This is a genomic window from Actinomycetospora sp. ABD4_176, from assembly GCF_056311855.1.
This window is the reverse complement of sequence record NZ_CM149974.1, coordinates 57672-170918: the sequence shown is the minus strand read 5'-3', so window position 1 is coordinate 170918 and position 113247 is coordinate 57672. Positions and strand designations below refer to the sequence as shown.

Here is a 113247-nt window from a genome sequence, read left to right as displayed (position 1 = left end):
ACGTCGCCGCGCTCGTCGGACCCGGTGGCACGACGGTGGTCCCGGCCTTCGGGCCCCTCGACCCGGTCGGTCTGGAGGTCGGGCGCACGCTGCCCGGGGTGCAGCTCGTCGGCGACGACGTCGCCGGCCACGACGATCCGGGCCTGGTCCGCCTCGGGCCCGACGACGTCCCGGCGATGCGCGAGCTCGTGGCGCGCACGAGACCGGGGCCGTTCGGGCCGCGGACCATCACCATGGGCACCTACCTGGGCGTCGTCTCCGGCGGCGAGCTCGTCGCCATGGCCGGTGAGCGCCTGCACCCGCCCGGGTACACCGAGATCAGCGCGGTCTGCACCGACGCGGCCCACCGTGGCCGAGGGCTCGCGACCCGGCTCGTCCTGGCCGTCGTCGCCAGCATCCGGGCGCGGGGCGAGGTCCCGTTCCTGCACGCCGCGGCGTCCAACACCGGGGCGATCCGGCTGTACGAGGCCCTCGGCTTCCGGCTGCGCGCCCGTCCGGACTTCACCGCGCTGACCGTCCCGAGCACCGTTCCGAGCACCGTCCCCGCGCGGACGTAGCGGACAGGAGGACCATGACCCTGCACCTGGCGGTCGCCCTCGACGGCACCGGCTGGCACCCGGCGTCGTGGCGCGAGCCCGGCGCCCGCGCCGACGAGCTGTTCACCGCGGGCTTCTGGGTCGACCAGGTCCGCGAGGCCGAGGCCGGCCTGCTCGACCTCGTCACCATCGAGGACTCCTTCGCCCTCGACAGCGACCGCGCCGACCGCGCCCAGGGACGCCTCGACGCCCAGCTCATCGCCCTGCGCGTCGGACCCGTGACCAGCCACATCGGGCTGGTGCCGACGGTGATCACCACGCACACCGAGCCGTTCCACGTCTCCACCGAGATCGCGACGCTCGACTACGTCACGACCGGGCGGGCCGGGGTGCGGGTGAAGGTGTCGTCGCGGGCGGACGAGTACGCGCTGTTCGGGCGCCGCGAGTACGGCGCGGAGAGCCACGAGAGCCTGTTCGACGAGGCCGCCGACCACATCGAGGTCCAGCGCCGGCTGTGGGACTCGTGGGAGGACGACGCCGAGATCCGCGACGCCGCGACCGGCCGGTTCGTCGACCGCGACAAGCTGCACTACATCGACTTCGCCGGCGACCACTTCTCGGTGCGCGGCCCCTCGATCACCCCGCGCCCCCCGCAGGGCCAGCCGCTGGTCAGCGCGCTCGCGCACGTCGACGTCGCCTACCGGCTCGCCGCTCGCGGCGCCGACCTGGTGTTCGTGACGCCGGGCGGGGTCGGGCGCTCCGGGCCGACCGGGGACGCGGAGGCCATCCTGCGCCAGGTCCGTGCGGAGGAGGCGTCGGTCGGGCGCACGGGCGAGGAGCTGCGCGTGCTCGGTGACCTGCTCGTCGTGCTCGACGACAGCGCCGACGCCGCGCGGGAGCGCCTCGCCCGCCTCGACGCGGCCGACGGTGCGGAGCTGCGCAGCGACGCGCGCATCCTCACCGGCACGGTCGCCGACGTCGCCGACGTCCTCGAGTCCTGGCACGCCACCGGCCTCGCCGGCGCCCGCCTGCGCCCGGCCGTCACCGCCCACGACCTGCCGCGCATCACCCGCGAGCTCGTCCCGGAGCTGCAGCGCCGGGGCCTCCACCGCACCGCCTACGACGCCGACACCCTGCGCGGCCACTTCGGCCTCGCGCGTCCGGCCGACCGCTACGCGCAGACCTGAGGAGGAGCACCGTGCCCACGAAGCAGATCCACCTCGCCGCCCACTTCCCCGGCGTCAACAACACGACGGTCTGGAGCGACCCGGCGTCGGGCAGCCACATCGAATTCGCGTCGTTCCGCCGCTTCGCGCAGGCCGCGGAGCGGGGGAAGTTCGACTTCCTGTTCCTCGCCGAGGGTCTGCGGCTGCGCGAGCAGGGCGGGCGCATCTACGACCTCGACGTCATGGGCCGCCCCGACAACGTGGCGATCCTGCAGGCGCTCGCCGCCGTCACCGAGCACATCGGGCTGGCCGGCACCGTGAACTCGACGTTCAACGAGCCGCTCGACGTCGCCCGCAAGCTCGCGACGCTCGACCACCTCTCCGGCGGGCGGGCGGCGTGGAACGTCGTGACCAGCTGGGACGAGTTCACCGGCGAGAACTTCCGCCGCGGCGGCTACCTGCCCAAGGACAAGCGCTACCTGCGCGCCCAGGAGATGCTCGCGACCGCGCAGGCGCTGTGGGACTCGTGGGACGCCGACGAGGTGCTCGCCGACGCCGCGAGCGGGCAGTTCCTGCGCCACGGGGACGCGGGGCGGTTCGCGATCCGCTCCGACCAGTTCGACATCTCCGGGCGCTTCCCGGTGCCCCGCAGCCCGCAGGGCCGCCCGGTGATCATTCAGGCCGGTGACTCCGAGGAGGGTCGCGAGTTCGCCGCCTCGAGCGCGGACGCAATCTTCACCCGGCACGCCGAGCTGGAGGCCGGCCAGGAGTTCTACGCCGACGTCAAGGCGCGGCTCGCGAAGTTCGGCCGGCGCCCGGAGGACCTGAAGATCCTGCCGGCGGCGACGTTCGTGCTCGGGGACACCGAGGAAGAGGCCGCGGAGAACGCGCGGCAGGTGCAGTACCAGCAGGTCGGGCCGGCGACGGCGATCGCGTTCGCCGAGCAGGTCTGGAACCGCGACCTCTCCGATGTCGACCCCGACGGCCCCGTCCCCTCGTTCGACCCGAGGACCGACGACGACGTCGACTCCGGCGAGCACATCTCGAAGGGCCGGGCGAGCGTGCGGATGTACCGGGACCCGGTGGCGACGGCGCACGAGTGGCGCGAGCTCGGCGAGCGGGAGGGCCTGTCGCTGCGCGAGGTCGTCATCCGCAAGAACGGGCGGCACACGTTCGTCGGGACCCCGCAGCGGGTCGCGGACACGATCGACGAGTTCGTGCAGTCCGACGCCTCGGACGGCTTCGTGCTGGTCCCGCACATCACGCCGGGCGGAATGGACCCGTTCGTCGACCAGGTCGTGCCGCTGCTGCAGGAGAAGGGCTCGTTCCGCACCGAGTACGAGGGCACGACACTGCGCGAGCACCTCGGCCTGCGGCCCTCCCCCACCACCGTCGCGGCGGTCGGCGTGGAGGCCTGATGCCGGGCCGGGTGACACGATCACCGGTGTGAGGCCCGCCGCGCTCGACACGGTCACGGGGTCGTGATCGATCGCCCGACACGGCGCTGACGATCGTCCGGCCGTCCCCGTGCTCGGCAGCAGGCGGACGAATGTGACGATTCGCGTCACCGCGGGACGATCCGGACGCTTACGGTCTGCGCCCATGAGCGCGTCGCCGTCCCCGGCTCCCTCTCGCACACCGATCATCAAGGTGGTCGCTGCGAGCATGCTCGGCACCACCGTCGAGTGGTACGACTTCTTCCTCTACGGGGTCGCGGCGGCGATCGTCTTCCCCGCGGTCTTCTTCCCCGACGCCGACCCGGTCGCGGGCACCCTGCTGTCCTTCGGCACCTTCGCCATCGGCTTCATCGCCCGACCCCTGGGTGGCCTGGTCTTCGGGCACTACGGCGACAAGATCGGCCGCAAGAAGCTGCTGGTCGTCAGCCTGATGATGATGGGCCTCTCGACGTTCCTCATCGGCCTGCTCCCGGGGTACGCCTCCATCGGGGTCGCGGCACCGATCCTCCTCATCCTGCTGCGCCTGATCCAGGGCTTCGCCCTCGGCGGGGAGTGGGGCGGAGCGGTGCTCATCGTCTCCGAGCACGGCGACCCGAAGCGTCGCGGGTTCTGGGCGAGCTGGCCCCAGGCCGGGGCGCCCGCCGGGCAGTTGCTCGCCAACGGCCTGCTCGCGCTGCTGGCCGTCGTGCAGTCCGAGGCCGCGTTCCAGAGCTGGGGCTGGCGCATCCCCTTCCTGCTCTCCGCGATCCTCATCGGCATCGGGCTCTACGTGCGGCTCTCCGTCGAGGAGTCCCCGGTGTTCCGGCAGGCCCAGGAGCGTGCCGCCGCGGCGGCCGCCGAGCGGGCGGGCGGGGCCTCCGCGGCCAAGGAGCCCATGCCGATCCTCGAGGTGTTCCGCCGCTACCCCCGCGAGGTCGTCACGGCCATGGGGGCGCGCTTCGCCGAGAACGTCTCCTACTACATCTTCACCATCGTCATCTCGACCTACATGACCCAGCGGTTCGGCCTCCCGTCGTCGTTCGTGCTGGGCGCGGTCCTCATCGGGGCCGCGGTGCACGTCGTGACGATCCCGCTCTGGGGCGCCGTCTCCGATCGGGTGGGGCGCCGCCCGGTCTACGTGTTCGGCGCCGCCGGGGTCGGCCTCTGGGCGTTCGCGTTCTTCGCCCTGCTCGACACCGAGAGCTTCGCCCTCACCGCCCTCGCGGTCGTCGTCGGCCTCGTCCTGCACGGCGCCATGTACGGGCCGCAGGCGGCCTTCCTGTCCGAGCTGTTCGGCACCAAGGTCCGCTACTCGGGGGTGTCCATCGGCTACCAGCTGGCGTCGGTGGCCGCGGGCGGGCTCGCTCCGGTCATCTCGGTGGCCCTGCTCTCGGCGTTCGGCACCGGCTACGCGATCGCGGCCTACGTCGCCGCGAGCTCGGTGCTGACGCTGGTCGCGGTCCTGTCCTACCGGGAGACCCGCGACCGGGACCTGAGCGCCGACGCGGGGTTCGGCCGCCCGGAGCGCACGACGCGGACGGCCGCCTCCTGAGTCGCCCGTCCGTCCGTGATCGCCGCGGTCGGCACCGGCGCTCCTCGGTGGACCTCGGCGACCTCGCCGCCGCGCCGAGCACGGCGCGTGGGTGATCGTGCGCGCTCCGGCCTGGTCCGGTTGCGCGCGATCGGGTAGGAACGTGGTCGTGAGCGTGCTGGTGCGACGTCTGCACGTCGACCTCTGCCGGCTCGCGACGACCACGTGTCGTCGCGGCTGATCCGCTCACGTCCTCCGCTCTCCCGCACGCCCGCGCGCCCGGTGTGCTCCCCCACGCCTGCAGAAAGGCCCGCCCATGGCCATCGCGCCCAAGGAGACCGTCGTCCCGTTCGCCGTCCACGGCGAGGGCACCGGTGTCGCGCAGGAGCTCACCGCCGGCGGTCACGTCTTCAGCACCGACGCCTACCCCTCGTTCGGCGGTGCCGACGCCGCCCCGAGCCCGCTGTTCTACGCCCTCGGCTCGCTGACGTCGTGCAACCAGGTCACCGCCAGCCTCGTCGCCAAGGACCTCGGCGTCCGGCTCGGCAGGTGGACCTTCGACATCCAGGGCGACCTGGACACCGCCGTCCTCGTCGGCGGCGCCGAGGGCAACGCGAACTTCGACAAGGTCGAGGTCCGCGCCACCGTCGAGACCGACGCCAGCGAGGAGCAGTTCGCGACACTGATCTCGGAGACCGAGCGGCGCTGCCCCGTGACGCAGCTCTTCCGCCGCTCGGGGCTGGAGTTCGTCAACGACTGGACCCGCGCGGAGCTCCCTGCCGCCGTCTGACGACGTGCCCCGCCGAGGTGCCGGCGGGCCCCGGGTCCGTTAGCTGTTCGGCCGGGCCGCGGGGTCTCCCGGCACCGCCATCTGCGGGTAGAAGACCGGCAGGATCGCCTTGAGCAGCGCCACCGCGGAGCCCTCCCCCTCGGGCACGGTGGCGAGGTTCGTCGCGATGGTGATCGTCAGTCCCGTCGCGGGGTCCTGGCCGGTGAAGGTCATGAACCCCGGGATCTGGCCGTCGTGCCCGATCAGCGGCCCGAACCGTGCGATGCCGAGGCCGTAGCCGCCCGTCCCCGGATGCGCGGGATCGGTGGGGCGGATGCTGGCGAGGCGCACCTGCTGCATCCGCGGGTCGAGCAGGCGGCCGTCCACGAGGGCCTGGGCGTAGGTGACGAGGTCGGGCACCGTGGAGATGGCGCCGCCGGCGGTCCACGCCCAGGACGGGTTCGCGTCGGTCTCGTCGTTCGGGAGCAGCCGGCCCGACCGCGCCTCGACCTGCTGGTCCGGGGGCAGGGCGTAGGTGTCGATCGTCGAGAGGTTCGTCCCGAACGAGTAGCCGCGGGGGTGCGGCGCCGGGATCGTCGCGTCCGTCCGGGCCGGCAGCGACGTCTGCGGCAGCCCCAGCGGAGTGAAGATCCGCTCCTGGAAGGCCTGCTGGACCGGCTGACCGGTGATCCGCTCGATCACCTCTCCGAGCAGCACGATGTTGGTGTTGCTGTACTCGAACTCCGTGCCCGGCGAGGCGTCGACGGGGTGCGAGAACGCGATGGCCAGCAGCTCGTCCGGCGTCCACACCCGGGCCGGGTCGGCGTCGAGGGCGGCGTCGAAGCCCCGGTCGAAGGTGTAGCTGAACAGGCCGCTGCGCATCGACGCGAGCTGCGCGATCGTGATGCGGTCGCCGTTCGGGACGCCCGGGCGGAACCGTGCGATCGGGTCGTCGAGCGAGAGCCGGCCCTCCCCCACGAGCTGGAGGATGACCGTGGAGGTCATCGTCTTGGTGACGCTGCCGATGCGGACGTGGTCGTCGATCGTCGGCGGGTCGTCGCGGCCGATCGCGCGGGTGCCGAAGGTGCCGGTCCACTCGCCCCGCGTGGGCGAGACGATCCGCACCACCGCGCCGGGGATGACGTCCGCGGCCATCGCCGCGGTGATCCTGCGGGTGACGTCGGCGGCGTAGTCCGGGGGCGCGGGCGCCGGCGCGCCGCACCCGGCCAGCGCGAGCACGGCGGCGAGCAGCGCGGCCGCCGTGGCGGCGAGGTGCCTGGCGCTCATCGCCGGAGGGTGGCGTCGAGCCAGTCGAAGACCCGCTGGCTCCACAACGCGCCCGCGCCGGCCTCGTCGTGCTCGCCCGCGCCCTCGGCGTTCGTGAACCGGATGTACTCCTTGGGCACGGTCAGCGCCTCGAACAGCGGCTGGGCATCGTTGCCGCGCACGTCGTCCTCGCCCGTGCACAGCAGCGTCGGGCAGGTGATCCGCGGGGCGAGGCCCTCGAGCGTGTAGTCCCGCGACTGCCGCAGGTAGTCCAGGGGCGTCGCGAACCCGTGGGTGAGCATCCCGCGCTCCAGCGTGAACGCGAGCTCCGGGCTCTCGGCCATCTCGGCGCGCAGCACCGCGTTGAGCTCGTCGGGGTTCCCGGTGTCGAGCTGTTCGCGGTACTGCGGGGGCAGCAGGTACTTCGCGCTGGGTCCCGGGGTGTACTGCGGGGCATCGGCGACGAGCGCGGCGACCCGGTGCTCGGCGGTCGCGGCGCGGGGCGCGAGATAGCCGCCCCAGCTGCGGCCCATCAGCACGATGCGACCGTGATCGACCTCCGGCCGGGCGAGCAGCCAGTCGACCTGCGGGGTGACGACGGCCTCCCAGTCGGGGCGGAAGACCAGGCCCTGCTCGACGAGCGCGCCGCCCTGGCCCGGGCCGTCGACGAGGAGGACGGCGTAGCCACGACGCAGCGCGGCGACCCCGCCGGCGAGGAACGACTCCTCCTTGGTGCCGTCGTAACCCCCGACCATCGCGACCGTCGGGTGCGGCCCGTTGCCCGCGGGCCGGATCCACCAGGCGGCGAGCCGCGTGGACCCGTACGGGATCTCGACCGCCTCCGTGCGCCACTCCGACAACCGCGCCGCCTGCGCGAAGGCGTCGCGCTGGCGCCGGTAGGCGTCGACGAACCGCGGGTCGAGCGGCGGTCGGTACAGGAAGATGCCGGAGGTGCGGTAGTAGGTGACCGCCCGCAGGTAGCCCTCGTACGCGCTGACCCTGCGACCCGCGGCGGCGCTCGCCTCGGCGTCGGCCCGGACGCGGTCGCCGAGGGCCTGCCACTCCCGCAGCCAGGCGTCGCGGTCGCCGGGCGGGATCCGCCGGGCCGTCATGAACGCCTCACCGACGTCGGCGCCGCCGTAGGGGATGGTGTCGAGCGCGCGCAGGAACTGGCCGTCGAACTCGCCGTCGGCGAACGCGAGGCCGGTCAGCGTGGTGGGGGTCGGCGTCGGCGCGGGACCGGGGGTCGGGCCGGCGGTGGGCGCCGGGGCCGCGGACGTGGTGCTGCCCGTGCAGGCCGCGAGCGTGGCCACCGCAGCCAGCCCCGTGAGCCCGACGGCCGTGCCGCGCAGCAGCCCGCGACGGCTGGGCGGGGTGGGGGTGGTGCGCTCCATGGGGGCTCCTCGGACCGGCGTCGGGTGACGGCCGGAGGATCGAGGGACCCGCTCTCACCGGGCTCGCACACCGCTCACAGCGCGCGGGCGGCCCGAGGCGACGGTGTCTCGTCCAGGACGAGGGCGGAGACGAGCGCGGCGGGGTCGAGCCTGCCGGTGCGCTGCCCGCTCTCCCAGTGGCGCGCGAACTCCCGGGGCCCCAGCTCCGCGCGCAACGCCGCCAGCCGCGCCTCGGTGCCGGGGTGCCAGGGCCAGTCGCGACCCTGACGCGTGCTGAGCTCCGAGGACGCCGCGTAGGCGCGGGCCGCCTCGCCGAGCTGGCCGGCGTTCATCAGGTGCGTACCCCGCGACTCGACCGAGTCGGCGAAGTTGCGGGTGCCGAGGCGCAGCTGCGTGCGCAGGACCGCGTCGGCGTACCGCAGGCCCGCGACGCCGTCGCCGGCGAACTGCGCGGCGATCGAGTGGGTGACCTCGGCGAACAGCGCACCGAGCTGGTTGCCGATCGCCGCGTTGTCCGCGAGCACCGCATCGGCGAGCGCCATGGCGCGCTCGACCTCGCCCTCGAGCAGGGCGGAGGCGGCGAGGACCGCACGCCCCGCGAGGGCGGTGTGGGCGTCGCCCGCCTCGTCGGCGACCGTCACCGCGGCCGCGGCGGCGGTGGTCGCCCACGCCGAGGCGTCGCCGCTCCAGGCGCAGACCGCGGCGACGAGCAGCACCCGCGCCGCCTCCGCAGCCCGGTCCGGCGGCGCCGCGCGGAGCACCGGCACGGCCGCGGCGAGGTCCCGGTCAGCCGCGTCGACGTCGCGACCCAGGGCCGCGGCGCACCCGCGCACGGCGGTGAGCACCGCCGCGTCGAGGCCGGTCAGCGTCGCGGCAGCCGCCCCCGCGGCCTCCGCCCAACGAGCGAGCTCCACGAGCCGCTCGCGGTCGTGCCAGTAGACGACGAGGCGGGCCGCGAGCGTGGCCCCGGCCGGAGCGGGACGGTCTACGAGCAGGGCGCGCAGGCAGGCGCGGACCGAGGCGAGGTCGTCGTCGAGCCGGTCGTAGTACGCGGGCTGGCCGGCCGCACCCGGCAGCGGCCCGGCGAGCACGCGGTCGAGGACCCACCGGTCCCGCGCCGCGGCGACCGCCGCCCGCTCGGTCGCGTCGAGGAGCCGGTCGGCGTGGGCGCGGATCGGTTCGAGCTGCCGGAACGTCGTCGCCCGGCCCGCCACCTCCGGCCGGACCGCGGTGACGAGGGACCGGTGCGCCAGGCCGCCGAGCAGGTCGAGCGCCTGGTCGGGGTGCAGCGGCTCGATCGAGCACAGCGCGGCGGCCGCCTCGACGGTGACGGGTCCGGCGACGACCGCGAGCCGGCGGTGCAGGACCTGCTCGTCCGGCCCCGCGAGCCGGTAGCTCCACTCCACGGTCGCGAGCAGGGTGGCGTGGCGGTCCGGACCGGGTCCGCTGCGGGAGAGGTGTGCGGGCGAGCGCTCGAGACTGTCGGCGATCTCGGTCAGCTCGAAGGTCCGCGAGCGAGCCGCCGCCAGCTCGATGCCCAGCGGCAGGCCGCCGACCGCGGCGCAGATGCGGCGCAGCGCCGGCCCGTCCGGCCCGGTCGGGTCGAGGTCGGGGCGGGTGTCGGCCGCCCGCTCGAGGAACAGGCGGACGGCGGCGGCGCGAGCGAGCTCGGCCGGCGGGGCGTCGGGGTCGGGCACGGCCAGGGGCTCCAGCTGGTGTCGGTGCTCGCCGGGCACCTCGAGGGGCTCGCGACTCGTGGCCAGGACGGCCGTCCCGGGACAGGCGTCGAGCAGCCCGTCGACGAACGCGCCCGCGCCCGGCAGCACGTGCTCGCAGTTGTCCAGGACGAGGAGGGCCCGCCGCGCGGCGAGGTGGGTGCGGACCAGCTGCTCTGCCGGCGTGTCGGCGACGGGCGTGAGGGCCAGCGCCTCGGCGACGGCGACGGCGACGGCGACGGCGACGGCGTCGGACACCGGGGCGAGGTCGACGAACCAGACGCCGTCGGGGAACCGGTCGCGCGTCGCCGCGACGATCTCGGTGGCCAGCCGCGTCTTGCCGACGCCCCCGGGCCCGACGAGCGTCACGAGGGCCTGCGGGGCGAGACGCGGCTCGAGGCGCGCCCGGTCCTCCTCCCGGCCGACCATGCTCCGCCGCCGACCCGGCAGTCGCAGGTCGACGGCGCGTGCGGCGCCGGCGGGCGTCGGGGCGGCCTCGGGGCGCAGCTCGTCGTCGTGGGTGAGAATCCGGTGGTGCAGGCGGGCCAGGTCCGGGCCCGGATCGACCCCGAGCTCGTCGGCGAGCATCCGTCGGACGTGGTCGAAGGCCGCCAGCGCGGCCGCCTGCCGTCCGGACCGGTACAGCCCGAGGATGCGCAGCTCCCACAGCCGCTCCCGCAGGGGGTGCTCGGCCACGAGGGCGGCGAGCTCGTGGGCGGCGCGCTCGGGCTGGCCGACCGCCATCAGCGCGACGGCGCGGTGCTCGGCGAGGTCGAGGCGGAGGTCGCTGAACCGCTCGCGCACGGGCGCGAGCCAGCCGGTGTCGGCGACGTCGGCGCAGAACGGTCCGCGCCACCGGCCCAGGGCAGGCTCGCTCGTGGCGATGACCTCGTCGTGGCGCCCCTCCCCCAGCCAGGCGCGGCAGGAGGTGCTCGCGGCGGCCAGTCGTCGCGAGTCGAGGTGCCCGGCGGGGACCTCGAGTCGGTAGCCGGCCGGGTCGGTGGTCAGCACGCTCGGCGCGACGCGGGCTGCCCGGTCGGGTTCGAGGACCTTGCGGAGCCTCCAGATGTGCGACTCCAGGACCTTCCCGCCGCGCGCGGGCGGCTCGGCGCCCCAGATCGCCTCGACGAGCGGGGCCGTGCCGACCGGTTCACCGACACGGGAGAGCAGGACCGCGAGGACCGTGGAGAGCCGGGCTCCCCCGGGCGGGCGCACGACGTCGTCGTCGTCGAGCAGGAGCGGCCCGAGGTCCCGAAACTCCACGGCTCGCCACCGTAGTGCCGGTCATGGCCGGTGCGTCCGGTGCGGAGCCCAGGCCTCCCCCGTTCGGGGCCGTCGGTGTGAGAGCGCCGTGAGACCGGCATCGGAGAGCCTCCGACCGTCGGGGTCCGCACTGCCCGGGAGGGGTGGCCGCCGTGGCCGTCGGAACGCTGCACGAGATCACGCCGGACCTGGTGCTCGTCGAGGGCCGCCACCCGCACACGCTGTGGGGCGATCCGGACGTCCCGACCATCGCGGTGTACCGCTGCGGTCCGCGCCTCTACCTGCTCGACTCCGGTGCCGGTCCCGAGCAGGCGGCGGCCGTCCGCGCGGTGGCCGCCCGCCACCGGGGGATCGAGGAGGTGCTGCTGCTCAACAGTCACGGGCACCCCGACCACCTCGCCAACAACGACGTGCTCGGCGCGATCCCCGCCGCGCGCCGCCGCCACCACATCCCCCGCGCGGCACGCCCCGCACTCGACCACGCGGCCTTCTTCGCCCGCATGTACCGCTCGGGCGTGGGTTGGTTCGACTACCTCGAGGGACTGGACCTGCAGCCCGACCGCGTCGCCGACCTCCTGCGCGCGCTCGGGGCGCCGGCGACCCTGGCCGCCGACGACGTGGCCGACCTCGGGAAGCGGGCTGTCGCGCTCGGGCTCGAGCCCGCGTTGCGCGACCTCGTGCCGTCCCTCGTCGTCGACGTCCTCCTGCGCACCTATCCCCCGATCCACGCGAGCGTCGCGACGATGGTCGACTACGAGGAGCGGGGCCCCGCCGGGGAGATCACGATCGGGTCCACCCGCTGGACCGGATGGTCCTTCGCCGACGAGCAGGGCCGCCCCGAGGTGCAGGTGCTGGAGTCCGGGGGCCACTCGGCCGGGGGCGTCGTCTACCACCTGCCCGGGGCCCGCTTCCTCGTGCTCGCCGACGAGACCTCCGCGCTGCCGATCTGGACCGACGCGGACCCCCGCCGCACCGCGGCGACCGCGTCCCGGGCGATCAGCCTGATCGATGAGGGGTTGGTCGACGGGATCGGCGCCGGGCACTCGCCGATGCTGCCCGTCCGCGGCGCCGAGGCCCGGGCCCGCCTGACGCAGATCCTCGACACCTGCCGGGAGTTCGCGGCGGCGGTGGAGGCGGTCCTGCGCCGGCACCCGGTGGGGTTGTGCATCGACGAGCTCTACGCCGAGCTCCTGGCCGACGCCGTGCCACGCTCGGTGATCGCGGTCCAGGCGAGCCTGCAGTTCCCGGTGTTCGGCACCTTCCTCAAGCTGACCCTGCTCAACCACTGCCGACTGCAAGGCTGGCCGACCGGCACCGACGCGTCCGGCCGCCCGACGTTCCGGCTGCCGTGAGCGGGTCGTGCGCCTGCACCCCGACCCCGCGTTCGACCAGCTGCTCGGCGACCCCGGCGCCGCCGACCCGGCTGCCGTCGCGGCCGCCGCCGGCCGGCTCGCGAGCGGCGACGTGGACGGGTGGACGCGGTTCTGGCGCGCCGCGGGCGACCGCGCGCTCAGGGGTGCCGACGACCGCCTCGCGGCCGACGACGTGTCCGGGGCCCGACGGGCCCTGCTCGCCGCCGCCGAGGCGTACGGCTTCGCCGCGCACGTCGTCGGTCCGGACGAGGAGTCCCACCGCCGCGACCGGGCCGCCCAGGTCGCGGCGTTCCGGGCGGCCGTGCCGCTGCTCCCCCACCCCGTCGAGGTCGTCGGCACCGACGCGTACCTCGTCGGCGCCTCCCGGACCGTGTGCGCCGTGGTGCCGCTGCCCGAGGGATGGCCGGCCGCCGCCGGATACGCACGGTTCGCGGTCCCCGCGCTCGCCCACGGCGTCGACTGTCTCGTCCTCGGTGGGGGCACGCCGTGGACCGCAGCCCGCCTCCGCAACGATTCCCGGCTGGTCGTCGTCGGCTGGGGGGCGATGGTCCCGACGGTGACGGCCGCGGTCCGGCGCGACCACGAGCTCGTGGGTGTGGTGTGGAGCGCGCCCGTGGGCGTGGCCGTGCCCGCGCCCGACACCGACGCCCCGACCCGCGCGTTCGGCCCGGGCACGCCGGTCGACGCCGCGATGGCGTGGATCGCGGCGCTGGTACCTCCGTCCCGGGGGGCGCCGCGTCCGCCGGTCGCGAACACGGGCCCGAGCAGGGCGCCCGGTCCCTAGCGTCCCGGACCATGACGGTGACGACCCGCTCGGTCTCCCACCCGGCCGACGGGCTGGAGATGGTGTCCCACCTCGCGCTGCCGGCCGGGGACGACCGGCGTCCCGCGGTCCTGATCGGGCCCGAGGGGCCGGGGCTCAACGCGTTCCAGCGCCGCCGGGCCGACGCGCTCGCCGAGCTGGGGTACGTCGCGCTGGCGTTCGACATCCACGGCGGACGCTGGTTCGACGACCCGCAGGAGATGCTGGCGCGGGTGATGCCGCTGCTCGGCGATCCCGAGCGGCTGCGCGACATCGGGCGGTAGGCGCTCGACGTCCTGCGCGCCGAGCCCCGCACCGACCCGGACCGGGTCGCCGCGATCGGCTACGGCACAGGCGGCGCGATCGGGCTGGAGCTGGGGCGCGCCGGCGTCCCGCTGCGCGCGATCGCGACGGTCAACGGGCTGATCACGGGCCGTCCCGGCGAGGCGGCGAACATCCGCTGCCCGGTGTGGGCCGGCGTCGGGTCGGAGGACCCGATCCAGGCGCCGGCGCAGCGCGAGGCCTTCACCACCGAAATGGCGGAGGCGGGCGTCGACTGGCGCCTCGTGATCTACGGCGGCGCGCAGCACGCCTTCCACCACCCGCCGACGACCGCGGACGGCTCGGTCGCCGCCGACGGGTCGTACGGGCAGACCGTGCTGCCGGGCGTCGCCTTCCACGCGCGGCACGCGGCGCGGGCGTGGGACGACGTCGTGCGCCTGCTCGCCGAGTGCGTGTGAGCCGCTTCCCGCGATCCGCGCTCGGCGGCAGGATCAGCCCCCGTGGCGAGGATGCGCGCGGTGGTGCTCGGCGGGCCCGGCGACCTGACCGCCCTGCAGATCAAGGACCTGATCGTCCCGGAGCCCGAGCCCGGCCAGGTGCTCATCGCGGTCAAGGCGTTCGGCATCAACCGCTCCGAGCTGCACACCCGCCTCGGGCTCGCCGAGGGCGTGACGTTCCCCCGCGTGCCCGGCATCGAGGCGGCGGGCGTGGTCGCGGTGTGCCCGGGCGGCGAGTTCGTGCCGGGGCAGCAGGTCGTCACGATGATGGGCGGGATGGGCCGCACCTTCGACGGCGGCTACGCCGAGTACACGTGCGTGCCGGCGTCGCAGGTCATCGCGTTCTACAGCGACCTGCCCTGGCCGACCATCGGCGCGGTGCCCGAGATGCTGCAGACCGCGCACGGCGCGCTGACCGACGGGCTCGACGTGCGCCCCGGCCAGTCGCTGCTCGTCCGCGGGGGGACGTCGTCGGTGGGGATGGCGACCGCGGTGCTCGCCAAGGCCCGCGGCCTGACCGTCCTCGCGACGACCCGTTCGGCGGCCAAGGGTGAGCGGTTGCGCGCGCTCGGCGTCGACCACGTGCTCGTCGACGACGGGGAGGTCGCCGCGCAGGTCCACGCCGTGCTCGGCGACGGCGTCGACACCGCGCTCGAGCTCGTCGGCACCCCGACGCTGCCCGACACCCTGCGCGCGACCCGCCGCCACGGCGTCGTGTGCTTCGCCGGGATGCTGTCGAACGAGTGGACGGTGCCCGACTTCTCCCCCATCGACCACCTGCCGCGCGGGGTCCGGCTGACCGCCTACGGCGGCGAGGCCGCCGATCTCCCCGCGTCCGTGCTGCAGGGCTTCCTCGACGACGTCGCCGCGGGCCGCGCGACCGTCCCGCTCGGGCAGGTGTTCCCGATCGAGCGCATCCGCGACGCCCACTCGATCATGGAGGGCGACCGGGCCACGGGGAAGATCGTCGTGCTCCCCCGGCCCCTGCGGTGGCGGCCGGTGGGGGCCGGGCGCCCGGTCCCGCCCGTGCCACAGTGACCGCCATGGCTGACGAGCACGACGAACTGGTGCACCTCGACGTCGCGGGCGGCACGGCGACGATCACCCTCGACTCGCCGCGCAACCGCAACGCCCTCTCCGCGCAGTTGCGGCGGGAGCTGTCCGCGCACCTGGACACGGCCGTCGACGACGACGCCGTGCGCGTCATCGTCCTCACCCACACCGGCCCGGTGTTCTGCTCGGGCATGGACCTGCGCGAGTCCCGCGGCGCCGGCTCGTCCGACCAGGGCGTCAACGAGTTCCCCGCGATCCTCACCGCGCTCTGGTACTCCGACACGCCCGTCGTCGCCCGGCTGGCCGGCCCGGCGCGCGCCGGCGGGGTCGGCCTGGTGTCCGCCTGCGACATCGCCATCGCCGCGCGGGAGGCCACGTTCGCGTTCAGCGAGGTGCGCATCGGCGTCGTCCCCGCCGTCATCTCGGCGACCGTGCTCCCCCGCCTGCTCCCCCGCGCGGCCCACGAGCTGATGCTCACCGGCGAGACCTTCGACGCCGACCGCGCCGCCGCCATCGGGCTGGTCAACAGCGCGGTGGACGCCGACGGCCTCGACGCCGAGGTCGCCCGCTACACCGACATGCTCGCCCGCGGCGGCCCCCGCGCCCTCGCGGCGACGAAGGCGATGCTGCGCCGTGACCGCGGCGAGCACCTCGCCCAGGACCTCGAGGCGATGCTCGCGCTGTCCGCGGAGTTCTTCGCCTCCGAGGAGGGGCAGGAGGGCATGTCCGCGTTCGCCGAGAAGCGCGCGCCCGCGTGGGTCCCGGAGGGGTAGCGACCGTCCGTCAGACGAGGTTGACGACGATCACGAGCGCGAGCAGCGCGATCAACGTCAGCGAGACCCAGATCCGGGCCGTGCGCCGGTCCACGGGAGTCAGGACTCCGGGGTCGTCCGGGCGGCCGCGTCCGCGCGTCGCCGGGCGCGCCGCTCGGCGGCCTCGAGGCGCGCGGCCACCGAGCGCTCGACGACGGTGTCGATGACCGCGGCCGCGCCCCAGCACAGGGGCCCGACCACGGCCACGACGAGGACGACCTGGACGGCGAAGTCGAGCTGGGTCAGCCACAGCTCGACGCCGTCCCACCAGGTCGCGACGGCTCGCAGCACGCCGTCGACGGTACGCGGGCGCCGCTGACGCCCATCAGCGGGCCGGTCAGCGGGCCGGTCAGCCGGCCGGTCAGCGGGCCAGGAAGTCCTCGAGGATCGGCGCGACGATCCCGACCCGGCCGACCACCTCGGTGTGCCTCGTGCGCGGCAGCACGGCGAGCGCGGCGTCGGGGATCGCGTCGGTCATCGCGACGGCGTGGTCGACGCGCACGAAGTCGTGGTCGCCGATCATCACCAGCGTCCGGGCCGGGACCCCGGCGAGCTGCGCGGGCGTCCAGTTCTGCTCAGCGGTGACGATCGGGTCGAGCTTCGTGACCACCTGCTCGAAGGTGGAGAGCCCGAAGCGCTCGTACTGCGCGACCATCGCCCCGAACTCGGCCTCGGTGGGCATCCGCGTGGACGTCGCGGAGGTCGACGGGTCGTGGATCTCGGGGTGGTAGCCGTCCCTGCGGGTGTGGACGGCCGCGAGCACGAGCCGGTCGACGCGGTCGGGGTGGCGCACCGCGGTCTCCAGCGCGACGAGCCCGCCCCAGCTGAAGCCGAGCACGTCGGCGCGCGCGAGCCCGAGGTGGTCCAGGACCCCGACGACGTCGTCGGCCATCCGGGCGAGCGTGATCTCGCGGTCCGCGGGATCGGGCGTGCGCCCGTGGCCCTGGAGCTCGACCGGGACCACCCGGCGGTGCGGCACGAGGGCCGGGAGGAGGGCGCCGAAGCTGAGGTCGAGGGTCTGCGCGCCGCCGTGGAGCAGGACGAGCGGCTCGCCGGAGCCGTGGTCCTCGTAGTAGACGTCGAGCCCGGGCAGGGGTGCGCGGGCGCCGGTGGCGGTGGAGCCGGTCACGGGGGTCTCCTCGGTGCGGGGTGTCGTCACCGGAGTCGACTCCGCGCGGCGCCCGAACTCATCGGGCGTGCCGCGAGCCGTCCCGGATAGGTTGCGGGGCATGTTCGCGGTCTACGCCTCCGAGCCCAACGCCGACGACCCGATCGCCTCCCTCGTGGTGGGCGAGCGGCCCGACCCCGAGGTCCCGGACGGCTGGGTCCGGGTGAAGGTCGAGGCGGCGAGCCTCAACATGCACGACCTGTGGACGCTGCGCGGCGTGGGGCTCAAACCCGACCAGTTCCCCATGATCCTCGGCTGCGACGGCGCCGGGACGCTCGACGACGGCACCCCGGTCGTCCTGCACTCGCTCATGGGCGACCCGGACTGGAAGGACGACGAGACCCTCGACCCCCAGCGCAAGATGCTCACCGAGTGGGCGCAGGGCAGCTTCGCCGACTACGTCGTGGTCCCGAAGCGCAACGCGCTGCCCCGCCCGGAGGGCATGACCGCCACCGCCGGCGCGGTGATGGGGACGGCGTGGCTCACCGCCTATCGCATGCTGTTCACCAAGTCGGGCCTGCGCGGCGGGCAGACGATGCTCGTGCAGGGCGCGTCGGGTGGCGTGTCGACGGCGCTGATCCAGCTCGGGCGCGCGGCCGGGATGCAGGTCTGGGTCACCGGGCGCACCGACGAGAAGCGCGAGCTGGCGCTGCGGCTGGGCGCGCACCAGGTGTTCGAGTCGAACGGGAAGCTGCCGGGCAAGGTGCAGGCGGTGTTCGAGACCGTCGGCGAGGCGACCTGGAAGCACTCGGTGCGCGCGCTGGTGCCCGGCGGCACGATCGTCTGCTCGGGCGCGACGTCGGGCAACCAGCCGCCCGCCGAGCTCGCGCAGATGTTCTTCCTGCAGAAGAACCTGGTCGGCTCGACGATGGGCACGCTCGCCGAGCTGCGCGACCTGCTCGACTTCGTGGCGGCCACGGGCATCAGCCCGGAGATCGGCCAGGAGCTCCCGATGGCCGACGCGAAGGACGGCTTCCAGTCGATGCTCGACGGCGTCACGGCCGGCAAGATCGTCTTCACCCGGTAGGCCCGTGTGCGTGCTCTACTGAGCTAGAGCTCAGAAGATCACGAACGGAGGAAGGCGAGCAGGGCGTCGGTGACGGTGGTGGGGTGGCGGGCGGGGAGCCAGTGGTCGCCGCCGGGGACGGTGACGTCGGTGAACGGGCCGTCGAGGTGGCGCGCCGACCCGCTCATCTGGGCCTCGCCCAGCGCGACGTCCGCCTCGCCGTGCATGCCCAGCACCGGGATCGTGAGCCGCGGCAGGCCGAGCGGGGTCTCGTCGACGAAGGTGCGCGGGTCGATGTTCGCGCGGTACCAGTTCAGGCCCGCGACCAGCGCGCCCGGCCGTTCGAGGTCGGCGATCTGGGTCCGCACGAGCTCGTCGTCGATGCCGCGGTGCAGCCAGCGCCGGAGGAGCGCCCAGTCGTCGGCCGGCAGGACCTCCTCGGCCACTCCCGGGAACCGGAACCAGAGCATGTACCAGGACAGGGCGCGCTGCTCGAGGCCCGCGGCCCGGAACGCCTCGGGGTGCCCGACGGCCAGGGCCGCGTAGCGCGTGACGCGGTCGCTGCGCAGGGCGAGCGCCCAGCCGACGACCGAGCCGAAGTCGTGCCCGGCCACCGCGGCCCGCTCGACGCCGCGCTCGTCGAGCAGGGCGAGCACGTCGGCCACCGAGCGGTGGATGCGGTAGGCGTCGACGTCGTCGGGGCGGTCGCTGTCGCCGAAGCCGCGCAGGTCCGGGGCGATCACCCGGTACCCGGCGGCGACGAGCGCCTCGGCCTGCGCCCGCCACAGCGACGCGCGGTCGGGGAAGCCGTGCAGGAGCACGACGGCCGGGCCGCTCCCGGCGTCGAGCACCGAGAGCGTGATGTCGGGCAGGGTGACGCGGACGGGCGCGGGGAGCTCCACGCGGCCCATCACATCAGGCCGAGCGGCGGCGGCTGAGCCCGGCGGCGAGGACGTCGAGCGCCGCGCGGGCCAGGGCGTCGTTGGCGCGGAAGCTCAGGGCGTTGGTGTTCGGGCGGGTGAACGCCCCGGGGAGCCGGATGTTGGTGTGCGGCCCGATGGCGAACCGGCACGGGTCCGGCCGGCCCTCGGCGTCGACGAGCCGGAAGTCCGACGCGCGCACCCGCACCAGGCCCGTGTTGTGCAGCGTCACCGACGCCCCGGAGTGCGCGACCGCGGCGTCGGCGGCGTGCACGGCCTGTCCCCCGTCGTCGGCGTGCTCCTCGCGCAGGGTCTCCTCGTCGAGCAGGCCCTCGGCGTGCAGGCCGGCGAGCATCGGGTCGTCGCTGCGGCTCACGCTCGGCGAGGACAGGCGCGCCTCGACGAACGTCGGTGCGGTGACGGCGATGCCGTCGAGCGACGCGCTGGTGGCCCGGAAGCCGTCGTCGACGGGCTCCACGCGCAGGCCCGCGCCGAGGAACACGACGTGGCCGGCGCGCGAGAGCGCGAGCAGCTGGCGCAGGCGCGGCCCGGGCGGCCCGCTGGCGAGCGAGCTGAAGAAGTTCTGCCACCACGCGAGGTCCTGGGCGCGCGAGCGCGGCGTCAGCGCCGTCGTCCCCGCGAGCTCCGCGACCTGCGCGAACACGCTCAACAGCCCGACGAACGCTCCGAGCTCGGCGGTGTGGCGGTCGTCGACGTGGCGCGCGAGGTCGTCGAGGACGTAGCCGCGCAGGCGCTCCTGCAGGCTCGCGAGGTCGGACTCGCAGACGTCGGCGAGCGGGCGGTCCATGCGCTCGAAGTCGAGCCGGTCGGCGGGGTCGGGGACGAACCCGGCGACGAGCTCCCACATCGCGGGCGTGTACCAGTCGAGCTCGGCGAAGCGCAGCGCGAAGTCGTCCCAGACGCCGCGGACGCGGTCGGGGTGGCCCGCGAAGAGCTCGTGGTAGTACGCCCAGCCGACCTCCTTGGCCATGAGCGGCCACACGTCGCGGCGCAGGTCGACGTCGCCGCGCCGGACGAACGCGGCGATCTCGTCGGGGCCGAGGAAGCGCGGCAGCGGGGGCCGCGGTCCGCGCAGCGCGTACTCGGTCTTGGCGTGGTACGGCACGCCGCGGCCGGACCCGACGTGCACGACGGGCTCGCGGCCGGAGGGCTCGTAGTCCAGCGTGCCGTCGCCGCGGTCACGGAACCGGCCGCCGCGGCCCTCGAACAGCAGCACCACGAGGTCGATGAACGCCAGGCCCATCCCGCGGGCGACGACGGTGTCGCCGGCGGGGATGCGGTCGAGGTCGGAGTCGGTGGTCTGCTCGGGCGGGAAGTAGCGCAGCCCGCGCGCGTCGGCGTGCGCGGCCAGCGCCGCCTCGTCCTCGGTGGGCGCGGCGTCGAGGTGGCCCGAGGCGAGGACCAGGACGTCGGCGGGGATCTCGTCCGGCTCGCCCTCGAGGAGCACCGTGTCCGGGGCGCCGCGGCGCAGCCCGACCGCGCGGGTGTCGTGCCGGTGCACCCGGACCTGCGGCGGCAGGGTCGCGAGGACGCGGCGCAGCACGAAGTCGAGGTAGTGGCTCTGCAGGCGGCGGGTGGCGAACGTCGCGGGCCCGAGGGCCCGCAGCTCGTCGCCGACCGGGCCCTCGGGGACCGTCTCGCCGTCCAGCTCGCCGTCGCGGACCGCCACGGCCCACTCGTAGAGCGACGGGCCGGGCACGATGGGCCCCTCGCAGCGCACGCTGTCGTCAGTGAACATCGTGACGTCGGCGGCCATGGAGTTCATCCACAGCAGCGCCGACTGGTCCTCGCGCCAGATGCGCCCCGCGCCCTGCGGGTAGGGGTCGACGAGGTGGACGTCGAGCACCTCGCCCGGGGGCAGGAACTCGGGCGCGCCGGCCGCCAGGCGTTCGAGCACACCGGTCCCGCGGGGGCCGCCCCCGACGATCACGACCGACCGTGGCACCAGTCCGCTCCTCCGCGCCGTCCCCGGGTGAGTGCCCCTGCTCCTGCAGGGTCAACCACCCGGGGGCGCGAACGCATCCCGCGGACCGGCCGGGTCAGCGGCGCTTGGGACCGCGGGACCCCCGCGCGGAGGCGGCCTCGTCGCCCGAGGCGCGGCGCAGGCCCATCGGACGGCCCGCGACACGGGCGCGCTGCAGGCGCTTGACCACCGGGACGGGCACGTCGGCGGGCAGCTCGACCAGCGTGTGGTCGGTGCGGATGTCGATGTGCCCGATGTGCGCCGAGTCGAGGCCCGCCTCGTTGGCAATGGCCCCGACGATGGCGCCCGGGCGCACGCGCTGGTTGTGGCCGACGTCGATGCGGTAGGTGTCGGTGCCCGACCCGACCGACCACGACGGGGCCTTGCCGCCACCACTGCCGCGGCCCTGGCCGCGCTCGGGCCTGGGGCCCTTGCGGTCGGGGCGCTCGCCGCGCGGCGGCGGGGCGGGCAGGTCCTCGACCAGCAGGGGCTTGTCGCCCTGGACCATCTTGGCCAGCGACGCCGCCAGCTCCATCGGGTCCACCCCGGTCTCGGCGACGTAGTCGCCGACGATGCCGCGGAACACGTCCATCGGGTCGCCGCCGGCGACGGTGCCGTCGAGGGTGCCGGTGATGCGGTCGGCGAAGCGGCGCTTGCGCACGTCGTTGACCTCGTCGGTGCCCGGCACCGACATCTCCTCGGCCTTCTGCTTCGTGACGCCCTCGATCATCCGCATGGTGCGGATCTGGCCGCGGGTGACGAACGAGATGGCCTCGCCGCTGCGCCCGGCCCGCCCGGTGCGACCGATGCGGTGCACGTAGGACTCGGGGTCGGTCGGCAGGTCGTGGTTGACGACGAGCGAGATGCGGTCGACGTCGAGACCGCGGGCGGCGACGTCGGTGGCCACCAGCACGTCGATCTTGCCGGCGCGCAGGTCGCCGATCGTCTTCTCGCGCTGCGGCTGCGACAGGTCACCCGAGATGGCGACGGCCGCGAAGCCGCGGCGGTGCAGGGCCTCGGTGACGTCGGTGGTGTTCTGGCGGGTGCGCACGAACACCAGGCAGGCGTCGAAGTCCTCGACCTGCAGGATCCGCGACAGCGCGTCGGCCTTCTGCCGCTCGGGCAGCACGACGTAGCGTTGCCGGGTGTTGACCGCGGTCTGGGTCCTCGACTTGATCGAGACCTCGGCCGGCGCGTTGAGGTGGCGGCGCGAGACCTCGCGGATGGCACCGGGCATCGTCGCCGAGAAGAGCGCCACCTGCCGGTCGGCGGGCAGCAGGTCGAAGATGTGCTCGACCTCCTCGAGGAAGCCCATCTGCAGCATCTCGTCGGCCTCGTCGAGCACGAAGTGCGCGACGTCGGTGAGGTCGAGCGTGCCCTTCTCGAGGTGGTCCGAGATGCGACCGGGGGTGCCGACCACGATCTGGCCGCCGCGGCGCAGCCCGTGCAGCTGCGGGCCGTAGGGCGCGCCGCCGTAGAGCTGGACGACGTTCAGCCCGGGCACGCCGGCGCCGAGACGCTCGACGGCCTCGGCGACCTGGATCGCGAGCTCGCGGGTCGGGGTCAGCACGAGGGCCTGCACCGACTTCTGCGCCGGGTCGATCGCCGAGAGGATCGGCAGCGCGAACGCGGCGGTCTTGCCCGTGCCGGTCTGCGCGAGGCCGAGGACGTCGCGGCCCGAGAGCAGCAGCGGGATCGTCTCGGCCTGGATCGGGGTGGGGGTGTCGAACCCGGACTCGACCAGGGTCGGCAGCAGCCGCTCGGCGACGCCGAGCGCGGCGAAGCCCGAGGCCGGCGCCGCGCCGGTCTCGTCGGTGGCCTCGACGTCCTCGCCGGTGGGCTGGTCGTCGGTGGCCGTGTCGGTGGCCGTATCGGTGGCCGTGGTGTCGGCGGCGTCGTCGGACGCCTCGGGGGAAGAGGGAGAGATCACGTCGACGAGCTCGACGTCGTTCTCGGACAGGACAGCAGCGTTGGTCACGTAGTTCTTTCAGGAGAGGGAGCTCTGGACAACGAGAGCTGTCCGCGGACCGGTCGCAGACGAGGTCCCACCCAGGCCGACAGCTCGGCGTTGACAACCACTCTACGCGAACCGACATTCCCGGCCGCCGAGCGCATCGGCGGCCGGGCGCCTGTCGGGCCGCTCAGGAGACGCTGAGCACCGCGTCCGTCCCGGCTGTGCCGTCGGCGGCCGGGACGAGAGGTGCCACCCGGACGACCGGGTCGGCGAGCGCGGTCTGCGGGGTCCGGTCGATCCCGAAGCGGAACACGTCGGGGCGCGCGTAGTGCCCCGCGCCGTCGGCGAAGTACTTGGCGAAGGCGATGACGTCCAGGTCCAGGTCGGCGGTCACGATCTGCTCGGTGTCCCGGTGGGGCTCGGCGAGCCACTTGCCGTTCGGCCCGAGGAAGCCCGTGAGTCCCCCACCGGTCGTCGGGGCGTCGGGTCCGGGCGTGACCCCGAGGCGGTCGACGATCTCCTGGGTGATCATGCCCTGGGTCACGACCACGTACGTCTGCGCGCAGATCGCGTGGGCCTGGGCGAGCGTCGTCGAGTAGTGGTCGAAGTCTCCGGCGTTCGGATCGGCGTGGGTGGCGTTGATGGCGGGCCACGACGCGATGTGGATCTGCTCGCCGAGAGCGGCGAGGGCGTAGCGCGCCAGGTCCATGCTGTGCTCGAAGCAGATGAGGCCGCCCAGGCGGGCGAACCCCGTGTCGACGACGAAGACGTCCCGCCCGTCTCCGCGGCCCCACACCGTGCGCTCGGCGTTGGTCGGGTGCAGCTTGCGGTGACGGGCGACGAGCTGGCCGGTCGGGCTGAAGTAGGCCTGCGTGTTGTAGAGCGTGCCCCCCTCCCGCTCGTCGACACCGAGCACGACCCAGGTGCCCGCCTCGCGGGCAGCCTCGCCGATCGCCTCGGACTCGCGGCTGGGCAGCTCGATGCTGTTGGCGTAGAGCTCGGCGAACAGCGGCGCGGCGTACTTCGGGGTGTGCGACCAGATCCAGTGGGGATAGCCGGGCAGGAAGGTCTCCGGGAACACCGTCAGCTTCGCCCCCTGCGCGCCCGCGTCGCGGACGAACTCGCGGACGCGCTCGACGCCGGCGGCGAGGTCGAGGAACGGGGCTGCCGCGTGGACGGCGGCGACGCGGACGGTGGAGCCGTTGTCGGTCATGCCCGGACGCTAGGACCCCCGCCGTCGGCGCTGTCGACGATCCGTGCAACCTCCCCGTCCAGGATCCGGGCCCGGTAGGCCGAGGGCGACGTGCCGAACTCGGCGCGGAACGAGCGGCCGAGCTGCGTGGGTCCGGCCATGCCGACCAGGGCCGCGACGTCGCCGATCGGGATCTCCGCCACGGCGAGCAGCGCCCGGGCCCGCTCGAGCCTGGCGTGGCGGATGGTGGCGGCCACGGATCGCCGCCGCCCGGCGAAGGCCAGGTAGAGGGTGCGTCGTGACACACCGAGGACCTCGGCGAGGTACTCCGGCGTGAGGGTGGGCGACGCGAATCGCCGGGCGATGAGCTCGACGGCGGCGTCGTGCACCGAGGCACCCGGAGCCTGCGGCCCGGGCGCGAGGCGGACGAGCCGGTCGAGGGTGAGCTCGCGGTCGCGGTCGGACGTGTCGGCATCGGTCAGCGCGAGCAGGCCCGACCGCACCGTCGCCGACGCCGCACCGCGGAGGCGACGGGCGACGAGCTGCTCGAGCCGACCCTCACCGGCGGCCAGGGCATCGCGCGGCAGCAGCGCCACGACGAGCCCGAACGGACCGGCCCCACCCACGGTGTAGGGCCGCGAGGTGTCGTACAGGGCGATCTCGCCGGGCTCCAGGTCGGCGCGCCGGGCGTCCTGGGTCACGGTGACGACACCGCGGACGGGGATCGCCACCTTGACCTGGCCCCCGCCGGAGCCGCGGGCGAGGTCGGCGGTCCGGACGGCGGTGTGGGCGGTGGCGGAGAGCCCGCAGAGCGTGACCCCGCCACGACGGCGGACCGCGATCGTCCCGTCGACCGTCGCCGACGGCGCGTCGATCTGCAGGGGGACGAGGAAGCGGGCCGTGACCGCGCTCCACGTGTGCCGACGGACCCGCGCCGGCACGGAAGCCGCGTGGAAGCTCTCGGCGTCGGAGAGGTCCGGCGACACGGGACCCGCGGCCGCCGGCCGGCGTCCCCGAGCACCTGCGGGCTCCACGCCCCTCATCGAACAGGTCGGACGTCCGCGCGGCCAGCCCCGCCCGGTCGCGCTACTTCTTGGACTTCGCCTTGTCCACCGCGTTCTGGTCGGTGGACAGCGCCGCGACGAAGGCCTCCTGCGGGACGTCGACCCGCCCGATAGTCTTCATCCGCTTCTTGCCCTCCTTCTGCTTCTCGAGCAGCTTGCGCTTGCGGGTGATGTCCCCGCCGTAGCACTTGGAGAGCACGTCCTTGCGGATCGCGCGGATCGTCTCGCGGGCGATGATCCGCGAGCCGATGGCGGCCTGGATCGGCACCTCGAACTGCTGGCGCGGGATGAGCTCGCGCAGCTTGCCGGCCATGTCGTTGCCGTAGGCGTAGGCCGCGTCCTTGTGCACGATCGCCGAGAAGGCGTCGACGGGCTCGCCCTGCAGCAGGATGTCGACCTTGACGAGGTCGGAGGCCTGCTCGCCGGCGGGCTCGTAGTTCAGCGACGCGTAGCCGCGGGTGCGCGACTTCAGGACGTCGAAGAAGTCGAAGATGATCTCGGCGAGCGGCATCGTGTAGCGCAGCTCGACGCGGCTGTCGGACAGGTAGTCCATGCCCTCGAGCGACCCGCGCCGCGACTGGCACAGCTCCATGATCGGCCCGACGAAGTCGGACGGGGCCAGCACCGACACCTTGGTGATCGGCTCGTAGATCGTCGAGACCTTGCCCTCGGGCCACTCCGCCGGGTTGGTGACCTCGACCTCGCCACCGTCGTCGAGCTCGACGCGGTAGACGGTGTTGGGCGCCGTGGAGATGAGGTCGAGCCCGTACTCGCGCTCGAGCCGGTCGCGGGTGATCTCGAGGTGCAGCAGGCCGAGGAAGCCGCAGCGGAACCCGAAGCCCAGCGCCGCCGAGGTCTCCGGCTCGTAGGACAGGGCGGCGTCGTTGAGCCGCAGGCGGTCCAGGGCGTCGCGCAGGATCGGGTAGTCCGACCCGTCGATGGGATAGAGCCCGGAGTAGACCATCGGCTGCGGGTCGCGGTACCCGCCGAGCGGCTCGGTGGCGCCCTTGCGCTCCCAGGTGACGGTGTCGCCGACGCGCGACTGGCGGACGTCCTTCACGCCGGTCATGAGGTAGCCCACCTCGCCGACGCCCAGGCCCTGGCAGGGCTTCTGGTCCGGCGAGATGATCCCGACCTCGAGCAGCTCGTGGACGGCGTTGGTGCTCATCATCCGGATGCGTTCACGCGGGGTGATCTTCCCGTCGACGACGCGGATGTAGGTGACGACGCCGCGGTAGGTGTCGTAGACCGAGTCGAAGATCATCGCGCGGGCCGGGGCGTCGGCGTCGCCGACCGGGGCGGGAACGCGGCGCACCACCTCGTCGAGCACCGCCTCGACACCGTCGCCGGTCTTGGCGCTGATGCGCAGGACCTCGTCGGGCTCGCAGCCGATGAGGTGCGCGATCTCCTCGGCGTAGCGCTCGGGCTCGGCCGCCGGCAGGTCGATCTTGTTGAGCACCGGGATGATCTCGAGGTCGTGCTCCATGGCCAGGTAGAGGTTGGCCAGGGTCTGCGCCTCGATGCCCTGCGCGGCGTCGACCAGCAGGATCGCGCCCTCGCACGCGGCCAGCGAACGGCTGACCTCGTAGGTGAAGTCGACGTGGCCCGGGGTGTCGATGAGGTGCAGGACGTGGTCGCGCATCTCGCCGTCGGGGCCCGCGGCGTACCAGGGCAGGCGCACGTTCTGCGCCTTGATCGTGATGCCGCGCTCGCGCTCGATGTCCATGCGGTCGAGGTACTGCGCGCGGTAGGCGCGCTCCCCGAGGACGCCGGTCATCTGCAGCATGCGGTCGGCCAGCGTCGACTTGCCGTGGTCGATGTGGGCGATGATGCAGAAGTTGCGGATCTGTGCGGGCGGCGTGAACGTCTCGTCCGCGAAGCCCTGCGTGCCCGGCCGTCCAGGGTTGCTGGCGGACTGCTGGGTGGTCTGGCTCAACGGGATCCTCGCGTTCTGGGTCGGCCGGCTCCTCCCCATCGTCCCACGAGGCCCGGTGACCTTCCGCGCTGTGCGGGGTTGGTAGCCTCGGAGCACTGCGTGAGGCGGTCGAGCGCCCCCGCGCGCTCCCGTGAGCCGTACAGCACCGACAGACGAGGTCCGAGAACTCCGTGGCGAACATCAAGCAGCAGGTCAAGCGCATCCGCAAGAGCGAGGAGGCGCGCCAGCGCAACAAGGCGGCCAAGTCGCGCATCAAGACCGCGATCCGCCGCTACCGCGAGGCCGTCCAGGCCGGTGACCAGGAGCTGGCCACCACCCGGCAGCGCGAGGCCGCCCGCCTGCTCGACAAGGCCGTCAGCAAGGGCGTCATCCACAAGAACCAGGCCGCGAACAAGAAGTCGCGCATGGCCCACCGCGCCGAGCGCTTCACGGTCGACGCCAAGGCGGGCAAGACCCCGGCCTGACCGGCCCCTCGGCTCGACACGGCCCGTCCCCGCTGCGCCGGGGGCGGGCCGCTCGCGTGTGCGGGGGTTTGTCAGCGAAGTGCCGTTGCAGACGTTGAGTGTCCGTATCCGTCCTTCGATCATGGACGGCCTTCTCAGCGGCGAGCGCTCCCCCGGGCCGCGACGACGAGCTCGACGGCGTGCTCGAGCGCGTAGGACGGGTCGGCCGCCGCGCCCTTGACGTCGGCGTTGAGGTCGGCGACGACGCCCATGGCCTGCGCGAGCCCCTCCGCCGACCAGCCGCGCCCGTTCTGCTGGCCCCGGCGGACCTTCCAGGGCGGCATCTTCAGCGACGACGCGAGGCTGTACGGGTCGCCGCGACCGACGGCGCCGACCCGCGCGGCGGTGCGCACACCGTCGGCCAGGGCGTCGGCGACGACGACGTGCGGCACGCCCGTGTCGAGCGCCCAGCGCAGGGCCTCCAGCGCGCCGGTGCGGTCGCCGGTCATCGCCCGGTCGGCCACCGCGAAACCCGTGACCTCGGCGCGACCCCGGTGGAAGGCGCGCACCGCGTCGGCGTCGATGTGCCCGCCCGAGTCGGACGCGAGCTGGGACGCGGCGGCGGCGAGCTCGCGCAGGTCCGAGCCCACGGCGTCCATGAGCAGCCCGAGCGCCTCGCCGGTGATCTTGCCGCCGGCCTGGCGGACCTCGGTGCGCACGAAGTCGGCCCGCTGGTCGTCCGACAGGGACGCCGCGGACGCCTCGGTCGCGCCGGCACCGCGCAGCCCCTCGAGCAGCGCGTCCCCCTTGCCCCCGCCCTTGCCGCCGCCCTTGCCGCCCTTCGCGGCGCCCTTGGCGGGACGGCGCCCGGCGCTCTTGGGCGGACCGCGGTGGACGACGACGAGCGTGACGCCGTCGCTCGGCGCCCTGGCGTAGTCGAGCAGCAGCGTCGTCACCTCGGCGCCCGCGTCGTGGCCGTTCTCCACCACGACGACCCGCGACTCGGCGAACAGCGACGGGCTGACCAGCTCGCCCAGCCCGCCCGCCGTGAGCTCGCCGGCGGGGAGGCGGGTGACCTCCACGGCCGGGTCGGCGTCCCGCGCGGCGGCGATCGCCCGTGCCACCGCGCGCTCGACCAGCAGCCCCTCGTCGCCGACCACCAGGTGCAGCGGACCCGGGGCGTCGGAGGTGCTCGACGGGCTCACGCGTCTCATCGTTCCACGGACCCCCGACGGCCCCGGCGCGGCGACGGTCGGTCGTCGGGACGACGCGGTGGTGAGGAGCGTCTCGGCGCGGGTCGCGCTGTGGTCGGCCCGGTCGGCGTCCCGTAGTCTTCTCCGCCGGATGTCCCGGGAGGGACGCCACACAACCGCATACGGCTCATCCAGAGGGGTAGAGGGACCGGCCCGACGACACCCCGGCAACCGGCGCCAGCGTTCTGCGGCGATCACGGTGCCAATTCCGACCCGTCCGCGGGGAAGATGAGGAGGACTTCCTGCCATGACGCTGACTGCCCAGCCCACGACCAGCACGGGTTACGACCTGGGCCCCGCCGCCGCCCTCTCCTGCCGGGCCTGCGGCCACCGCATGGACCTGGCCGCCGAGTTCGCCTGTCCGCAGTGCTTCGGGCCCCTCGAGATCGCCTATGACTTCGGCCGCCTCACCCGCGAGGACATCGAGCGCGGCCCCCGCAGCATCTGGCGCTACAAGGCGCTGCTGCCGGTGCCGAGCACCGTCGAGGCGATCCCCAACACCGACCCCGGCTACACCCGGCTGCTGCGCGCCGACCGCCTCGGCGCCGCGCTCGGGATCAGGAACCTGTGGGTCAAGGACGACACCGGCAACCCGACGCACTCCTTCAAGGACCGCGTCGTCGGCGTCGCCCTCGCCGCCGCCCGCGAGCTCGGCTTCACCACGCTCGCCTGCCCGTCGACGGGCAACCTCGCGAACGCCACCGCCGCCGCGGCCGCCCGCGCCGGCTGGGACTCGGTCGTGCTGGTCCCCGCCTCCCTCGAGCGCGCGAAGATCCTCATGACCGCGGTGTACGACACCAACCTGCTGGCGTGCGAGGGCACGTACGACGACGTCAACCGCCTGGCCACCGAGCTCGCGTTCGAGCAGGAGGACTGGGCGTTCGTCAACGTCAACGTCCGGCCCTACTACGCCGAGGGGTCGAAGACGCTCGGGTACGAGGTCGCCGAGCAGCTCGGCTGGCGCGTGCCGGCCCAGACCGTCGTCCCGATCGCGTCGGGCTCGCAGCTGACCAAGGTCGACAAGGCCTACGGCGAGCTGATCTCGCTCGGGCTGGTCGACGACGCCGACTACAAGGTGTTCGGCGCCCAGGCCGCCGGGTGCTCGCCGGTGTCGACCGCCTTCCGCGAGGGCACCGACGTCGTCCGCCCGCAGAAGCCGGACACGATCGCCCGCTCGCTGGCGATCGGGAACCCCGCCGACGGCCCCTACGTCCTCGACGCCGTGCGCCGCTGCGGCGGCTCGATCACCGACGTCACCGACGAGGAGGTGCGCGACGGCATCCGGCTGCTCGCCCGCACCGAGGGCGTGTTCGCCGAGACCGCCGGCGGCGTCACCGTGGCCAACGCCAGGAAGATGGTGGAGTCCGGCGACCTCGACCCGGACGCCGACACGGTCCTGCTGATCACCGGCGACGGCCTGAAGACCCTGGACGCGATCGAGCACCAGGTGGGCCCGAAGGCGACGATCCCGGCCACCTCGGCGGCGGTGCGCGAGGCGCTGGGGCTGTAGGTCGGTGACGGACCCGTGTCCTCGGGACACGGGTCCGGGCCGCCACCACCGCCTCACCGCCGCTTCGGGTCGGGACGCGGGTCCCCGCGGGCGACGACGGCGGGCGGCGCCTGCGGGCCGGGCATGCTGACGACCGCGAGGTCGCCCGACTCGTCGGTGCGCCGCACGAGCGCCCCGCTGCGGGCGAGCAGGCCCACGACGCCCGGGTTCGGGTGGCCGTAGGTGTTGCCGCGGCCCACGCTGACCAGCGCCAACGAGGCACGCGGTGCGGTCAGGAAGGTCGGCAGCGACGACCGCGAGCCGTGGTGGGGCACCTTGAGGATCTCGGCCTGCAGGTCCGACCCCGAGCCCAGCAACGACGACTGGGACGACAGCTCGGCGTCGCCGGGCAGCAGCACCCGCCCGACCGGCGTGTGCGCGCGCAGCACCACCGAGGTGTCGTTGACCGCCGACCCGTCCTCGCCGTCGACGTAGGCCGACGAGCGCACGGGGCCGAGCACCTCGAGCACCAGCTCCGGCCAGCGCATCACCGTGCCCCGCCCCACGCCGACCACCGGGACGCGCGCCGCGCCGGCCCGGCGCACCACCTGCGCGAGCGTGTCCGCGGGCGCGCGAGCGGGACCCAGCGCGATCCCGCCGACCGCCCGCCCCGCGAGGGCGCCGGCGAGGCCGCCGACGTGGTCGGCGTGCAGGTGCGTGAGCACCACGAGCGCCAGCGAGCGCACGCCCAGCCGCGCCAGGCACCCGTCGACCGCGCCGGCGTCCGGGCCGGCGTCGACGAGGACCGCCCGCCCCGGCTCGCCCGTCGCGAGCACCAGCGCGTCGCCCTGCCCGACGTCGCAGGCCACCAGCGACCAGCGCGCCGGCGGCCAGCCCGGCGGCGCCACGCGCGTCGGGACGAGGACCAGCAGCGCGCCGACCAGCACCGCGGCCACCACCGCGCGCAGGCGCCGCCACCGCAGGGCCGCGGCGACCAGGACGACTGCCGCGGCGAGCGCCAGTCCCCCGGTCACCCCGCCCGGCCACGCGAGCGTCGCGCCCGGGACCGCCGCGCAGCGGCGCGCCACCCACACCAGCCACGTCACCCCGGGCCCCGCCACCCACACCAGGGCGTGCGCGCCGCCCGTCCACACCGGGGCGAGCGCCGCGGCCGCCACCCCGAGGACGGTCACCGGCGCGACGGCCGGCGCCGCGAGCAGGTTCGCCACGACCGCGACGAGGCTGACCTCGCCCGACAGGCCGGCGATCACCGGCGCGGTGACGACGTGCGCGGCCACGGGCACCGCGAGCGCCTCGGCCACGCCCGGCGGCACCCGGCGCGCCCGCATCCGCGCGACGAACCCCGGCGCGAGCAGCACCAGCGCCCCGGTGGCCAGGACCGACAGCGCGAACCCCGGGTCGGTCGCGAGCCCCGGGTCGACGAGGAGCAGCACCACGATCGCCGCACACAGCGCCGGCACCACCGAGCGCCGCCGCCCGACCGCCAGCGCGAGCACCGTGATCCCGCCCATCACGGCCGCCCGCAGCACGCTCGGGGACGGCCGCGCGAGCACCACGAACCCGACCAGCGCCAGCCCCGCGAGCACGGCGGCCGTCCGCGGGCCGAGCCGCCCGAGGCGGGCGAGCAGCAGCACCGCGCCGCAGATGATCGCCACGTTCGTGCCGGAGACGGCCGTCAGGTGGGTCAGGCCGGCGGTCCGGAAGTCGGCGTCGAGGCCGGGCGAGACGCCCGAGGTGTCGCCGACGACGAGTCCGGGCAGCAGGCCCGCCGGGTCCTCGGCCAGCACCGCGCGGGCGGCGTCGCGCAGGCCGCCGCGCAGGTCGCCGGCCGCCCGCTGCAGCGCGGGCACGGCGCCGACGTCGCGCGGGGGCCCGCGCACCTGCAGCACCGCGACGGTGAGGTCGGCGCGGTCGGGCGGCGCGAGGCGGCCCCGCGCACCGACGAGCTGCCCGGGGAGCAGGCCGCCCCACTCGTCGGCGGGCGCGATCAGCACGACGCGGCCGCCGGCACGCCACCCCGGCCCGGCGCCGATCTGGCCGCCGACCAGCTCCCCGCGCAGCACCACCCGCCCGGGCCCGGGCACCGTCGAGCGGACCGGGCGCGGGTCGGTGGTGACGACGAGGTCGAGGCGCGCGGACACGCCGTTGCCGGTGGCCGGGCGCAGCGGGTGGTCGGCGACCGCGAAGGCACCCAGGCCCGCCACGAGCCCCACGGCCGCCGCGCACCCGCCGGTCGCCACGACGACGGCGCGCACGCCGCCCGCGGCCACCACCACGGCGTGCGGACCGTCCGCGCGGGACCGGCGCGCGGCGACGACCACGGCCACCACGGCCAGGGCCACCAGCACGAGGGCGACGCCCCAGCCGACGGCGAGCGCGGCGATCGCGACGCCCCACGACGCCAGCGCCGCGGGCACCAGCCGCAGGTCGGGCGGGGCCGGGAGCTCGGGCGCCTCGGCGAGCGGCATCGCGCGCGCGGGCGGCCGTGTGGTCCGCCGGCGCGCCGGGGGCTCGGCGTTCACACCGTGACCAGGTCGCGGAGGTTGGCGAAGCGGGCGTCGCCGATCCCGCTGACCTCCTGGAGCTGCTCGATCGCGCCGAACCGCCCGTTCTGGGTGCGCCACTCGAGGATGCGCTGGGCGGTGACCGGTCCGACGCCGGGGAGCTGGTCGAGCTGTTCGAGGGTGGCGGTGTTGAGGTCGAGCCGCCCGCCCGGGGCGCCACCGGGCGCTCCCCCGGCCGGCGCGGCCGCCGCCCCGGCACCCGCGCTCCCGGCTCCGGCCGCGGGCGGGGTCACCGGGGTGGGCACGCCCACCACCACCTGCTCGCCGTCGTTGATCCGCGCGGCCAGGTTGAGCCCGGTCAGGTCCGCCTCGGGCGTCGCGCCGCCGGCCGCGTCGATCGCGTCGCCGACGCGGCTGCCCGGCGGGATCCGCACGAGCCCGGGCCGTTCCACCTTCCCGGACACCGACACCACGATCGGGCCCTCGGCCGCCGGCGGCGGGGCGCCGGACCCCGGGACCAGGGACGGGGGCAGGGACGGGGCGGGTGGCGCGCCGGCGACCACGGGCAGCGCGGGGACGGGCTCGGGCACCGGGCGGTCGGACCACACGCCCACCGCCGCCACCACGGCCGCGACGGCGGCGACGGTCGCGAGCGCCAGGGCCCCGGTACGACCCGGGTCCCACCGCGCGCCCACCCACGACGCCGGCAGCCACCGCTCCGCCCATCGCCGGGCGCGCTCGCCCCGCGCGGGCGGGTCCCAGGCGCTGCCGCGGGAGGCCGGCGGGTCGTCCTCGTCGTCGTCCCACCAGGGGTCGGCCGGCGGTGCGGCGGACCGCGAGCCCTCGGGCGCAGCGTCCGACGCCGAGGGGTGGGCACGGTCCGGGTCCGGTTCCTCCCGCCATGCCCCGGGACGCGACGGACGATCACCGCCACCCGGCACCACCGCCACGCGCGGCAGCCGTAGCCGCGCGGCCGGCGTACCCGGCGCCGCGCCCGGCCAGCCGACCCGTTCAGCAGGCCCCGCCGGCTCCCCCACCTCGACGTCCTCCCGCCCGCCCCGGTCGTCACCCCGACCGCCGAGCGCCCGCAGGCGTGCGCGGGTGCCGTCGGCGTCGGGCGGGGCGGAGCGGGCCATGTGCGGGACGCTAGGAAGCCCCGGACCGGCAGGGACAGCACCGACCGCCGCCCTGGGGACAGCCGCCGGCGCTGGGGACACCGGACCGCACCGGCGGGGACGACACGCCGCCAGGAGGCCCAGGACGAGAGCCCGCCCGGCGTGGTCTCCCGGCGGCACTCAGCCCAGGGCCCGGCGCACCTCGGCCCCCACCGCCTCGCCGACCGCGGCGTGCGCGGACCAGCCCCAGTGGATGCCGTCGGGATTGCCGTGGCCGCCGAGGACGTGGTCGGCGACCAGGGGCGCGGGGTCCACCAGCCGCACGCCGGTCGAGGACGCCCAGGCCCGCAGCGCCGCCACGTGCCGCTCCCGCCCGGCGTGCACCCCGCCGTAGAACGGCGACCGGTGCACCGCCGGCAGCATCCCGACCACCGGCAGGCCCGGGACCAGCGTCGTCACGGCCAGGCGCAGGCGCTCCAGGTGCCGCACCGTCTCCCCCGGCGCCAGGGCCACGGGCCCCGCGGCGCCCAGCACCCGGGCGGCCCGCGGCGTGACCCAGGCGTGCGCCTCGCGCGCCGCCCGGCGCACGCGCGGCGCGCGGATCGCCGGGATCAGCTCGCGCAGCGCCGTCGGCACCGGCGAGGGCAGCGTGTCCATGCCCCCCACGCCGAGGACCACCGCGTCCGCGTGACGCAGCGACGCCCAGAGGCGCGGGTCACCGACCATCGCACGCCACGCGTGGCGCGCGGTCCACCCCAGGCCCGCGTGCAGCTCGGCCCGGCCGCCCAGCGACGCGGCGGCCACGTGGGGCCACAGGCGGGGCTCGTCGGCGGGCTCAGCGCGGTCCGGGCCGTGGAACGACAGCGAGTCGGCGATGACCACCAGGACCGGGCCGGAGCTCACGCCCCCAGGCCCCACGCCCGCAGGCGCCAGCGGTCGATGCGGTGCTCGAGGACCGCCCAGGCGCAGTTGTGCAGCGGCTGCAGGGAGTGCCAGGCGTCGAGCGGCCAGCCGAGCGTCGACGCGGTCAGCGCGCCGATCGTGCCGCCGTGGGCGACGACCATCGCCGTCTGGTGCTCGTCGGCCCCGGCCAGCTCGTCGGCCAGCTCGTCGAGGACGGGCACCGCGCGGCGGGCGACGTCGACCCGGGACTCGCCGCCGGGCGGCGCCCACGCGGGATCGGTGCGCCACGCCTCGAGACCGCCCGGCCAGCCGGCCTCGACCTCCGGGCCGGTCAGGCCCTCCCACTCGCCGAGGGCCGTCTCGCGCAGCCGCGGCTCGGGGCGCGGCACCAGCTCGGCCTCCTTGGCGACGGCCTCGGCCGTGCGCCAGGCGCGCACCTGGTCGGACGCGACGAGCAGCGTCGGCTCGTAGGTCGCGAGGACGGGCGCGGCGGCGAGGGCCTGGGCGCGTCCGAGGTCGTCGAGGTCCGGGTCGAGCCGGCCCTGCATGCGACTCTCGGCGTTCCACGTCGTCCGGCCGTGGCGGGCGAGGACGATCCGGTGGAGGCTCACTCGCCGGCGGCGGACCGGTCGGCGGGGGGCCCGTGGACCTCGGCGGGCAGCGGCACGGCGGGGCAGTCCTTCCACAGCCGCTCGAGGCCGTAGAACTCCCGCTCCTCGCTGTGCATCACGTGGACGACGATGTCGGCGAAGTCCAGGAGCACCCACCGGGCCTCCTGGGTGCCCTCGCGGCGCACCGGCTTGGCCTCGAGGTCGCGCAGCTTCTCCTCGACGCTGTCGACGATCGCCTGCACCTGGCGCTCGTTGGGGGCCGACGCGATGACGAAGGCGTCGGTGAGCGGGAGGCGCTCGGACACGTCGATGGCGACGACGTCCTGGGCCAGCTTGTCGGCGGCGGCGAGCGCGGCGGTCTCGGCCAGACGGCGCGCGCGGTCGGTGACGGCCACGAAACCCTTCGGGGACGGCGGAACGGGCGGTCCGATCCTACTCGACGCACCCGACGGGTCACCGGAGTCACGCGGGCGCGCCGTCCCCGTCACCCGTCGCATACTGGTCCGATGGCGGACTTCGGGGACGGACTGGCCCAGGGCGCCGATCTGGTGGCGGCCGCCGAGAACGCGGTCGCGCAGGCCACGGCGCCGCTCGGCGGGCGGCGTCCCGACCTGCTCGCGGTCTTCGTCTGCCACCCCGACCCCGAGGAGGTCGGCCGCGCGGGCGAGCGGGCGATGCAGGTCGCGGGCGCGCGGGTGGCCGTCGGCTGCAGCGCCGGCGGTGTCATCGGCGACGGGCGGGGCGTCGAGGCGCGGCCGGCGGTCGCGGTGTGGGCGGCCGCGCTGCCCGACGCGTCGCTGACCCCGTTCCGCCTGCACGCCACCCGCACCGAGACCGGCATCACCGTCGGGGGCATGCCCGTCCGCACCGACGCCGACGAGGTCGCGATCGTGCTCGCCGACCCCTACACCTTCCCGATCCAGGGCTTCGTCGAGCAGTCCGGGCAGGCGCTGCGCGGGCTGCCGCTGGTCGGCGGGCTCGCCTCGGGCCCCGGCGGCGCGGGCGCGACGCGGCTGTTCCTCGACGGCGCCGTGCACGAGCGCGGCGTGGTCGGCGTGACGATCGGCGGCGACGTCCGGGTCCGCACACTGGTCAGCCAGGGGTGCCGGCCGGTGGGGCCGACGATGACGGTGACGGCCGCCGAGGGCCCGCACCTGCAGGGGCTCGCGGGCCAGCCGGCCTACCGCAAGCTGGAGCAGATCGTCGGCGAGCTCGACGAGCACGAGCAGCAGATGGTGGCCCAGGGCCTGCACCTCGGCGTGGCGATGGACGAGTACGCCGACGACCACCGGCAGGGCGACTTCCTCATCCGCGGCGTCGTGGGCGCCGACCCGGAGCAGGGCACGGTGACCGTCGGCGACGTCGTCGAGGTGGGCCGCACGGTGCGCTTCCAGGTCCGCGACGCCGCGAGCGCCGACGCCGACCTCGACTGGCTCATGACCCGCTTCCGCGGCGAGGGCAGCACGGCCGGTGCGCTGCTGTTCTCGTGCAACGGGCGCGGGCGGGCCATGTTCCCCGACGCCGACCACGACGTCGCCGCCGTCCGGCGGGGCCTCGCCCCCGAGGGGGTCGCGGGGTTCTTCGCCGCCGGCGAGATCGGGCCCGTCGCGGCGCGGAACCACCTGCACGCGTTCACCGCGTCGGTGCTCGCCTTCGGCGGCTGACGAACCCCCGCGCACGCCCGCGGGCCGCCGGTCCCTACCGTGGTCGGCGCCCGCGAGCCGACACGGAGGACCACGACCGGCGATGACCCTCGCCCCACAGCAGGAGGAGCGCCTCCCGGAGGACGTCGTCGCCCTCCTGCGCGCCCCGAACCCGTGCTTCCTCGCGACGGTCACGCCTGACGGCACGCCCGAGACCTCCGAGACGTGGGTGGACACCGACGGCGTGCACGTGGTGCTCAACGCCGTCGAGGGCGTGCAGACGGTCCACAACGTGCGCCGCGACCCGCGGGTGTCGGTCGCGATCGCCGACGCCCGCCGCGCCGGGCACGTCGTCACGGTGCGCGGACGGGTCGTGGACGTCAGCCCGGTGGGCGCGGTCGAGCACCTCGAGTCCCTCGCCCGGCGCTACCTCGGCCGGCCCTACCCGTGGCACCGCCCCGGGCAGACGCGCCTCATCGTCCGCATCGCCCCGACCGCCGTCCACCGCCAGAGCTGACCCCGCCGGCTACCGCGCCTCGGTCACGGACGCGACCTCGCCCGTCGTGGGCAGGAGCGGGCCGGCCAGGTCGGGCCGGGCGAGCACCACGCCGAGCCCGACGAGCAGCACGACGAGAGCGGCGACGACGGCGGACACGAGCGCCACCGCGGGGCGTCGACGCCGGCTCGCCGCCGGCGCCGGGACGACGGCGGGCACGAGCGCCGGATGGTGGTGGTCGCGCAGCGCCTCCGGGGGCCAGGGTCCCCAGCCGCCGTCCGGGGGTGCCGGGCGCTCGACGACCGGCTGCACCGGGACCGCGCCCGCCGGCGGCGTCCGCGGGCCCCGGCTCCCGGTGCGGACGAACCCGCCCGGGGCGTCGGCCCACGCGCGGCGGACCCGCTCCTGCTCGTCGAGGGCGATCCAGGCGGGCACGGCGGGGACCGGCGGGTGCTCCGGCGGGCCCCCGGTCTCGACGGGCGGGGCGGCGCGGGGCCGCGGGACGAGGACCACGCGGATGCGCTGCGGGGTCACCGGGACGTCGCGGTCCTGCGCGCCGTCGGGGGCGGAGTGGCGCCCCATCAGCCTGTGTGGGTGTCGACGGGACGCGGCGTCAGCACCGAGATCACTCTCCCCCCGAGCGGCCGGGCCCTCCGACGGGCACGGCATCCACCGCGGATCTCGGGTCGATCACGGGACGTGTTAGTGGAACCGCGAAGTCGTCACCCGATCGTGTCCCGCGGAGCCGGACGGCTACTCGGAGGCGACGTGCTCGGTCGGGCCGAGCACCCGGCCCTGCCCGTGCGGCCGGTAGAGCCCGCGCTTGGCGATGTACTGCACGACGCCGTCGGGCACGAGGTACCAGACCGGCTCCCCCGCCGCGACGCGCTCGCGGCAGGCCGTCGACGAGATCGCCATCGCCGGCACCTCGAGCAGGCTCACCGCGCCGCGGGGCAGGTGGTCGCCGTCGAGGTCGAAGCCGGGCCGGGTGACGCCCACGAAGTGCGCGAGCCGGAACATCTCGTCGGCGCGGTGCCACGACAGGATCTGCTCGAGGGCGTCCGCGCCGGTGATGAAGAAGAGCTCGTCGTCGGGGAAGATCGCCGCCAGGTCCTGCAGGGTGTCCACGGTGTAGGTGGGCCCGTCGCGGTCGACGTCGACGCGGCTGACCGTGAACCGCGGGTTCGACGCCGTGGCGACGACGGTCATGAGGTAGCGGTCCTCGGCCGCGCTGACCTCGTAGCCCGCCTTGCGGTAGGGCTGGCCGGTGGGCACGAAGACGACCTCGTCGAGCGCGAAGCGGACCTGGGCCTCGCTGGCCGCCACGAGGTGACCGTGGTGAATGGGGTCGAAGGTGCCGCCCATGACCCCGATCCGGCGGCCGCTCATCCGTTCAGCCTAGGTGCGCTCACACCGGCAGCAGTCCCGACACCACGCCCGCCAGCTGGGCGGCCGTGCGGCACTCGTGCATGGGCACGACCTCGCCGTAGCGACGGGCCGCCGAGTCGCCGGTGCCCCACTGCGCCTGCGGCTCGGGGTTGAGCCAGTGCACGTGCCGCGCCCGCTCGGCGAGGTCGGCGAGCACGGTGAGGTTCGGGTCGCGGTAGTTGGTGCGGGCGTCGCCGAGCAGGAGCAGCGAGGTCCGCGGGCCGACGACGTCCGGCCAGCCCTCGCGGAACCGCCCGAGCGCCGAGCCGTAGTCGCTGTGGCCGTCGAACGCGATGAGCCCGGGGCGCGCGGTGATCTCGGCCATCACGCCGCCGAGGTCGGCGTTCGGGCCGAAGAGGTCGGTGACCTCGACGCAGCCGTCGACGAAGCAGAAGATCCGGATGCGGGAGAACTGCTCGCGCAGGGCCTGGACCAGCATCATCGTGAAGTGGCTGAACCCCGCCACCGACCCCGAGACGTCGCAGAAGAGCACCAGCTCGGGGCGCCCGGGACGCGGGCGGCGGAACGCCGGGCGCATCGGCACCCCGCCGGTGGACATCGAGCGGCGCAGCGTGCGGCGCAGGTCGATCGGGCCGCGGCGCGCCCGGCGGCGACGCGCGGCGAGCCGTGACGCGAGGTGGCGCGCGAGCGGGGCGACGCGGCGGCGCAGGTCGGCGAGCTGCTCGGAGTTGGCCGTCAGGAAGTCGACGCGGTCGCCCTGCTTGGGCACCCCGGTGCGCGCCGCCGCCTCCCGCCCGCGGATCTCCGCACCCCGCCGACGCGTCTCGTCGGTGACCATCCGCCGGAACGCCGCGATCCGCTCCCGCACCTCGCGGCGCGAGACCTCCTCGGCGAAGGGGCTGTCCCACGCCGCGTCCGGACCCCCGCGCAGGTCGGCGAGCACGCGGGCCAGCAGCGTCTCGGGCCGTACGGCGTTGAGGGCCTGGTAGGCCGACCACGTGGACGGCCGCCCGCCGCCACCCTCGCCGCGGTCACCCCCGCCCCCGCCCTGTCCCTGACCCTGACCGCCCTGCCCCTGACCCCGGCCCACCGCGCCCAGGCCGTCGACGATCGCCCGCGCCAGCTCGGCCATCGCGGCCGTGTCGCCGTCGCGCAGCAGGCCGGCGAGCAGGTCGCGCAGGGCCTCGACGTCCACCGTCCCGTCGTCGGCGTAGGGCAGCGCGACCTCGCCCAGCGCGGCGCCCTGCCCCAGCGGGAACCACAGGTCGAACAGCGCGTCGAACACCGCCCGCTGCCCCGAACGGCGCAGCATCGCCGCCGCCAGACCCTCGCGCAGCTGCTCGCGGCGCAGGAGGTCGAGCTCGGCGATCACCGCCGCCGCGTCCACCGACTCCCCCGGGCCCACCGCGATCCCGGCCCGCCGCAGCGCACCGACGAAGTCGACGAGGTGGGCCGGCAGGCCGCCGGTGACGGAGGGCGCGCTCACTAGTTCAACCGCAGCTCGGCGACCGCCCGCTGCGCGTCGGCCTGGTGCTTGAGGACGACGCCGAGGGTGGCCCGCACCGTCTCGTCGTCCAGGGTGTCGAGGCCGAGGGCGAGCAGCGTGCGGCCCCAGTCGATCGTCTCCGACACCGACGGCGCCTTGCGCAGCGCGATGCCGCGCAGCACGCCCACGATGCGCACGAGCTCCTCGGCGAGCGCCTCGGGCAGCTGCGGCACGCGGGCGAGCACGATGCGGCGCTCGAGCTCCGGGTCGGGGAAGTCGAGGTGCAGGAAGAGGCAGCGGCGCTTGAGCGCCTCGGAGAGCTCGCGGGTGGCGTTCGAGGTCAGCAGCGTGAACGGGCGCTGGTTCGCGGTGATCGTGCCCCACTCCGGCACCGTGACCTGGAAGTCGCCGAGCACCTCCAGCAGCAGGCCCTCGACCTCGACGTCGGCCTTGTCGGTCTCGTCGACCAGCAGCACCGTCGGCTCCTCGCGGCGGATCGCGGTGAGCAGCGGGCGGGGCAGCAGGAACTCCTCGGAGAACACGTCGTCGCGCGTGTCGTCCCACGACTCGCCCTGGCTGGCGGTGATCCGCAGGAGCTGCTTGGCGTGGTTCCACTCGTAGAGCGCGCGGGCCTCGTCGATGCCCTCGTAGCACTGCAGCCGCACCAGCCCCGCGCCCGTCGCGTCGGCGACCGCGCGCGCCAGCTCCGTCTTCCCGACCCCGGCCGGGCCCTCGACCAGCAGCGGCTTGCCGAGGCGGTCGGCGAGGAAGACGGTGGTCGCGACGGCGGTGGATGCGAGGTAGCCGACGTCGGCGAGCCGGGTGACGACGTCGTCGACGGAGTCGAACAGGGCCTTCTGGGCCTTCTCGCCGACCGGCTCGGTGCTCACGGGCCGCATCCTGCCTCGCGCGCCCCGTGCTGTCTCGGCGATGTGGTCGACGCGGGACGGCGAGGTCGCCCGTGCCGGGCGAACACCGGATGACATCCTGGCGACGCAGCAACCGCTGTTCCGTCGTGTCGTTGAACGTGGGGTGAACGTGAAGCGGCTCCTGGTGGTGCTCGTCACCGCGATCACGACACTGACGCTGCTGTCGGTCGTCGTCGCCCTCGTCCGCCCCGCGCCCCCGGCGCTCTGGGCCTACGTCGACGTGCTCGAGCCCTACAACCTCCCCACCTGGCTCGGCGCGACGGTGCTGCTCGCGACCACCCTCGCGTGCCTGGCGAACGCGCTGGTCGCCGCGGGCCGCGGCCGGTGGGGCACCGGGTGCTGGACCGCGGCCGCCGGGGCGACGGCGGTGGCGTCGCTGTGCGTCGCGACCGGCCTGCACACCCGCATCGACGGCCTCGCCCGCCAGGCCGTGGGCACGAACCCCCTGACCACCGACTGGCTGCTCCCCGCCGTCGTCGCCGGGCTCCTGCTCGCCACGCCCTACGCCCTGCTCGCGCGGCGGCTGCGCGACGGACGCCGGCTGGCGGGAGCGCTGGTGACGTTCGGTGTCGGCGCCCTCGGCGGCGAGCTCGTGGCCCGCGCGCTCGGCGAGGGCGGGCGGGTCCTCGCCGCGGCGGCGGAGGGCGTGCAGGGGCTCGGGGCCGCGGGGCTCCTCGTCGTCGTGGTGTCGGCGCTGCACGCGGCGCGTCGCGGCACCGAGGTCCGCCTGACCTCCGACCTCCCGGCCACGGCCCCCCGCGACCTCCCGGCCGTCCCGCGCCGCCGCCGCACCTGGGTCCTGCTCGTCGTCGTCACGCTGGGCCTGGCCGGGCTCAGCCTGCTGCTGACCCTCGCGCTGCCGGCACCGGGCCCGAAGCTCGCGCAGTGGGTCGGCTACCTCGACGTCGACGGCGAGGGGAACGTGCCGACCTGGTGGAGCGTCGGCCTCCTCGTGACCGCCGCCGCGGCGCACCTCGTCGCGGGGCTGGTCGGCCGGACGGCCGGGACGCGCGGGGCGGCCGGGTGGCTCGTCACCGCCGCGATCCTCGCGGGGATGTCGCTCGACGACATGACCTCGATCCACGAGCGGGTGGGCGACCTCGTGCGCCCCGAGGGCGCCGCCGCCGCGGGCGACCCCGGCGGGAGCTTCTCGTTCTACTGGGTCGTCCCCGGCAGCGCGGTCGCCCTGCTCATCGCGGTCGCGGTCGGCCTGCTCGCGCTGCGCCTGCGCGGACGGCCCCGCTGGCTCCTCATCATCGGGCTCGGCGTGCTGTTCCTGTTCGCCCTCGGCCTCGAGGGCGTCCAGGGCGTGGTCCTGGCCCAGGGCACCGGCGGACGGGTCGCGGAGGTGCTCGCCTACCACCTCGAGGAACTGGGCGAGAACCTCGGCGCGCTCCTGCTGCTCGGGGCGGCCACCAGCGCGCTGGCCCTGCAGCGCCGCGACGGCGGCCTGGACGTCCGCTACACGGGCGCCGGCGCCGGCGACGCCGAGGACGGGGACGCCCTGTTCGCCGCCGAGCAGGACGCCGCGCGCCTCGCCGCGAGCCCCACCGAGGCGATCCCGGTGGGCACCGCCGCTCGCCCCGCGCGCGAGCGGGGCGTCCGCGCCGGCGGGTGACCGACGGCGGGCCACCGGGACCGCCCCCGCGCTGTCGGACCCGTCGGCCACCATGGTGAGCATGACGGCACCCACCGACACCGGCCTGCGGGCCGACGCCGAGGCCACGCTGCAGCGTCTGGCCGGCCCCGACGCCGCGCTGCGCGAGGACCAGTGGGCGGCGATCCACGCGCTGGTCGCGGAGGGGCGCCGGGCGCTGGTGGTGCAGCGCACCGGGTGGGGCAAGAGCGCGGTGTACTTCGTGGCCACCGCGCTCGTCCGCGCCCGCGGCGGCGGGCCGACGGTCATCGTGAGCCCGCTGCTCGCGCTGATGCGCAACCAGATCGACGCGGCCGGACGGGCCGGGATCCACGCGGTGACGGTCAACTCCGCCAACACCGACGACTGGCGGGACGTCTACGCCCAGGTGCAGGCGGGCGCGGTCGACGTGCTGCTCGTGAGCCCGGAGCGGCTGAACAACCCCGAGTTCCGCGACCAGGTGCTCCCGGAGCTCAGCCGCACCGCGGGCCTGCTCGTGGTCGACGAGGCGCACTGCATCTCCGACTGGGGGCACGACTTCCGGCCCGACTACCGCCGCCTGCGCACCCTGATCGCCGAGCTGCCCGACGGCGTCCCCGTGCTCGCCACCACGGCCACGGCCAACGACCGGGTGACCAGCGACGTGGCCGACCAGCTGGGCGTCTCGCCGTCGAACGCCGGGGCGCTGGTGCTGCGGGGCGAGCTCGACCGCGAGTCGCTGCGCCTGGGCGTGCTGCCGCTGGACAAGGGCGCGGACCGCTTCGCCTGGCTCGCCCAGCACCTCGACGACCTGCCGGGCTCGGGCATCGTCTACACGCTCACGGTGTCGGCCGCCGACGAGCTCGCGGCGTTCCTGCGGGAGCGGGGCCACGCCGTCGCCGCCTACACCGGCAAGACCGACCCGGCCGAGCGCGAGCGCGCCGAGGACGACCTGCTGGCCAACCGCGTCAAGGCGCTGGTGGCGACGAGCGCGCTGGGCATGGGCTTCGACAAGCCGGACCTCGGCTTCGTCGTCCACCTCGGGGCGCCGCAGTCGCCCGTGGCCTACTACCAGCAGATCGGGCGCGCGGGCCGCGGCGTCGAGCGCGCCGAGGTGCTGCTGCTGCCCGGCCCGGAGGACCGCGACATCTGGGCGTACTTCGCCTCGCTGGCCTTCCCCGCCGAGCCGCAGGTCCGGGTGGCGCTGTCCGTGCTCGGCGACGCCGGGCGCCCCATGTCCACCGCGGCCCTCGAGCCGCGGGTGGAGCTGTCCCGCGGCCGGCTCGAGATGATGCTCAAGGTGCTCGACACCGACGGCGCCGTCCGCCGGGTCAAGGGCGGCTGGGAGGCCACCGGGCAGCCCTGGGAGTACGACGGGCGGCGCTACCTCGGCCTCGCGAAGGCCCGCCGGGCCGAGCAGCAGGCGATGCTCGACTACATCGCCACCGACGGCTGCCGCATGGAGTTCCTGCGCCGCCAGCTCGACGACCCGGGCGCGGCGCCGTGCGGGCGCTGCGACAACTGCACCGGCGAGCGGTACGACCCGACCATCGGCGAGGACGTGCGCGTCCAGGCCCGGACGACGCTGGACCGGCCGGGCGTGCCGCTCGCGCCGCGCAAGCAGTGGCCCAGCGGCATGGACGCCCTCGACGTCCCGCTCAAGGGCAGGATCAGGCCCGAGGAGGCGGCCGAGGAGGGCCGCGCGCTCGGCCGGCTCACCGACGTCGGGTGGGGCCCGCGCCTGCGCCCGCTGCTGCGCGCCGACGACCTCGTGCCCGACGCCGCCGTCGACGCCGCGGTCGAGGTGCTCAAGGGCTGGGACTGGGCGCAGCGCCCGGCCGGCGTCGTCCGGCTGCCCAGCCGGCGCCGCCCCGTGCTCGTCGAGAGCTTCGCCCAGCGCATCGCGAGCATCGGGCGCCTGCCGCTGCTCGGGGCGCTCACCGACACCGCGCCGCCGATCTACGACGACCCGGAGGACGACACCGAGCCCGAGCCCCCGAACTCCGCGCAGCGCCTCGCCGAGGTGTGGTCCCGGCTGTCGGTCCCGTCCGGCCTGGACCCGAGCGGCGGGCCGGTCCTGCTCGTCGACGACGTCGCCGACTCGGGCTGGACGATCACCGTGGCGGCGGCCCTGCTGCGCCGGGCCGGCGCGCCGGCCGTGCTGCCGTTCGTGCTGGCCACCACGGGCTGAGCGCCGGCCGTCTGGCACGCTCTCCGCAGGACACGGGCCCCCGCGACCGCGGGGCCCGCGCCGCGACGGGGGGACGATGACGGCCGGGACGACGCTGCCGCCGTGGACGCCCACCGATCCCCCGGGCGCCGCGGATCCCGCGTCACCGCACCGGCGGCGCGCCCTGCTCCTGCGGCTGTCGCTCGCGGTCCTGGTGGCCGGACTCGTCGGCGTCGGGCTCGTCGCCCGGCTCGGCCTCGTCGGCGGCGAGGCGATCGGCGCGGCGGACAACGGCGACGCGATCCGGCTCTACTGCGTCGCCGAGCTCGTTCCCGACACCGACGACCGCGCCGCCCCGGGCCACGGCGTCGCCGTCACCGAGTACCGCACGGGCGGCCCCGGCTGCTCCCGCGAGGCGCCGACGACGTCCGCCGGCCTGCTCCTCCGGGCGACCGTGGCCGTGGGGACGGCCCTCGACGCCTCCCCGCCGGCCCCGGACGGCTCCACACGCTTCTCGTTCGAGTGGCTCGCCGGCGTCTACGTCGCCCTGTTCGCCCTCGGGGCGGGCGTGGCGACGCTCGCGGCCACGGCGGGGCGGCGGGGAGCGCGCGCGGTGCCGGTCGTGCTCGCCGTCGTCGTACCGCCGCTGCTCCCCCTGCTCGCGGTGACGTGGTGGTCGCGGTTCCTCGTGTCCTCGTTCAGCGAGCCCGCCGGCCTGCTCGGGACGGCCTGGCTGGCCTGGGGCCTGCTGGCGCTGGCGGTCACGCGTCCGGCGCACCGTGGAGCCCGGCTGGCCGCGCTGGCCCTCGTCGCCCTCGGCGGCCTCGTCGCGGCGACCGGCAAGCCAGGCTTCGTCGCCGTCGGCCTCGCCGCCGTCGCGGCCTGCCTGCTGGTCACGGTCGGCACGACGCGGTGGTGGCGGCGCGTGCCCGGCGTCGTGGCCGCGATGGCCGTGCTCGCCCTCGCCGCCGCCCCGGTGCAGTCCTCGCTGCGTGCCCAGGACGAGGCGTACGCCCAGGTCAACGCCCACAACCTCGCGTTCACCGCCGTGCTCCCGGAGGCGGGCCCGTCGGCGACCGGACCGCTCGGGCTGCGGCCCGAGGCCTTCGGGCAGGCCGGGCAGCACTTCTACCTCGACGGCGGGCGCAGCGTGCGGGACTGGGACGCGACGGTCGGTGCCCGGCCCGAGGAGCTGCGGGCCGCCTCGCTGCGGTTCGTCGCCGAGCACCCCCGCGTGCTCGCGCGGATGGTGCACCGCGGGCTGCTGGCGACGCTGCGGCCGCAGGTCCCCTACCTCGCCACGGAGACGGCCGGCGCCCGGACGGTCAGCGGCTCGATCCCCCGCCCGTCCTTCCCCGAGGGCTCGCAGACGATGGGTCCGATGTTCGTCTACCTCGACGGGCTGCCGGGGCGGTGGGTGCCACCTGCCGTGGTCGCGCTGGCCCTCCTGGCCGGCGCCCTCACGCTGCTCCCGTCGCGACGCCTCGGTGCCGTGCTCGGACGTCGGGACGTCGTGGGTCCGGCCCGTCCCGGTGCGCTCCTCGGGCTCACCGCGCTCGGTGTGGTGGTGGTCGCGGTCCTCGGCGACGGCTACTGCGAGCTCGCCAAGCACGTGTGGCTCGCCTCGTACACGCTGGTCGTGACCGGCGGCGTGCTCCTCGTCGCCGCCCTCGCCGCGGTGGGGCACGCACACCACCGCCGCGGCCGACCGGCCGGCGACTGACGGGCCGCGACCGGTCCTCGCCGGGTTCTCGTCCCGCTCTCAGCACCCGTTCAGCTCCGTCGTCGACACTCGTGGGTGAAATGTCGGGTTCGCCGCCCGATCCCGCCGAGCCCTCCCGTCGACGAGAGGACCCGAGGATGACGACGCCCGGCCTCCCGGAGCCGTCCGACGAGCCGCGCCCGCTCTCCGATCACGAGAGACGCGCCCTGCTCGACCTCGAGGCGCGCCTCGCCGGCGAGGACCCGGCGCTGAGCCTGCGGCTGCGCCCGCGGGCGGCCTGGCGGGACCACGTGTCCGACCGGGCGGTCAACCTGCTCGTGCAGGTCGCCGTGGTGGTCGTCGTCCTCGTCGTGGTGCTGCCCGGGCCGTGGGCGGCCACGCTCGTCGCGGTGACGCTCATGGTCGTCCCGGGCACGATCTCGCTGCTGATCTCCCGTCAGGAGTACCGCGAACGGCGGGAGCAGCGGGAGCGCGGGGCGGACCCGGAGCCCGGCGGCGCGGGGTCCTGACCGGGCGGCCGGTTCCCGTCGGCACGGCCCGGGTGGTATGCCCTGCGGTGTGACGATCGCCGCGCTCTACCGCTACCCCGTCAAGTCGATGCTCGGGGAGACCCTCAGCCGTGCCGTGATCGACGAGCGGGGCGTGATCGGCGACCGCGCCTACGCCGTGCTCGACGTCGAGACCGGCATCGTCGCCAGCGCCAAGGTGCCCAAGCGCTGGGCGACGCTGCTCGCGTTCTCCGCCGCGTACACCGGCGAGCCGGTGCCCGGCGAGGCGGCCCCGCCCGTCGTGATCACGTTCCCGGACGGCTCGACGCGCCGCAGCGACGACCCCGACATCGACCAGGCGCTCACCGACGTCCTCGGTCGCGAGGTCAAGCTCATCACGACCCCGCCGGACGGCGTGGCGTTCGAGGAGCTCTGGGTCGACATCGAGGGCGTCGAGCGCGCCGAGCTGGGGCCCGAGCACATCATCGAGGCCACCACGAAGCGGCAGGAGGACACCGGCGAGGCGATCAGCCACTTCGACGTCGCCGGCTTCGCCCCGCCCGGCCGCTTCTACGACCTCTGCGCCATGCACGTCATCACCGAGTCGACGCTCGCGCGCCTGCGCGAGCTCGCGCCCGACAGCGACTTCGACGCCCGCCGCTACCGGCCCAACATCGTGCTCAGCGACACCGAGCCCGGGTTCGTCGAGAACGACTGGCCGGGCCGCGAGATGACCCTCGGCGACGACGTCCGGCTCTCCTTCAGCTTCCAGACCATGCGCTGCGTCATGACGACGATGGCGCAGCAGGACCTCCCCGAGGACCGCAACACGCTGCGCACGGTGGCCAAGAACAACCGCATCGACATCGCGCACCCGGTGGTCGGCGGGAAGTGGGCCTGCGCCGGGGTGTACGCCGACGTCAGCGCCGGCGGCGAGGTCGCCGTCGGCGACGCCCACGCCTGACGGTCGGCCCCCGATCGGCCACGCCGAGGAGAGCACACACCCGTGGACACCCGCTCGAGCACGGTCGACGGGGTGCTGGCCCGCAGCGCGCGCCGCACCCCCGACCGTGTCGCCCTGCACTTCGCCGACCGCACCTGGACCTACCGCGAGCTCGACGACGCCGTGACCCGGGCCGCCGGGTTCCTCGGCGAGCTCGGGATCGGCGCGGGCGACCGCGTCGCCACCTACGGCAGGAACTCCGACGCCTACCTGCTCGCGTTCCTGGGCTGCGCGCGGCTCGGCGGGGTGCACGTGCCGATCAACTACGCGCTGACCGGCGAGGAGCTGGGCTACCTCGTCGAGCAGTCGGGCAGCAAGCTGCTGCTCATCGACCCGGCGCTGGCCGGCCCCGTCGACGCGCTGCCCACCCAGCCCCGGCAGGTCGTCCCGTTGCGCGACGCGCCCGGCTCGCTGCTCGAGCGGGCCGGTAGCGGCGACGTGCCCGAGCTCCTCGCGACGGTCGCCGACACCGACCTCGTGCAGCTGCTCTACACGTCGGGCACGACCTCGCGGCCCAAGGGCGCGATGATGACCCACCGCGGCCTCGTGCACGAGTACGTCTCGGGCGTGCACGCGCTGGCGATGTCGCAGGACGACCGGCCGCTGCACGCCATGCCGCTGTACCACTCGGCGGGCATGCAGCTCTTCCTCATGCCCTACCTGATGGTCGGTGCCACGAACCACCTCATGGAGGCCCCGGACGTCCCGGAGATCCTCCGGCGCATCGAGGCCGACGGGATCGGGGCGATCTTCCTGGCGCCGACGGTGTGGGTGCCGCTGGTCAACCACCCCGACTTCGGCACCCGTGACCTGACGAGCCTGCGCAAGGCGTTCTACGGCGCGTCGATCATGCCGGTGCCGATCCTGACCAGGCTCCGCGAGGCACTGCCCGCGCTCGGCGTCTACAACTGCTTCGGCCAGTCCGAGATCGGTCCGCTGGCCACCGTGCTGCAGCCCGAGGAGCACGACGAGCGCCCGGAGTCGTGCGGGCGCCCGGTCCTTTTCGTCGAGCTGCGGGTGATCGACGACGACGGGCACGACGTCGAGCCCGGCGGCACCGGCGAGGTCGTCTACCGCTCGCCACAGCTCTGCGAGGGCTACTGGGACAAGCCCGACGAGACCGCCGAGGCCTTCCGCGACGGCTGGTTCCACTCCGGCGACCTCGTGCGCATCGACTCCCAGGGCTACATCACCGTGGTCGACCGGATCAAGGACGTGATCAACACCGGTGGGGTGCTCGTCGCGTCCCGCGAGGTGGAGGACGCGCTCTACACCCACGAGGCGGTCGCCGAGGTCGCCGTCATCGGCAGCCCCGACGAGCGGTGGATCGAGGCCGTGACGGCGTTCGTGGTGACGAAGTCGGAGGTCTCCGCCGACGACCTCGTCGCCCACGCGCGCGGGCGGCTCGCGGGCTACAAGACGCCCAAGCACATCCACTTCGTCGACGAGCTGCCCCGCAACCAGTCGGGCAAGCTCCTCAAGCGCGTCCTGCGCGACCAGCTGCCCGGCTGATGGCGCCGCCGACACGCGAGCGCTCGGGGAACGCCTTCACCCGGGGCGGCTGGTGGTTCCTCGTGCACGTGCTCAGCTTCGGCGTGCTGCTGCCGGTGCCGCTCGCGCACGCGGCGGCCCGCACCCGGCGTCGGGGTCACGTCGCGGCGGCGGGCGTCGCGCTGGTGGTGGTCGTCAGCACCGTCGTCTGCCTCGGCGCGGCCGGCCGCGACCCCGAGGGGCGCTTCGTCGGTCTCGCCGGCGGTCTCGCGACCGCGGGCATCTGGACGGCCTTCGTCGGGGGTCTCGTGGCGCTCGTCGTCATCCGGCCCCAGGTGTTCGGGCCGCGAGTGAAGCCCCCGAGCTGGGACCGGCCGCCCCCGGATCCGGCCGTCGCGGCGGCGCTGGCGGCCCGGACCCGCCGCGACGAGGCCCGTCGGCTCGCCGTCGAGGACCCGCTGCTCGCCCGCGACCTGCGCGTCGGACGCCCCGACCTGCCGCGCACCTACGACGACGGCGGGCTCGTCGACCTCAACACCGCGCCGGGCCCCGTCATCGCCCGGACCTGCGGGATCGCCCCCGCCCACGCCGAGCGCATCGTGGCGTGCCGCAGCGCCGCCGGGCGGTTCGCCACCGTCGACGACGTCTTCGCCTGGGCGGACCTCCCCTACGACGTCTGGGACCTCGTGCGCGACCGCGGTGTCGTGCTCGGGCGCTGAGGCCCGAGGGGCACGACGGGGCCGGAGGTCGAGGAGTCGTCGACGCGCCGGCGGGTACGCGGTGCGTGACCCGGCACGCACCGCGAACCGGGAGCGCGGCCCGGGCGAATCCCCGGCAGCGCCGTCGTCCCCGGATCCGAGGAGGATCATGTCCGTCGCACCCCGCCGTCCCCGAGCCCACCTCGTCGCGGCGGTGCTCACCGCCGGCCTGCTCGCGGGGTGCTCGGGCGCGGCGGAACCCGAGGCACCGGCGCCGCCCCCTCCGACGTCCGCCCCGTCCGCGGCACCGGCCTCGCCGGGACCGCCCGCCACCGGCTTCGAGGGCCGCCCGATCCGCCCCGCCGCCGAGCCCGGGGACGCTCCGGAGCCGACCGAGCCGCCGGCCGGCGAGGTGGTGGCCCTGCCGCCGAACTCCCTGCCGTGGGGCGTGGCCGCGGACCCGGCCAGCGGGCTCGTGCTCACCGCGCTGCGTGCCCCGATCGCGGTCGGGGTGCTCGACCCCCGGACCCGCGAGGTCTCCCTCGCCCCCGCACCCGGCGGGGCCCGGATGATCGACCTCGTCGAGCCGGGCGGGCCGCTGCTCTTCCCGTCGGAGACGACCGACACCCTGGCGCGCCTGTCCGTGCCCTCGATGCAGGTCGAGTCGAGCGCCCCCGCCGGGCGCAACCCGCACCAGGCGGTGCAGGTCGGCGACACCACCTTCGTCACCGAGGAGTTCGGCCACGCGGTCCGCGCCCTGCGCGGGGGCGAGACCGTCGCCCGGTTCACCGAGCCGGTCCAGCCGGGCGGGATCACCGCGGTCGGCAACCGGGTGGCCGCCGTCGACGTGGGCACCGGCACCCTGTTCGTCTACGACGCGACCACGATGCAGCGGGTCGCGGCGCTGCCCGCGGGTGAGGGCCCGAGCCACGTCGTGCCGATCGGCGGCTCCCGGGTCGCGGTGTGCGACGTCGCGGGCCGGGCCATCCTCACCTACGACCTCGCCGGGACCCCGCGGGAGCTGGGGCGGGCCGACGTGCCCGGCCGCGCCTTCTGGGTCGAGGCCGACCCGGCGCAGGGCACCGTCTACGCCGCGCTCTCGGACGTCAACCGGGTCGCGCGCCTGTCGGTCGCCCCGGACGGCACCCCGACCCTGGAGGCGACGCTGCCCACCGTGCGCCAGCCCAACTCGATGGACCTCGACCCCACGACGGGGATGCTCTACGTCGCCGGCTACACCTCGGCGGCGCTGCAGATGGTGCCGGTGTCGGCGTTCGCCGCGTGATGCCGAGGACTACTCCGGGTGCCCGATCGCCGTCGACGTCGGCACCACCACGAACTGGCGCAGGCACAGGTCGGTGAACACCACCGGTCCGCGCGGGCCCGGGACGTGGTCGACGTTGATGCCGGTCTCGGGCACCCGGCGCAGCTTGACCCCGTCGAGCAGGCGCGTCGTCGCGTTCCAGAACGCGCCGGTGCCGGCGTAGGTGTCGAGGAACGTGCGGGCGGCGGCCTCGTCGGCGGTGACGATCGTCGCCGCGAGACCCGAGGTCTCGCGGTTGGCGATCGCCGCGGCGTCGGCGGGGCCGTCGGCCGGCGCGACCGTCACCGTCGCCTCGCGCCCGTCGTCGAGCGCCCACTCGTGACCGAGCGGGTGGTCGTGCGGCGGCAGCGAGGCGCGCAGCCCGTGCTGCTCGAGGAGGGCGACGAGGGCGGGGACCGCCTCGTCCCAACGGTGGCGGTCGACGAGCAGCAGGTTGAGCCGGTTGCAGACACCGAGCCGGTCGATCGACGAGGTCACGAGGTGGTGGGCGAGCTCGGTGGTCGCCGCGCGGTCGACGTAGAGCACCCCGCCACCGTCGGCGTGGGCGAGGGTGCGCACACCGTGCCGGGCCGCCTCGAGGCCCAGGGAGCGGGTGGTGTCTCCCGATCCGCGCAGGATCACCAGCGGGACGAGCCCGGGGTGGCGGACCAGCTCGACCGCGCACTCCCGGCGCGGGTCGGTGACGAGCACGACCGCGTCGGGGTCGAGGCCCGCCCCCGCGAGCGCCGGGGCGACGACCGCCTCCATGAGCGCGGTGGCCGAGGCGAGCGCCGCCCCGCCGGTGCGCAGCACGCCGGCGTTGCGGGACTTCACGAGCTGCGAGGCGACGTCGACCACCACGTTCGGGCGGGCCTCGAAGTTGGCGCCGATCACGCCGACGGGCCGGCGCCGCTCGATGAGCCGCAGGCCGTCCGGGCGCTCCTCGAGCACGGTGTCGGTCTCGGGGGACGGGACGTCGGCGAGCTCGAGGAGCGTCTCGGCCATGGCGTCGAGGCGGTCGCGGTCGAGGCGCAGGCGGTCGACGAGCGCGGGGGTGGTGCCCGCGGCCTCGGCGGCCTCGACGTCCGCGGCGTTCGCGACGAGCACCGTGTCCGCGGCCTCGGCGAGCAGCGCCGCCATCCCCCGCAGCGCGGCGGCGACCTCGTGGTCGCCGGCCGCGGCCATCGCCGGCGCCGCGGCGGCGGCGCGGCGACCGCAGTCGGTGACGACGGCGGCCGGGTCGGTGCCGGCGTCGGCGCGGGTGTCGGCGGACGTGTCGGCGGGGGTCGTGGTCACGGCGAGCTCACCTCGGCGGGGGCGGGTTCCGGGATCGTGGGGACGACCGGCACGAGGTCGTCGGCGTGCACGACCTCGCGCCGCAGCTCGGGCGGGAGGTCGTCGCTGGAGCGGCCGGTGATCTCGGGGAGCTCCTCGGCGTCGAAGCCGACGACGCCGCGGGCGACGACCTCCCCGCGCGGGTCGACGAGGTCGACCACGTCCCCGGACTCGAAGTCGCCGTCCGAGCCGGTGATGCCGGCGGCGAGCAGCGAGCGCCGACGACCGACCACGGCGCGCACGGCGCCGTCGTCGAGGTGCAGCCGCCCGCGGGTGCCGGCCATGTGCCGCAGCCAGAACCGGCGCGCCGACAGCCGCGGGCCGTGGGGCGCGAACACCGTGCCGACCCCGGCGCCGTCGAGCGCGGCGGGCGCCTCGGCGGCGGAGGCGACGAGCACCGGCACCCCCGCGCCGCTGGCGAGGTCGGCGGCCGCGAGCTTGGAGGCCATGCCGCCGGTGCCCAGCGACGACGGCTTGCCGACGCGGACCCCGGCGAGCTCCGCCCCGCCCGTCACCTCGCGGACCAGCGAGGCGCCCGGGGAGCGCGGGTCGGCGTCGTAGACCCCGTCGACGTCGGAGAGCAGCACCAAGGCGTCGGCGGAGATCACGTGGGCGACGAGCGCGGCGAGCCGGTCGTTGTCGCCGAAGCGGATCTCGTCGGTCGCCACCGTGTCGTTCTCGTTGACCACCGGCACCACCCCGAGCCCGAGCAGGCGCTCGAAGGTGCGCTGCGCGTTGCGGTAGGGCTGGCGGCGCACGACGTCGTGACTGGTCAGCAGCACCTGCCCGACCGTGCGGCCGTGGCGGGCGAAGGCCTCGGCGTACGCGCGGGTCAGGTGCAGCTGACCGACGCCGGCCGCGGCCTGCTGGGTCGCGAGGTCCCGGGGCCGTCGCGGCAGCCCGAGCGGGCGCAGCCCGGCCGCGATCGCCCCGGACGACACGAGCACCACCTGGGTGCCCGCGGCCCGCGCGGCCACGGCGTCCACCAGCGCGTCGAGCTTGGCGACGTCCAGCCCGCCGTCGACGGTGGTCAGCGACGACGACCCGACCTTGACCACGAGGCGCCGCGCGCCCGCGACGGCCGCGCGGGCGCTCACCGGTCGCCCTCGTGGTGGCCCTCGTGGTCCTCGTGGTCGTAGTCCTCGTGCCAGGGCGCGACGCCGAGCTCGTCGTCGCTGCGGTGGCGGCGGCGCTCGTCGCGGGCGGCGCGGCGCTCGGTGGCCGACGCGCGCTCGGCCTGGCCCTGCCCCTCGAGGCGCGGGTCGGTGCCCCGGTTGCCGCGCATGGCGGCGACGCCGGCGGGCGTCGAGGGCTCCCAGTCGAAGGTGTGGACGCCGATCGTCACCATGTCGCCGGGCACGGCACCCGCCTCGGCGAGGGCCTCCTCGACCCCGAGGCGGGCGAGCCGGTCGGCGAGGTAGCCGACGGCCTCGTCGTTGGCGAAGTCGGTCTGGCGGACCCACCGCTCGGGCTTCTCGCCCTTGACGAGGAAGCCTTCCTCGGGGTCCGGCTCGACGGTGAAGCCGGTGTCGTCGACCGCGGTGGGCCGCAGCACGACCCGCGGCGCGGTCGAGGGCACCGCGCTCGCGCGGGCGTCGTCGACCGCGGCGGCCATCGCGTAGGCGAGCGTGTCCAGGCCGGCGTGCGACGCCGTGGAGATCTCCACGACCGGCCACCCGAACGCCGCCACGTCGTCGTGGACCATCTCCGCCAGCTCGGCGGCGTCCGGCACGTCGATCTTGTTGAGGGCGACGATCCGGGGTCGGGCGGCGAGATCGGTGCCCAGCGCCGGGGTGTAGGCCGCGAGCTCGTGCTCGAGGGCGCGGATGTCCGAGACCGGGTCGCGGTCGGGCTCGAACGTCGCGCAGTCGACGACGTGCACGAGCACCGAGCAGCGCTCGATGTGCCGCAGGAAGTCCAGGCCCAGGCCCTTGCCGCTGCTCGCGCCGGGGATGAGACCGGGGACGTCGGCGACGGTGAACGTGCTGCCGCCCGCGGAGACGACGCCGAGGTTGGGCGCCAGCGTGGTGAACGGGTAGTCGGCGATCTTCGGCTTGGCGGCGCTCAGCGCGCTGACCAGCGACGACTTGCCCGCACTCGGGTAGCCGACGAGCCCGACGTCGGCCATCGACCGCAGCTCGAGCACCAGGTCGCGCGACTCGCCGGGCTCCCCCAGCAGCGCGAACCCCGGTGCCTTGCGCGAGGGCCCGGCCAGGGCCGCGTTGCCCAGCCCGCCCCGACCGCCGCGCACGGCGACGAACCGCGTGCCCGGGCCGGTGAGGTCGCCGAGGACCTCGCCGTCGGTGTCGAGCACGACCGTGCCCTCGGGCACCGCGAGCTCGATGTCGTCGGCGTTCGCCCCGTTGCGGAAGCTGCCCTGGCCCGGGCGGCCGTTGCCGGCCGTCGCATGCGGGCGGTGGTGGAAGTCGAGCAGGGTGTGCACGCCGGGGTCGACGACGAGGACGACGTCCCCGCCGCGCCCGCCGTTGCCGCCGTCGGGGCCCCCGAGGGGCACGAACTTCTCGCGGCGGATCGACGCACAGCCGTGGCCGCCGCTGCCCGCCGTGACGTGCAGCGTCACGTGGTCGACGAAGCGGGCCATCGCGGAGTGCTGTCCTTCCGGTGTCTCGTGTCCGCGGAGTGGCTCCGCGGACGATCGGTGTCCGTCGTTCCACTCACTCGCTGAGGTGGTGACGAACGAAAGGGGTGGGCCCGTTCCCGGACCCACCCCTGACGGTACTGCTGACGTATCTCAGGCGGAGACGGTCTCCTCCGCCGGGATGACGCTGACGTTCTTGCGCCCGCGGCGCGACCCGAAGGTCACGGCGCCGGGCACCAGGGCGAACAGCGTGTCGTCGCCGCCGCGGCCGACACCGACGCCCGGGTGGAACTTGGTGCCGCGCTGGCGGACGAGGATCTCGCCGGCCTTGACGACCTGGCCGCCGAAGCGCTTGACCCCGAGCCGCTGGGCGTTGGAGTCGCGACCGTTGCGGGAGCTGGACGCACCCTTCTTGTGAGCCATTCCTGCTCCCCTTACTTCGAGATGTTCGTGACCTCGAGGCGGCTGTAGCGCTGGCGGTGGCCGACGCGCCGCTTGTACCCGGTCTTGTTCTTGTACTTCAGGATCTTGATCTTCGGGCCCTTGGCGTCCCCGACGATGTTGCCGGAGATCGAGACCTTCTCCAGGTCGGACGCCGAGCTGAGCACGGTGCTGCCGTCGACGACCAGCACCGGCTGGAGGTCGACCGTGTCACCGTCGAGGAGCTCCACGTCGATGACGTCGCCGACCGCGACCTTGTACTGCTTGCCGCCGGTCTTCACGATCGCGTACATCTTCCGCGGGACTCCTCGTCTGGCTCTGGTGGCTTCCGGCTCCGGCGCGGCCCGTGCGGTGCGGACCCGGCGCTCTCGGTGCCGCGGGTGGCTTGCTCGTGACCCGGCGGGCACCGACGTCCGAGAATACCCGCCCGCACCCCGGGGTCCGGACCCCGGGGTGCCGGGGGATCGATCGAGGCGGATCAGCTCGCCGATCCGCCCGCCGGCGGACCGGCCGGGCGCGAGGCGGCACGCCGCCGGCGGGGACGGGCCGACCCGCTGCCCGTGGGCACGGCCGCCGACGCCGTGGCCGGCTCGGCGGCCGGCTCCTCGGTGGCCGGCCCCGCGGGCGTGACCAGCCCTTCCTCGCGGCCGTCGGCACCGTGGCCGTTGGCACCGCCGCCGATGGCGCCGGTGATGCGCGGCCGCTCGGCGTCCGGCCCCGACGGCTCCGGCGCCGCGGGCGCGGTGCCGTTGGCGCCCGGGGTGTGCTCGGCGAGGTCGGCCTCCAGGGCGACCTCGGCCTGCACCGCCTGGTGGATCGTCTGCTCGACGGACTCGACGGACTCGACGGACTCGACGGACTCGACGGACTCGACGGGCTCGACGGGCTCGACGGCGCCGGTCTCCGCGGCCTCGGCGGCGGTGCCGGCGGCGGTGGCCGTCGCCAGGCCCGCCTCCAGCTCCACCTCGGCCTCGTCCGCCTCGACGACGGTCTCGGCGGCGGCGTCCCCGTCCCCGACCGTCCCGGACTCCCCGGCACCGGCCTCGGCGGGAGCCTCGGCCGGGCCGTCCGCCGTGACCTGGCTCGGCCCGGTGGTCGTCGTGGTCTGGGTGGTGTCGGTGGTCTCGGGCTCGTCCTCGTCGTCGCCCGGCAGCAGGCCGGTGGCGGCCGCGACGGTCGCGGGCGAGGCGCCCTCGGAGCGCTCGGCCCGGCGACCACGCCGGCTGCGGCGCCCGGAGGATCCGCCCTCGCCGCCGCTCCTGCCCTCGCCCTTGCCCTCGCCGTTGCCCTTGCCCGACCCGTTGGCGCCGTTCGAGCCGCTGGATCCCTGCCCGTTCGCGCTGCTGCCGTTGGACCCCGACCCGCCGTGCTCGTGGCCGATCACCGGCTCGGTGGAGACGATGACGCCGCGGCCGCGGCAGTGCTCGCAGGTCGTCGAGAACTCGTCGAGCAGGCCCTGGCCGACGCGCTTGCGCGTCATCTGCACCAGGCCGAGCGAGGTGACCTCGGAGACCTGGTGGCGGGTGCGGTCGCGGCCCAGGCACTCGGTGAGCCGGCGCAGCACGAGGTCGCGGTTCGACTCCAGGACCATGTCGATGAAGTCGATGACGATCATGCCGCCGATGTCGCGCAGCCGGAGCTGGCGGACGATCTCCTCGGCGGCCTCGAGGTTGTTGCGGGTGACCGTCTCCTCGAGGTTGCCGCCGGAGCCGGTGAACTTGCCGGTGTTGACGTCGACGACGGTCATCGCCTCGGTGCGGTCGATGACCAGCGTGCCGCCCGAGGGCAGCCACACCTTGCGGTCCAGTGCCTTGATCAGCTGCTCGTCGATCCGGTAGGCGGCGAAGACGTCCTGCGGGCCCACGTGGCGCGTCAGGCGCCCCGCGAGCTCGGGCGCGACGTGCGCGACGTAGCCCTCGAGGGTCTCCCACGCCCGCTCGCCGGAGACGACGAGCGAGGAGAAGTCCTCGTTGAACATGTCACGCACGACGCGGATGAGGAGGTCGGGCTCCTCGTAGACCAGCGTCGGACCCTTCGAGCTCTTCGCGCCCGCGGCCGAGGACTCGATCGCCTCCCACTGCGCGGTGAGGCGGCGCACGTCGCGCTCGAGATCGGACTCGCTGACGCCCTCGGCGGCCGTGCGGATGATCACGCCCGACTCGTCGGGGACGATCCGCTTGAGGATCTCCTTGAGGCGCTTGCGCTCGGTGTCGGGCAGCTTGCGGCTGATCCCGGTGGCCCCGCCCGCGGGCACGTAGACCAGGAAGCGGCCCGGCAGGCTGATCTGGGTGGTCAGGCGCGCGCCCTTGTGGCCGACCGGGTCCTTCGTCACCTGGACGAGCACCTGGTCGCCGGTCGACAGCGCCTGCTCGATCTTGCGCTGCTTGCCCTCGAGGCCCGAGGCGTCCCAGTTGACCTCGCCGGCGTAGAGCACGGCGTTGCGGCCCCGGCCGATGTCGACGAACGCCGCCTCCATCGACGGGAGCACGTTCTGCACCCGGCCGAGGTAGACGTTGCCGACCATCGAGTTCTGGCCCTCGCCCGCCACGAAGTGCTCCACGAGGACGCCGTCCTCGAGCACCCCGATCTGGCTGCGCCCGGCCTGCTGGCGCACGACCATGGTGCGCTCGACGGCCTCGCGGCGGGCCAGGAACTCCGACTCGGACAGGATCGACGGGCGGCGACGCCCCGACTCGCGGCCGTCGCGGCGGCGCTGGCGCTTGGCCTCGAGCCGCGTCGAGCCCTTGACGCCGCGCACCTCGTCGTTGGAGGAGCGGCCGCCCTCGGGGCGCTCGACGCGGTCGCGGACGTGGGTGACGGTGTCCGGCGGGTCGTCGCGGTCGGCGGAGCCGTCGGACGAGGCGCCGGAGGAGCTGCCGGAGGAGCTGTCGTCCGACGAGCGGCGACGCCGCCGCCGACGGCGCCGCGAGCCGCCGGACGACTCGCCCTCGCTGCCCTCGGCGGTGTCGTCGTCGCCGGTCTCCTCGCCGTCGCCGCTGTCGTCGCCGTCGCCGCTGCCGTCGCCGCTGCCGTCGCCGCTCCCGTCGTCGGAGGACGCGGACCCGTCGCCGGAGTCGTTGCCGTCGCCGGAGCCGGTCGCGTCGTCCGACTCGCCCTGGTCGTCGCCCTCGGCGTCGCTGCCGTCGGTGTCGTCGCTGCCACCACGGCCGCGCCCGCGACCGCGGCGCCCGCGGCGCCGGCGGCGGCGGCCGCCGTCCTCGTCGTCGTCACCGTCGCCCGGCTCGCCCGTCTCGGGGCCGGTCTCCGGCGCCGCGGTGGTGTCGGCCGGGGCGGACCCGTCGGTGGCGGCGGGCTGCCCGTCCCCGGCGGGGGCGGGCTCCTTGGTGGTCTCGGTCTCGCCGGTCGTCTCGGTCTCGGTGGCCTCGCCCGGGGTCACGACGCCAGTCGAACGGCTGCCGCGCCGCCGGCGCGTGCGGGACGGCGCGGCGTCCGGGGTGCTCGTCGACTCGGGCGCCAGGAACATCGGCGCGGCGAAGGCCGGCGCGGCGGTACCCGATGAGCCCGGGGTGCTCGCGGGGGCCTGGCCGGGCAGGGTCGTCGCCCCGTCACCGACACCAGCCGTGATGTCGTCGGTGGTGTCGAGCGCGGGCACGGAGTCCGCCGGCTCGGGCAGGTCGTCGAGCACCGCGGCGGCGCCCGGGGTGGCCTGGGCGACCGGGCCGGCCTCCGGACTCGCGGCGGGGCTGCCCGGGGCCGGGAACAGGTCCTCGACCACCTCGGCGACGACCCCGCGGTCGACGCTGGACTGTGCGCTGCGCGCCCCCACCCCGAGCCGGGCCAGCACGGCCAGCAGCTCGCGGCTGGACGTGCCCACGACGCGGGCGAGCGCGTGCACCCGCACCTTGTCCGGGAGCGCGGCCAGGGCCGCGTCGTCGGGGCGTCCGGGTGCGACGGAACCCCCCGCGGCGGAGTCTCCGCCGGAGGGGGTGTCGATGTCGGTCATCCATCTCCTCCGCCCCCGGGCGCGACCCGGGGGTCGCGGCCACACGGGGACCTCGCGTGGTCTCGCCTGGACGGTCGTCGGGGACGGCCGCCGACTGCGGCACGGCCGGCGGGTCTCTCTCGGGAGTCGTCGGACCGTGCGATCGCCGAAGTGGGAGCACCGAGGCCGACCGGGTCCGTCCTGGGGACTACGCGGTGGGTGCCGCGCGGTCCGCCGCGAGCGGGTCGATCAGCTCCCCGCGCTCGTCGAGCCGTCCCTGCGCCCACCGGGTGGCCCTGTTGGGCTCCGGGAACTCGAGGCCGGCGACGGCGCGGAGGGCACTGCACACATCGTCGGGTCGTGCGGCCGGCGTGGTGTGCCGTACGACCGCTGTCAGTCTCCCACACGTCGCCGCTCGTGCACGGTCCTCCCGGTCGACGTCGACCGGTTCGTCCGTCCGGGTGAGCGAACAGCGCAGTTCGGCGACCGCCGCTCGCACGTCCAGGGGCTTCGGGCCGTTCTTCGTGACGCGTTCCACCGACACCTCCGGCGCCGCGAGGAACGCCTCGACGGCCGGGGCGAGCGTGTCGTCGGACACGCCGGGCGTCTCGATCTCCCAGACGCTCGCGTCGATCCGGTCGGCGAGCGCGCCCGGGCCGGCCGGCACGACCTCCATCACGGCGAGCCCGTCGGGCAGCACCGCGTCGACCTCGCGGGCCACGACCACCGGGTCGAGGTGCTCGGTGACGCCGATCTCGAGGTACTCCGCCTCGCTCGCCGCGCCGGTGGGCGCGGCCCCGATCCACGACAGGCGCGGGTGCGGGCTGAACCCCTGCGAGAGGGCCACCGGCACCCCCGCACGGCGCAGCGTCCACTCCATGGTCCGCGCGATGTCGCGGTGCGAGCTGAACCGCGCCCGCCCACGCTTGGCGTAGCGCATGCGGAGCTTCCCGACGACCGGCGCCGACGGGTGCGGCGCGTCGCCGGCCCTGGCCTTGAGCACCGAGGGCCGTCCACCCTGCGTCCCACCCTGCGTCCCGACCATCAGCTCGTCCCTCCCGGTCCTCCGCCGGTGGGCAGGACCACGATGTCGTCGCCGGCCGCGGTGAACCCGGCGGCGCGGTAGAAGGCGGCGCCCGCCGGCGACGGGCGCAGCACGAGGCGCACCAGCCCCCGCTCGCGGGCGTGGGCCACGGCGGCGCCGAGGAGCTTGCGGGGGACGCCGCGGGGCGCGGCCCCGAGGGCGACGAGGCTACCGACGTAGCCCCACCGCTCCCCCGTGCGCCCGGGCGCGGGCATGGCGGCGACCTCGGCGACGTCGAGGGACCCGACGGCCGCCCAGTCCTCGCCGCCGTCACCGCTCTGCGCCTCGGCCACCCACACGACGTGGTGGGACAGCTCGGCGCGCCACCACGTCGCGAAGTCCTGCTCGAAGCCCGGGTCCTCGCCCGGGGCGGCGCGTCCGCGCTGCTCGACCCAGGCGCGGCGCAGCGCGGCGACGGCGTCGCCGTCGGTGGGGCCGGCCCGGCGCACCCGCACCGCGGGCGCAGCGCGCTCGGCGCGCTCGGGCGGCACCGCGCGCTCCGGCGGCCGGGGCTCTCCGGGGCGCGACCCGGCCGTGCTCACGGGCGCTCGGCCCCCGTCGTCACTCGTCACGCCCCGCGGTGGTCGCCGCGGGGGTGGACGTCGCGGCGGCGAAGGCCGGGTTGCGGACCGGGGTCGAGGTCCGGTGGTCGACCGGCGTGAGCGGCAGCGAGGGGCGCCCCGGAGGGGCCATCTGGATCTCGGTGCCCATCGTCGGGCACACGCCGCAGTCGAAGCAGGGCGTCCAGCGGCAGTCGTCCTGCTCCTGCGCGGCCAGGGCGTCCTGCCAGTCGTCCCAGAGCCAGCCGCGGTCGAGACCCGAGTCGAGGTGGTCCCACGGGAGGATCTCGTGCTCGCCGCGCTCGCGGGTGGTGAACCAGTCGAGGTCGACGCCCTGGTCGACGGGGAGCTCGCTCGCGGCGGCGGCGACCCAGCGCTCGAACGAGAAGTGCTCGCTCCACCCGTCGAACTGCTGGCCCTCGCGCCAGGCGCGCTCGATGACGCGCCCGATGCGGCGGTCACCCCTGCTGAGCAGGCCCTCGACCAGGCTGGGTTGCCCGTCGTGGTACCGCAGGCCGATGTTGCGGCCCAGCGAGCGGTCGCTGTTGATGGCCTCGCGGAGCTTGCGCAGCCGCGCGTCGACGACGTCGGGCGCCGTCTGTCCGGCCCACTGGAACGGGGTGTGCGGCTTGGGCACGAAGGCGCCGATCGACACCGTCGCGCGCACGTCGCCCCGGCCCGCGGCCTTGCGGCCGGCACGGATGACCTCGTGGGCCATCGACGCGATCTGCAGCACGTCCTCGTCGGTCTCGGTGGGCAGACCGCACATGAAGTAGAGCTTGACCTGCCGCCACCCGTGCTCGTAGGCGGTGGAGACGGTCGCGATGAGCTCCTCCTCGGAGACCATCTTGTTGATCACCTTGCGCAGCCGCTCCGACCCGCCCTCGGGGGCGAAGGTCAGGCCGCTGCGGCGCCCGGAGCGGGTGAGCTCCTCGGCGAGGGTGACGTTGAACGCGTCGACGCGCGTCGACGGCAGGGACAGGCCGGTGCCGGTGCCCTCGTAGCGGTCGGCGAGGCCCTTGGCGATCTCGCCGATGCCCGAGTGGTCGGCCGACGACAGCGAGAGCAGGCCCACCTCGTGGTAGCCCGAGCTCTTCAGCCCCTGCTCGACCATCTCTCCCACGCCCTGCGGCGACCGCTCGCGCACCGGGCGCGTGATCATGCCGGCCTGGCAGAAGCGGCACCCGCGGGTGCAGCCGCGGAAGATCTCGACGCTCATCCGTTCGTGCACGGTCTCGGCCATCGGGACGAGCGGGGCCTTGGGGTAGGGCCAGTCGTCGAGGTCGGAGGTGGTCCGCTTGTGGACGCGCTCCGGGGCCGCCGGGCTGGTCGGCGTGACCGCGGCGATGGTGCCGTCGTCGCCGTAGGTGACCTCGTAGAGCCCCGGGACGTAGACGCCGGGCACCGCGGCCAGGCGCTCGAGCGTCGCCCGCCGGTCCAGGCCCTCGGCCTTCGCGGCCTTGACGACGTCGGTGATGTCGCCGACGACCTCCTCCCCGTCCCCCAGGGCGACGAGGTCGACGAAGTCGGCGATCGGCTCCGGGTTGAAGGCGGCGTGCCCGCCCGCGAGCACCAGGGGATGCTCGGTGGTGCGGTCCGCGGCGTGCAGCGGGATGCCGGCGAGGTCGAGGATCGACAGGAGGTTCGTGTAGCCGAGCTCGGTGGCGAAGCTGACGCCGAGCACGTCGAACGCGCCGACCGGTCGGTGCCCGTCGACGGTGAACTGCGGCACCCCGTGCTCGCGCATCAGCGCGGCGAGGTCCGGCCACACGGCGTAGGTGCGCTCGGCGAGGGCGTCGGGGCGCTCGTTGAGGACCTCGTAGAGGATCATCAGGCCCTGGTTGGGCAGCCCGACCTCGTACGCGTCGGGGTAGCAGAGCGCCCAGTGGACCGGCACCGCCCCCCACGGCTTGGTCCCCGCGTTGCGCTCGCCGCCGACGTACTGCACCGGCTTGCGGACCCGGGGCAGGAGGGGCTCCAGGCTCTCGAACACGGACTCGACCACCCACCCAGGGTAACGAGCGTCCCGCCCGCCCCGGCCCACCCGGGGCGTGACGCCGAGCGGGCCCGGAGGCTCGGTCCCGGACCGGACCCGCTCGACGTCAGGAGATCAGCCGAACCAGAGCTTGATCTCGCGCTCGGCGGACTCGGGCGAGTCGGAGCCGTGCACGATGTTCGAGCCCGTCTCGAGGGCCAGGTCGCCGCGGATGGACCCGGGCACGGCCTTCTCGACGGGGTCGGTGCCGCCGGCGATCTGGCGGAAGGCGGCGACGGCGCGCGGGCCCTCGACGACCATCGCGGCGACCGGCGCCGAGGTGATGAAGCTCAGCAGCTCCTCGTAGAAGCCCTTGCCCTCGTGCTCGGCGTAGTGCTGCTCGGCGAGGCCGCGGTCGACGGCCTTCAGCTCCAGCGACACGAGGCGCAGCCCCTTGCGCTCGATGCGCGCGATGACCTCGCCGACCAGGCCCCGCTGCACGCCGTCGGGCTTGACCAGCACCAGGGTGCGCTCGTCCACGTCGTTCCCCTCACAGATGGATGTCGGAGGGGGCCGAGCCTAACGAGCCTCGTCGGGCGCCCCGCTCGGCCCACGGCTACTCGGGTCCGGCGCCGCTGCGCTGCGCGAACTCCCGCTGGCGGCGCAGCACCTCGTGCCGCATCCACAGCATCAGCGCCCACACGAGACAGAACACGAGGCCCAGCACGCCCAGCGACGGCGACACGACCCAGCCGAGCAGCATGAGCACCTGCAGGCCCAGAGCCAGCGGCAGGCCCCAGGGACGCGAGAAGGTCGCGATCGCGACGATCATCCCGAGCGTCAGCACGACCACCCAGGCGATCTTCACCGGGGTCAGCCCGCCCTCGACCTTGTCCATGACGAGCAGCCCGAGCGGCACCGTGACGACCTCGAGCGACAGGCACGCGCTCGCCGGGCCGCGGAACGCCTTGCGCGCCGCGGCACCACCGTCGGGCACGCCGGGCTCGGGCGCTCCGGGATCGGTCACTCCGGGCTCGGTCACTGCGGCTCCCGTCCCAGCAGCGTGCGGGCCTCCCCCGCCGCGACCACCGAGCCCACGACCAGCACGCCCGCGCCGGCGACCGGGGTCTCGGGGTCGTCGGTCTCCTCGGCCAGCCCGATCGCGGTCTCCAGCGCGGCGTCCATCCGGGTCTCGACGACCACGCGGTCGGCGCCGAAGAACCCGACCGCGAGGCTCCCGAGCTCGTCGGCGTCCATGGCGCGCGGCGAGCTGACGGCGGTGACGACGACCTCGTCGAGCACCGGCTCGAGCGCGGCGAGGATGCCCTCGGCGTCCTTGTCGGCCATCACCGCGACGACCCCGACCAGCCGGCGGAACGAGAACTCCTCGCGCACCGCGGCCGCCGCCGCCCGCGCACCGTGGGGGTTGTGCGCGGCGTCCACGACGACCGTCGGCGCCGAGCGCAGCCGCTCCAGCCGCCCGGGCACCCGCACCGAGGCGAACGCGTCCCGCACGGCGGCGATGTCGAGCTTGCGCGACGCCCCGGCCCCGAAGAACGCCTCGACGCTCGCCAGCGCCAGCGCCGCGTTCTTGGCCTGGTGCTCGCCGAAGAGCGGGAGGTAGATGTCGTCGTACTCGCCGCCGAGCCCCTGCAGGCGCAGCTGCTGGCCCCCGACGGCGACCTCGCGCCCGAGCACCCCGAACTCCATGCCGGAGCGGGCGACCTCGGCGTCCATCGCCACCGCGCGCTCGAGCAGCACCTTCGCCGCCTCGGGCGACTGCTCGGCCATGAGGGCGACGGCGCCCTGCTTGATGACGCCGGCCTTCTCGGCCGCGATGCCGCCCAGCTCCGGGCCGAGGTAGTTGACGTGGTCGATGTCGATGGGCGTGATCGCGGCGACGACGGCGTCGGCGACGTTGGTGGCGTCCCACGACCCGCCGAGCCCGACCTCGAGCACCGCGACGTCCACCGGGGCGTCCGCGAACGCCGCGAACGCCATGCCGGTGAGCACCTCGAACTTCGAGAGCTTCGGCCCGTCCCCCTGCGCGCGGTCGACGATCCCGAGGAACGGGGCGATCTCCTGGTAGATCTCGACGTAGCGCCGCGCGCTGATCGGCGCGCCGTCGATCGCGATCCGCTCGGTGACCCGCTGCAGGTGCGGGCTGGTGTAGCGGCCGGTGCGCGGGCCGATGCGCGTGAGCAGCGCGTCGATCATCCGCGTGACCGAGCTCTTGCCGTTGGTCCCGGCGACGTGGATCGCCGGGTAGGAGCGCTGCGGGTCGCCCAGCACCTCGACCAGCGCGCGGATGCGGTCGAGCGACGGGGCGATCCGCGTCTCGGGCCAGCGCTGGTCGAGCTCGGTCTCGACGGCGCGCAGGGCCGCGAGCGCCTCGGCGTCGTCGGGCTCGTGAGCGGGCCGGTCGTCGGTCGGCCCCGTCGTCACGCCGTGGCTCAGCGCGTCGGCGAGGGCGCCGCCGCCCGGCCCGGAGCCGGAGTCGTCGGCGCCGCCCGCCATCGCCAGGAGCTGGGCCAGCTCGTCGGCGTCCGCGTCACCGGACGCGTCCTGGTCCGCCGACACGGAGCCCCAGCGGTCGTCGCTCGTCATCACCCTCGATGCTACGACGCGTCGCTCGCCGCCCCGGACCCGCTCAGAAGAGCGCGGGCACCTTGAGCACCAGGGAGTAGACCCCGTAGAGGAACGGGATCAGCACCCAGAGCCAGGCGACGGCGGTCAGGACGGCGCGGCCGCCGGAGGGGGCTGACGTGGTGCGGTCGCTCATCGGTTCGCTCCCTCTCGGCGGTCCTCGGCGGCGGCCGAGCCCTCGGGCGCGGCACGCTCGGCGTCACTGACGTAGTGCTTCGGGTCGACCGGGCGGATGAGCTCGTTCGCGACGAACCCGACCGCCAGCAGCGCGGTCATGATGATGAAGGACGTGGTGTAGCGGGCCGGGCCCTCGGCGTCGCTGGCGTCGACGATCGCGTTCACGATGAGCGGCCCGAGCACGCCGGCGGCGGACCAGGCCGTGAGCAGCCGGCCGTGGATCGCACCGACCTGGTAGGTGCCGAACAGGTCCTTGAGATATGCGGGGACCGTGGCGAAGCCCGCGCCGTAGAACGACAGGATCAGCAGCGACGCGATGAGGAAGACGACCTTGTTGCCCTCGCCGAGGGTGAGGATCACCAGGTAGAGCAGGGCGCCGAGGCCGAGGTACATCCGGTAGATGTTCTTGCGCCCGACGAGGTCGGACGTCGACGACCACACGAATCGGCCGATCATGTTGGCCAGCGAGAGGATCGCGACGAACGCCGCGGCCGCGCCGGCGAGCTGTTGTGCGGGGGTGGTGGACCCGAAGAAGTCGCGGAAGATGCCGTCGGCGCGTTCGAGGATGCCGATGCCCGCCGTGACGTTGAAGCACAGCACGATCCACAGGAACCAGAACTGCGGCAGGCGGACCGCCTTCGACACCGAGACGGCCGGACCGCGCTGGGCCGGGTCCTCCGACTCGGCGGGGGCGCCGGGCGGGCGCCAGCCCTCCGGGGGCACCCGGATCAGCAGCCAGCCGAGGGACATGAAGACCGCGTAGGCGATGCCGAGGACGAGGAAGGTCGAGGCGAGACCACTGGGCGTGCGGCCGAAGGCGTTGAGCAGCGCGGTCTCGACCGGCGAGGCGATGAGCGCGCCACCGCCGAACCCCATGATGGCGATGCCGGTCGCCATGCCGGGCCGGTCGACGAACCACTTGATCAGCGTCGACACCGGCGAGATGTAACCGATGCCCAGGCCGATGCCGCCGACGGCGCCGTATCCCACGACGACCAGCCAGTACTGCCCCATGGCGATGCCGGCCGCGGAGATGAGGAAACCGGCGGCGAAGCAGGCCGTCGCGACGGCCATCGCCCAACGCGGGCCGCGGCGCTCGACCTGCGTCCCGAACACGGCCGCCGACAGACCGAGCATGACGATGGCGAGCTGGAAGGGCAGCGCGGTCGCCGTGCCCGAGAGCTGCAGACCCTGACCCAGCCCGGTCTTGAGCACGCTCCACGCGTACGCCTGGCCGATGCCCAGGTGGACGGCCAGCGCCGCCGGCGGGACGAGCCAGCGGCTCCACCCCGGTGGTGCGACGATGGAGGAGCGATCGAAGAAGCCGCCGGCCATGGATGGTCCCCTTTCGCCGCCGCCGTCCGGTACGACGGCCCTTACCCGGTCGGTTGAGCAGTCACACACCGATCACACACAGCGACGGATCGGAGGGACGGCCATGGGACGCGTGACGGTGAAGCGGCCGGTGCTGCACATCGAGGACGGCGCGACGCGGCGACGCCCGGACACCCTGGCCGCCGAGGAGCCGCTGGAGATCCGGGTGGCCGGCCGGTCCCTGGCCGTCACGATGCGCACGCCGGGCCACGACGTCGAGCTCACCCACGGGTTCCTGCTCACCGAGGGCGTGATCGGCGACCGCGAGGACGTCGCGACGGCCCGCTACTGCGACTCGGTCGACGACAGCGGCCGCAACACCTACAACGTCCTCGACATCGCCCTCGCCCCCGGCGTCGCGCCGCCGGACGACTCGGTCGAGCGGCGCTTCTACACGACGTCGTCGTGCGGGGTCTGCGGCAAGGCCTCGCTGGACGCGGTGCGGACGAAGACGCAGTTCGCGCCCGGCGACGACGCGGTCTCCCTCACCCCCGAGGTCCTCGCGGGCCTGCCCGACACGCTGCGCGCCGCGCAGGCCGTCTTCGACAGCACCGGCGGGCTGCACGCCGCCGGCCTCTTCCGCGCGGACGGCACGCTGATCGTCGCGCGCGAGGACGTCGGGCGGCACAACGCGGTGGACAAGGTCCTCGGGTACGCGCTGCTCCAGGGCGGCATCCCGGCGCGCGGCACCGTGCTCATGGTCTCGGGGCGCGCCTCGTTCGAGCTGACGCAGAAGGCGGTCATGGCCGGCGTGCCGGTGCTCGCGGCGGTGTCGGCGCCCTCGTCCCTGGCCGTCGAGATGGCCCGGGAGTCGGGGATGACGCTGGTCGGCTTCCTGCGCGGCCGGTCGATGAACGTCTACGCCGGGACCCAGCGGATCGCCACCGAAAACGCTCCCCTGGTCGGGGGCTGACGCGCGGCACGCCGCCCGCCATCGTCCGACCTCCGCCCGTACGGTGCGCGCGGACCCCGGCGCGCGTGGAGGGAGGACGCCGACCGTGCCCGCCCGACCGACCCGCCGCCAGTTCCTCCTCGGCTCCGCCACCACCCTCGGGATCACCGGGGCGCTCGGGGTCGGCGGGCTGCTCGTCGGCCGGGACGACCCGGCTCCCCCGCCCCAGCGCATCCCCGACCCGCCGCGCCGCCCGTCGCCCACCGACGCCGTCCGGACCGTCGAGTGGATCCCCTCCGAGGCCCGCGGTCGCCGGGTCCGGCTGGTCACCGTGCTGCCCCCGGGCGCCGACCGCGCGCAGCTGCCGGTGTGCGTCGCGCTGCACGGGCTGCGGGGCAACGCCCTGTGGTTCGGCGAGGCCGGCAACCGCGGGCTGCTCGGCGACGCCTGGGCTCGTGGCGTGCCGACGTTCGCGCTGGTGGGCGTCGACGGCGGCGACAACTACTGGCACCCCTACGGCCGCGACGACGACCCGCTGCGCATGCTCCTCGACGAGCTGCCCGGCTGGCTGCGCGAGCGCGGCCTCGCCGTCGCCCCCGCGCCGGGCGACCTGCCCGGCGAGCCGGCCCTGGCCGCCGGCGTGTCGATGGGCGGGGCCGGCGCGCTGCTCTACACGCGCGAGCGGGTCCGCCGGCGGCGCCCGCCGCGCGCGGTCGGCGTCGTCAGCCCCGGCCTGTTCACCGACTGGCGCGCCGCCGCCCGCCGCCCGTTCCGCGACCGGCTCGACTGGGAGGCGAACGACCCGCTGCGCTTCTCCGCGGAGCTGGCGGGCGTGCCGACGGGCGTGTGGTGCGGCGACCGCGACCCGTTCGTCGAGGCCACCCGGCGCTACGTCGCGGTCGCGCGCCCGGAGGTGGCGACGATCGGTCCGGGGCGTCACGACGGGGTCTACTACGCGCGCGTCATGCCGGACGTGATCGGCTTCCTCGGCCGCCACGCCCGCGACCCGCGGCCCGGCGCGGGACTGCGCCGCGCCGGCTGAGCCGCGGGGACCGCTAGGCCGACTTGTCCCGACGCTCCCGCCGCGAGGGCTGGCGCGGGACGATCGTCGGGTTCACGTTCTCCTTGACGGTCTGCTCGGTGACCACGACCTTGGCGACGTCGTCGCGACCCGGGATGTCGTACATCACCGGGTTGAGGACCTCTTCCATGATCGCGCGCAGACCGCGGGCACCGGTGCCGCGGAGGATCGCGAGGTCGGCGATGGCCTCGAGCGCCTCGGCGGCGAACTCGAGCTCGACGCCGTCCATCTCGAAGAGCTTCTGGTACTGCTTGACCAGCGCGTTGCGCGGCTCGGTGAGGATCTGCACGAGGCTCGGCTGGTCGAGGTTCGACACCGAGGCGACGACCGGCACGCGGCCGATGAACTCGGGGATGAGCCCGAACTTGATGAGGTCCTCGGGCAGCGTGTCGCCGAACGACTCGGCGGACTCCATCTCGGCCTTGGAGCGGATGTCGGCGCCGAAGCCGAGGCCGCCGCGCCCGACGCGCTCGGCGATGATCTTCTCGAGGCCCGCGAAGGCCCCGGCCACGATGAACAGGACGTTCGTCGTGTCGATCTGGATGAACTCCTGGTGCGGGTGCTTGCGCCCACCCTGGGGCGGCACCGACGCCGTCGTGCCCTCGAGGATCTTCAGCAGGGCCTGCTGGACGCCCTCGCCGGAGACGTCGCGCGTGATCGACGGGTTCTCCGACTTCCGCGCGATCTTGTCGACCTCGTCGATGTAGATGATGCCGGTCTCGGCGCGCTTCACGTCGTAGTCGGCGGCCTGGATCAACTTGAGGAGGATGTTCTCGACGTCCTCGCCCACGTAGCCGGCCTCGGTGAGGGCCGTGGCGTCCGCGATGGCGAACGGGACGTTGAGCAGCTTCGCCAGGGTCTGCGCGAGGTAGGTCTTGCCGCACCCGGTGGGGCCGAGCATGAGGATGTTCGACTTCGCCAGCTCGACGGTGTCGTCGTTGCGGCTGTTCTCGCGGTTCTTCTCGCCGGCCTGGACACGCTTGTAGTGGTTGTAGACCGCCACCGAGAGCGTCTTCTTGGTGTCGTCCTGGCCGATCACGTACTGATCGAGGAAGTCGTGGATCTCGGTCGGCTTCGGGAGCTCGTCGAGCTTGACCTCACCGGCCTCGGCGAGCTCCTCCTCGATGATCTCGTTGCACAGGTCGATGCACTCATCGCAGATGTACACGCCCGGACCCGCGATGAGCTTCTTGACCTGCTTCTGGCTCTTCCCGCAGAAGGAGCACTTCAGCAGGTCACCGCCGTCGCCGATGCGTGCCATCGCAGCAGACCTCGTGTCCCCTCCGGCGCACCGTGGTCGGTGCGCTCGTTGTGGTTGACCGTACCTGCCCACCCCGTCGGACGGGGAGGTTCGAGACCGGTGGATCGTGCAGGTCGCGGGCTCGCGACGCCGATGCGCAGCACCGGCCGCACGACGCTCCCTCGACCAGCGGTCGGCCCGCTGCGCCGGGTGCGCCGCGCCCCTCCCCGGGGCCCCGCCGCGGTGGACGGGCCCCGGGAGCGGGTCAGCGCGAGGCGGAGAGCTTGCGGCTCGCCACCACGTCGTCGATGAGGCCGTAGTCCTTGGCCTCGGCGGCCGTCAGGATCTTGTCGCGCTCGACGTCCTGGCGGATCTGCTCGGCGCTGCGGTTGGTGTGCCGCGCGAGCGTCTCCTCCATGAGGCGGCGCATGCGCGAGATCTCCGCGGCCTGGATCTCCAGGTCCGACACCTGGCCGTAGAAGCCCTCGGTGGCCGGCTGGTGGATCATGACCCGCGCGTTCGGCACCGCGAGCCGCTTGCCCGGCGCGCCGGCGCCGAGGATCACCGCGGCGGCCGACGCGGCCTGCCCGAGGCAGACCGTCGCGATGTCGGGACGCACGTACTGCATCGTGTCGTAGATCGCCATGAGCGCGGTGAACGAGCCACCCGGCGAGTTGATGTACATCGTGATGTCGCGGTCCGGGTCGTTCGACTCCAGGAACAGCAGCTGCGCCATCACGTCGTTCGCCGACGCGTCGTCGATCTGCACCCCGAGGAAGATGATCCTCTCCTCGAAGAGCTTGTTGTACGGGTTCGACTCCTTGACGCCGTAGCTCGTGCGCTCGACGAAGGAGGGGAGGATGTAGCGCGACTGCGGCGAGGCCGGAGCCGTGCCACCGGGCACGTGGAGCTCACTCATCTGCGTCTCCCGTCTCAGGAACTCTGGCCGTTGCCGTTGGTGCTCGGCTGGTCCGACGCACGCGTCACCACGTGGTCGATGAAGCCGTACTCGAGGGCCTCCTGCGCCGAGAACCAGCGGTCCCGGTCGGAGTCCTCGGTGATGCGCTCGAACGTCTGGCCGGTGTGCTCCGCGATCAGCTCGGCCATCTCGCGCTTGAGCTTGCGCATGGACTCGGCGCGGATCGTGATGTCCGACTCCGTGCCGCCGAGGCCACCGGAGGGTTGGTGCATCATGATCTGCGCGTGCGGCAGCGCGAGGCGCTTGCCGGGGGCCCCCGCGGAGAGCAGGAACTGCCCCATCGAGGCGGCGAGGCCCATCGCGACCGTCGACACGTCGGGCTCGATCCACTGCATGGTGTCGAAGATCGCCATGCCCGCCGACACCGAGCCACCCGGCGAGTTGATGTAGAGCGTGATGTCGGACTTGGGGTCCTCGGCCGAGAGCAGCAGGAGCTGCGCCGAGATCTGGTTGGCGATCGTGTCGTTGACCTCCTGACCCAGGACCACGATGCGCTCCCGCAGGAGGCGCTCGTAGACCGAGTCGTTGAGGGTCATCGATCCCCCGGCGGAGCGCATGACCGCCCCGGCCGGGATGGAGAGGTGCTGGCTCACCTGTGTCCCCGCTTTCTCTGCTGAGGTGATCGGTCTGGCGTCGGTCGGGCCCTCCGGGTCGAACACCGTCGACAGTAACCACCGGCAGGGGTCCGGCAGTCCGTCGACGGGCCGTGTTCGCTCCTGGCCGATGGAACGGCCGTCGGACGGGTCACTAAGACGCGGGAGGGCCCGTCGGGTACCGGTGCCCGACGGGCTCGGGGTCAGGTACGCGAGGTGGAGTCGGGCGCGCCGACGACCTCGGTGTCGGCCGTGTCGTCGGCCTCGACCTGCGAGCTGGGCGAGGCGGGGTCGCTGGCGTCGCTGTCGGCGGCGGCCACCTGGCTGCCGTCGGTCGGGCCGGCGGCCGTGTCCGCACCCTGCGCGGAGGGCGCGTCCTCGTCGGGGCTCGGCGTGTCCTCGGTGGCCTCGTCGATCGTCTCGCCCTCGACCTCGCCGGCGGTGCCGAAGAGCTCGGACAGGTCGACCTCGGCGCCGCCGGGGCCGGTGATCGTGGCCGCCTGCACGACGGTGGCCAGCGCCTTGCCGCGCCGGACGTCGGCGAAGATCGCGCCGAGCTGGTTGGCCTGCTGCGCCTGCTGGATGTACTCCTCGGGGCTCACCCCGAAGCGCTGGGCCTGCATCATGATGCGTTCCATGAGCTCCTGCTGCTCGACCTGGACGCCCGCCTCGTCGGCGATGGTGTCCAGGAGCAGCTGGGTCTTCACGGCCTGCTCGGCGTTGGTGCGCAGCTCGGTGTCGAACTCCTCGCGGGTCTGGCCCTGGGACTCGACGTACTCCGTGAGGCGCGCCTCGTCGTGGTCGAACTCGTGGATCGCCTCGTGCGCGCGGACCTCGACCTCGGACTGCACGACCGACTCGGGCAGCGGCACGTCCGCGGCCTCGAGCAGGGCCTCGAGCACGCGGTCGCGCGCCTGGCTGCCCTGCTCCATCTTCTTCACGCGCGAGTAGCGGGTGCGCAGGTCGTCCTTGAGCTCGTCGAGCGTGTCGAACTCGCTGGCGAGCTGGGCGAACTCGTCGTCGGCCTCCGGGAGCTGGCGCTCCTTGACCGACTGGACGGTGACCGAGACCTCGCTGTCCTTGCCGGCGTGCTCGCCCGCGACGAGCTTCGTCGTGAACTGCTTGGTCTCGCCCGCGGTCATGCCCTCGAGCGCCTCGTCGAGGCCCTCGATGAGCTGGCCCGAGCCGACCTCGTGGGACATGCCCGAGGTCTGGGCCTCCTCGACGGGCTCGCCGTCGACGGTCGCGGACAGGTCGATGACGACGAAGTCGCCGTTCCGGACGGCGCGGTCGACGCCGGTCAACGTGCCGAAGCGCGCCTGCAGGCCCTTGAGCTGCTCGTCGACGTCGTCGTCGGTGACCTCGGCGTCGTCGACCTCGACGGCGATCGAGGTGTAGTCGGGCACCGTGATCTCGGGGCGGATGTCGACCTCGGCGGTGAACGCGAGCTTGTCGCCGTCCTCGATCTCGGTGACCTCGATCTCGGGCTGGCCCAGCGGCTGGACCTCGGCCTCGGAGACGGCTTCGCCGTACTTGGCCGGGACGGCCTCGTTGACGACCTCCTCGAGCACGACGCCGCGACCCAGGCGCTGGTCGAGGATGCGCGCGGGCGCCTTCCCGGGGCGGAAGCCCGGGATGCGCACCTGCTGCGCGATCTTCTTGTACGCCCGGTCGAAGTTGGGCTTGAGCTCGTCGAAGGGCACCTCGACGGCGAGTTTGACGCGCGTCGGCGACAGGTGCTCGACGGTGGACTTCACTGGTCGTCTCTCCTCGGGGCAGGCCATCGTGCGCTCGTGCAGTGACCCGGCCGGAACACCGTGGGCGTACGGGCGGGTCGGTCCGTGGCGTGACGCGGGAGGCCGTCCTCACCGCTCACGGTCGAGGAGCACCGGAGCACCGGTGCCTGAACCTGCTGACGCGCCCGCCCGGGCGTGGCGGCGAGTCTAGACGTGACCCCTGTCTGCTCGCCGTGGCGCCCGCCCGGCGGGTCCGCGCGAGCCGCCGACCTCTCCGCGGCGACCGCCGACCTCACGGCGGGCGGCGCGTGGCGGGTCCCCGGGGCGGTCCTCCTGCCGCCCGTCTCTCGGGACGGACGACGCGTCGCTCGTCCCGGTCGCGACACGCCGAGGGTTGCGTCCGTTCGGAGGACAGGACGCCCCCTCGTCGCGACGTTGGACGTCCCGCTCGCGGCTGGCACCGTGGGGAGGCCTCGCCACCGCTCCCCGATCGGCGGGGCCCCGTCACGAGGAGGAGGACGTGAGCCCCATGAAGAAGATCCGCCTCAACATCGAGCGTGCCCTCGAGACCTTCGAGGTGCTCGCCGGGTACGGCACGAAGCGGCGCAAGCGCACGCGACGCTGAGGTGACCCGGTCGGCGGCAGGGTCACCCGCGAGGTCCGCGGACTGTTCGGCGTGCCTGGCGCTGTGCTGCGTCGGGCCGTCGTTCGCGGCCTCGGCCGACTTCGCCGTCGACAAGCCGGCGCACACCCCGTGCCGGCACCTGCGGCCGGACCACGGCTGTGCCATCCACGACCGCCTGCGGCCCCGCGGCTTCCCGGGCTGCGTGGTGTTCGACTGCTTCGGCGCGGGGCAGCAGGTCGTGCAGGTCACCTTCGGGGGCTCGGGCCGGCGGGTCCCGGCGATGTTCGACGCCCTCGAGGTGCTGCGGCCGCTGCACGAGGTCCTCGCCCTGTTGGACGAGGCCGCCCGCTCGGCCGCGCTCGGCGCGGACGCGGCCGCGCTCGTCGCCCGCGTCGAGGAGACGGTGCGCGGCGACCCCGACGCCCTCGCCGTCGTCGACGTCGGCGCCGTGCGCCGCGAGGCGGGGGCGCTGTTCGACGACTACGTCGCGGCCGTCCACGCCGGCCGGCCGGGTGCCGACCTGCGGGGCGCCGACCTCCTGGGCGCCGACCTGCGCCGCCGCGACCTGCGCGCCGCCCGGCTGCGCGGCGCGCTGCTCGTCGGGGCCGACCTGCGCGGCGTCGACCTCGACGGCGCCGAGCTGCTCGGCGCCGACCTCCGCGGTGCGGACGTGCGCGGCGCCCGCCTGGAGGGCGCGCTGCTGCTCACGGCCCCGCAGCTCGCCGCCGCGCGGGGTGACGCGGCCACCACCGTGCCCGCCCATCTCACCCGCCCTGACCACTGGGCTGCTCTACCGTCCGGCCGGTGACCGTCCGCTCGATCGCGCTCTTCGTGCTCGCCGCCGTGCTGGAGATCGGCGGTGCGTGGCTCGTGTGGCAGGCGGTGCGCGAGGGACGGGCGTGGTGGCTCGCCGCGCTCGGGGTGATCGCGCTCGGGTGCTACGGGTTCGTCGCCGCGTTCCAGCCCGACGCCGCCTTCGGCCGGGTGCTCGCCGCGTACGGCGGGGTCTTCGTCGCCGGCTCGCTGGCGTGGGGCGTCGTCCTCGACGGCTACCGGCCCGACCGGTTCGACATCGTCGGCGCGGTCATCTGCCTCATCGGGGTCGGCGTCATCATGTACGCGCCCCGCTGAGACGCTCCGCGAGCTCGTCGAGGTCGCCGACGAACCACAGCTCGCGGCCGCGGTTCGCCTCGCGGACCCAGTCGGCCACCGGCCCCGACGTGGCGCCCAGCTCGCCGACCACCACCAGGCGGAGCCGGTGGTTCACAAACTTCTGCACGACCGCGCCGGCCACGCCGCTGGAGAGCCGGGCGAAGGCCGGGTCGAGGCGCTCGACCGGGATGGCGACGACGTCGGCCCCCGTGCCGTACGTCTGTCCGATGACGTCGAGCGCGGTGGCCTCGTCGCCGACCGCCGGGCCCTCGCGGTCGAGGACCAGCACGCGGACGCCGTGTATCTCGCGGGTCGTCGCCATGCCCCGATCGTCCCGCGGCACGCGAGGCGATTCGGCGTGATGGTGTGGCGGCCCTGCCGGTGAAGAGCCACCTGTCACAGCAGGGCCGCCGGGGCGGCTGCTCGCGTGAACCGCGGCCGCCATCCTCGCGCGGCGTCACGTCGCTGGTGCCTGCGGGTCGCTCCCGTCGGCGTCCCGACGCCGCCGCGCTTCACAGGTGTCAAGCACCGCGCGCGCGACGCTACGTCCCCACGAACCCCGACCACGGCGCCGCGACGGTGAGCGGTGCGTCCCAGCAGGAGGAACAGCGCGCGTGCCCACCAGCAGCACCCCTCCTCGACCCGAGGCGTCCGTCGAGGAGGTTCCGGAGGAGTCGGCATCCGACGACCCCAGCCATAGACCGTCCGGGGCACCCACCGGAGCGACGACGTGATCACCGCGGTGCTGCTGCTCCTGCTCGGCCTGCTGCTGACGGCCGCGATCATCGCGGCGAACGGCTACTTCGTGGCGCAGGAGTTCGCGTACATGTCCGTCGACCGGTCCCGTCTGCGGGCCGCGGCCGACGGCGGTGACGACGGCGCGAAGCGGGCGCTGGACGTCACGCGGCGCACGTCGTTCATGCTGTCGGGGGCCCAGCTCGGGATCACCGTGACCGGGCTGCTCGTCGGGTACGTGGCCGAGCCGTTCATCGGTGAGTCGCTCGGAACCCTGCTCGGGGCCGGCGGTGTCCCCACCGGCGTCGGCATCGCCGTGGGCACCGTGACCGCGCTGGTCCTGGCGTCGGTCGTCCAGATGGTCTTCGGGGAGCTGTTCCCGAAGAACCTGGCGATCGCCGCCCCGGAACCGCTGTCCAAGGCCCTGGCCCGCTCGACCAAGCTGTACCTGGCCGTGTTCGGCTGGCTCATCGCGTTCTTCGACATGTCGTCCAACGCCGTGCTGCGCCTGCTGCGCGTGGAGCCCGTGCACGACATCGACAGCAGCGCGACGGCCGAGGACCTCGAGCACATCATCGACGACTCCCGCACGAGCGGGGACCTGCCGGACGAGCTGTCGGTGCTGCTGGACCGGATCCTCGACTTCCCCGACCGCGACGTCGAGCACGCCATGATCCCGCGGGCGCGGGTGGGTGTCGTGGCCCCGGAGACCACCGTCGCCGAGATGTGGGCCCTCATGTCCACCGGGCACACCCGCTACCCCGTGCTGGGCGCGCACGACGAGCCTCTCGGCGTCGTGCACCTGTCCGACGTCCTCGTCGCCGAACCGACCGACGACCGCCCGGTGACCACGCTCATGCGGTCGGCACTGGTCATCCCCACCCTCATGCCGCTGCCCGATGCGCTGGAGCGCCTCACCCGCAGCAGGAACGAGCTCGCGTGCGTCATCGACGAGTACGGCGGCCTCAGCGGGGTCCTGACCATGGAGGACCTGGCCGAGGAGCTGGTCGGCGAGATCAGCGACGAGCACGACGACGAGGACGACGCCGCCGCCGCGGAGGCCGACGGCGAGGACGCGTGGATCATGGACGGCGACCTGCCCCTGGACGAGGCCGAGCGCGTCATCGGCCGTGAGCTCCCCCGGGGCGACTTCGAGACCCTCGCCGGTCTGATCATCGCCCACGGCGGGGACCTGCCCGCGCCGGGCGACACCGTCGAACTCGAACTGCCGCACGAGGCCGCCGACATGGTCGGTGAGGACCTCCGGCCGCGCCGGCTCGACATCGAGGTCATGAAGGTCGAACGCCACGTCCCCAGCGTGCTGAGGGTCCACCTGCCGCCGGCCGGCGCACCCGGGCCGACCGACGACCGGCACGCGGAGGACCACCGATGAACCCGTGGGGGGTCACCGCCGTCACGGCGCTGCTGATCGTGCTCAGCGCCTTCTTCGTCGTCATCGAGTTCGCCCTGATCGGCGCCCGCAAGCACCGCCTGGAGCAGGACGCGGTACGCAGCCCCGCCGCACGGGCGGCGCTGCGCGGCATGAACGAGCTCACGGTCATGCTCGCCGGGGCCCAGCTGGGCATCACGGCCTGCACGTTCGCGCTGGGTGCGATCACCAAGCCGGCGGTCGACGCCTGGCTCGGGCCGGTGCTCGACTCCCTGGGCCTGCCGACGTGGCTGGCCGGCGGCGCGGCGTTCGCCCTGTCCCTGTTCGCGGTGACGTTCCTGCACCTGGTGATCGGCGAGATGGCCCCCAAGTCGTGGGCCATCGCCCACCCCGAGTTCGCCGCCCGCCTCATCGGCATCCCCTCGCGCGGCTTCACCTTCTTCCTCCGGCCGTTCCTGCTGTGGGTCAACGCGATCGCCAACCGCCTGGTCGCCCGGGCCGGCGTCGACCCGGTCGACCGGGCCGCCGTCGGCGGGCGCGACGCGGCGACGATCCGCAGCCTCGTCGAGCACTCGGAGAAGGCCGGCGTGCTGGAGCCCGAGCTGGGCACGCAGCTGTCGGAGGTGATCGAGCTCCAGGGGCTGACGGTCGCGGACATCACGACCCCCGACGCCACGCCCACGGCCGTCGACGCCGACGCGGTCGTGGCCGACGTCCGCGCCGCCGCCCGGGCGTCCGGTCACCTGCGCATCCTCGTGCGCGACCACGCCGGCCGACTGGGCCACGTGGTGCACGTCCGCGACACGATGCGGGCGGACGCCGGCGAGCGAGCGTCCGAGATGGCGCGCCCGGCCCTCCGCGTCCAGGCGGAGACACCGGTGTACGAGCTGCTGCGCCAGATGCGCGAGCAGCGCGAGCAGCTCGCCGTGGTCGAGCAGGGCCCGGACCTCGTCGGCGTCGTCACCCTGACCGACGTCGTGCGCCGTGTGCTCCCCGGCGCCGGAGCAACGGTCAGGGCGGCTGGCTGACGGCTGCCACCGGGTCGGCAGGCTCGCCGATCACCGGCCGGCCTGGCGACGGAGGACGACCTCGGAGCGCCGTCGATGCAGCAACGGGTGCAGTCGCGGCCCCCTAGCGCGGCCCAGGAGGCGCGCCGGGAAAGTTCGTGCAGGTCACCTACGGTCGGGGTGGCGGGATTCGAACCCACGGCCCCTCGCTCCCAAAGCCCTCGGACCTTGTACGAGTAGGTACTTGGACCCGCTCTGAGCTGCGGCGATGCTCCGGGTCCGTCTACCCGAACGGCCTCGTACTCGGGTCGACTGTTGTACGGCTGTTGTCAGCTCCAGCCGCGGGCGACGGCCCACAAGCTGAGCCCCCGTCCCTCGCGCCGGAGGGCGAGCCAAGTTCGGATCAGTCGCATGATCGAGCAGCGTGGCGCCGTAATCTGCTCGTGTCCATCGAACAAGCGTGCGAGCGCAGCTCAGCGCGTCTACGGCGAGGTCATCCTCTTAGTGCCCGCGTCGGCGACCCGGGAGGCCGCCCGAGGCCGTGCGCACCGAATGGTCGGGAGCAGGCGCGGGCGTGCTCGGAGGCGGAGGATTCTCGGCCGGGGCATGCGGACCCCGTCGATCGGTGCTCGCAGGGTCCCGAGGGATCGAGCGTGCGGCACGCAGCTCGCGTTGCGACATCACCACGTCAAGGCGCCGAGCGTGAGGAGGCTGGTGAACTTCCGCATGAGTCCCACGACGCTCCCTCGATTCGTTGCGCCCCAGCGGCGCGACTGACGACGACATCGTTCGCTTGTGGAACACCGTTACCGGCTCTCAGCCGCACAGGGGCCGCCTTCGGGGTCTCTCCCTCGGCGGCGCGGGGTCGCCTCGGACAGGTCGATCGTGCCGGGGCAAGGGCCACACCTCGGACTCTGCCGCCGGCTCACCTGCTGACCGTGGCCCTTGCGGCGGTGCGAGCGGGCTGTCAGACCCCGGAAGCGCCGGCGAGGGCGAGACCCCGTCCCGACCACCACCGCACTCCCGACCCGCTCGGCACTCGGGCCCCCTCTCCTGAGGCCGGTGCCCTGGTCCAGGGCGGAGCGCCTTGTCGCCGAAGGCTCACGTTCCCCTCGCTGATTCCGTCCGCCGCCGTCTCGCCGCTCTGACCACCAGGGCCGCGAGACGGCCTATCTGACGCGCCCACACCGCAGACCCCGACGGGTCCTGTGGCGATGCCGCGCGTCCGCATGCGGTCACACGCCGCGAGACGGCCTCTCCGAGAGGCCTCGCCGTGTCCCACTCCCCCACCTCGAGCACGCGGTCCCGCTCGTCCTCGGCGTCGTCGCCAGCTCGCTCGTTGCGGCGGTCGCTGCCCGCACTGCCTGATCCCTGGCGCACGTACACGCCTCCTGCCGCTGCCTCGCCGTCCGTGGCGGCCGTGGGAGGCGAGGCCGGCCCGCCGGCGCGGGTCGAAGACAGGAGCGGCCGGCGGAAGCCGGCCGCGTCCGACCCGGCCGCCCCGGTCGCCGAAGGCGGCCGGCCTGGGCTTGTTCTATGTGCCATATCGGGCCGCGGGCCCAGCGACCACGCCGACACCGAGTCTGACGACCTCGACGAAACGCCACTCCCGGACGCCGTGCCGGACTCGGTGGCGGGGCTGTGGACTCCGGCGTTCCCCTCTCCTGAGCTCGTCGACGCGGCGGCCGCGATGCTGCCCGCGATCCGTGAGGAGCCCGGGACGCTCGCGGAAGGGCCGCGGTGGGAGCTGACCGTCGGACCGGGAGTGTTCGCGGTCGCCTGCCACGACTGGGCACGCCGGGAACGCACCGAGGAACGGGCCCGCGCGGCGCACGTGAAGGATGTCGATGCCGCGGTGGCCGCGCACATCGCCACCGGGGAGTGGCCCGAACCTCCGACGCCGCGGACGGCGATCACCTCGTGGTCGCGCAAGAGCAGGGCGAACATGGTGCGACGGCTCTGCGAGCTGGACTACACCCCGCTCTACGCCTCCGGCCGGCTCCCGGCGATGGTGACGCTGACCTACCCCGGCGACTGGCTCACCGTCGTCCCCACCGGCCAGGTGCTCAAGCGGCACCTCAAGGCGCTGCGCAAGCGCTACGCCCGCGCCTGGGGCGAGGAGTGGGCGTGCGTGTGGAAGCTGGAGTTCCAGCGTCGCGGTGCCCCGCACGTGCACATGCTCTGCACCCCGCCCCACGGCCGCGCCCGCACCACGGGCGAGACGTTCGCCATGTGGCTCTCCGCGGCCTGGGCCGACGTCGTCGACCACCCCGACCCCGAGCAGCGCCGCCGCCACGAACGCGCCGGCACCGCCCTCGACTACGCCGAGGGCCTGCGCGCCACCGACCCACGCCGGGTCGCGGCCTACTTCACCAAGCACGGCCTCATGGCTAGCAAGGAGTACCAGCACCACGTCCCACCCGAGTGGTCCGAAGCCGGCACCGGCCCCGGGCGGTTCTGGGGCGTCTGGACCCTCCAACGCGCCGTCCGCACCGTCCACGTCTCCCCCGAGGACGGCATCCGCGCCGGCCGCACCGCCCGTCGCTGGGCCAAGGCCCAGCGCCGCGCACAGCAGACCTGGAAGCCGCGCGTCGACCAGGCCACCGGCCGAGTTCGGTTCCGCCGGAGCCGTACCCGCGTCCGTCTGATGACCAACGGCAACCGCGGCTGGATCGCGCTCAGCCGAGGCCCGGTCTTCGCGGCAAGGCTCGCCTCATTCTTGGTCGAGGGCATCGCCCCCCAGCTAGCTAGCTAGCTAACGAACGAGTCTCTTGATCAGGAACCCCACGGGATCGTTGGGCTCGCCCGAGACAACCATCTGAAGGTTCACGCCATGCTCGGCTAGGGAATTCGTGTTCAAGTAGTACTGAGTACGCTCCAACACGACGATATCTTCCTCAATCAGACGCCGAAGCATAGTCTTTCGCTCGCTACTATTCTTCACGACGCGCTGATCCAGCTTCTCGTAATACACGCTTGGGCGCGAGCCACCCCCTTGCCGGAAGGAACGGAGGATGGCGCGAAAGTCCATATACTCCTCCACCGTCACGCCCGACGGAAGCGCAATGGAACCCTTAAAAGGCTGCAGGACGGGACGCACCCACTCACTAATTACAGTGAACGAATCGGGGTGAGTGGCCTCAACTGACTGGAGCCCTGGCGTCTGGATAGCTTCCCGCCTCGAAGCGATACCGCAAGGACCTACGATTCCGGAGCGGCGATTCAAATTGACCGACAACGCATCGGCCTCAATTACAACTTCTCCCGCAAAAATCGTTGCATCGGGCCCATACAGAAACCTCTCTCCTCGCTGTCCTAAGACCACCATCGAAGAGGTTATGAATATCCCGCGACTAAACTTCTCCGGCAAGAAGAGTATCTGACTGTCCCTCTTCACCAGAAATTCGAGCGGGTCGCCTTTTTCTTCGTTCACATCAGCCAGCAGTAGAACACCATCGGCGTCTACGATATCGTAATATGTGCATATAGTCGGCGCAGTCGTATTCGCCGCAGCCAGAGCATTCGATGTGATCAGTGCTGGCACGTCTTGATCACTGATCGTCGGCAAGTCATCTTCGCGCGGCGCGAATTGATGAACAAATTGATGGAAGTACGGACCTACTCGCTGCCCGGTACGATCTGGACAGGGAGTCAATGCGTCTGAGCAGAGAGTGTCGGCGGCCGCGCAAGCTACTAGGTAGTCATTAAAGACTATGTTGACGATTTCATTCCCTGCCCAAAATGGATGATCGGCAATGAATCGTTCACAGGCACCCTCGTACGCCTCGACCAGCGACCGAGGAAGGGACACGACCCTACTTGGCTCCAGCTGACAGTCGAACTTTCGGGCTATGAGCCGAATGGCCTGCTCTCGCGGCGAGTAGAGGTTTTCAAAGTCCGGAGTCGAGCCCTCATGCGCCGACTGCGCTGAACGGAAGACGTCGGTTGTTTGCTTGACAAACTTACCCTGCTCACGCTGAAGAATACTATCGATGATTTCGAGAAGAATCGCGTCTGAATTCGCCCCACGCTGCATTCCGGCACTCTTGGCAGCCTGCGGGTTGGGTACAGCCAAGAACTCTGAGAGCACTGACAATACTGGTGCGTATCCCAGAAAGTTGCAAACATCCGGCCACGCATTCTGCGCTAAGACCTCGCCATTTCGCAACGAGCTAGCTATCTCTCCCATCTGAGCGTCGCGCAGTTCGAGAAAGGGCTGCCGGTGCGTGAAGGCAACGTCGTAGCTCCCGCTCTTGCCTTCGTCGATCTGGCGCTGCATATAGCTGTCGATGTAATCGCATGCCTGCTCGTAGCTGAAGTAATCGAGCGAAGCCGATCCAAGAGGGTGCTCGGAAACCGCGAAGTGCAACTTGATCAGCGAGGCGGTGTCTGGTCGCGAGAACAGCACAAAGCTCACGGGGCCAGGCGACTCTTCCGCGATCCGGCTCAGATCATCGAGAAACGCTTCAAAATTCCTCGTGCCTGCCTTGAGATGAGCCTCATCTAGAGCATCAATGACCACTCCTGCAGACCCTCCCGCCAAACGCGCGAGATAGGTGGAGCTAATACCAAAGGCGTCCTGCACTAAGCCTGATAACGAATACGAACCGACCTGTGCGGCTGATGTGTCGACTATGGGCCAACCAGTAGTGGCCGCCGTTGCTGCTGCCGCCATACTCTTGCCCAGCGCACCAGGGGCCTCGATAAGAACCACTCGAGCGCCGGCCGGGAAATTCGTGTCTCGTAGGTCCGGCCACACGAATCCCGCGGGAACGGCATCGACGAAGGACAGCGCACGCGCGCCCTTCGGCTTCTTCTGAGGTCGGTCGCCGATAAGCGCGGGTAGCGCCTCTACCAGGGCCCTCATGCTATCAACCGACATAGATTGGATTCCCCCTAGAGACTGAACCTTTCCCGAGCACTATCGCGGCACCGAGCTTTGATGTTACTCGGCTGTACCGCAACGGGCTCGTCCTGGGCTTGAGCTTTCGCGCTGAGCCTAGGCGTACACGCTCAACCACTCTCGCTGGGACCATGCAAGCTCCAAAGCGGCACTTAGGCCGGGAGAGGCGATTTCAGACTTGCGTATCGTCATTATTGTGTTCTGCTCGAAAGGCACCACATTAGTCGGGATCGCTCCTTCCGGATTTTGATTCACAGCGTCTGGGAATAGCTCATCGTAGATACCGCCTTGCAGGACGGCGACCGTGATGATGTCGCAAGCCAGCGTGAGGGCGTCAATTGTCACACCGAGAACGTAGAGGCGAAGTCGACCTGTAGCTAGCGCCTCGTCCATGGCGGCGAACGGACTTGAGTCGTAATTGATCGGGCGTCCAGTACCGTCGTACTCCGCATGACCAAGCAACTCTTCCGCGCATTCTCGCTGAATATTGCGCCAGATAGAGAAGTCGTTTGCTATGGCATCCGGCCTTACAGAGCTGGGCTGGAAGATACCCGCAGGGAGGAGGTGAAGCATTCTTCCACCTCCAGCGACACTGGCGCCGTCACGCTGATGAAGCACCATGCTCGGTGAGTCGCCGCTCCGAATCATCAACGTCCCGATGGCCCCCATAACCGGGCGACGGTTAAGATCGAAGGGGTCCGCGATAAGCTTTCGAAAGGACAGCCGGCGCCAGGAGGCCTGCGCGAGCTGGAAGCTGCCGTCGGCGCCGGCGCGGCCGTGGTGAAGTGCTGTCTCATGTGCGACCGCTTCGTTGGTGTCGATGGCGTCGAAGAAGCCCATCGACCCGAAGCGCAGTTGCTCGGTCGGCCGGCTCCAGTCGACGTCGAGGAGTCGGAAACATAGCCGGTTCTCGAAGAGGCGCGGCGGCGCCAGGTCTCGGACGGCGTGGCTGTACCGCTTGTAGCGATGCGTCGGCGACGCCAGCGGCCGTACAAGCTCGGACTCCCGCTCCGAGCCTGTGATGGCCGGCTCCCCCGCGTCCTCCAAGCGGTCGAGCACCACCTGATGCAACGGGATCGGCTCGGGTGGCAGCCATGAGGGATGCGCGATGACGCCCGTGTTCTCCAGCCCCGGGACGCGGTACTCGGGGTAGAGCTGTTCGGCCAGAACCGCCAGCGCACGGCGTGAGCCGCCGAGCTGCTCGCGCACGCGCTTCCAGTCGGCCTGGTCCTTCGCCACCTGGGGGTCCTGCTCCCCCGGCGTCGACAGGATCGCCATCAGCTCGCCGGTCTCACCGCTGCTGCGTTGCCTGGGCGTCTGGGTTGGACGTGGCCGGCGGAACCCCAGCTCGTCGACCGCGACGCCGAAGTACTCGGCGAGCAGCCGGCGGTAGAACGGCTGGGGCCACTCGACCTCGCCGCGCTCCCACCGACCGATGGTCTTCTTCGTGATCTCCACCGGCCGGTCGAACTTGTCGTTCGACAGCACGCTCAACGCTTCGGCGAGGTCCTGTTGGGACAGGCCGGCGTCCTCCCGCAGCGCGATCAGCTCGGTGTTCGTCGGGCGCACCGCTGCTGGCTGTCCCATGGGCTCACGGTAGGCCGCCCGGGCGTCCGGGATGGCCATGTCTCTCCGATGTCCCCGGTTCGGCCCCACGCCGGGTACGAGCTGGGACGTCGCTGGGCTCGGATGATCTAGCCCGGACGACTGGACTTCTTGCCATGAGCGAGAACCGGTCACCGAGTGCGGCGAGGCCGCCAGCGGCACGGCGTCAGCGCCGGCTGCGCATGGTCGCGGAGCTGCGCGGCCAGGTCGAGGACGTCAGTCGCCAGACCGAGCGTCTCGCTCTGGCTCGTCGCCGTCAGCTAGCTGCTGCTCGATCGCGTCGAGGCGAGAACTCATGATCGCCAACGACTCCTTGATGGTCGCCAGCTCGGCCACGATCGGATCGTCGGCGTCCGGGTCTTCCGCCGGGTCCCGGCCGTCGGCCACCGCAGCCAGGTGGTCCGGCGACCATCCCAGCGCCTCGGACAGGGCGGTGAGCGTCCGCGGATTGCGCCGGCGCGCGCTGCTCGTGTCGTTCTGCAGCTGGCGGATCGTCGCCACGCTCACCTGCGAGCGCTGCGAGAGCTCCTGCTGGGTCCATCCGAGCTCGGCCAGGCGGGTCTTGATCGCCACCGCGACCGCGGACCACTCCCCTGCCACCTGTGCCTCCCGGCGCCCGGCAACCGCTCTGACCAGCGCCGACTCTAGCGCTGGGACCAGCGCTCGGGCTCCTCCGACTCACCGCGTCCACTATCGCTATTCCTTGCGCTATAGTTAGCGCTAGAACAACCGCTACCGACTGTTGAGGACGAGTTCGATGCCCCAGAACTTCAAGATCGACCAGGCGGCCACCTTCGAGTCGCTGCTGTTCCTGTCCTGCGAGCCCAAGACGGCGTTCGGGGACAACTACCGGCAGGAGACCACCAAGGACGGTCTGCCCAAGTGGCAGTTCCAGCTCGCCGCTCGCTTCCGGCAGTTCGGGCGGGCTACCAACGAGATCATCAACGTGGGGGTGGTCGCCGAGCAGGACCCGGGCCAGGACCTCATGCCGGCCACCCCGGTCCAGCTCGTCGGCTTCGAGATCGGCGTGATGGACAAGCGCAACCGGGACGGCGAGCCAATCGGCGCGCAGGTCTGGTACCGGTGCGAGGAGGTCCGCCCTCTCACCGCCACGGGCCCGGCCCGCTCGGGCAAGCAGCCCGCCAACGCTGGCTCCTCCGCGTCGACCTCCGAGGCGGCCACCTCAGGGGCGACGTCATGAGCTGGCAGACCCGCGCCGCGTGCCGCGACGCCGACCCCGAGCTGTTCTTTCCGCCCTCCGACGACGACACCAGCGTGATCGTCGCCCGCCACCGGATGGCCGTGGCCCCGATCTGCCAGGGCTGCCCGGTCGCCACCGAGTGCCTGCGCTGGGCCCTGGACACCGGCCAGGACTACGGCCTCTGGGCCGCCACGACCCCCACCGACCGCCGCGCCATCCGCCGGGCCCGCCTGGCCGGCGTCCCGGACCCCGTCGCCGACTCAGAGCCCATGTGCCCGGCCTGCTCGCTGCTGTTCGCCCTCCCGGCGGTGGACGGCGAGCTGTGCCCGACCTGCCGCGAGAGGACCCCCTGATGTCCATCGAACACGTCCCGCCCGCCCCCGGATGGCACCGCAGCGGCCGCACCCGCGGCCCCGCCGGCTTCCTGTCCCGCCACCGCGCCCGCCGCGCCCAGCGCGACTACGAGGCCTCCGTCGTCGCCTTCGCCCACGCGCTCCGCGGGGAGTTCCGCGAGGCCTGCACCGGCCTGCACATCTGCCACTACGTCCAGGTCGCCGCCGGCATCACTGTCCGCACCCCGCGCGTCGGCGAGGTCCGACCCGGCCCGCCGCTGCGCTTCACCGTCGAGCTGCTGCCCGGCCAGGAACCCGGCGACTTCACCGCCAAGCAGAACGGGCCCCGGCTCGCCCACACCCTCGGCGGCCACGGACTGCGCGTCGAACCACTCGCCGGCCGCTGGGTCCGACTCGTCGTCCTCCAGCACGACCCGCTGCGCGACGGCTTCGGGCTCCCCTCGCTCACCGTCCCGACCGGCACGGAGCCGGTGGTCCTGGGGCGCACCGAGGACGGCATCACTCTCGGCCACGCGATCGCCGACCCCGCGCACCTCGGGGTGCAGGGCCAGAACGGGTCGGGCAAGTCCGCGTTCTGCTACGGCTTGCTCTCCCAGCTCGCCGCCGCCCCCGACGTGTTGGTCGCCGGCTCGGACATCACCGGGCTGCTGCTCGGCCGCGCCTGGGACGGCACTGCCCACCGAGCACATCAAGTCGTCGGGACGGGCGACCTCGTCGCTCATGCGGTCCTGCTCGAGGACCTCGTCGCCGAGATGGACCGTCGACTCGAGGCGGTCCCGCCGCGCCGGGACAAGATCGAGCCCACGCCGGCCACTCCGACCGTGCTCGTGGTGCTCGAGGAGGCGCCGGGTCTGCTGCGGGCGGCCGATGCGCTGCCGAAGCCCAAGCGCGGCGAGGGCATCCCGGTCGGCGACCGCATCCGCACGGCGGTGCTCCGGCTCCTCAGTGAGGGCCGCAAGGCCGCGTTCCGGGTCCTGATGCTCGCCCAGCGCTTCGAAGCGACCGCCGTCGGTGGCGGCTACGCCCGCGACCAGTTCGCCCTACGCCTGAGCTTCCGCGTGCCCGCCGACTCGCTGGAGATGCTCCACGGCGCCGACGCCCGGCAGCTGGGTCAGGAGCACGCCAACGCCGACCCCGGTGTCGCCTACCTCTCCGGGCTCGGGCGCGACTGCGAGCGCATCCGCGTGCCGTACCTCGGGGACTACGGCGAGTACGTCGACCGCGTCCAGCGCTTCGGACGGCGGGCCGAGTCATGAACCTCATCGCGATCGTGATCATCGCCGGCCTCGTCACCGCCCTGCTGGTCAAGAGCCACCGCGCCGCGCCCGCGCTCGTGTCCGGTGTCTTGACCCTCGTGCTGCTCTTCGCCGCCTTCCCGACCCTCGGCCCGGCGGTGTCGAGCAGCGCGGGCGAGTTCGCCCAACAGCTCGGCGCCGCTACCGACCGCGCCGCCGACGTCCCTGAGGATCGGCCATGAGCGACCTCGCCCGTCACGTCACCACCGCCGCGGAAGCCATGGCGCAGGCCAACCACGCCACCTTCCGCGACCCCATCACCCCGCCCGACGCCTACGACGTCGTCGGTGGCCTCGTCGACCTCGTCCGCCGGCTTCCGCAGCTCGCCGACTTCCTTACCCGCTCCATGACCCGGGCCGACCCGGCGGACTACTTCGACGACCGCGACAGCGACGGGGAGCCGGACACCAAGCTCACTCTCACTGTCGCGCTCGCCGGCTTGTTCGGCGCCCGCCACGACCTCACCGAGCTGGCCTTCCACCTCGAACAGACCCACAACGCCCTCGGCCACCTCGGCCGCCACACACCGGAGGACTGACCCATGGACGCACTGCTGTTCACCGCCGAGGAAGCCGCTGAAATCCTCAAGATCAGCCGCTGCAAGGTCTACGACCTGCTCCGGAACCGCGAGCTGCGTTCCATCAAGATCGGTGGCTCGCGGCGCATCCCCCGCACCGCGCTGGAGGAGTACGTCTCCCAGCTGGTCGAAGCGGAAGCGGTCGCGTAATGGCCGGCGACGACCGCGGCCGACGTCGAAAGGTCAACGGCGAGGGAACGATCACCAAGCGCAGTGACGGCCGCTGGACCGGCGCCGCGTACGTCTACACGACCTCGGGGGCGATCCGCCGGAAGTGGGTCTACGGACGCAGCTTCGAGGAGGTCCGAGGCAAGCTCGACCAGCTCAAGGCCCGGTCCGCCAACGGCGATGCGGCGCCGGACGGCTCCACCCCGCTCGGGGACTTCCTCGACGAGTGGCTGAAGGAAGTGGCGATCGAGAAGCGGGCCACGACCTGGCAGGGCTACGAGTCGGCGGTCCGGCTGCACATCAAGCCGGCGCTCGGGCGCAAGCGGTTGGAGAAGCTCACCGGCGCGGAGGTCCGCGCGTTCATGGCCGGCCTGCGCGAGAAGTGCTTGTGCTGCGCGAACGGCCGGGACCGCCACAAGCCGCGCGAGGAGCAGTGCTGCTCGGCCGGCCGCTGCTGTGGTTCTCACCCGTCGGTGCGGCAGCTCCAGTACGTCCACGCGGTGCTGCGGAACGCTCTCGGGCACGCCGAGCGCATGGAGCTGGTCCCGCGCAATGTCGCCAAGCTCGTGAAGGTCAAGACACCGAAGTACAAGATCGGCAAGGGGCTGCCGGTCGCTCAGGCGCGCGCATTGCTCGCGGCCGCCGAGGACACGCGCTTCTCCGCCGCTTACGTCCTGGCCGCAACGCTGGGCCTGCGCCGCGGTGAGCTGCTCGGGCTGCGTTGGCAGGACGTCGACTTCGAGGCGGCGACGCTCACCGTCGAGCAGACCGTCCAGCGAGTCGGCGACCGACTCATCGTCGAGCGGGCCAAGACCGAGGCGTCAGAGGCGACGATCCCGCTACCGAAGGTGACCCGGAAGGCGCTGCTCGCCCATCGCGAACGCCAGGACGCCGACCGGGCCGAGGCGCGCGAGTGCTGGCAGGACCACGGCCTCGTGTTCGCCACGCAGATCGGGACGCCGATCGAGCCGCGCGCCCTGGATCGAGACTTCTCGCTGCTGCGGGTCCGCGCCGGCCTGCCGGCGGTCCGGCTCCACGACCTGCGCCACACCGTGGTGAGCCTGCTGCTGAGCCTCGGCACTCCCCCGCACGTCGTGCAGGCCATCGCCCGCCACGCGGACATCGACGTGACCATGACGATCTACGCCCACACCAACCTCGACGCCATGCGCCAGGCCCTCGACGCCATCGACTGGGAGGGCGAGTGATGTCCCGTTGTTGTCAGGCTGTTGTCAGGAGGGGGTCAGCGACCGCCCTCGCGACCACGTCAACGCAGGTCACATACGGTCGGGGTGGCGGGATTCGAACCCACGGCCCCTCGCTCCCAAAGCGAGTGCGCTACCAAGCTGCGCCACACCCCGTGGCGGCGAGTCTAGGGGCGGGGTCCGCCGACCGCGGAGGCGCCGCTGCCTCCCGGCCCGGTGATGACGACGGTCAGTCCAGCCCGCGGACGATGTGGTCGTCCTCGATGCCCTCGACCCCGTCGATGACCTCGCGTGCGGTGTTCATCCCCGACTCCCTTCCTCGATGGCGTCCGACGTACCCAGGGTGGCGTGGAGTAGATACCTACCGGGCCGTACTCGTAGGACGTCACGCTCGGCTGATCGTTCCAGTCGATCGGTCAAGACACGATCGGGATCGTTCAGGAGCCGGTCGCCGGGCCGTCACGTCATGGTCAGGGCGTGGTCCCGGCGCGGTCCGGACGCCGGTGCCCCAGGCGGCCGAGCGGGGAGAACCCATCCGCTACGGTGGTCGCGGGCCTCATCGGCCCGCCGCGGGCGTAGCTCAATGGTAGAGCCCCAGTCTTCCAAACTGGCTACGCGGGTTCGATTCCCGTCGCCCGCTCCACGGCGTTCGCGCTGGTCAGCGCGGTGCCGGCCGCGTCGGCAGGGCGTGGCGTCTGCTCCTGGTGCCTTCGCCGTGTGATTGACATGCGATCAGCCGGAGGCTTCGAGGCTCTCCGGACAGCCGCGTCGGGCACCCTCGGTGCATGGTCCAGATCGCCGGCAGCCGGGTCGCCCTGCGCGCCTTCGAGCCCTCCGATGCCGAGGTCGCGTGGCGCTGGAGGCACGATCCCGCAGTCGTGCGCTGGCTGGAGACCGGGCTTCCGGAGTCGTTCCACCAGTTCCAGAGCCGCTTCGACGTGGTCACGCGTCCTTGCTACGAGCGCCTCGACCTCGCCATCGAGCCCCTCGCCGACCGCACCTTGGTCGGACTCGTCGGTCTGCGGGGAGCCAAGCCCGAGATCGGGGACGCCGAGCTCGCCGTCTACATCGGCGAGACCGACTACTGGGGTCGTGGTCTCGGCACCGACGCCGTCCGCACCATCTGCCGCTACGGCTTCGACGTCATGCGCCTGCACAAGGTCTGGCTCAGCGTGTTCCCCCAGAACGAGAGCGCTCGCCACGTGTACGACAAGCTCGGATTCGTCGAGGAGGGCCGGTTGCGCGAGGGCTACCGCGCCGAAGGTGCCTGGCACGACAAGCTGATCATGGGTCTGTTCTCGCACGAGCTGCGAGACTGACAACTGCCGGCGACGCCACGCGGGGTCCAACCGTGGCCGAGCCGCGTAGTCGCCTAATAACGTTATTGACTTATATAAGTCTCGATCGGCAGAGTACGCGCTCGTGCACGCGTTCGACGTCCTCGGCGACCCGGTGCGCCGGCGCGTCCTGGAACTGCTCGCCGACGGCGAGCAGACCTCCGGTGCGATCACGGAGGTGATCCAGGCCGAGTTCGGGCTCTCCCAGCCGGCGGTCTCCCAACATCTGCGCGTGCTGCGTGACAGCGGCTTCGCGTCGGTGCGAGCAGCGGGCACCCGCCGGTTCTACGCCGTCGAGCCCGCGCCGCTGAGCGAGGTCGACGCGTGGTTGGACCGGTTCCGCCGGTTGTGGGACCAGCGCCTCGATGCTCTCGAGACCGAGCTGGCCCGGGGCAGGCGCGCGGCTCGGAGCCGGACCGGCGACGTCCTCGCCCGACCGCCGGAGCGCGGCACGGACCCAGACACGACCGATCCGACCGCGAAGGGGACGTGACGATGAAGGATGTGCTCGACGAGCTGGCCGCTGCCCGCCGGACGATGGGGACGGCGACCCTGCCCGCCGGCGAGGCCTACACCGTGGAGCTCCGGCGCCGCTACGACGCGCACCTCGACGACGTGTGGGACGCCATCACCAACCCCGAGCGACTGAGCCGTTGGATGAAGCCGGTCACCGGCGACCTGCGCGTCGGCGGGGCCTTCGAGCTGGAGGGCGGCGAGCACGGTGAGATCCTCCGGTGCGAGCCGCCGCGGCTGCTGCGGGTGTCCTGGATGTTCGGGCCCGATGCCGACGAGTGGCCGGGCACGAGCGAGGTCGAGGTGCGCCTGTCTCCAGGCTCGGCCGGGGACACCGAGTTCGAGCTGGTCCATGCCGCGGCCGTCGGAGAGCCCATGTTCCCCACCTATGGTCCCGGCGCCGGAGGCGTCGGCTGGGACCTGCACCTCCTCACCCTCGCCAGGTTCCTGAGCGGTGGCCACGTTCTCGACCACGAGGAGTTCGAGGCTTCGCCTGCCGGACACGAGTTCAGCCGGCGCAGCGCCGCCGCCTGGGGCGAGGCCCACCTGGCCGCCGGCGGCGAACCGGACCACGTCGCGGCCGCGGTCGAGGCCACGACCGCGTTCTACACCTCCACCGGGGACGCGGCGACGCAGCCGAGCGGCTCGCCGCTGAGCTGAGGAGCTTGCCGCGCGGGCGCCGTCCCCGCCCCCCGGCAAGACCGCACCTCAACGGGTCGCTGGTGCGACGGCCCGACGGCTGTCGACGCCCGAGACCACGATCATGACCGCGGTGAGCGCGAGGGTCGCGACGGCGATCGTCGACAGCGCCGCGTCGAGGGGCAGCGCGATCGTGAGGACGCCGACCAGCAGGGTCGGGAGCCCGGCGCCCAGGTAGAAGGCGGAGTAGACGGCCGCGGCGGTGCCGCTGGCCCGCTCCGCCGTGGCCGTGGTGGCGACGGCGGTGGTCGCCCCGCCGTAGAGCAGGCCGTTGGCCAGCCCGGCGACGACACAGGCGGTCAGGACCGCGGTGAGCGAGCCGACGCCGAGCGCGAGGACCACGAGTGACGTGGCCAGGGCGACCAGGCCCGCGAGCTGGGCACGGCGGGGTCCCAGTCGACCGACCGCGGGGATGGTCACCGTCGACCAGACGAGCAGCGCACCGGCGAGACCTCCGGCCAGGAGCGGGTCATCGAGGTCGAGGAAGCGTTCGGCGACCGAGGAGATCAGCCCGAGGAAGAGACCGACCACGGCCCAGCCGAGGAACCCGTTCACGGCGGCGACGACGAGGGCCCTCCGCGCGCTGCGGGTCGTCCCGGCCCCGCCGGGCGCCGTGCGCACGATCGAGGCCCCGGGGTCGCGCACGGTCCCGAGCCCGATGAACACGACGGCGAGCAGGACGAGGTTCACCCCGAAGGGCAGGAGGCCGGGAGCAGGCCCGAACCCGGTGAGTGCTCCCCCGAGGACGGGGCCCGCACCCGTGCCGAGGGTGAACACGACAGCGGACACCCCGCCCGCGCGCACCTTGTCCGCACCGCTGGTCGCGACCGCGACCCCGGCGCCGGTGACGACGGCGAGCGCGATGCCGTAGGCGACACGACCGAGGATCAGCCAGGCGGTGCTCGGCGCGAGGGCGAGGGCGAGGGATCCCGCGGCGGCGATGACGATGCCGCAACGCATGACGCGACGCGGGGAGAACCGGTCGCCCAGGGCGCCCAGCAGGAAGACCGCAGGGACGCTGACCAGGGGGTACACGGCGTAGACGGCCGTGAGCGTCACGTCGGTGAAGCCGAGCTGCGCCTGGTAGGCGGGGTAGAGCGGGCTCGGGATCCCGGCACCGGCGGCCCCGAGGGCGAGCAGCGCGAGCGCCCACGCCTGCGCGGGTCGGGAGTGCGCCCGGGTCGAGGGGTCGGTCGGGGCAGGCGCGGCAGCGGTCACGGCGTCGACGATGCGCACCGCGATCGTTCAGCACCAGCGCACGCTTCTTCACCGAGCGCGTAGCATCGCTACATGATCGACCCGCGGTTGAGGACGCTGCAGCTCGTGGCCCACCACGGCTCGGTCAGTGCGGCCGCGAGGGCGTTGCACTTCACGTCGTCCGCCGTGTCGCAGCAGCTGCGCGGGCTCTCCGACGAGCTCGGGGTGGCGCTGGTGCGCCAGGTCGGACGTCGCATGGAGCCCACGGCGGCGGGCCACGTCCTGCTGCGTCACGCGGAGGCGCTGCACGCCCGCGCCGAGACCGCGCGCGCGGAGCTGGCCGGCGCCGAGGACACACCGGGCACGATCGGGCTGTGCGGGTTCTCGACCGCGGCGACGAGGTTCCTCGTCCCCACGGCCGCCGCCCTGCGCGAGCGCTTCCCCGCCCTGGCGATCCAGGTCGTCGAGGCCGAGCCGGCGCGCTGCATCGACCTGCTGCTGGCCGGCGACTGCGACCTCGCGCTGCTCGTGGTCGACGACCGCGTCCCGCCCGCGACCGACCGTCGCTTCGAGCAGCACCCCGTGCACGACGACCCGATCGACCTCGCCGTCCCGGTCGGGCACCCCCTGACCACCCGGCCCGAGGTGACGCTGCGGGACGCGGCCGCCGAGCCGTTCATCACCTGCCGGCCCGACAGCGCGTACCACCGGCTCACCCTCGCCGCGTGCCAGGCGGCCGGCTTCCGCCCGACCGTCGCCCACCACGCCGACGAGTGGGACACCGGCACCGCGCTCGTCGCCCACGGTTTCGGGATCTTCATGCTCCCGCGGCTGGCCCCGGTGCACCCCGGCACCGACATCGTCCGCCTGCGCCTCGGCGGACGCGCGGCCCCGGTCCGGCGGATCGTCGCGGTGACCCGCGCCGGCGCCGCCGCCCAGCCCGTGATCAGCCACGCGCTGACGTCGATCACGGACATCGCCGGGTCGATCGCGGAGTGACCCGACCCCGACGCCGTGGCGAGGGGGCGCCGCCCTCACGCCCGGTCGGACGCGGGCGCCGGCAGCTCGGCGCCGACCCGCTGGGCCCCGATGACCGCGAGCAGCTGGAGCTTCTCGTGGCTCTCGCTGCCCGGGACGGCGGTGTAGACGAAGAGCCGGTGCGACTGGTCGGGGTCGAGCAGCGTCTGGCAGTTCAGCGTCAGCGTCCCCAGCTCGGGGTGGACGAGGCGTTTGGTGTCGGCCGGGTGCAGGCCGACCTCGTGGTCGTCCCACAGCCGGCGGAACTCCGCGCTCTCGGCGCGCAGGAGGTCCACGAACGCGGCGGCCCGGGAGCCGGGCCCGCGCATCGTCGCGATCTGGCGCAGGCCCGCGGCGTACATCCGCGAGAGGAACGCGTGGTCCTCGGGTGCGTAGAGCGCGCGCGTGGCGGGGTCGGTGAACCACCGGTAGCCGCGGCTGCGCGCCGGGCCGGTGTAGTGGGTCGTGTCGCCGGTGAGCGCGACGCCCATCGGTGTCTGACGCAGGGTCTCGCCGAGCTCGGTGACGATCTCGGCGGGGGTGTCGACGAGCCGGTCGAGGATGCGCAGCAGGCCGGGGCTGATGTGTTCGCTGGCCGCGCCGCGGGCGGGCGGCTGGTGCCCGACGAGTCGGAAGAGGTGGTCGCGCTCGTCGAGCGACAGGTGCAGGCCCTGCGCGATCGACGCGATCATCTGCTCCGAGGGCTGCGGGCCGCGCTCGCGCTCGAGGCGCGCGTAGTAGTCGGTCGACATGTGGCACAGCGCCGCGACCTCCTCGCGCCGCAGCCCGCTCGTGCGGCGGCGCTGCCCCCGCGGCAGGCCGACGTCCTCGGGCTGCAGCGACTCGCGACGGCGCCGGAGGAACGCCGCCAGCCCGGCCCGATCGATCATCGTCGTCCCGCCCTCTCCTCGGTGCTCCCTCGTTCCTACCGGCACGGAGCTCCGGAGAGCCACGGATCGTCGATCCCCCCTTCGGCCGCACGGTGGCGATGGCCGTGCGGCGGGGCGGTCCCGTCAGCCACGGATCGGCAGGCCGTGGTTGTCGCCGCGGCGACGGGCGAGTGTCGAGGGCGTCCACCCCCGACGCCCCAGGAGCGCTCCCATGACGAACGATCTCGCGGCCGCCCCGACCGAGCGGTTCGCCACCGCTCGTCCTGCCGCTCACCGGCTCGAGGACCGGCCCGACGACCAGCCGGACGACCAGACCGACGACCACACCGACGACCAGCCGACGACATTGTCCGCGGCGCTGCGCCGCAGCCTCGCGCGGTCCGGGGGCATGACGGGCATCCTCGTCGCCGGCCTGCCCGCGATCGCCTTCGTCGCCGCCGACGCCGTGGGCGGGCTGACCTGGGCGTTCATCGCCCTCGCCGTCGCCGCGCCCGTGGCCTTCGGCGTCCGGCTGGCCCGCCGCGAGTCGCTGCGGGGCGCGCTGATCGGTCTCGCCGTCGCCGGCGTCTGCGCGGGCATCGCCGCCTTCTCCGGCGAGGCGCGGGCCTTCTTCCTGCTGCCGACCCTCATCCCCGCGGTGCTCGGGGTGGTCTTCCTCGGCTCGGTCCTCGTGCGCCGACCGGTTACCGGCATGATCTTCAACCGCCTCGTCGGCGGCCCCGCGGACTGGCGCGAGCACGCCCGCCTGCTGCGCGTCTACACCCTCAGCACGCTCGCCGCCGTCGCGTTCCACGCCGTGAACCTCGTCGCGCGCGGGTTCGCCTACCTCGCCGACCAGCCGGCCGTCCTCGCCGCCCTCGGCGTCGCGGCCGCCCCCGTCTTCGCCGTCATCGCCGCCGTCACCCTCGTCGCCGCCCGCCGCGCGATCACGGCCGCTCCGTAGCCGGCCCCGATCTCGGACCTCCAGGAGGAACCATGTCCCGCACGCCCTTCACCGTCCCCGACCTCACCGGCCGCCGCGCCGTCGTCACCGGCGCCAGCGACGGCATCGGCGTCGGCATCGCCCGGCGACTGGCCGCCGCGGGAGCCGAGGTGGTGCTGCCGGTCCGCAACCCGCGCAAGGGCGAGGCGGCCCTCGGCGCCATCCGCGAGCAGGTCCCCGGCGCCGCGGTGTCGCTGCGCGAGCTCGACCTGTCCTCGCTCGCCTCGGTCGCCGCGCTCGGCGCCGCGATGCGCGAGGAGGACCGGCCGATCGACCTGCTCATCAACAACGCTGGCGTCATGACCCCGCCGGAGCGGCAGACCACCGTCGACGGCTTCGAGCTGCAGTGGGGCACCAACCACCTCGGCCACGTCGCCCTCGTGGCCCAGCTCCTGCCGCTGCTGCGCGCCGCGCGCGGCCGGGTGACCTCCCAGCTCAGCATCGCCGCCCGCGTCGGGTCGATCGACTGGGACGACCTGAACGCGGAGCGCTCCTACGACGGGATGCGCGCCTACCGGCGGTCGAAGATCGCGTTCGGGCTCTTCGCGCTCGAGCTCGACCGCCGCAGCCGCGCCGGCGGCTGGGGCATCACGAGCAACGCCGCGCACCCGGGCATCGCGCCGTCGAACCTGCTCATGGCCCGCCCCGAGCTCGGGCGTTCCGAGGCGGTGCGCGGCCGCAGGGTGATCGGCTTCCTGTCCGCCCACGGCATCCTCGCCGGCACCGCCGAGAGCGCCGGGCTCCCCGCCCTCTACGCCGCGACGTCGTCGCGGGCCCGCAGCGGGCACTTCTACGGTCCCCAGGGCCTCGGCGGCCTGGGCGGCCCGCCCGGGGAGCAGAAGTCGTGGCCGACGCTGCGCAGCATCGAGGAGGCCGAGCGGGTCTGGCGGGTCTCGCAGGAGATGACGGGGGTGTCGTTCCCCGCGACGTCCCCGCAGGCGGCGCCGCGCGCCTGACGGCGAGGGACGCCCGTGGACGGCCGGTCGGCCGCCCGCGGGCGCCCTGTCGTGCCGGCACCGTCAGGCGGCGGCGCCGAACCACCGGGGCAGCGTCGCCGACAGCCCCTCCTGGTCCTCGCCGGCCCACGCCACGTGGCCGTCCGGGCGCAGCAGCGCCGCCGGGACGTCGAGCTCCTCGCTGACGTCGACGACGTGGTCGACGCGGTCGGCCCAGCCCGCCACCGTCAGCGCGCCGGTCTGGTCGAGCAGCAGCCCGCGGCCCTCGTGCAGCAGCGCGTACAGCCGCCCCCGCTCCAGCCCGATGTCGCGCAGCCGCCGGCCGACGAGGTCGTGCCCGCCGCCGAGGTCGTAGCGGACCGCCGTGCGGGTGATCTTCTCGGTGAGGTGGCGCCGGACGTCCTCGTAGGCCAGGAGCTCGGTGACCAGCCGCCGGACCGCGCGGGCACCGGGCTCGGTGGACATCAGCTCCATCTGCGCCCGCGAGCTCCACAGGACGTCCGCACCCGCCGGGTGCCGCTCGGCCTCGTAGGTGTCGAGCAGCCCGTCCGGCGCCCAGCCGGCGACCGCCGCGGCGAGCTTCCACCCCAGGTTGACCGCGTCCTGGATGCCGAGGTTGAGCCCCTGCCCGCCCACCGGCGGGTGGACGTGCGCCGCGTCGCCGGCCAGGAGGACGCGGCCCACCCGGTAGCGCTCGGCCTGGCGGGTGGCGTCGCCGAAGCGGGAGAGCCAGCGCGGGGAGTGGACGCCGAGGTCGGTGCCCGCGACCGCCCGCAGCTGCCCGCGCACCTCGTCGAGGGTGGGCGGCACGGAGCGGTCCGCGGCGACCCCGTCGGCGGGGACCACGACCCGGTACACCTCGTCGCCGGCGAGGGACCCGACGCCGAAGCGCAGCTGGGTGCGGCGGACGTCGGCGACGACCGCGGCCACCGTCTCCGGCGACTCCCCCACCTCCATCTCGCCGATCAGCGTTTCGGTCCGCGACGGCTCGCCGGTGAACGGAACGCCGAGCAGCCGGCGCACGGTGCTGCGCCCGCCGTCGCAACCGACGACGTAGCGCGCCCGGCGCTGCGTACCGTCGTCGAGCGCCACGGTCACGCCCTCGGCGTCCTGCTCGAGGCCCACCACCGCGACGCCGCGCCGGACGTCGGCGCCGAGCTCGGCGGCGCGCTCGGCGAGCAGCCGGTCGGTGGTGGGCTGCGGGATGGCGAGGACGTAGGCGTGGGCGGAGTCGAGCCGCTCGGGCGGGGGCGAGGGGATGGCGGCGAAGAAGCCGCCGACGGGGTGCTGGGTCCCGACGGCGAGGAAGCGGTCGAGCACGCCGCGCTGGTCGAGGATCTCGATGCTGCGCGCGTGCAGCCCCAGCGAGCGCACGACCGGGGTGGGCTCCGCGTCCCGGTCGAGCACGAGCACGTCCACGCCGTGCAGGCGCAGCTCGCTCGCCAGCACCAGTCCCGCAGGGCCGGCACCGACGACGATCACGTCGGACAAGAATCCTCCCGGGAAACGCAACGACGATTCCGCGCGAATGCGCAGGGCGCGCATTCTGCGGAAGGCACCGGGCCTTGCCACAAGTCCCCCGGTGCGCTATACGGTGGACATGGCCGGGGAATTCCCGGCGACGGTCAGGATGCGGTGGCGCGCCGCCGACGTCCGACCAGCCCGAGCCCGATGTACATGCCGAGCAGGGCGACGGCGAGGCCCGCGACGGCGTGGCCCGTCAGGGGCTCGCCGAGGAGCGGGACGGCGGCGAGCGCCGTGACCGCCGGGACGAGGTTGAGCAGCGAGCTCACGTGCACTGTCGAGCGCCGCCGCAGCAGCACGAACATCAGCGCGAACGCGCCCGCGGAGTTCACCACACCGAGCCAGAGCGAGGTCCACCAGCCGGCGGCGTCGGCGGGCAGCCAGGCGGCGCCCAGGAACGGCAGGGCGGCCGCGGTGACGACCAGCGAGGTCCCCATCTGCACGGCGACGCTCGTCGCGACGGGCGTGTCGTCGTTGAACCGCTTCTGGTACAGGGTGCCGGCGGCCATCGACAGCGCGCCGAGCACCGGCAGCACGATCGTCGTGCCGAGGTCCCCGCCGAGGCGGTCGGACAGGACGATGTAGACCCCGCACGCCCCGACGATCAGGCCGATCACGGGCGCCGCGCCGAGGCGGGTGGACAGCACCAGCGGCGTGAGCAGGCCGACGAGCAGCGGCGCCATGCCGAGCACGAGGCTGGTGACGCCCGCCGGGACGCCCGCGGCGAGCCCGGAGTAGCAGAAGGCGAACTGCCCGACCTGCAGCAGCAGGGCCGTCACGACGAGGTGGCCCCACGCCCGTCCCCGCGGCAGCGCGGGCCGGGTGGCGACGACCGCGACCAGCACCACCGCGAACGCGACGAGGAACCGCCACAGCAGCACCGTCGGCACCGCCATGTGCGCGGTGGCGATCTTGCCGACGACGAACCCGGAGGCGTAGACGGGCACGAACAGGACGCTGAGGACCGGGACGACCCAGGCCCGCGACGGGGCCGGCCCCGCGACGCCGGACGGGCCGGCGGCCACGGGCCCGGCGCGCCTGTCACGGAGCATGGCCTCCAGTCCATAGCACCGCTAACGACAACGCAAACGGTCGCCCGTCACACCGTCAGAGGGCCGCGTACAGCGCCGATTCGAAGTCGCCGTAGAGCTTCCACGCCTCGTGCTCGCTGATGAACGGCAGCGAGTTCGTGTAGATCGAGGCGCAGATGCCCGTGCTGCGGTCGATCCAGAAGTGGGTGTTGAGCAGGCCCGCCCACGCCCCGCTCCACGCCCGGCGCCGTCCGGGGACGTCGTCGGTGTTGAGCAGCAGGCCGTAGCCCCAGGTCCAGCCCGGTCCGAGGTGCAGGACGTCGGTGGTGGCCGGGTCGGCCGACGCGATCTCCTCGGGGAAGGGCAGGCCACCGAGCTGGTCGGAGAACGCCGCGTCGACGGTCTCCTGGCGCAGGATGCGCGTGCCGTCGAGCTCGCCGCCGCGCAGCAGCGCGCGCTCGAACCGGATGTAGTCGCGCGGGGTGGAGTGCAGGCCGTGGCCGCCCGCCCACCACTCGGGGTCGTCGGGCAGGAGCTTGCCGGCGTTGGTCCACGCGCCGTCCTCGCCGCGGACGTGTACCGGGGTCTTGTTGCCCTGCTGCGCGTCGCCGAGGGCGAACACGGTGTCGTCCATGCCGAGCGGGCCGGTGACGTTGTCCTTGACGACGACGTCGAGCGTCGTGCCGGCGACGGCCTCGACGACGAGCCCGAGCCAGTCGGTGTTGATGCCGTACTCGAAGCGCGTGCCGGGGTCGGTGACCATCGGTGCCAGCAGCGCGCGCCGCAGGCCCGGAACGACGTTCGGGTGGCCGGTGAGCTGCTCGTAGCGGTGGAGGTCGGCGTTCCAGAACCAGTAGCTCAGCCCCGAGGTGTGGGTGACGAGGTGCCTCACCGTCGCCTTCGTCGCGGGCGCGCGCAGGCGCGGCGTGTCCCCGTCGAAGCCGTCGAGCACCTGGATCCGGGCGAACTCCGGCACGTACTGCTCGACCGGCGCGTCGAGGTCCAGCTCGCCGCGCTCCACCTGCTGCAGCGCGGTGGTCGTCGCGACCATCTTGGTCATCGACATGATCCGGAAGTGCGTGCTCGTGGAGACCTGGTCGGGCTCCCCCACCGCGCGCGGCCCGACGGCGCCCTCGTAGAACACGCCGTCCGCGTCGGCGGCGATCGCCGCGACGTGGGGCACGTGCCCGGCGTCGACGGCGGCCGCCAGCACCCCGTCGATGCCGGAGCCGTCGATCGTCCTGCTCATGGCTGGCCCTCCTCGAGTGATCGGGACCACCAGTGTGCGGGGCGCCACACTGTGCGGCGACCCGACGAACGGAGGGGTGGCACATGCACCTCGCGTGGAACCCGATGCTGGTCGAGCAGGTCGACTTCCAGTGGCGGGGCTTCCGGGCCCGCCTCGACGGCCTGACCGACGAGCAGTACCTCTGGGAGCCCGCGCCCGGCGCGTGGAGCGTGCGGCCGCGCGGTACGTCCCCCTGGCCGATGGCCGCCGGCGCGGGCGACCTGGTCATCGACTTCGCGTTCCCCGAGCCCGACCCGCCGCCGGTCACGACCATCGCCTGGCGGCTCGGCCACGTCATCGTCGGCGTGCTCGCGATGCGGGTGGCCGGCCATTTCGGCGGGCCGCCGGTGGACTACGCCGGCCATCACTACGCCGGTACCGCGGTCGAGGCCCGCGCCCAGCTCGACGAGGCCTACGCGGCCTGGGTGGCGGGGGTGCGCGGGCTCGGCGAGGCCGGTCTCACCGAACCGTGCGGCCCGAGCGAGGGGCCGTACGCCGAGGAGCCGATGGCCCTGCTGGTGCTGCACATCAACCGCGAGCTGCTCCACCACGGCGCCGAGATCGCCCTGCTGCTCGATCTGCACCGCGCGCGGATCGGCTGACCCGGCCTCCGGCATCATGGGCGCCGATGGCCACCGGCACGGCGGACGCGACCGCGACGACGGATCCGCTCCCCCGGCGCCGGGCGCGGCCACCGCGGTGGCTCGTCGGGGTCCTCGCGGGGCTCGCCGCGGCGCTCCTGGTCGTCCTCGCGACCCGCCTGCTCACGGGGACCCCGCTCGGCGTCGAGGACAACGGCGACGGCTACCGGCTCTTCTGCGGCGCCGGCCTCACCCCGCTCACGGCCGACGGCTACGCGAGCTGGCGCGGCGGCTGGACCACCGACTACGCCGTCGGCCCGCCGACCTGCGAGGACCCGGTCCCCTCCTCGGCGCTCTCCATCGCGCGGGCGACGACGGCACTGACCGGGACCACGTGGTCGCCGGTGGTGCTGGGCTGGACGTACGCGGTGCTGGTCGGGCTGGTCGTGGGGCTCGGCGCGTGGGCGGCGTCGGCCGCGGGCCACCGGCGGGCGCTGGTCGTCGCGGCCCCGGTGCTCCCGCTGGCCGCCGCGACGTTCTCGCGCTTCTTCGTCTCCACCTACAGCGAGCCGGCCGGGCTGCTCGGCGCCGTGACCGCGGGCGTCGGGGTCGCCGCGGTGCTCGCCACGCGCCGCGAGCACCGGGCCGCGCGGGTCGTCGCCCTCGCGCTGACCGCGGCCGGGGGCCTGGTGGCGACGACGGCGAAGGTCGCCTACGTCCCGCTGCTCGCCGCGGCGGTGCTCGTCTGCGCGGCGACGGCGGTCGGGACCGCGCGCCCGCGCCGCGCCGGGCCGGCGATCGCGCTGGTCACGACGCTGCTCGCCGTCGTCCCGGTGACCGCGGCGCTCGCCCGCCAGCAACAGTTCTACGCGCCGGTCAACGCCCACAACCTGGTGTTCACGACGGTCCTGCTCGAGGTCGGGCCGTCGGCGACGCCCCTGGTGGGTTTGCCGCCCGAGGCCGTCGAGCTCACCGGCAACGGCTACTTCAACGGCCCGCCGCGCCCCGACGGGGTCCCGTGGTGGGAGGGCGCGATCCTCGGCCGGCCCGGCGAGACCCGCGTGGCGGCGCTCGTCGTGCTCGCCGAGCACCCCTCGGCGGCCGCGCGGGCGGTGGGCGTGGGCCTGCAGGCCACCACCCTCGCCGACCTGCCCTACCTGGATGCGCTGCCCGCACCCGCGACGGCGCTCTCCTCGCCGGACGGGCACCCCGGATGGTCGGGGGCGCGCCAGCCCGACCTCGCGCAGGTCCTGCAGGACACCCGCCGCCCGCCGTGGTTGCCGTCCGCGCTGGTGGTGGTCGCCCTCGCGGCCGCGGCGACCGCGCGGTGGCAGGGCCGGGCGGGGCGGTGGTCGCTGGCCGCCGGTCTCACGGCGGGGACCGCCCTCGCGCTCGTCGTCGTGGCGGTGGCCGGCGACGGCTACTTCGAGATCTTCAAGCACGTGTGGCTCGCGGCGTACCTGCTGGCGGTGTCGGGGCTCGCGCTGGTCGGGGCTCTCGTCACCGCGGTGGTGGCCCGCCGGGAGCAGGGCCGTCGGGGGTAGGGCCGTCGGGAGTAGGAAGGAGCCGTGCGCGCGTACGGCTTCCGCCGCCCCGGCGGCCCCGACCAGCAGGCCTTCCTCGACGTCCCGGTGCCCGAGCCGGGGCCCGGCGAGCTGCTCGTGCGGGTGCGCGCCGCGGGCGTCAACCCGGGCGACTGGCGGCTGCGCGACGGCGAGTACGGGCACACCGGGTCGGCGGTGCTGGGCCGCGAGGTGGCGGGCACGGTCGTCGCGACCGGGCCGGACGTCACGGGCTTCGCGCCGGGCGACGAGGTGTTCGGCGGCTGCCCGGGGATGGTCGGCGGCTGGGCCGAGCAGGCGCTGGTGACCGCGTCGTTCGCGGCGCACCGCCCGACCGCCGTCCCGCCCCGGGACGCGGCCGCGCTGCCCGTGGCGGCCGGCACGGCGTACGACGCGCTCGAGGCGCTGGCCCTGCCGGCGGGCGCGACGCTCGTGGTCAACGGTGCGGGCGGCGGAGTCGGCATCCCGACCGTGCAGCTGGCGCGGGCGCGCGGCCTGCACGTGGTCGGCGTCGCGAGCGAGGGCAAGCAGGACCTGCTGAGCGAGCTCGGGGCGACAGCGGTCGTCGGCGGCCCCGAGGTGGCGCACCACGTCCGCGTGGCGGCTCCCGACGGCGTCGACGGAGTGTTCGACCTCGTCGGCGGGGACGCCCTGCGCGCGGTCGCGACGCTCGTCGACCCGGCCCACCTGTTCTCCGTCGCCGACAAGCCCCTCGTCGCCGAGCTCGGCGGGCGCGACGTGCCCCGCGACCGCAGCACCGCGGTGCTCGACGCCCTCGCCGCGCGCGTCGCGGCGGGCGACCTGGATCCGTGGGTGCGCACGGTCGTCCCGTTCGCGCGGGCCGCCGACGCGCTCGCGGCCGTGGAGGACGGGCACGTGCTGGGCAAGGTCGTGCTCGATCTGAGCAGCTGATCCCGTCCGGAGCAGGTGATGTCACGGTGCGCGAACACCACGGATGGCATTTCACCCGAACGTCTTACTCATCACTCCGTCGAGCGGTTCGAGAGGCCGTCCGCCGTGGCGCTTTCGCCCGTTCGGAGTCACCGGCACGACCGTCCGTTTGACTGAGCATGTGTTCAGCGAACGACCCCTCGATGAACCCTCGCTCATCGGCTCGGGAGACTCCTCCACGCCGCGGTCGACGCGGTGTCCGTGACCCGAAGGGAGTCCCCATGACCCGACTGCAGCGCCTCGCCGCCGCCACCGCCCTCGCCGGTGCTGGCAGCCTCGCCCTCGCCGGCGTGGCGAGCGCGTCCGAGTCCCACTCGTCGGACGGCGAGTCGACCCACGAGAGCAGCGACCGCAACGGCCTGGTCGGCGGCCTCGTCGGGGCGGGCGGCGAGCTCGTCGGCGGCGTCGGCGGCCTGCTGGGCGGCGTCACGGGGGCGGCCGACAGCGTGCTGGGGAGCGACGCTGTCGCCGACGTGGTCGACGGCCTGATCTGAGCCACCGCGTCCCGACCCGTCGGGGGTATCGGGGCGCCGAGGCCGGTCAGGTGAGGTGACGGGTGCGGGTCCCGGTGGCGCCGGAATCGCCACCGGGACCCGCACCCGTCGCATGTTGCACGACCCCGGGGCCGCGGGGAGGGTGTGGCGGTGCCGGTGCCCGACGAGCCCACCCCGCCCGGCGGGACCCCCCGCGCCGGCTCGCGTGCCGAGGCCCGGGAGCGCACGCACGCCGGGCTGCTCGACGCCGCCGCGTCCGTGTTCGCCGAGAAGGGCTACGGCGCCGCGTCGGTCGGCGAGATCGCCCGCACCGCCGGGGTGTCCGTCGGCTCGATCTACGCGCACTTCGCGGGCAAGCAGGACCTCTTCCTCGCCCTCATGGACCGCCGCCGCGTCGCCGAGATGGCCGAGGCCCGGGGGCACCTCGCCGACGGCCTCCCGTCCGCGCTGCACGACCTCGACCACCGCGTCGCGGCCACCGCCGACGACGGGCGCGCGGCCCTCCTCGCCGCCGAGGCCTGGCTCTACGCGATGCGCGACCCCGACTTCGGCGCCGACCTCGCCGCCCACCAGGAGCGCCTGCGCGCCGACCTGCTCCCCCTCATCCGCGCCGAGCGCGAGCGCCGGGGCGCGACGTGGTCGCTCCGCGACGAGGAGGTCGCGACGGTGGCCCTGGGCCTGTTCACCGGGCTCGTGCAGCACCGTCGCCTCGACCGCGACAGCGTGCCGGCCGACCTCTACGGGCGGGCGCTGCTTGCGCTGCTGGACGGGCTCGCCTAGGGCTCGGTTCGGTCCCCGGTCCGGTCGTCGGTCCGGTCGTCGGTCCGGTCGACCGGCCCGTCCCCCGCCGGCGTCGGCGCCAGCCGCCGCAGCCCGTGGTAGCCGACGATGACGACGATCGTGCCCAGGGCGATCCCCGACAGCGACCCGCCGCCGACGCTCAGCGCGACGTCGCCGATGCCGATGACGATGCCCGCGGCGAGCGGGACGAGGACCTCGGGGCGCGAGAAGTCGACCTTGTTCTCCACCCAGATCCGCGCCCCGAGCAGGCCGATCATGCCGTAGAGCACCACTGTGATGCCGCCGAGCACGCCGCCCGGCGTGGCCGCGACGACCGCGCCGAACTTGGGGCAGAAGCCGATCGCGAGCGCGACGACCGCGGCCACCCAGTACGCCGCGGTGGAGTACACGCGGGTCGCCGCCATGACGCCGATGTTCTCCGCGTACGTGGTGGTCGGCGAGCCGCCGACACCGCCGGCCACCGCCGTCGCGATGCCGTCGGCGGCCAGCGCGCGTCCGAGGTAGGGGTCGAGGTCCTCGCGGGTCATGTTGGCGACGGCCTTGACGTGCCCGGTGTTCTCGGCGATGAGCGCGATCGCCACGGGCACGACCAGGAGGATCGCCGAGGCGCTGAAGGCGGGGAGGTGCAGGCCGGGAGCCGCCGGCGTCCCCAGCGGCAGGCCGATCCACGGCGCGTCGGCCACCCCGGACAGGTCCACGCGCGGGTGGGTGGACACGACGCCCGACGCGTCGGGACCCGTGATCGGCCCGAGCAGCGCGTCGAGCAGCAGAGACAGGCCGTACCCGACGACGAGCCCGACGAGCACCCCGAGCCGGCCCAGCATCCCGCGCCCGGCCACCGCGGTGACCATGACGACGAGCATCGTGATCACCGCGACGACCTCGTCCTGCGGCCAGTAGGTGCCGGCGACCACCGGGGCGAGGTTGAAGCCGATGAGCAGCACGACCGCGCCGGTGACGGCCGGCGGCAGCACCGCGGACACGGTGCGGGCGCCGCCGAGGTGCACGGCCAGCCCGACCAGCGCGACCACCACCCCGCAGACCGCGATCGCACCCGTCACCTCGGCGCTGGTGCCGCCGTCGGCCCGGACCGCGGCCACCACCCCGACGAACGACGCGCTCGTGCCGAGGTAGCTGGGCACCCGCCCGCGCGTCATCAGCAGGAACAGCATCGTCGCGAGGCCCGAGAGCAGGATCGCGAGGTTCGGGTCGAGGCCCATGAGCACGGGGAAGACGAACGTCGCCCCGAACATCGCGAGGACGTGCTGGGCGCCGAGGCCCACCGTGCGGCCCCACGACAGCCGCTCCTCGGGCCGTACCACCTCGCCCGGTGCGGGCGCGCGCCCGTCGCCGTGCAGCGTCCATCCCCTGATCACGGGCGACACCCTAGGGCCGATCACCCGGGGCGGGCGGCCATCCCGTCGAGCAGCAGGTGCAGGTAGCGCCGCCAGCGGCGGGCGTCGTGCTCGGCGGTGACGACGGCCATGTGCACGACGACGGGCAGGTCCTCGGGCACGAGGTCGGGCCGCACCACGCCGGCGGCCTGCCCGCGACGCAGCAGCTCGCCCAGCGGCGCCAGGGTGCGGGCGGCGAGCTCGGGGGTGAACGCCCCGGTCGCCTTCGCCGCGGCGAGCAGCCCGCGGTGGCGGGTGACGCCGTCGACGAGGCCCTCGAGGACCCCGGTCAGCGCCGCCCACGGGTCGTCGACGGCGGCGGCGCGCGCCAGCAGCGGCTCGACGGACTCGGCGACGTAGTCCTCGAGGACCGCGGCGACGAGCTCGTCGCGCCCGGCGAAACGGCGGTAGAGCGTGGAGGGCGCCACCCCCGCCCGCCGGGCGACCTCCTCGAGCGCCACGTCCGGCCCGCCGGCCTCGAGCGCCGCGCGGGCCGCGGCGAGGATCGCGGCGTGGTTGCGCGCCGCGTCCGCGCGCAGCGGGCGTGCCACCGGATTGGGCGGGGCGGACATCCCGGTCAGCCTAACCCGGGGTGGGGCGCCTCACTCCTCCACTCACTCCTCCACTCACTCCTCCACGAGCGCCAGCGCCCCCGACGGGCACTGGGCGACGGCGTTGCGGACCTCGGCCTCCTGCTCGGCCGACGGGTGGTCCTGCAGCACCACGACGAGGGCGTCGTCGTCCTGGTCGAAGACGTCCTCGGCGGCGAGCACGCAGTTGCCGGCGCCGATGCAGACGTCGCGGTCGGCCTGGATCCTCATGGTCTCTCGTCTCCTCCGGTGGTGGTGGTCACCAGGTCACGGGCAGCGCGCGCAGCCCGTGCACGACGGTGGCCGAGCGGAACTCGACGTCCTCGAAGGGGATGCCCAGCGCGAGGCCCGGGAAGCGTCGCAGCAGCGCGGGGAACGCCACCGCCATCTCGGCCCGCGCCAGCGGCGCGCCGAGGCAATGGTGCACCCCGTGGCCGAACGCCACGTGCGGGGCGATCGTGCGGGTGACGTCGAGGTCGTCGGGGCGCTCGACGGCGGCGGGGTCGCGGTTGGCCGACGGCAGCGAGAGCACCAGCAGGTCGCCGGCCGCGACGGGTGTGCCGCCGACCGTCGTGTCCTCGCGCGCGGTGCGCGGGATCCCGGAGTGCACGACCGAGAGGAACCGCAGCAGCTCCTCGATGGCGGGGGCGACGGCGCCGGGCTCGTCGCGCACGAGGGCCAGCTGGTCGGGCGCGCGCAGCAGCGCGAGCGTGCCGAGCCCGAGCATGTTGGCGGTGGTCTCGTGCCCGGCGATGAGCAGCAGCGAGGCGATGCCGACGAGCTCGGCGCGCGTGAGGTCGTCGCCGTGCTCGCGCACCAGCATCCCGAGCATGTCGTCGCCGGGCGCGGCGAACGCGCGGTCGACGAGCTCGCCCATATAGGCGCGGGACTCGGCGGCGACCTGCCCGCGCTCCTCCAGCGAGCGGCTCAGGTCGATCTGCCGGGTCGCGCGGTCCTGGAACTCGTGGCGGTCGGCGTACGGGACCCCGAGCAGCTCGCAGATGACGAGGCTCGGCACCGGCAGGGCGAAGGCGCTGACGAGGTCCGCCGGCGGGCCGGCCGCGGCCATGGCGTCGAGGTGCTCGTCGACGATCTCGGTGATCCGCGGCTCGAGGCGCCGGATGCGCTTGACCGTGAACTCGCCGGTGAGCAGTCGGCGCAGCCGCGTGTGCTCGGGCGGGTCGGTGGCGAGCAGGTTGCCGGCGCGCGGGTCCTCGCCGTCCGGCGTGGGGATGCGGGGCATGCCGGTGTTGGTGAAGCGCTCGGCGTCGCCGAGGACCTCGCGCACGTCGGCGTACCGCGTCACGAGCCGGGCGGTCGTGCCGAACGCCGTCCGGACCGTCGGGAAGCCGTCCTCGTCGCGGGCGGCCTGCGTCTCCCCGACCGGGGCGAACCGGTCGCGCTGCATGTGCCGGGGGATGGTGGTGGTCATCGTCGCTCCCGTCGTCGGAGACCCGACGGTACGCGAAGTGGGAGCGGACTGCCGTTTCGTGTCCGTGAGGCCCGGACTGGCTACCCGGGGGCCATGGGTGCAGACGAGCGGATCGTCCTGGTGACCGGTGCGGGACGCGGGCTGGGCGTCGAGATCGCGCGCCAGCTGGTGTCGGCGGGGGCCACGGTGGTGTGCGCGGCCCGCGACACCGAGGCCGCCGCGTCGACGGCGAAGGAGCTCGGCGACGGGGCGTGGCCGCTGACCCTCGACGTCACCGAGTCCGAGTCGGTGCGGGCCGCGGTCGAGGCGGTCGACCGGCGCCACGGGCGGCTCGACGCGCTGGTGAACAACGCGGCCGTCAACTTCGACTCGGGCGCCGACCCGGTCGTCGAGGACCTCGAGGTCGCCGACGGGGCCTGGCGCACCAACGTGCTCGCGCCGTGGCGGCTGTCCCAGGCGTGCGCGCCGCTGCTGCGCGCGGGCCGCGACCCGGTGATCGTCAACGTGACGAGCGGGCTCGGCTCGCTGGCGCGGATGGGGGCGTCGTCGCCGGCCTACAGCGTGTCGAAGGCCGGCATCAACGCGCTGACCCGCGTGTTCGCCGACGCCCTGACACGCGAGGGGATCGCGGTGCACGCGGTCTCGCCCGGCTGGACCGCCACCGACATGGGCGGCGCGGGCGGGCGGCCGGTCGCCGACGGCGCGCGGGGCATCGTCGACGTCGTCCGCTCCCCCGGCTCCTTCCCCTCCGGCTCGTTCCTCCAGGACGGCGAGCACGTGCCGTGGTGACGCCCCTGACGTGAGCACTTTCATCCCCTATAGGGGCAGAAAGTGCTCACGTACCCAGGGCGCGGGCCGCGTCGACGAAGTGGGCGACGGCGGGCGAGCGGTCGGTGCGGCGCCAGGCGACCTGCAGCGCCACCATCGGCACGTCGCCCGACAGCGGCCGGAACACCACGCCCGGCGGGCGGAGGTTCGCGTAGTACGCGGGCTGCAGCGACACCCCGAGGCCCGCGGCGACCAGGCCCAGCTGGGTCTCGATGTCCGCACCCTCGGCGACGATGCGCGGGCTGAAGCCGTGGTCGCGGCAATAGCTCGTGATGATGTCGAAGAACGCCATCCCGAGCGGACGGGGCCACAGCACGAACGGCTCGTCGGCGAGCGCCTCCGGCGTGATCTCCTCGCGCCCGGCGAGCGGGTGGTCGCCGGGCAGGGCGGCCAGGAGCGGCTCGGAGACGAGGTGCTCGACGGCCACGGTCGCCGTCGGCGGGGCGGCGCGCACCAGGCCGACGTCGAGGCGCCCGTCGGCGATCGCGACGAGCTGCGCGGCGGTGTCCTGCTGGGAGACCTCGAGCTGCAGGTCGGGGAACTCGGCGCGCATCGCCCGCAGGATCTGCGGGGTGATCGAGGCGAGCGCCGTCCCCACCGAGCCCACCACGAGCAGCCCGACCGCCCCGTTCGCCGCCTGCGCGACGAGCGACTGCGCGCGCTCGGCCTCGAACAGCACCCGCGGCGCGGCGTCGAGCAGCACGCGCCCGGCCGGGGTCAGCTCGGTGGCGCGGCTCGAGCGGTCGAACAGGGCCGCGCCGAGCGCCTTCTCCAGCGACCGGATCTGCTGGGAGAGCGCGGGCTGGCTGACGTGCAGGCGTCGGGCCGCGCGGCTGAAGTGCAGCTCCGAGGCCACGGTGAGGAACACCCGCAGCTGCCGCAGCTCGACGTCCATTCCCCGATCCTGCCCCGGCGCGCGGGCCATAAGGCAGGGCTGATGACAGCAGAGGCAGGGGTGATCGTCGATCCGCACCACCGGCGGCGGGGAGCAGCGAGGGTGAGAGCACATCCGAGACCAGACCCGGAGTGATCACCGTGCCCACCCCTCGCGAAGCCCGCCTCGTCGTCGTCGGCGTCGGCGGCCTCGGCGCCGCCGCCACCTACTGGCTCTCCCGCGCCGCCGGCGGCCGCGTGCTTGCCCTCGAGCGCCACGCCCTCGGCCACCACCACGGCGCGAGCCAGGACCACTCGCGGATCATCCGCTACGCCCAGCACCAGGACGCCTACGCCGCCCTCGCGCCCGCCGCCTACGCCGCCTGGCGCGACGTCGAGCGGGTCTCGGGCCAGACCCTCGTCACCGAGACCGGCGGGCTCGTCATCGAGGACGTCGACGCCCGGCAGGGCCTCGCGACCGGGGGCCGCGACATCGGCGGCTACGCCGCGGTGGCCGACCGGCACGGGGTCGACTTCGAGCTGCTCGACGCACGCGCCGTCGAGCGCCGCTGGCCGCAGTTCCACCTCGCGGGCACCGAGCAGGCCTTCTACCAGCGGCGCACGGGGATCGTCGACGCCCGGCGCGCCAACGCCACCCACGTCGCCCTGGCGCGCGGGCACGGCGCGGAGATCCGCGAGCACAGCCCGGTGCGGGCCCTGCGCCCCGCCGGCGGGCACGTCGAGGTCGTCCTCGACGACGAGGTCGTCCGCGCCGAGCACGTCGTCGTCGCCGCCGACGCGCGCACCAACGAGGTGCTCGACGGGCTGACGTCGATCCCGCTGACGGTCACCCAGGAGCAGGTCACCTACTACGCCACGCCCCACCTGCTCGACTTCTCCCCCGAGCGCTTCCCGGTGTTCATGTGGCACGGCGGCGACAACTTCTACGGCTTCCCGGTCCACGGCGAGGTCGCGACGAAGCTCGGGCAGCACATGGGCGGGCACGAGGTCACCGCCGACACCCGCACCTACGACCCCGACCCGCTGCGCCGGAAGCGCCAGGAGGCCTTCCTCGCCGAGCACCTGCCCGGCTTCGGCGGGCCCGAGCTGTACACGAAGACCTGCCTGTACACGATCCCGCCCGACCAGCACTACGTCGTCGACACGCTGCCCGGCGCGCGCGTCAGCGTCCTCGTCGGGGCCGGGCACGCGTTCAAGTTCGCGTCGCTGCTCGGCCGGATCGCCGCCGACCTCGCCACGACGGGCACGACCCGGCACCCCGTCGGGACGTTCGCCCTCGACCGCCCCGCTCTCACCGACCCGAGCTGGGGGCGCGCCTTCCATGTCTGACCTCGTGACCCGCACGCCGGGCTGGTCGCTGCCGCAGGCGGCCTACACCGACCCCGACGTCTACGCCGCCGACCTCGACCGCGTCTTCGCCGCGCACTGGCTCTTCGCCGGGCACACCGCCGAGCTCGACGCCCCCGGCCGCTACGTCACCGTCGACGTCGGCCAGGACCGCGTGATCGTCGTGCGCGGCGAGG

At 74.3% G+C, this 113247-nt stretch carries 105 protein-coding genes, 2 tRNA genes and 1 riboswitch (2 of these 108 running past the window's edge); of the genes, 53 read left to right on the top strand and 54 right to left on the bottom strand.

The window, feature by feature from the left end:
- From ACYX4T_RS00740 to ACYX4T_RS00720, 5 genes are all read left to right on the top strand, one after another.
- On the top strand, positions 1-557 hold the 3' portion of the coding sequence (locus tag ACYX4T_RS00740) for a GNAT family N-acetyltransferase (protein ID WP_476012673.1). It extends 157 nt beyond the left edge of the window; the window shows 557 of its 714 coding nt (coding positions 158-714); its start codon lies beyond the left edge, outside the window; it ends in the stop codon at positions 555-557.
- A 14-nt stretch (positions 558-571) separates the two neighbouring features.
- Positions 572-1723, top strand: coding sequence for an LLM class flavin-dependent oxidoreductase (locus tag ACYX4T_RS00735; protein ID WP_476012672.1), 1152 nt, complete (start codon positions 572-574; stop codon positions 1721-1723).
- Positions 1724-1734: 11 nt separating this feature from the next.
- Positions 1735-3120, top strand: a complete 1386-nt coding sequence (locus ACYX4T_RS00730) for an NtaA/DmoA family FMN-dependent monooxygenase (protein WP_476012671.1) — start codon at positions 1735-1737, stop codon at positions 3118-3120.
- Positions 3121-3304: 184 nt separating this feature from the next.
- Positions 3305-4690 (top strand): MFS transporter, encoded by a 1386-nt coding sequence (locus ACYX4T_RS00725; RefSeq protein WP_476012670.1) that lies wholly within the window; start codon positions 3305-3307, stop codon positions 4688-4690.
- A 295-nt stretch (positions 4691-4985) separates the two neighbouring features.
- Positions 4986-5459, top strand: coding sequence for an OsmC family protein (locus ACYX4T_RS00720; protein ID WP_476012669.1), 474 nt, complete (start codon positions 4986-4988; stop codon positions 5457-5459).
- Between the two features lie 39 nt (positions 5460-5498).
- Here ACYX4T_RS00720 and ACYX4T_RS00715 read toward each other — a convergent pair whose 3' ends face one another.
- The 3 genes from ACYX4T_RS00715 to ACYX4T_RS00705 all read right to left on the bottom strand — a co-directional run bounded on the left by ACYX4T_RS00715 (position 5499) and on the right by ACYX4T_RS00705 (position 11076).
- Entirely contained in the window at positions 5499-6725 is a 1227-nt protein-coding gene (locus ACYX4T_RS00715) for a serine hydrolase domain-containing protein (protein ID WP_476012668.1), read from the bottom strand.
- Entirely contained in the window at positions 6722-8098 is a 1377-nt protein-coding gene (locus tag ACYX4T_RS00710; protein WP_476012667.1) for an alpha/beta hydrolase family protein, read from the bottom strand. Before ACYX4T_RS00710 ends, ACYX4T_RS00715 begins: the two co-directional genes overlap by 4 nt.
- Before the next feature lie 74 nt (positions 8099-8172).
- Entirely contained in the window at positions 8173-11076 is a 2904-nt protein-coding gene (locus ACYX4T_RS00705) for an AfsR/SARP family transcriptional regulator (RefSeq protein WP_476012666.1), read from the bottom strand.
- Between the two features lie 152 nt (positions 11077-11228).
- Here ACYX4T_RS00705 and ACYX4T_RS00700 point away from each other — a divergent pair, with 152 nt between their 5' ends.
- From ACYX4T_RS00700 to ACYX4T_RS00675, 6 genes are read left to right on the top strand one after another with little or no spacing between them, the layout of a single operon-like run.
- Positions 11229-12428 carry an MBL fold metallo-hydrolase gene (locus ACYX4T_RS00700; protein WP_476012665.1) on the top strand — a complete coding sequence of 400 codons (1200 nt, stop codon included), beginning with the start codon at positions 11229-11231 and terminating at the stop codon, positions 12426-12428.
- A gap of 7 nt (positions 12429-12435) precedes the next feature.
- Entirely contained in the window at positions 12436-13233 is a 798-nt protein-coding gene (locus tag ACYX4T_RS00695; RefSeq protein WP_476012664.1) for a hypothetical protein, read from the top strand.
- Between the two features lie 11 nt (positions 13234-13244).
- Positions 13245-13535, top strand: coding sequence for a dienelactone hydrolase family protein (locus tag ACYX4T_RS00690; protein ID WP_476012663.1), 291 nt, complete (start codon positions 13245-13247; stop codon positions 13533-13535).
- Between the two features lie 12 nt (positions 13536-13547).
- Positions 13548-13991, top strand: coding sequence for a dienelactone hydrolase family protein (locus ACYX4T_RS00685; RefSeq protein WP_476015152.1), 444 nt, complete (start codon positions 13548-13550; stop codon positions 13989-13991).
- A 51-nt stretch (positions 13992-14042) separates the two neighbouring features.
- Positions 14043-15068 carry a zinc-binding alcohol dehydrogenase family protein gene (locus ACYX4T_RS00680; protein WP_476015151.1) on the top strand — a complete coding sequence of 342 codons (1026 nt, stop codon included), beginning with the start codon at positions 14043-14045 and terminating at the stop codon, positions 15066-15068.
- A gap of 5 nt (positions 15069-15073) precedes the next feature.
- Positions 15074-15856, top strand: a complete 783-nt coding sequence (locus ACYX4T_RS00675; protein ID WP_476012662.1) for an enoyl-CoA hydratase-related protein — start codon at positions 15074-15076, stop codon at positions 15854-15856.
- A gap of 99 nt (positions 15857-15955) precedes the next feature.
- On the opposite strand, the gene ACYX4T_RS00670 is transcribed toward ACYX4T_RS00675, so the two are convergent.
- Entirely contained in the window at positions 15956-16186 is a 231-nt protein-coding gene (locus ACYX4T_RS00670; protein ID WP_476012661.1) for a hypothetical protein, read from the bottom strand.
- Positions 16187-16256: 70 nt separating this feature from the next.
- Positions 16257-17024, bottom strand: a complete 768-nt coding sequence (locus tag ACYX4T_RS00665; RefSeq protein ID WP_476012660.1) for an alpha/beta fold hydrolase — start codon at positions 17022-17024, stop codon at positions 16257-16259.
- Positions 17025-17124: 100 nt separating this feature from the next.
- On the opposite strand from ACYX4T_RS00665, the gene ACYX4T_RS00660 reads away from it, so the two are divergent.
- The gene (locus tag ACYX4T_RS00660; protein WP_476012659.1) at positions 17125-18090 is read left to right on the top strand and encodes a quinone oxidoreductase family protein; all 966 of its coding nucleotides are present in this window, start codon (positions 17125-17127) and stop codon (positions 18088-18090) included.
- A gap of 38 nt (positions 18091-18128) precedes the next feature.
- Here the strand turns inward: ACYX4T_RS00660 and ACYX4T_RS00655 are convergent, their stop codons facing one another.
- The 6 genes from ACYX4T_RS00655 to lepA form a co-directional block, all read right to left on the bottom strand.
- On the bottom strand, positions 18129-18971 hold the full coding sequence (locus ACYX4T_RS00655) for an alpha/beta fold hydrolase (RefSeq protein WP_476012658.1): 843 nt from the start codon (positions 18969-18971) through the stop codon (positions 18129-18131).
- 13 nt (positions 18972-18984) lie between these two features.
- Complete coding sequence (locus ACYX4T_RS00650) at positions 18985-20955, bottom strand: FAD/NAD(P)-binding protein (protein WP_476012657.1); 1971 nt, start codon at positions 20953-20955, stop codon at positions 18985-18987.
- A gap of 94 nt (positions 20956-21049) precedes the next feature.
- Positions 21050-22951: a DEAD/DEAH box helicase gene (locus ACYX4T_RS00645; RefSeq protein ID WP_476012656.1), complete on the bottom strand. Its 1902-nt coding sequence runs from the start codon at positions 22949-22951 to the stop codon at positions 21050-21052.
- 163 nt (positions 22952-23114) lie between these two features.
- Positions 23115-24140 (bottom strand): carbon-nitrogen hydrolase family protein, encoded by a 1026-nt coding sequence (locus ACYX4T_RS00640; RefSeq protein WP_476012655.1) that lies wholly within the window; start codon positions 24138-24140, stop codon positions 23115-23117.
- Positions 24137-25153: an AraC-like ligand-binding domain-containing protein gene (locus ACYX4T_RS00635; protein ID WP_476012654.1), complete on the bottom strand. Its 1017-nt coding sequence runs from the start codon at positions 25151-25153 to the stop codon at positions 24137-24139. Before ACYX4T_RS00635 ends, ACYX4T_RS00640 begins: the two co-directional genes overlap by 4 nt.
- A gap of 52 nt (positions 25154-25205) precedes the next feature.
- On the bottom strand, positions 25206-27119 hold the full coding sequence (lepA, locus tag ACYX4T_RS00630; protein WP_476012653.1) for a translation elongation factor 4: 1914 nt from the start codon (positions 27117-27119) through the stop codon (positions 25206-25208).
- 170 nt (positions 27120-27289) lie between these two features.
- On the opposite strand from lepA, the gene rpsT reads away from it, so the two are divergent.
- A complete protein-coding gene (gene rpsT / locus ACYX4T_RS00625; protein ID WP_476012652.1) occupies positions 27290-27583 on the top strand; it encodes a 30S ribosomal protein S20 in 294 nt (97 codons plus the stop codon).
- Between the two features lie 134 nt (positions 27584-27717).
- Here rpsT and holA read toward each other — a convergent pair whose 3' ends face one another.
- Positions 27718-28767 (bottom strand): DNA polymerase III subunit delta, encoded by a 1050-nt coding sequence (gene holA / locus ACYX4T_RS00620; RefSeq protein ID WP_476012651.1) that lies wholly within the window; start codon positions 28765-28767, stop codon positions 27718-27720.
- A gap of 172 nt (positions 28768-28939) precedes the next feature.
- Positions 28940-29050, top strand: a riboswitch (SAM riboswitch).
- 12 nt (positions 29051-29062) lie between these two features.
- On the opposite strand from holA, the gene thrC reads away from it, so the two are divergent.
- Positions 29063-30325 carry a threonine synthase gene (thrC, locus tag ACYX4T_RS00615; protein WP_476012650.1) on the top strand — a complete coding sequence of 421 codons (1263 nt, stop codon included), beginning with the start codon at positions 29063-29065 and terminating at the stop codon, positions 30323-30325.
- Positions 30326-30378: 53 nt separating this feature from the next.
- Here the strand turns inward: thrC and ACYX4T_RS00610 are convergent, their stop codons facing one another.
- The 5 genes from ACYX4T_RS00610 to rsfS all read right to left on the bottom strand — a co-directional run bounded on the left by ACYX4T_RS00610 (position 30379) and on the right by rsfS (position 35853).
- Positions 30379-32847 carry a ComEC/Rec2 family competence protein gene (locus ACYX4T_RS00610; protein ID WP_476012649.1) on the bottom strand — a complete coding sequence of 823 codons (2469 nt, stop codon included), beginning with the start codon at positions 32845-32847 and terminating at the stop codon, positions 30379-30381.
- Complete coding sequence (locus ACYX4T_RS00605; protein WP_476012648.1) at positions 32844-33965, bottom strand: ComEA family DNA-binding protein; 1122 nt, start codon at positions 33963-33965, stop codon at positions 32844-32846. The genes ACYX4T_RS00610 and ACYX4T_RS00605 overlap by 4 nt, the downstream gene beginning before the upstream one ends.
- Before the next feature lie 159 nt (positions 33966-34124).
- Positions 34125-34847, bottom strand: coding sequence for a diglucosylglycerate octanoyltransferase (gene octT, locus ACYX4T_RS00600; protein ID WP_476012647.1), 723 nt, complete (start codon positions 34845-34847; stop codon positions 34125-34127).
- Positions 34844-35458: a histidine phosphatase family protein gene (locus ACYX4T_RS00595; protein WP_476012646.1), complete on the bottom strand. Its 615-nt coding sequence runs from the start codon at positions 35456-35458 to the stop codon at positions 34844-34846. The genes octT and ACYX4T_RS00595 overlap by 4 nt, the downstream gene beginning before the upstream one ends.
- Positions 35455-35853, bottom strand: a complete 399-nt coding sequence (gene rsfS / locus ACYX4T_RS00590) for a ribosome silencing factor (protein WP_476012645.1) — start codon at positions 35851-35853, stop codon at positions 35455-35457. Before rsfS ends, ACYX4T_RS00595 begins: the two co-directional genes overlap by 4 nt.
- Positions 35854-35964: 111 nt before the next feature.
- Between rsfS and ACYX4T_RS00585 the strand changes: the two genes are divergently transcribed.
- Both ACYX4T_RS00585 and ACYX4T_RS00580 read left to right on the top strand, forming a co-directional pair.
- Entirely contained in the window at positions 35965-37122 is a 1158-nt protein-coding gene (locus ACYX4T_RS00585) for an FIST signal transduction protein (RefSeq protein WP_476012644.1), read from the top strand.
- 82 nt (positions 37123-37204) lie between these two features.
- Positions 37205-37618, top strand: a complete 414-nt coding sequence (locus tag ACYX4T_RS00580; protein WP_476012643.1) for a TIGR03618 family F420-dependent PPOX class oxidoreductase — start codon at positions 37205-37207, stop codon at positions 37616-37618.
- A 9-nt stretch (positions 37619-37627) separates the two neighbouring features.
- Here ACYX4T_RS00580 and ACYX4T_RS00575 read toward each other — a convergent pair whose 3' ends face one another.
- The 4 genes from ACYX4T_RS00575 to ACYX4T_RS00560 all read right to left on the bottom strand — a co-directional run bounded on the left by ACYX4T_RS00575 (position 37628) and on the right by ACYX4T_RS00560 (position 41362).
- Entirely contained in the window at positions 37628-38179 is a 552-nt protein-coding gene (locus ACYX4T_RS00575; RefSeq protein ID WP_476012642.1) for a hypothetical protein, read from the bottom strand.
- Between the two features lie 171 nt (positions 38180-38350).
- Positions 38351-38986, bottom strand: a complete 636-nt coding sequence (gene nadD / locus ACYX4T_RS00570; protein ID WP_476012641.1) for a nicotinate-nucleotide adenylyltransferase — start codon at positions 38984-38986, stop codon at positions 38351-38353.
- Between the two features lie 19 nt (positions 38987-39005).
- On the bottom strand, positions 39006-40472 hold the full coding sequence (locus ACYX4T_RS00565) for a vWA domain-containing protein (protein WP_476012640.1): 1467 nt from the start codon (positions 40470-40472) through the stop codon (positions 39006-39008).
- Positions 40472-41362 (bottom strand): AAA family ATPase, encoded by an 891-nt coding sequence (locus ACYX4T_RS00560; protein ID WP_476012639.1) that lies wholly within the window; start codon positions 41360-41362, stop codon positions 40472-40474. Before ACYX4T_RS00560 ends, ACYX4T_RS00565 begins: the two co-directional genes overlap by 1 nt.
- Positions 41363-41510: 148 nt before the next feature.
- Here ACYX4T_RS00560 and ACYX4T_RS00555 point away from each other — a divergent pair, with 148 nt between their 5' ends.
- The 8 genes from ACYX4T_RS00555 (at position 41511) to ACYX4T_RS00520 (ending at position 51874) form a co-directional block, all read left to right on the top strand.
- Complete coding sequence (locus tag ACYX4T_RS00555) at positions 41511-43019, top strand: hypothetical protein (protein WP_476012638.1); 1509 nt, start codon at positions 41511-41513, stop codon at positions 43017-43019.
- A 52-nt stretch (positions 43020-43071) separates the two neighbouring features.
- On the top strand, positions 43072-45207 hold the full coding sequence (locus tag ACYX4T_RS00550) for a RecQ family ATP-dependent DNA helicase (protein ID WP_476012637.1): 2136 nt from the start codon (positions 43072-43074) through the stop codon (positions 45205-45207).
- A 76-nt stretch (positions 45208-45283) separates the two neighbouring features.
- Complete coding sequence (gene wsfD / locus ACYX4T_RS00545; protein ID WP_476012636.1) at positions 45284-46909, top strand: glycan biosynthesis hexose transferase WsfD; 1626 nt, start codon at positions 45284-45286, stop codon at positions 46907-46909.
- Between the two features lie 137 nt (positions 46910-47046).
- On the top strand, positions 47047-47418 hold the full coding sequence (locus ACYX4T_RS00540; RefSeq protein WP_476012635.1) for a DUF3040 domain-containing protein: 372 nt from the start codon (positions 47047-47049) through the stop codon (positions 47416-47418).
- Positions 47419-47467: 49 nt separating this feature from the next.
- Positions 47468-48361 carry an MOSC domain-containing protein gene (locus tag ACYX4T_RS00535; RefSeq protein WP_476012634.1) on the top strand — a complete coding sequence of 298 codons (894 nt, stop codon included), beginning with the start codon at positions 47468-47470 and terminating at the stop codon, positions 48359-48361.
- Positions 48362-48403: 42 nt separating this feature from the next.
- Entirely contained in the window at positions 48404-49912 is a 1509-nt protein-coding gene (locus ACYX4T_RS00530; protein ID WP_476012633.1) for an acyl-CoA synthetase, read from the top strand.
- Positions 49912-50610, top strand: a complete 699-nt coding sequence (locus ACYX4T_RS00525) for a helix-hairpin-helix domain-containing protein (protein ID WP_476012632.1) — start codon at positions 49912-49914, stop codon at positions 50608-50610. Before ACYX4T_RS00530 ends, ACYX4T_RS00525 begins: the two co-directional genes overlap by 1 nt.
- A gap of 148 nt (positions 50611-50758) precedes the next feature.
- Positions 50759-51874, top strand: a complete 1116-nt coding sequence (locus tag ACYX4T_RS00520) for a YncE family protein (protein WP_476012631.1) — start codon at positions 50759-50761, stop codon at positions 51872-51874.
- Between the two features lie 9 nt (positions 51875-51883).
- On the opposite strand, the gene ACYX4T_RS00515 is transcribed toward ACYX4T_RS00520, so the two are convergent.
- The 14 genes from ACYX4T_RS00515 to ACYX4T_RS00450 all read right to left on the bottom strand — a co-directional run bounded on the left by ACYX4T_RS00515 (position 51884) and on the right by ACYX4T_RS00450 (position 67987).
- Entirely contained in the window at positions 51884-53188 is a 1305-nt protein-coding gene (locus ACYX4T_RS00515) for an aldehyde dehydrogenase family protein (protein WP_476012630.1), read from the bottom strand.
- Complete coding sequence (proB, locus tag ACYX4T_RS00510; protein ID WP_476012629.1) at positions 53185-54324, bottom strand: glutamate 5-kinase; 1140 nt, start codon at positions 54322-54324, stop codon at positions 53185-53187. The genes ACYX4T_RS00515 and proB overlap by 4 nt, the downstream gene beginning before the upstream one ends.
- A complete protein-coding gene (gene obgE / locus ACYX4T_RS00505; RefSeq protein WP_476012628.1) occupies positions 54321-55829 on the bottom strand; it encodes a GTPase ObgE in 1509 nt (502 codons plus the stop codon). The genes proB and obgE overlap by 4 nt, the downstream gene beginning before the upstream one ends.
- A gap of 150 nt (positions 55830-55979) precedes the next feature.
- A complete protein-coding gene (gene rpmA, locus ACYX4T_RS00500; RefSeq protein WP_476012627.1) occupies positions 55980-56249 on the bottom strand; it encodes a 50S ribosomal protein L27 in 270 nt (89 codons plus the stop codon).
- 11 nt (positions 56250-56260) lie between these two features.
- Positions 56261-56560 carry a 50S ribosomal protein L21 gene (gene rplU, locus ACYX4T_RS00495; protein ID WP_274234049.1) on the bottom strand — a complete coding sequence of 100 codons (300 nt, stop codon included), beginning with the start codon at positions 56558-56560 and terminating at the stop codon, positions 56261-56263.
- A gap of 185 nt (positions 56561-56745) precedes the next feature.
- Complete coding sequence (locus tag ACYX4T_RS00490) at positions 56746-60231, bottom strand: Rne/Rng family ribonuclease (protein ID WP_476012626.1); 3486 nt, start codon at positions 60229-60231, stop codon at positions 56746-56748.
- Between the two features lie 187 nt (positions 60232-60418).
- Complete coding sequence (locus tag ACYX4T_RS00485; RefSeq protein ID WP_476012625.1) at positions 60419-61255, bottom strand: TIGR03936 family radical SAM-associated protein; 837 nt, start codon at positions 61253-61255, stop codon at positions 60419-60421.
- Positions 61255-61836 (bottom strand): N-acetyltransferase family protein, encoded by a 582-nt coding sequence (locus tag ACYX4T_RS00480; protein ID WP_476012624.1) that lies wholly within the window; start codon positions 61834-61836, stop codon positions 61255-61257. The genes ACYX4T_RS00485 and ACYX4T_RS00480 overlap by 1 nt, the downstream gene beginning before the upstream one ends.
- A 19-nt stretch (positions 61837-61855) precedes the next feature.
- A complete protein-coding gene (locus ACYX4T_RS00475; RefSeq protein ID WP_476012623.1) occupies positions 61856-63859 on the bottom strand; it encodes a TIGR03960 family B12-binding radical SAM protein in 2004 nt (667 codons plus the stop codon).
- 105 nt (positions 63860-63964) lie between these two features.
- Positions 63965-64369 carry a nucleoside-diphosphate kinase gene (ndk, locus tag ACYX4T_RS00470; RefSeq protein ID WP_274234044.1) on the bottom strand — a complete coding sequence of 135 codons (405 nt, stop codon included), beginning with the start codon at positions 64367-64369 and terminating at the stop codon, positions 63965-63967.
- A gap of 76 nt (positions 64370-64445) precedes the next feature.
- On the bottom strand, positions 64446-64871 hold the full coding sequence (locus ACYX4T_RS00465; RefSeq protein WP_476012622.1) for a DUF4233 domain-containing protein: 426 nt from the start codon (positions 64869-64871) through the stop codon (positions 64446-64448).
- The gene (folC, locus tag ACYX4T_RS00460; protein WP_476012621.1) at positions 64868-66436 is read right to left on the bottom strand and encodes a bifunctional tetrahydrofolate synthase/dihydrofolate synthase; all 1569 of its coding nucleotides are present in this window, start codon (positions 66434-66436) and stop codon (positions 64868-64870) included. The genes ACYX4T_RS00465 and folC overlap by 4 nt, the downstream gene beginning before the upstream one ends.
- A 43-nt stretch (positions 66437-66479) precedes the next feature.
- Positions 66480-66611, bottom strand: a complete 132-nt coding sequence (locus ACYX4T_RS00455) for an MFS transporter small subunit (RefSeq protein ID WP_476012620.1) — start codon at positions 66609-66611, stop codon at positions 66480-66482.
- On the bottom strand, positions 66608-67987 hold the full coding sequence (locus tag ACYX4T_RS00450) for an OFA family MFS transporter (RefSeq protein ID WP_476012619.1): 1380 nt from the start codon (positions 67985-67987) through the stop codon (positions 66608-66610). Before ACYX4T_RS00450 ends, ACYX4T_RS00455 begins: the two co-directional genes overlap by 4 nt.
- A 103-nt stretch (positions 67988-68090) precedes the next feature.
- Here ACYX4T_RS00450 and fdhD point away from each other — a divergent pair, with 103 nt between their 5' ends.
- Positions 68091-68939, top strand: coding sequence for a formate dehydrogenase accessory sulfurtransferase FdhD (gene fdhD, locus ACYX4T_RS00445; protein ID WP_476012618.1), 849 nt, complete (start codon positions 68091-68093; stop codon positions 68937-68939).
- Between the two features lie 85 nt (positions 68940-69024).
- Positions 69025-69960 carry an alpha/beta hydrolase gene (locus tag ACYX4T_RS00440; RefSeq protein WP_476012617.1) on the top strand — a complete coding sequence of 312 codons (936 nt, stop codon included), beginning with the start codon at positions 69025-69027 and terminating at the stop codon, positions 69958-69960.
- Positions 69961-69973: 13 nt separating this feature from the next.
- On the opposite strand, the gene clpX is transcribed toward ACYX4T_RS00440, so the two are convergent.
- From clpX to tig, 4 genes are all read right to left on the bottom strand, one after another.
- The gene (clpX, locus tag ACYX4T_RS00435) at positions 69974-71260 is read right to left on the bottom strand and encodes an ATP-dependent Clp protease ATP-binding subunit ClpX (protein ID WP_476012616.1); all 1287 of its coding nucleotides are present in this window, start codon (positions 71258-71260) and stop codon (positions 69974-69976) included.
- 244 nt (positions 71261-71504) lie between these two features.
- Positions 71505-72158 (bottom strand): ATP-dependent Clp protease proteolytic subunit, encoded by a 654-nt coding sequence (locus tag ACYX4T_RS00430; protein WP_476012615.1) that lies wholly within the window; start codon positions 72156-72158, stop codon positions 71505-71507.
- Positions 72159-72172: 14 nt separating this feature from the next.
- Entirely contained in the window at positions 72173-72775 is a 603-nt protein-coding gene (locus ACYX4T_RS00425; RefSeq protein WP_476015150.1) for an ATP-dependent Clp protease proteolytic subunit, read from the bottom strand.
- Positions 72776-73014: 239 nt separating this feature from the next.
- The gene (tig, locus tag ACYX4T_RS00420) at positions 73015-74568 is read right to left on the bottom strand and encodes a trigger factor (protein WP_476012614.1); all 1554 of its coding nucleotides are present in this window, start codon (positions 74566-74568) and stop codon (positions 73015-73017) included.
- Between the two features lie 605 nt (positions 74569-75173).
- Here tig and ACYX4T_RS00415 point away from each other — a divergent pair.
- Together ACYX4T_RS00415 and ACYX4T_RS00410 are read left to right on the top strand one after the other, a co-directional pair.
- The gene (locus ACYX4T_RS00415) at positions 75174-75980 is read left to right on the top strand and encodes a pentapeptide repeat-containing protein (RefSeq protein ID WP_476012613.1); all 807 of its coding nucleotides are present in this window, start codon (positions 75174-75176) and stop codon (positions 75978-75980) included.
- A complete protein-coding gene (locus ACYX4T_RS00410; protein WP_476012612.1) occupies positions 75977-76303 on the top strand; it encodes a YnfA family protein in 327 nt (108 codons plus the stop codon). Before ACYX4T_RS00415 ends, ACYX4T_RS00410 begins: the two co-directional genes overlap by 4 nt.
- On the opposite strand, the gene ACYX4T_RS00405 is transcribed toward ACYX4T_RS00410, so the two are convergent.
- Positions 76284-76646 (bottom strand): DUF4180 domain-containing protein, encoded by a 363-nt coding sequence (locus ACYX4T_RS00405; protein ID WP_476012611.1) that lies wholly within the window; start codon positions 76644-76646, stop codon positions 76284-76286. The two genes, ACYX4T_RS00410 and ACYX4T_RS00405, sit on opposite strands and share 20 nt — an antisense overlap.
- A gap of 408 nt (positions 76647-77054) precedes the next feature.
- Between ACYX4T_RS00405 and ACYX4T_RS00400 the strand changes: the two genes are divergently transcribed.
- From ACYX4T_RS00400 to ACYX4T_RS00390, 3 genes are all read left to right on the top strand, one after another.
- Complete coding sequence (locus ACYX4T_RS00400) at positions 77055-78452, top strand: hemolysin family protein (RefSeq protein ID WP_476012610.1); 1398 nt, start codon at positions 77055-77057, stop codon at positions 78450-78452.
- Complete coding sequence (locus tag ACYX4T_RS00395) at positions 78449-79477, top strand: CNNM domain-containing protein (RefSeq protein WP_476012609.1); 1029 nt, start codon at positions 78449-78451, stop codon at positions 79475-79477. The genes ACYX4T_RS00400 and ACYX4T_RS00395 overlap by 4 nt, the downstream gene beginning before the upstream one ends.
- A gap of 1597 nt (positions 79478-81074) precedes the next feature.
- Entirely contained in the window at positions 81075-82211 is a 1137-nt protein-coding gene (locus ACYX4T_RS00390) for a rolling circle replication-associated protein (protein ID WP_476012608.1), read from the top strand.
- Here ACYX4T_RS00390 and ACYX4T_RS00385 read toward each other — a convergent pair whose 3' ends face one another.
- The 3 genes from ACYX4T_RS00385 to ACYX4T_RS00375 form a co-directional block, all read right to left on the bottom strand.
- Positions 82212-84323: a hypothetical protein gene (locus ACYX4T_RS00385; RefSeq protein WP_476012607.1), complete on the bottom strand. Its 2112-nt coding sequence runs from the start codon at positions 84321-84323 to the stop codon at positions 82212-82214.
- A gap of 132 nt (positions 84324-84455) precedes the next feature.
- A complete protein-coding gene (locus ACYX4T_RS00380; protein WP_476012606.1) occupies positions 84456-85946 on the bottom strand; it encodes a helix-turn-helix transcriptional regulator in 1491 nt (496 codons plus the stop codon).
- A gap of 234 nt (positions 85947-86180) precedes the next feature.
- The gene (locus tag ACYX4T_RS00375) at positions 86181-86537 is read right to left on the bottom strand and encodes a helix-turn-helix domain-containing protein (RefSeq protein WP_476012605.1); all 357 of its coding nucleotides are present in this window, start codon (positions 86535-86537) and stop codon (positions 86181-86183) included.
- A 184-nt stretch (positions 86538-86721) separates the two neighbouring features.
- On the opposite strand from ACYX4T_RS00375, the gene ACYX4T_RS00370 reads away from it, so the two are divergent.
- Genes ACYX4T_RS00370 through ACYX4T_RS00340 form a run of 7 tightly spaced genes read left to right on the top strand, consistent with a single transcriptional unit; the run spans position 86722 to position 90766 of the window.
- The gene (locus ACYX4T_RS00370; RefSeq protein WP_476012604.1) at positions 86722-87165 is read left to right on the top strand and encodes a hypothetical protein; all 444 of its coding nucleotides are present in this window, start codon (positions 86722-86724) and stop codon (positions 87163-87165) included.
- Complete coding sequence (locus ACYX4T_RS00365) at positions 87162-87518, top strand: WhiB family transcriptional regulator (protein WP_476012603.1); 357 nt, start codon at positions 87162-87164, stop codon at positions 87516-87518. Before ACYX4T_RS00370 ends, ACYX4T_RS00365 begins: the two co-directional genes overlap by 4 nt.
- On the top strand, positions 87518-88774 hold the full coding sequence (locus ACYX4T_RS00360; protein WP_476012602.1) for a hypothetical protein: 1257 nt from the start codon (positions 87518-87520) through the stop codon (positions 88772-88774). The genes ACYX4T_RS00365 and ACYX4T_RS00360 overlap by 1 nt, the downstream gene beginning before the upstream one ends.
- The gene (locus ACYX4T_RS00355) at positions 88771-88995 is read left to right on the top strand and encodes a hypothetical protein (RefSeq protein ID WP_476012601.1); all 225 of its coding nucleotides are present in this window, start codon (positions 88771-88773) and stop codon (positions 88993-88995) included. The genes ACYX4T_RS00360 and ACYX4T_RS00355 overlap by 4 nt, the downstream gene beginning before the upstream one ends.
- Entirely contained in the window at positions 88992-89351 is a 360-nt protein-coding gene (locus ACYX4T_RS00350; protein WP_476012600.1) for a hypothetical protein, read from the top strand. Before ACYX4T_RS00355 ends, ACYX4T_RS00350 begins: the two co-directional genes overlap by 4 nt.
- Before the next feature lie 3 nt (positions 89352-89354).
- Positions 89355-89540 (top strand): helix-turn-helix domain-containing protein, encoded by a 186-nt coding sequence (locus ACYX4T_RS00345; RefSeq protein WP_337702146.1) that lies wholly within the window; start codon positions 89355-89357, stop codon positions 89538-89540.
- Positions 89540-90766, top strand: coding sequence for a tyrosine-type recombinase/integrase (locus ACYX4T_RS00340; RefSeq protein ID WP_476012599.1), 1227 nt, complete (start codon positions 89540-89542; stop codon positions 90764-90766). The genes ACYX4T_RS00345 and ACYX4T_RS00340 overlap by 1 nt, the downstream gene beginning before the upstream one ends.
- 79 nt (positions 90767-90845) lie before the next feature.
- Here ACYX4T_RS00340 and ACYX4T_RS00335 read toward each other — a convergent pair.
- A tRNA-Pro gene (locus tag ACYX4T_RS00335) sits at positions 90846-90919 on the bottom strand.
- Positions 90920-91332: 413 nt separating this feature from the next.
- On the opposite strand from ACYX4T_RS00335, the gene ACYX4T_RS00330 reads away from it, so the two are divergent.
- The 4 genes from ACYX4T_RS00330 to ACYX4T_RS00315 all read left to right on the top strand — a co-directional run bounded on the left by ACYX4T_RS00330 (position 91333) and on the right by ACYX4T_RS00315 (position 93273).
- Positions 91333-91406: transfer RNA gene (locus ACYX4T_RS00330), tRNA-Gly, on the top strand.
- 142 nt (positions 91407-91548) lie between these two features.
- The gene (locus ACYX4T_RS00325; protein WP_476012598.1) at positions 91549-92082 is read left to right on the top strand and encodes a GNAT family N-acetyltransferase; all 534 of its coding nucleotides are present in this window, start codon (positions 91549-91551) and stop codon (positions 92080-92082) included.
- Between the two features lie 103 nt (positions 92083-92185).
- Positions 92186-92593 carry an ArsR/SmtB family transcription factor gene (locus ACYX4T_RS00320; RefSeq protein ID WP_476012597.1) on the top strand — a complete coding sequence of 136 codons (408 nt, stop codon included), beginning with the start codon at positions 92186-92188 and terminating at the stop codon, positions 92591-92593.
- Between the two features lie 2 nt (positions 92594-92595).
- Positions 92596-93273 (top strand): SRPBCC family protein, encoded by a 678-nt coding sequence (locus tag ACYX4T_RS00315; protein ID WP_476012596.1) that lies wholly within the window; start codon positions 92596-92598, stop codon positions 93271-93273.
- A 48-nt stretch (positions 93274-93321) separates the two neighbouring features.
- On the opposite strand, the gene ACYX4T_RS00310 is transcribed toward ACYX4T_RS00315, so the two are convergent.
- The gene (locus ACYX4T_RS00310) at positions 93322-94530 is read right to left on the bottom strand and encodes an MFS transporter (RefSeq protein ID WP_476012595.1); all 1209 of its coding nucleotides are present in this window, start codon (positions 94528-94530) and stop codon (positions 93322-93324) included.
- A gap of 72 nt (positions 94531-94602) precedes the next feature.
- Here ACYX4T_RS00310 and ACYX4T_RS00305 point away from each other — a divergent pair, with 72 nt between their 5' ends.
- Positions 94603-95508, top strand: coding sequence for a LysR family transcriptional regulator (locus tag ACYX4T_RS00305; RefSeq protein WP_476012594.1), 906 nt, complete (start codon positions 94603-94605; stop codon positions 95506-95508).
- Positions 95509-95543: 35 nt separating this feature from the next.
- Here the strand turns inward: ACYX4T_RS00305 and ACYX4T_RS00300 are convergent, their stop codons facing one another.
- Complete coding sequence (locus ACYX4T_RS00300) at positions 95544-96416, bottom strand: helix-turn-helix transcriptional regulator (protein WP_476012593.1); 873 nt, start codon at positions 96414-96416, stop codon at positions 95544-95546.
- A 211-nt stretch (positions 96417-96627) separates the two neighbouring features.
- Between ACYX4T_RS00300 and ACYX4T_RS00295 the strand changes: the two genes are divergently transcribed.
- Together ACYX4T_RS00295 and ACYX4T_RS00290 are read left to right on the top strand one after the other, a co-directional pair.
- On the top strand, positions 96628-97359 hold the full coding sequence (locus tag ACYX4T_RS00295; protein ID WP_476012592.1) for a DUF3159 domain-containing protein: 732 nt from the start codon (positions 96628-96630) through the stop codon (positions 97357-97359).
- Between the two features lie 32 nt (positions 97360-97391).
- Positions 97392-98354: an SDR family oxidoreductase gene (locus ACYX4T_RS00290; RefSeq protein ID WP_476012591.1), complete on the top strand. Its 963-nt coding sequence runs from the start codon at positions 97392-97394 to the stop codon at positions 98352-98354.
- A gap of 63 nt (positions 98355-98417) precedes the next feature.
- On the opposite strand, the gene rox is transcribed toward ACYX4T_RS00290, so the two are convergent.
- The 3 genes from rox to ACYX4T_RS00275 form a co-directional block, all read right to left on the bottom strand.
- Positions 98418-99845: a rifampin monooxygenase gene (gene rox / locus ACYX4T_RS00285; protein WP_476012590.1), complete on the bottom strand. Its 1428-nt coding sequence runs from the start codon at positions 99843-99845 to the stop codon at positions 98418-98420.
- 134 nt (positions 99846-99979) lie between these two features.
- Positions 99980-100930 (bottom strand): DMT family transporter, encoded by a 951-nt coding sequence (locus ACYX4T_RS00280; RefSeq protein WP_476012589.1) that lies wholly within the window; start codon positions 100928-100930, stop codon positions 99980-99982.
- 55 nt (positions 100931-100985) lie between these two features.
- Positions 100986-102158 carry a serine hydrolase domain-containing protein gene (locus tag ACYX4T_RS00275; protein ID WP_476012588.1) on the bottom strand — a complete coding sequence of 391 codons (1173 nt, stop codon included), beginning with the start codon at positions 102156-102158 and terminating at the stop codon, positions 100986-100988.
- Positions 102159-102241: 83 nt separating this feature from the next.
- Between ACYX4T_RS00275 and ACYX4T_RS00270 the strand changes: the two genes are divergently transcribed.
- The 5 genes from ACYX4T_RS00270 (at position 102242) to ACYX4T_RS00250 (ending at position 106565) form a co-directional block, all read left to right on the top strand.
- Positions 102242-102799 (top strand): DinB family protein, encoded by a 558-nt coding sequence (locus tag ACYX4T_RS00270; RefSeq protein WP_476012587.1) that lies wholly within the window; start codon positions 102242-102244, stop codon positions 102797-102799.
- Between the two features lie 26 nt (positions 102800-102825).
- Positions 102826-104322, top strand: a complete 1497-nt coding sequence (gene wsfD, locus ACYX4T_RS00265) for a glycan biosynthesis hexose transferase WsfD (RefSeq protein WP_476012586.1) — start codon at positions 102826-102828, stop codon at positions 104320-104322.
- Positions 104323-104346: 24 nt separating this feature from the next.
- A complete protein-coding gene (locus tag ACYX4T_RS00260) occupies positions 104347-105252 on the top strand; it encodes an NADP-dependent oxidoreductase (protein WP_476012585.1) in 906 nt (301 codons plus the stop codon).
- A 260-nt stretch (positions 105253-105512) separates the two neighbouring features.
- Positions 105513-105785, top strand: coding sequence for a hypothetical protein (locus tag ACYX4T_RS00255; protein WP_476012584.1), 273 nt, complete (start codon positions 105513-105515; stop codon positions 105783-105785).
- Positions 105786-105935: 150 nt separating this feature from the next.
- The gene (locus ACYX4T_RS00250) at positions 105936-106565 is read left to right on the top strand and encodes a TetR/AcrR family transcriptional regulator (protein WP_476012583.1); all 630 of its coding nucleotides are present in this window, start codon (positions 105936-105938) and stop codon (positions 106563-106565) included.
- On the opposite strand, the gene ACYX4T_RS00245 is transcribed toward ACYX4T_RS00250, so the two are convergent.
- The 4 genes from ACYX4T_RS00245 to ACYX4T_RS00230 are packed head-to-tail and all read right to left on the bottom strand — an operon-like array spanning position 106562 to position 110002.
- Complete coding sequence (locus ACYX4T_RS00245) at positions 106562-107971, bottom strand: uracil-xanthine permease family protein (RefSeq protein WP_476012582.1); 1410 nt, start codon at positions 107969-107971, stop codon at positions 106562-106564. The genes ACYX4T_RS00250 and ACYX4T_RS00245 overlap by 4 nt on opposite strands.
- Before the next feature lie 11 nt (positions 107972-107982).
- The gene (locus ACYX4T_RS00240; protein ID WP_476012581.1) at positions 107983-108552 is read right to left on the bottom strand and encodes a TetR/AcrR family transcriptional regulator; all 570 of its coding nucleotides are present in this window, start codon (positions 108550-108552) and stop codon (positions 107983-107985) included.
- A gap of 54 nt (positions 108553-108606) precedes the next feature.
- Positions 108607-108801, bottom strand: coding sequence for a ferredoxin (locus tag ACYX4T_RS00235; protein ID WP_476012580.1), 195 nt, complete (start codon positions 108799-108801; stop codon positions 108607-108609).
- Between the two features lie 28 nt (positions 108802-108829).
- The gene (locus tag ACYX4T_RS00230; protein WP_476012579.1) at positions 108830-110002 is read right to left on the bottom strand and encodes a cytochrome P450; all 1173 of its coding nucleotides are present in this window, start codon (positions 110000-110002) and stop codon (positions 108830-108832) included.
- Positions 110003-110095: 93 nt separating this feature from the next.
- Between ACYX4T_RS00230 and ACYX4T_RS00225 the strand changes: the two genes are divergently transcribed.
- Complete coding sequence (locus ACYX4T_RS00225) at positions 110096-110791, top strand: SDR family NAD(P)-dependent oxidoreductase (RefSeq protein ID WP_476012578.1); 696 nt, start codon at positions 110096-110098, stop codon at positions 110789-110791.
- Between the two features lie 46 nt (positions 110792-110837).
- Here the strand turns inward: ACYX4T_RS00225 and ACYX4T_RS00220 are convergent, their stop codons facing one another.
- Positions 110838-111725: a LysR family transcriptional regulator gene (locus ACYX4T_RS00220; RefSeq protein ID WP_476012577.1), complete on the bottom strand. Its 888-nt coding sequence runs from the start codon at positions 111723-111725 to the stop codon at positions 110838-110840.
- Between the two features lie 140 nt (positions 111726-111865).
- Between ACYX4T_RS00220 and solA the strand changes: the two genes are divergently transcribed.
- Together solA and ACYX4T_RS00210 are read left to right on the top strand one after the other, a co-directional pair.
- Positions 111866-113053 carry an N-methyl-L-tryptophan oxidase gene (gene solA / locus ACYX4T_RS00215; protein ID WP_476012576.1) on the top strand — a complete coding sequence of 396 codons (1188 nt, stop codon included), beginning with the start codon at positions 111866-111868 and terminating at the stop codon, positions 113051-113053.
- Positions 113046-113247 carry the 5' end (the start) of an aromatic ring-hydroxylating oxygenase subunit alpha gene (locus ACYX4T_RS00210; RefSeq protein ID WP_476012575.1) on the top strand. Its footprint extends 986 nt past the window's final position, so the window shows 202 of its 1188 coding nt (coding positions 1-202); the start codon lies at positions 113046-113048; its stop codon lies off the right edge, out of view. Before solA ends, ACYX4T_RS00210 begins: the two co-directional genes overlap by 8 nt.

Bases quoted from the DNA above. Each gene is read 5' to 3' on its own strand.
- ACYX4T_RS00735 (WP_476012672.1), top strand. From the start codon at position 572: ATGACCCTGCACCTGGCGGTCGCCCTCGACGGCACCGGCTGGCACCCG.
- ACYX4T_RS00725 (WP_476012670.1), top strand. From the start codon at position 3,305: ATGAGCGCGTCGCCGTCCCCGGCTCCCTCTCGCACACCGATCATCAAG.
- ACYX4T_RS00720 (WP_476012669.1), top strand. From the start codon at position 4,986: ATGGCCATCGCGCCCAAGGAGACCGTCGTCCCGTTCGCCGTCCACGGC.
- ACYX4T_RS00715 (WP_476012668.1), bottom strand. From the start codon at position 6,725: ATGAGCGCCAGGCACCTCGCCGCCACGGCGGCCGCGCTGCTCGCCGCC.
- ACYX4T_RS00710 (WP_476012667.1), bottom strand. From the start codon at position 8,098: ATGGAGCGCACCACCCCCACCCCGCCCAGCCGTCGCGGGCTGCTGCGC.
- ACYX4T_RS00690 (WP_476012663.1), top strand. From the start codon at position 13,245: ATGACGGTGACGACCCGCTCGGTCTCCCACCCGGCCGACGGGCTGGAG.
- ACYX4T_RS00680 (WP_476015151.1), top strand. From the start codon at position 14,043: ATGCGCGCGGTGGTGCTCGGCGGGCCCGGCGACCTGACCGCCCTGCAG.
- ACYX4T_RS00675 (WP_476012662.1), top strand. From the start codon at position 15,074: ATGGCTGACGAGCACGACGAACTGGTGCACCTCGACGTCGCGGGCGGC.
- ACYX4T_RS00660 (WP_476012659.1), top strand. From the start codon at position 17,125: ATGTTCGCGGTCTACGCCTCCGAGCCCAACGCCGACGACCCGATCGCC.
- ACYX4T_RS00640 (WP_476012655.1), bottom strand. From the start codon at position 24,140: ATGACCGACAACGGCTCCACCGTCCGCGTCGCCGCCGTCCACGCGGCA.
- thrC (WP_476012650.1), top strand. From the start codon at position 29,063: ATGACGCTGACTGCCCAGCCCACGACCAGCACGGGTTACGACCTGGGC.
- ACYX4T_RS00605 (WP_476012648.1), bottom strand. From the start codon at position 33,965: ATGGCCCGCTCCGCCCCGCCCGACGCCGACGGCACCCGCGCACGCCTG.
- ACYX4T_RS00585 (WP_476012644.1), top strand. From the start codon at position 35,965: ATGGCGGACTTCGGGGACGGACTGGCCCAGGGCGCCGATCTGGTGGCG.
- ACYX4T_RS00580 (WP_476012643.1), top strand. From the start codon at position 37,205: ATGACCCTCGCCCCACAGCAGGAGGAGCGCCTCCCGGAGGACGTCGTC.
- ACYX4T_RS00575 (WP_476012642.1), bottom strand. From the start codon at position 38,179: ATGGGGCGCCACTCCGCCCCCGACGGCGCGCAGGACCGCGACGTCCCG.
- nadD (WP_476012641.1), bottom strand. From the start codon at position 38,986: ATGAGCGGCCGCCGGATCGGGGTCATGGGCGGCACCTTCGACCCCATT.
- ACYX4T_RS00550 (WP_476012637.1), top strand. From the start codon at position 43,072: ATGGTGAGCATGACGGCACCCACCGACACCGGCCTGCGGGCCGACGCC.
- wsfD (WP_476012636.1), top strand. From the start codon at position 45,284: ATGACGGCCGGGACGACGCTGCCGCCGTGGACGCCCACCGATCCCCCG.
- ACYX4T_RS00540 (WP_476012635.1), top strand. From the start codon at position 47,047: ATGACGACGCCCGGCCTCCCGGAGCCGTCCGACGAGCCGCGCCCGCTC.
- ACYX4T_RS00525 (WP_476012632.1), top strand. From the start codon at position 49,912: ATGGCGCCGCCGACACGCGAGCGCTCGGGGAACGCCTTCACCCGGGGC.
- ACYX4T_RS00520 (WP_476012631.1), top strand. From the start codon at position 50,759: ATGTCCGTCGCACCCCGCCGTCCCCGAGCCCACCTCGTCGCGGCGGTG.
- obgE (WP_476012628.1), bottom strand. From the start codon at position 55,829: ATGGCCCGCTTCGTCGACCACGTGACGCTGCACGTCACGGCGGGCAGC.
- rpmA (WP_476012627.1), bottom strand. From the start codon at position 56,249: ATGGCTCACAAGAAGGGTGCGTCCAGCTCCCGCAACGGTCGCGACTCC.
- rplU (WP_274234049.1), bottom strand. From the start codon at position 56,560: ATGTACGCGATCGTGAAGACCGGCGGCAAGCAGTACAAGGTCGCGGTC.
- ACYX4T_RS00490 (WP_476012626.1), bottom strand. From the start codon at position 60,231: ATGACCGACATCGACACCCCCTCCGGCGGAGACTCCGCCGCGGGGGGT.
- ACYX4T_RS00485 (WP_476012625.1), bottom strand. From the start codon at position 61,255: ATGGTCGGGACGCAGGGTGGGACGCAGGGTGGACGGCCCTCGGTGCTC.
- folC (WP_476012621.1), bottom strand. From the start codon at position 66,436: ATGACGAGCGACGACCGCTGGGGCTCCGTGTCGGCGGACCAGGACGCG.
- ACYX4T_RS00455 (WP_476012620.1), bottom strand. From the start codon at position 66,611: ATGAGCGACCGCACCACGTCAGCCCCCTCCGGCGGCCGCGCCGTCCTG.
- ACYX4T_RS00450 (WP_476012619.1), bottom strand. From the start codon at position 67,987: ATGGCCGGCGGCTTCTTCGATCGCTCCTCCATCGTCGCACCACCGGGG.
- fdhD (WP_476012618.1), top strand. From the start codon at position 68,091: ATGGGACGCGTGACGGTGAAGCGGCCGGTGCTGCACATCGAGGACGGC.
- clpX (WP_476012616.1), bottom strand. From the start codon at position 71,260: ATGGCACGCATCGGCGACGGCGGTGACCTGCTGAAGTGCTCCTTCTGC.
- ACYX4T_RS00430 (WP_476012615.1), bottom strand. From the start codon at position 72,158: ATGAGTGAGCTCCACGTGCCCGGTGGCACGGCTCCGGCCTCGCCGCAG.
- ACYX4T_RS00425 (WP_476015150.1), bottom strand. From the start codon at position 72,775: ATGCGCTCCGCCGGGGGATCGATGACCCTCAACGACTCGGTCTACGAG.
- ACYX4T_RS00405 (WP_476012611.1), bottom strand. From the start codon at position 76,646: ATGGCGACGACCCGCGAGATACACGGCGTCCGCGTGCTGGTCCTCGAC.
- ACYX4T_RS00395 (WP_476012609.1), top strand. From the start codon at position 78,449: ATGAACCCGTGGGGGGTCACCGCCGTCACGGCGCTGCTGATCGTGCTC.
- ACYX4T_RS00385 (WP_476012607.1), bottom strand. From the start codon at position 84,323: ATGAGGGCCCTGGTAGAGGCGCTACCCGCGCTTATCGGCGACCGACCT.
- ACYX4T_RS00380 (WP_476012606.1), bottom strand. From the start codon at position 85,946: ATGGGACAGCCAGCAGCGGTGCGCCCGACGAACACCGAGCTGATCGCG.
- ACYX4T_RS00370 (WP_476012604.1), top strand. From the start codon at position 86,722: ATGCCCCAGAACTTCAAGATCGACCAGGCGGCCACCTTCGAGTCGCTG.
- ACYX4T_RS00365 (WP_476012603.1), top strand. From the start codon at position 87,162: ATGAGCTGGCAGACCCGCGCCGCGTGCCGCGACGCCGACCCCGAGCTG.
- ACYX4T_RS00360 (WP_476012602.1), top strand. From the start codon at position 87,518: ATGTCCATCGAACACGTCCCGCCCGCCCCCGGATGGCACCGCAGCGGC.
- ACYX4T_RS00355 (WP_476012601.1), top strand. From the start codon at position 88,771: ATGAACCTCATCGCGATCGTGATCATCGCCGGCCTCGTCACCGCCCTG.
- ACYX4T_RS00350 (WP_476012600.1), top strand. From the start codon at position 88,992: ATGAGCGACCTCGCCCGTCACGTCACCACCGCCGCGGAAGCCATGGCG.
- ACYX4T_RS00345 (WP_337702146.1), top strand. From the start codon at position 89,355: ATGGACGCACTGCTGTTCACCGCCGAGGAAGCCGCTGAAATCCTCAAG.
- ACYX4T_RS00340 (WP_476012599.1), top strand. From the start codon at position 89,540: ATGGCCGGCGACGACCGCGGCCGACGTCGAAAGGTCAACGGCGAGGGA.
- ACYX4T_RS00325 (WP_476012598.1), top strand. From the start codon at position 91,549: ATGGTCCAGATCGCCGGCAGCCGGGTCGCCCTGCGCGCCTTCGAGCCC.
- ACYX4T_RS00315 (WP_476012596.1), top strand. From the start codon at position 92,596: ATGAAGGATGTGCTCGACGAGCTGGCCGCTGCCCGCCGGACGATGGGG.
- ACYX4T_RS00305 (WP_476012594.1), top strand. From the start codon at position 94,603: ATGATCGACCCGCGGTTGAGGACGCTGCAGCTCGTGGCCCACCACGGC.
- ACYX4T_RS00300 (WP_476012593.1), bottom strand. From the start codon at position 96,416: ATGATCGATCGGGCCGGGCTGGCGGCGTTCCTCCGGCGCCGTCGCGAG.
- ACYX4T_RS00295 (WP_476012592.1), top strand. From the start codon at position 96,628: ATGACGAACGATCTCGCGGCCGCCCCGACCGAGCGGTTCGCCACCGCT.
- ACYX4T_RS00290 (WP_476012591.1), top strand. From the start codon at position 97,392: ATGTCCCGCACGCCCTTCACCGTCCCCGACCTCACCGGCCGCCGCGCC.
- ACYX4T_RS00280 (WP_476012589.1), bottom strand. From the start codon at position 100,930: ATGCTCCGTGACAGGCGCGCCGGGCCCGTGGCCGCCGGCCCGTCCGGC.
- ACYX4T_RS00275 (WP_476012588.1), bottom strand. From the start codon at position 102,158: ATGAGCAGGACGATCGACGGCTCCGGCATCGACGGGGTGCTGGCGGCC.
- ACYX4T_RS00270 (WP_476012587.1), top strand. From the start codon at position 102,242: ATGCACCTCGCGTGGAACCCGATGCTGGTCGAGCAGGTCGACTTCCAG.
- wsfD (WP_476012586.1), top strand. From the start codon at position 102,826: ATGGCCACCGGCACGGCGGACGCGACCGCGACGACGGATCCGCTCCCC.
- ACYX4T_RS00255 (WP_476012584.1), top strand. From the start codon at position 105,513: ATGACCCGACTGCAGCGCCTCGCCGCCGCCACCGCCCTCGCCGGTGCT.
- ACYX4T_RS00240 (WP_476012581.1), bottom strand. From the start codon at position 108,552: ATGTCCGCCCCGCCCAATCCGGTGGCACGCCCGCTGCGCGCGGACGCG.
- ACYX4T_RS00235 (WP_476012580.1), bottom strand. From the start codon at position 108,801: ATGAGGATCCAGGCCGACCGCGACGTCTGCATCGGCGCCGGCAACTGC.
- ACYX4T_RS00230 (WP_476012579.1), bottom strand. From the start codon at position 110,002: ATGACCACCACCATCCCCCGGCACATGCAGCGCGACCGGTTCGCCCCG.
- ACYX4T_RS00225 (WP_476012578.1), top strand. From the start codon at position 110,096: ATGGGTGCAGACGAGCGGATCGTCCTGGTGACCGGTGCGGGACGCGGG.
- ACYX4T_RS00220 (WP_476012577.1), bottom strand. From the start codon at position 111,725: ATGGACGTCGAGCTGCGGCAGCTGCGGGTGTTCCTCACCGTGGCCTCG.